The 114,911-nt window shown below is 58.5% G+C and carries 110 protein-coding genes (1 of these 110 only partly in view); 36 read left to right on the top strand and 74 right to left on the bottom strand.

Features of this window, described 5'->3' with window-relative positions; all coding sequences use genetic code 11:
- The first annotated feature begins 136 nt into the window (after positions 1-136).
- The 3 genes from pedB to K9U38_RS12605 are packed head-to-tail and all read left to right on the top strand — an operon-like array spanning position 137 to position 2,441.
- The gene (gene pedB, locus K9U38_RS12615) at positions 137-943 is read left to right on the top strand and encodes a lanthanide ABC transporter ATP-binding protein PedB/LutE (RefSeq protein WP_224494682.1); all 807 of its coding nucleotides are present in this window, start codon (positions 137-139) and stop codon (positions 941-943) included.
- A complete protein-coding gene (gene pedC, locus K9U38_RS12610; protein WP_370631914.1) occupies positions 940-1,806 on the top strand; it encodes a lanthanide ABC transporter permease protein PedC in 867 nt (288 codons plus the stop codon). Before pedB ends, pedC begins: the two co-directional genes overlap by 4 nt.
- Positions 1,803-2,441, top strand: coding sequence for a hypothetical protein (locus K9U38_RS12605; RefSeq protein WP_224494681.1), 639 nt, complete (start codon positions 1,803-1,805; stop codon positions 2,439-2,441). The genes pedC and K9U38_RS12605 overlap by 4 nt, the downstream gene beginning before the upstream one ends.
- A 171-nt stretch (positions 2,442-2,612) precedes the next feature.
- Here K9U38_RS12605 and pqqE read toward each other — a convergent pair whose 3' ends face one another.
- The 9 genes from pqqE to xoxF5 form a co-directional block, all read right to left on the bottom strand.
- Complete coding sequence (gene pqqE / locus K9U38_RS12600) at positions 2,613-3,746, bottom strand: pyrroloquinoline quinone biosynthesis protein PqqE (protein WP_224494680.1); 1,134 nt, start codon at positions 3,744-3,746, stop codon at positions 2,613-2,615.
- On the bottom strand, positions 3,743-4,042 hold the full coding sequence (pqqD, locus tag K9U38_RS12595) for a pyrroloquinoline quinone biosynthesis peptide chaperone PqqD (RefSeq protein WP_224494679.1): 300 nt from the start codon (positions 4,040-4,042) through the stop codon (positions 3,743-3,745). The genes pqqE and pqqD overlap by 4 nt, the downstream gene beginning before the upstream one ends.
- A complete protein-coding gene (gene pqqC, locus K9U38_RS12590) occupies positions 4,039-4,794 on the bottom strand; it encodes a pyrroloquinoline-quinone synthase PqqC (RefSeq protein WP_224494678.1) in 756 nt (251 codons plus the stop codon). The genes pqqD and pqqC overlap by 4 nt, the downstream gene beginning before the upstream one ends.
- A complete protein-coding gene (pqqB, locus tag K9U38_RS12585; RefSeq protein WP_224494677.1) occupies positions 4,791-5,729 on the bottom strand; it encodes a pyrroloquinoline quinone biosynthesis protein PqqB in 939 nt (312 codons plus the stop codon). The genes pqqC and pqqB overlap by 4 nt, the downstream gene beginning before the upstream one ends.
- A 97-nt stretch (positions 5,730-5,826) precedes the next feature.
- Positions 5,827-5,922 carry a pyrroloquinoline quinone precursor peptide PqqA gene (locus K9U38_RS12580; protein WP_100002498.1) on the bottom strand — a complete coding sequence of 32 codons (96 nt, stop codon included), beginning with the start codon at positions 5,920-5,922 and terminating at the stop codon, positions 5,827-5,829.
- Positions 5,923-5,999: 77 nt separating this feature from the next.
- Positions 6,000-6,503, bottom strand: a complete 504-nt coding sequence (locus tag K9U38_RS12575; protein ID WP_224494693.1) for a PQQ-dependent catabolism-associated CXXCW motif protein — start codon at positions 6,501-6,503, stop codon at positions 6,000-6,002.
- 67 nt (positions 6,504-6,570) lie between these two features.
- Positions 6,571-7,437, bottom strand: a complete 867-nt coding sequence (locus K9U38_RS12570; RefSeq protein ID WP_224494676.1) for a substrate-binding domain-containing protein — start codon at positions 7,435-7,437, stop codon at positions 6,571-6,573.
- 1 nt (position 7,438) lies between these two features.
- A complete protein-coding gene (locus tag K9U38_RS12565; RefSeq protein ID WP_224494675.1) occupies positions 7,439-7,963 on the bottom strand; it encodes a c-type cytochrome, methanol metabolism-related in 525 nt (174 codons plus the stop codon).
- Positions 7,964-8,131: 168 nt separating this feature from the next.
- Entirely contained in the window at positions 8,132-9,913 is a 1,782-nt protein-coding gene (xoxF5, locus tag K9U38_RS12560) for a lanthanide-dependent methanol dehydrogenase XoxF5 (RefSeq protein WP_370631918.1), read from the bottom strand.
- Positions 9,914-10,413: 500 nt separating this feature from the next.
- Between xoxF5 and K9U38_RS12555 the strand changes: the two genes are divergently transcribed.
- Positions 10,414-10,764, top strand: a complete 351-nt coding sequence (locus K9U38_RS12555; RefSeq protein ID WP_224494673.1) for a hypothetical protein — start codon at positions 10,414-10,416, stop codon at positions 10,762-10,764.
- Positions 10,765-10,796: 32 nt separating this feature from the next.
- On the opposite strand, the gene K9U38_RS12550 is transcribed toward K9U38_RS12555, so the two are convergent.
- The 6 genes from K9U38_RS12550 to K9U38_RS12525 form a co-directional block, all read right to left on the bottom strand.
- Entirely contained in the window at positions 10,797-11,651 is an 855-nt protein-coding gene (locus K9U38_RS12550) for a quinoprotein dehydrogenase-associated SoxYZ-like carrier (RefSeq protein ID WP_224494672.1), read from the bottom strand.
- 86 nt (positions 11,652-11,737) lie between these two features.
- Positions 11,738-12,697, bottom strand: coding sequence for a quinoprotein relay system zinc metallohydrolase 2 (locus K9U38_RS12545; RefSeq protein ID WP_224494671.1), 960 nt, complete (start codon positions 12,695-12,697; stop codon positions 11,738-11,740).
- Entirely contained in the window at positions 12,694-13,452 is a 759-nt protein-coding gene (locus tag K9U38_RS12540) for an ABC transporter ATP-binding protein (protein WP_224494670.1), read from the bottom strand. The genes K9U38_RS12545 and K9U38_RS12540 overlap by 4 nt, the downstream gene beginning before the upstream one ends.
- Positions 13,412-14,146, bottom strand: coding sequence for an ABC transporter permease (locus K9U38_RS12535; RefSeq protein WP_370631917.1), 735 nt, complete (start codon positions 14,144-14,146; stop codon positions 13,412-13,414). The genes K9U38_RS12540 and K9U38_RS12535 overlap by 41 nt, the downstream gene beginning before the upstream one ends.
- 78 nt (positions 14,147-14,224) lie before the next feature.
- Positions 14,225-15,172: an ABC transporter substrate-binding protein gene (locus tag K9U38_RS12530; RefSeq protein ID WP_224494692.1), complete on the bottom strand. Its 948-nt coding sequence runs from the start codon at positions 15,170-15,172 to the stop codon at positions 14,225-14,227.
- Between the two features lie 71 nt (positions 15,173-15,243).
- The gene (locus tag K9U38_RS12525) at positions 15,244-15,456 is read right to left on the bottom strand and encodes a hypothetical protein (RefSeq protein WP_224494668.1); all 213 of its coding nucleotides are present in this window, start codon (positions 15,454-15,456) and stop codon (positions 15,244-15,246) included.
- A 302-nt stretch (positions 15,457-15,758) separates the two neighbouring features.
- Here K9U38_RS12525 and K9U38_RS12520 point away from each other — a divergent pair, with 302 nt between their 5' ends.
- Positions 15,759-16,145, top strand: coding sequence for a c-type cytochrome (locus tag K9U38_RS12520; RefSeq protein WP_224494667.1), 387 nt, complete (start codon positions 15,759-15,761; stop codon positions 16,143-16,145).
- Positions 16,146-16,186: 41 nt separating this feature from the next.
- Here the strand turns inward: K9U38_RS12520 and K9U38_RS12515 are convergent, their stop codons facing one another.
- Genes K9U38_RS12515 through K9U38_RS12475 form a run of 9 tightly spaced genes read right to left on the bottom strand, consistent with a single transcriptional unit; the run spans position 16,187 to position 25,367 of the window.
- Positions 16,187-16,744, bottom strand: coding sequence for a thioredoxin family protein (locus K9U38_RS12515; protein ID WP_224494666.1), 558 nt, complete (start codon positions 16,742-16,744; stop codon positions 16,187-16,189).
- Positions 16,745-16,776: 32 nt separating this feature from the next.
- A complete protein-coding gene (gene rpe / locus K9U38_RS12510; protein WP_224494665.1) occupies positions 16,777-17,466 on the bottom strand; it encodes a ribulose-phosphate 3-epimerase in 690 nt (229 codons plus the stop codon).
- Complete coding sequence (gene cbbX, locus K9U38_RS12505) at positions 17,463-18,401, bottom strand: CbbX protein (protein ID WP_224494664.1); 939 nt, start codon at positions 18,399-18,401, stop codon at positions 17,463-17,465. The genes rpe and cbbX overlap by 4 nt, the downstream gene beginning before the upstream one ends.
- A complete protein-coding gene (locus K9U38_RS12500) occupies positions 18,394-18,813 on the bottom strand; it encodes a ribulose bisphosphate carboxylase small subunit (RefSeq protein ID WP_224494663.1) in 420 nt (139 codons plus the stop codon). Before K9U38_RS12500 ends, cbbX begins: the two co-directional genes overlap by 8 nt.
- Before the next feature lie 10 nt (positions 18,814-18,823).
- Complete coding sequence (locus K9U38_RS12495) at positions 18,824-20,284, bottom strand: form I ribulose bisphosphate carboxylase large subunit (RefSeq protein ID WP_224494662.1); 1,461 nt, start codon at positions 20,282-20,284, stop codon at positions 18,824-18,826.
- 28 nt (positions 20,285-20,312) lie between these two features.
- Positions 20,313-21,392, bottom strand: coding sequence for a class II fructose-bisphosphate aldolase (fba, locus tag K9U38_RS12490; RefSeq protein ID WP_224494661.1), 1,080 nt, complete (start codon positions 21,390-21,392; stop codon positions 20,313-20,315).
- Positions 21,393-21,394: 2 nt separating this feature from the next.
- Positions 21,395-23,419, bottom strand: a complete 2,025-nt coding sequence (tkt, locus tag K9U38_RS12485) for a transketolase (RefSeq protein WP_224494660.1) — start codon at positions 23,417-23,419, stop codon at positions 21,395-21,397.
- A gap of 10 nt (positions 23,420-23,429) precedes the next feature.
- Positions 23,430-24,302, bottom strand: coding sequence for a phosphoribulokinase (locus K9U38_RS12480; protein ID WP_224494659.1), 873 nt, complete (start codon positions 24,300-24,302; stop codon positions 23,430-23,432).
- 15 nt (positions 24,303-24,317) lie between these two features.
- The gene (locus K9U38_RS12475) at positions 24,318-25,367 is read right to left on the bottom strand and encodes a class 1 fructose-bisphosphatase (protein ID WP_224494658.1); all 1,050 of its coding nucleotides are present in this window, start codon (positions 25,365-25,367) and stop codon (positions 24,318-24,320) included.
- A gap of 121 nt (positions 25,368-25,488) precedes the next feature.
- Here K9U38_RS12475 and K9U38_RS12470 point away from each other — a divergent pair, with 121 nt between their 5' ends.
- The 9 genes from K9U38_RS12470 to K9U38_RS12430 all read left to right on the top strand — a co-directional run bounded on the left by K9U38_RS12470 (position 25,489) and on the right by K9U38_RS12430 (position 34,403).
- Positions 25,489-26,430 carry a LysR family transcriptional regulator gene (locus tag K9U38_RS12470; protein WP_224494657.1) on the top strand — a complete coding sequence of 314 codons (942 nt, stop codon included), beginning with the start codon at positions 25,489-25,491 and terminating at the stop codon, positions 26,428-26,430.
- A gap of 211 nt (positions 26,431-26,641) precedes the next feature.
- Positions 26,642-27,169 carry a FecR domain-containing protein gene (locus K9U38_RS12465; protein WP_224494656.1) on the top strand — a complete coding sequence of 176 codons (528 nt, stop codon included), beginning with the start codon at positions 26,642-26,644 and terminating at the stop codon, positions 27,167-27,169.
- A 5-nt stretch (positions 27,170-27,174) separates the two neighbouring features.
- A complete protein-coding gene (locus K9U38_RS12460) occupies positions 27,175-29,028 on the top strand; it encodes a CHASE2 domain-containing protein (protein WP_224494655.1) in 1,854 nt (617 codons plus the stop codon).
- A gap of 90 nt (positions 29,029-29,118) precedes the next feature.
- Positions 29,119-29,472: a DUF1428 domain-containing protein gene (locus tag K9U38_RS12455; RefSeq protein ID WP_224494654.1), complete on the top strand. Its 354-nt coding sequence runs from the start codon at positions 29,119-29,121 to the stop codon at positions 29,470-29,472.
- A gap of 222 nt (positions 29,473-29,694) precedes the next feature.
- Positions 29,695-30,495: a cytochrome c oxidase subunit II gene (locus K9U38_RS12450; protein WP_224494653.1), complete on the top strand. Its 801-nt coding sequence runs from the start codon at positions 29,695-29,697 to the stop codon at positions 30,493-30,495.
- A gap of 49 nt (positions 30,496-30,544) precedes the next feature.
- On the top strand, positions 30,545-32,323 hold the full coding sequence (ctaD, locus tag K9U38_RS12445) for a cytochrome c oxidase subunit I (protein WP_224494652.1): 1,779 nt from the start codon (positions 30,545-30,547) through the stop codon (positions 32,321-32,323).
- A complete protein-coding gene (locus K9U38_RS12440) occupies positions 32,320-33,033 on the top strand; it encodes a cytochrome c oxidase subunit 3 (RefSeq protein WP_224494651.1) in 714 nt (237 codons plus the stop codon). Before ctaD ends, K9U38_RS12440 begins: the two co-directional genes overlap by 4 nt.
- 279 nt (positions 33,034-33,312) lie before the next feature.
- Positions 33,313-34,035: a heme-copper oxidase subunit III family protein gene (locus tag K9U38_RS12435; protein ID WP_224494650.1), complete on the top strand. Its 723-nt coding sequence runs from the start codon at positions 33,313-33,315 to the stop codon at positions 34,033-34,035.
- A gap of 8 nt (positions 34,036-34,043) precedes the next feature.
- Positions 34,044-34,403 carry a cytochrome C oxidase subunit IV family protein gene (locus K9U38_RS12430; RefSeq protein ID WP_224494649.1) on the top strand — a complete coding sequence of 120 codons (360 nt, stop codon included), beginning with the start codon at positions 34,044-34,046 and terminating at the stop codon, positions 34,401-34,403.
- Positions 34,404-34,464: 61 nt separating this feature from the next.
- On the opposite strand, the gene K9U38_RS12425 is transcribed toward K9U38_RS12430, so the two are convergent.
- Positions 34,465-35,289, bottom strand: a complete 825-nt coding sequence (locus K9U38_RS12425) for a DUF2189 domain-containing protein (protein WP_224494648.1) — start codon at positions 35,287-35,289, stop codon at positions 34,465-34,467.
- A gap of 482 nt (positions 35,290-35,771) precedes the next feature.
- Between K9U38_RS12425 and K9U38_RS12420 the strand changes: the two genes are divergently transcribed.
- The 11 genes from K9U38_RS12420 (at position 35,772) to K9U38_RS12370 (ending at position 48,818) form a co-directional block, all read left to right on the top strand.
- Positions 35,772-37,721, top strand: a complete 1,950-nt coding sequence (locus K9U38_RS12420; protein WP_224494647.1) for a PrkA family serine protein kinase — start codon at positions 35,772-35,774, stop codon at positions 37,719-37,721.
- A 21-nt stretch (positions 37,722-37,742) separates the two neighbouring features.
- The gene (locus tag K9U38_RS12415) at positions 37,743-39,068 is read left to right on the top strand and encodes a YeaH/YhbH family protein (protein ID WP_224494646.1); all 1,326 of its coding nucleotides are present in this window, start codon (positions 37,743-37,745) and stop codon (positions 39,066-39,068) included.
- 12 nt (positions 39,069-39,080) lie between these two features.
- Entirely contained in the window at positions 39,081-40,631 is a 1,551-nt protein-coding gene (locus tag K9U38_RS12410) for a SpoVR family protein (protein WP_224494645.1), read from the top strand.
- A 56-nt stretch (positions 40,632-40,687) separates the two neighbouring features.
- The gene (locus K9U38_RS12405; RefSeq protein WP_224494691.1) at positions 40,688-40,951 is read left to right on the top strand and encodes an acylphosphatase; all 264 of its coding nucleotides are present in this window, start codon (positions 40,688-40,690) and stop codon (positions 40,949-40,951) included.
- Between the two features lie 50 nt (positions 40,952-41,001).
- On the top strand, positions 41,002-41,517 hold the full coding sequence (locus tag K9U38_RS12400) for a SixA phosphatase family protein (RefSeq protein ID WP_224494644.1): 516 nt from the start codon (positions 41,002-41,004) through the stop codon (positions 41,515-41,517).
- Positions 41,518-41,714: 197 nt separating this feature from the next.
- A complete protein-coding gene (locus K9U38_RS12395; RefSeq protein WP_224494643.1) occupies positions 41,715-42,374 on the top strand; it encodes a peroxiredoxin in 660 nt (219 codons plus the stop codon).
- 136 nt (positions 42,375-42,510) lie between these two features.
- Complete coding sequence (locus K9U38_RS12390; RefSeq protein ID WP_224494642.1) at positions 42,511-44,343, top strand: gluzincin family metallopeptidase; 1,833 nt, start codon at positions 42,511-42,513, stop codon at positions 44,341-44,343.
- On the top strand, positions 44,325-45,665 hold the full coding sequence (locus K9U38_RS12385; RefSeq protein WP_224494641.1) for an MBL fold metallo-hydrolase: 1,341 nt from the start codon (positions 44,325-44,327) through the stop codon (positions 45,663-45,665). The genes K9U38_RS12390 and K9U38_RS12385 overlap by 19 nt, the downstream gene beginning before the upstream one ends.
- Before the next feature lie 194 nt (positions 45,666-45,859).
- Complete coding sequence (locus K9U38_RS12380) at positions 45,860-47,002, top strand: ABC transporter substrate-binding protein (protein ID WP_370631912.1); 1,143 nt, start codon at positions 45,860-45,862, stop codon at positions 47,000-47,002.
- Positions 47,002-48,069, top strand: coding sequence for a FecCD family ABC transporter permease (locus K9U38_RS12375; RefSeq protein WP_224494640.1), 1,068 nt, complete (start codon positions 47,002-47,004; stop codon positions 48,067-48,069). Before K9U38_RS12380 ends, K9U38_RS12375 begins: the two co-directional genes overlap by 1 nt.
- Entirely contained in the window at positions 48,063-48,818 is a 756-nt protein-coding gene (locus K9U38_RS12370; protein WP_224494639.1) for an ABC transporter ATP-binding protein, read from the top strand. Before K9U38_RS12375 ends, K9U38_RS12370 begins: the two co-directional genes overlap by 7 nt.
- Here the strand turns inward: K9U38_RS12370 and K9U38_RS12365 are convergent.
- Genes K9U38_RS12365 through K9U38_RS12325 form a run of 9 tightly spaced genes read right to left on the bottom strand, consistent with a single transcriptional unit; the run spans position 48,815 to position 58,217 of the window.
- Positions 48,815-50,101, bottom strand: coding sequence for an MgtC/SapB family protein (locus tag K9U38_RS12365; protein ID WP_224494638.1), 1,287 nt, complete (start codon positions 50,099-50,101; stop codon positions 48,815-48,817). The two genes, K9U38_RS12370 and K9U38_RS12365, sit on opposite strands and share 4 nt — an antisense overlap.
- 51 nt (positions 50,102-50,152) lie before the next feature.
- Entirely contained in the window at positions 50,153-51,082 is a 930-nt protein-coding gene (locus tag K9U38_RS12360) for a dihydrodipicolinate synthase family protein (RefSeq protein WP_224494637.1), read from the bottom strand.
- A 13-nt stretch (positions 51,083-51,095) separates the two neighbouring features.
- Positions 51,096-52,052 carry an ABC transporter ATP-binding protein gene (locus K9U38_RS12355; RefSeq protein WP_224494636.1) on the bottom strand — a complete coding sequence of 319 codons (957 nt, stop codon included), beginning with the start codon at positions 52,050-52,052 and terminating at the stop codon, positions 51,096-51,098.
- A complete protein-coding gene (locus tag K9U38_RS12350) occupies positions 52,049-53,071 on the bottom strand; it encodes an ABC transporter ATP-binding protein (RefSeq protein ID WP_224494635.1) in 1,023 nt (340 codons plus the stop codon). Before K9U38_RS12350 ends, K9U38_RS12355 begins: the two co-directional genes overlap by 4 nt.
- A 9-nt stretch (positions 53,072-53,080) precedes the next feature.
- Positions 53,081-53,998 carry a dihydrodipicolinate synthase family protein gene (locus K9U38_RS12345; protein ID WP_224494634.1) on the bottom strand — a complete coding sequence of 306 codons (918 nt, stop codon included), beginning with the start codon at positions 53,996-53,998 and terminating at the stop codon, positions 53,081-53,083.
- A gap of 17 nt (positions 53,999-54,015) precedes the next feature.
- Positions 54,016-54,891 carry an ABC transporter permease gene (locus tag K9U38_RS12340; protein WP_224494633.1) on the bottom strand — a complete coding sequence of 292 codons (876 nt, stop codon included), beginning with the start codon at positions 54,889-54,891 and terminating at the stop codon, positions 54,016-54,018.
- A gap of 1 nt (position 54,892) precedes the next feature.
- Entirely contained in the window at positions 54,893-55,852 is a 960-nt protein-coding gene (locus K9U38_RS12335; protein ID WP_224494632.1) for an ABC transporter permease, read from the bottom strand.
- Positions 55,853-55,908: 56 nt separating this feature from the next.
- Positions 55,909-57,489, bottom strand: a complete 1,581-nt coding sequence (locus K9U38_RS12330; protein ID WP_224494631.1) for an ABC transporter substrate-binding protein — start codon at positions 57,487-57,489, stop codon at positions 55,909-55,911.
- The gene (locus tag K9U38_RS12325) at positions 57,486-58,217 is read right to left on the bottom strand and encodes a FadR/GntR family transcriptional regulator (RefSeq protein WP_224494689.1); all 732 of its coding nucleotides are present in this window, start codon (positions 58,215-58,217) and stop codon (positions 57,486-57,488) included. The genes K9U38_RS12330 and K9U38_RS12325 overlap by 4 nt, the downstream gene beginning before the upstream one ends.
- 177 nt (positions 58,218-58,394) lie before the next feature.
- On the opposite strand from K9U38_RS12325, the gene K9U38_RS12320 reads away from it, so the two are divergent.
- The gene (locus tag K9U38_RS12320) at positions 58,395-59,597 is read left to right on the top strand and encodes an AI-2E family transporter (RefSeq protein ID WP_370631911.1); all 1,203 of its coding nucleotides are present in this window, start codon (positions 58,395-58,397) and stop codon (positions 59,595-59,597) included.
- 28 nt (positions 59,598-59,625) lie between these two features.
- Here the strand turns inward: K9U38_RS12320 and K9U38_RS12315 are convergent, their stop codons facing one another.
- From K9U38_RS12315 to pcaD, 25 genes are all read right to left on the bottom strand, one after another.
- Positions 59,626-60,081 carry an RbsD/FucU family protein gene (locus K9U38_RS12315; protein WP_224494630.1) on the bottom strand — a complete coding sequence of 152 codons (456 nt, stop codon included), beginning with the start codon at positions 60,079-60,081 and terminating at the stop codon, positions 59,626-59,628.
- Positions 60,082-60,163: 82 nt separating this feature from the next.
- Positions 60,164-61,087, bottom strand: a complete 924-nt coding sequence (locus K9U38_RS12310; RefSeq protein ID WP_224494629.1) for a cation diffusion facilitator family transporter — start codon at positions 61,085-61,087, stop codon at positions 60,164-60,166.
- A 316-nt stretch (positions 61,088-61,403) separates the two neighbouring features.
- Positions 61,404-62,702 carry a plasmid replication protein RepC gene (gene repC / locus K9U38_RS12305; RefSeq protein WP_224494628.1) on the bottom strand — a complete coding sequence of 433 codons (1,299 nt, stop codon included), beginning with the start codon at positions 62,700-62,702 and terminating at the stop codon, positions 61,404-61,406.
- Between the two features lie 159 nt (positions 62,703-62,861).
- A complete protein-coding gene (repB, locus tag K9U38_RS12300) occupies positions 62,862-63,824 on the bottom strand; it encodes a plasmid partitioning protein RepB (RefSeq protein WP_224494627.1) in 963 nt (320 codons plus the stop codon).
- Positions 63,825-63,906: 82 nt separating this feature from the next.
- Entirely contained in the window at positions 63,907-65,106 is a 1,200-nt protein-coding gene (gene repA / locus K9U38_RS12295) for a plasmid partitioning protein RepA (RefSeq protein WP_224494626.1), read from the bottom strand.
- A gap of 258 nt (positions 65,107-65,364) precedes the next feature.
- Positions 65,365-65,487, bottom strand: a complete 123-nt coding sequence (gene cydX / locus K9U38_RS12290; protein ID WP_224494625.1) for a cytochrome bd-I oxidase subunit CydX — start codon at positions 65,485-65,487, stop codon at positions 65,365-65,367.
- 75 nt (positions 65,488-65,562) lie between these two features.
- Positions 65,563-66,717: a cytochrome d ubiquinol oxidase subunit II gene (gene cydB / locus K9U38_RS12285; protein ID WP_224494624.1), complete on the bottom strand. Its 1,155-nt coding sequence runs from the start codon at positions 66,715-66,717 to the stop codon at positions 65,563-65,565.
- 6 nt (positions 66,718-66,723) lie between these two features.
- Positions 66,724-68,301, bottom strand: coding sequence for a cytochrome ubiquinol oxidase subunit I (locus K9U38_RS12280; RefSeq protein WP_224494687.1), 1,578 nt, complete (start codon positions 68,299-68,301; stop codon positions 66,724-66,726).
- Between the two features lie 73 nt (positions 68,302-68,374).
- Entirely contained in the window at positions 68,375-70,066 is a 1,692-nt protein-coding gene (gene cydC, locus K9U38_RS12275; protein ID WP_224494623.1) for a thiol reductant ABC exporter subunit CydC, read from the bottom strand.
- Complete coding sequence (gene cydD, locus K9U38_RS12270; RefSeq protein ID WP_224494622.1) at positions 70,063-71,820, bottom strand: thiol reductant ABC exporter subunit CydD; 1,758 nt, start codon at positions 71,818-71,820, stop codon at positions 70,063-70,065. The genes cydC and cydD overlap by 4 nt, the downstream gene beginning before the upstream one ends.
- Before the next feature lie 4 nt (positions 71,821-71,824).
- Positions 71,825-72,397: a GbsR/MarR family transcriptional regulator gene (locus K9U38_RS12265; RefSeq protein WP_224494621.1), complete on the bottom strand. Its 573-nt coding sequence runs from the start codon at positions 72,395-72,397 to the stop codon at positions 71,825-71,827.
- A 233-nt stretch (positions 72,398-72,630) separates the two neighbouring features.
- Positions 72,631-73,452, bottom strand: coding sequence for an iron uptake system protein EfeO (gene efeO / locus K9U38_RS12260; protein WP_224494620.1), 822 nt, complete (start codon positions 73,450-73,452; stop codon positions 72,631-72,633).
- Between the two features lie 12 nt (positions 73,453-73,464).
- Positions 73,465-74,775 carry an iron uptake transporter deferrochelatase/peroxidase subunit gene (efeB, locus tag K9U38_RS12255; protein ID WP_224494619.1) on the bottom strand — a complete coding sequence of 437 codons (1,311 nt, stop codon included), beginning with the start codon at positions 74,773-74,775 and terminating at the stop codon, positions 73,465-73,467.
- Between the two features lie 6 nt (positions 74,776-74,781).
- Positions 74,782-75,966: an iron uptake system protein EfeO gene (efeO, locus tag K9U38_RS12250; protein ID WP_224494618.1), complete on the bottom strand. Its 1,185-nt coding sequence runs from the start codon at positions 75,964-75,966 to the stop codon at positions 74,782-74,784.
- Between the two features lie 15 nt (positions 75,967-75,981).
- Positions 75,982-76,827, bottom strand: a complete 846-nt coding sequence (efeU, locus tag K9U38_RS12245) for an iron uptake transporter permease EfeU (protein WP_224494617.1) — start codon at positions 76,825-76,827, stop codon at positions 75,982-75,984.
- A gap of 238 nt (positions 76,828-77,065) precedes the next feature.
- Complete coding sequence (locus tag K9U38_RS12240; RefSeq protein ID WP_224494616.1) at positions 77,066-77,785, bottom strand: ABC transporter ATP-binding protein; 720 nt, start codon at positions 77,783-77,785, stop codon at positions 77,066-77,068.
- 142 nt (positions 77,786-77,927) lie between these two features.
- On the bottom strand, positions 77,928-78,689 hold the full coding sequence (locus K9U38_RS12235) for an ABC transporter ATP-binding protein (RefSeq protein ID WP_224494615.1): 762 nt from the start codon (positions 78,687-78,689) through the stop codon (positions 77,928-77,930).
- Entirely contained in the window at positions 78,686-79,696 is a 1,011-nt protein-coding gene (locus K9U38_RS12230) for a branched-chain amino acid ABC transporter permease (RefSeq protein WP_224494614.1), read from the bottom strand. Before K9U38_RS12230 ends, K9U38_RS12235 begins: the two co-directional genes overlap by 4 nt.
- Complete coding sequence (locus K9U38_RS12225; RefSeq protein WP_224494613.1) at positions 79,693-80,556, bottom strand: branched-chain amino acid ABC transporter permease; 864 nt, start codon at positions 80,554-80,556, stop codon at positions 79,693-79,695. The genes K9U38_RS12230 and K9U38_RS12225 overlap by 4 nt, the downstream gene beginning before the upstream one ends.
- A 45-nt stretch (positions 80,557-80,601) precedes the next feature.
- Positions 80,602-81,771 (bottom strand): ABC transporter substrate-binding protein, encoded by a 1,170-nt coding sequence (locus tag K9U38_RS12220; protein WP_224494612.1) that lies wholly within the window; start codon positions 81,769-81,771, stop codon positions 80,602-80,604.
- Between the two features lie 201 nt (positions 81,772-81,972).
- Complete coding sequence (locus K9U38_RS12215; protein ID WP_224494611.1) at positions 81,973-83,046, bottom strand: 3-carboxy-cis,cis-muconate cycloisomerase; 1,074 nt, start codon at positions 83,044-83,046, stop codon at positions 81,973-81,975.
- Between the two features lie 3 nt (positions 83,047-83,049).
- Positions 83,050-83,664, bottom strand: coding sequence for a protocatechuate 3,4-dioxygenase subunit alpha (gene pcaG, locus K9U38_RS12210; RefSeq protein WP_224494610.1), 615 nt, complete (start codon positions 83,662-83,664; stop codon positions 83,050-83,052).
- Positions 83,664-84,404 carry a protocatechuate 3,4-dioxygenase subunit beta gene (gene pcaH, locus K9U38_RS12205; protein WP_224494609.1) on the bottom strand — a complete coding sequence of 247 codons (741 nt, stop codon included), beginning with the start codon at positions 84,402-84,404 and terminating at the stop codon, positions 83,664-83,666. Before pcaH ends, pcaG begins: the two co-directional genes overlap by 1 nt.
- An 11-nt stretch (positions 84,405-84,415) precedes the next feature.
- Complete coding sequence (pcaC, locus tag K9U38_RS12200; RefSeq protein ID WP_224494608.1) at positions 84,416-84,820, bottom strand: 4-carboxymuconolactone decarboxylase; 405 nt, start codon at positions 84,818-84,820, stop codon at positions 84,416-84,418.
- Entirely contained in the window at positions 84,817-85,623 is an 807-nt protein-coding gene (gene pcaD, locus K9U38_RS12195; RefSeq protein WP_224494607.1) for a 3-oxoadipate enol-lactonase, read from the bottom strand. The genes pcaC and pcaD overlap by 4 nt, the downstream gene beginning before the upstream one ends.
- Positions 85,624-85,723: 100 nt before the next feature.
- On the opposite strand from pcaD, the gene pcaQ reads away from it, so the two are divergent.
- Complete coding sequence (gene pcaQ, locus K9U38_RS12190) at positions 85,724-86,677, top strand: pca operon transcription factor PcaQ (protein ID WP_224494606.1); 954 nt, start codon at positions 85,724-85,726, stop codon at positions 86,675-86,677.
- Here the strand turns inward: pcaQ and pobA are convergent.
- A complete protein-coding gene (pobA, locus tag K9U38_RS12185; RefSeq protein ID WP_224494605.1) occupies positions 86,656-87,828 on the bottom strand; it encodes a 4-hydroxybenzoate 3-monooxygenase in 1,173 nt (390 codons plus the stop codon). The genes pcaQ and pobA overlap by 22 nt on opposite strands.
- Positions 87,829-87,937: 109 nt before the next feature.
- Between pobA and K9U38_RS12180 the strand changes: the two genes are divergently transcribed.
- Positions 87,938-88,831 (top strand): helix-turn-helix domain-containing protein, encoded by an 894-nt coding sequence (locus K9U38_RS12180; RefSeq protein ID WP_224494604.1) that lies wholly within the window; start codon positions 87,938-87,940, stop codon positions 88,829-88,831.
- Between the two features lie 3 nt (positions 88,832-88,834).
- On the opposite strand, the gene K9U38_RS12175 is transcribed toward K9U38_RS12180, so the two are convergent.
- A complete protein-coding gene (locus tag K9U38_RS12175) occupies positions 88,835-89,590 on the bottom strand; it encodes an IclR family transcriptional regulator (RefSeq protein ID WP_224494603.1) in 756 nt (251 codons plus the stop codon).
- 129 nt (positions 89,591-89,719) lie between these two features.
- On the opposite strand from K9U38_RS12175, the gene K9U38_RS12170 reads away from it, so the two are divergent.
- From K9U38_RS12170 to K9U38_RS12135, 8 genes are all read left to right on the top strand, one after another.
- Positions 89,720-90,574 carry a CoA transferase subunit A gene (locus K9U38_RS12170; protein ID WP_224494602.1) on the top strand — a complete coding sequence of 285 codons (855 nt, stop codon included), beginning with the start codon at positions 89,720-89,722 and terminating at the stop codon, positions 90,572-90,574.
- 11 nt (positions 90,575-90,585) lie between these two features.
- Positions 90,586-91,359: a CoA-transferase subunit beta gene (locus K9U38_RS12165; RefSeq protein WP_224494601.1), complete on the top strand. Its 774-nt coding sequence runs from the start codon at positions 90,586-90,588 to the stop codon at positions 91,357-91,359.
- Positions 91,359-92,564 (top strand): 3-oxoadipyl-CoA thiolase, encoded by a 1,206-nt coding sequence (pcaF, locus tag K9U38_RS12160; protein ID WP_224494600.1) that lies wholly within the window; start codon positions 91,359-91,361, stop codon positions 92,562-92,564. The genes K9U38_RS12165 and pcaF overlap by 1 nt, the downstream gene beginning before the upstream one ends.
- Positions 92,565-92,681: 117 nt before the next feature.
- Positions 92,682-93,353: an amino acid ABC transporter permease gene (locus tag K9U38_RS12155; RefSeq protein ID WP_224494599.1), complete on the top strand. Its 672-nt coding sequence runs from the start codon at positions 92,682-92,684 to the stop codon at positions 93,351-93,353.
- Positions 93,353-94,024 carry an amino acid ABC transporter permease gene (locus K9U38_RS12150; RefSeq protein ID WP_224494598.1) on the top strand — a complete coding sequence of 224 codons (672 nt, stop codon included), beginning with the start codon at positions 93,353-93,355 and terminating at the stop codon, positions 94,022-94,024. Before K9U38_RS12155 ends, K9U38_RS12150 begins: the two co-directional genes overlap by 1 nt.
- Before the next feature lies 1 nt (position 94,025).
- Positions 94,026-94,760, top strand: a complete 735-nt coding sequence (locus tag K9U38_RS12145) for an amino acid ABC transporter ATP-binding protein (RefSeq protein ID WP_224494597.1) — start codon at positions 94,026-94,028, stop codon at positions 94,758-94,760.
- A gap of 2 nt (positions 94,761-94,762) precedes the next feature.
- A complete protein-coding gene (locus K9U38_RS12140) occupies positions 94,763-95,698 on the top strand; it encodes an isoaspartyl peptidase/L-asparaginase (RefSeq protein WP_224494596.1) in 936 nt (311 codons plus the stop codon).
- A 10-nt stretch (positions 95,699-95,708) separates the two neighbouring features.
- Positions 95,709-96,506, top strand: coding sequence for a transporter substrate-binding domain-containing protein (locus K9U38_RS12135; protein WP_224494595.1), 798 nt, complete (start codon positions 95,709-95,711; stop codon positions 96,504-96,506).
- A 30-nt stretch (positions 96,507-96,536) separates the two neighbouring features.
- Here K9U38_RS12135 and K9U38_RS12130 read toward each other — a convergent pair whose 3' ends face one another.
- The 13 genes from K9U38_RS12130 to K9U38_RS12070 form a co-directional block, all read right to left on the bottom strand.
- Positions 96,537-97,556 carry a LacI family DNA-binding transcriptional regulator gene (locus K9U38_RS12130; protein ID WP_224494594.1) on the bottom strand — a complete coding sequence of 340 codons (1,020 nt, stop codon included), beginning with the start codon at positions 97,554-97,556 and terminating at the stop codon, positions 96,537-96,539.
- Positions 97,557-97,670: 114 nt separating this feature from the next.
- Positions 97,671-99,428, bottom strand: coding sequence for an alginate O-acetyltransferase AlgX-related protein (locus K9U38_RS12125; protein WP_224494593.1), 1,758 nt, complete (start codon positions 99,426-99,428; stop codon positions 97,671-97,673).
- On the bottom strand, positions 99,425-100,261 hold the full coding sequence (locus K9U38_RS12120; protein WP_224494592.1) for a glycoside hydrolase family 16 protein: 837 nt from the start codon (positions 100,259-100,261) through the stop codon (positions 99,425-99,427). The genes K9U38_RS12125 and K9U38_RS12120 overlap by 4 nt, the downstream gene beginning before the upstream one ends.
- A complete protein-coding gene (locus K9U38_RS12115; protein WP_224494591.1) occupies positions 100,258-101,610 on the bottom strand; it encodes a polysaccharide pyruvyl transferase family protein in 1,353 nt (450 codons plus the stop codon). The genes K9U38_RS12120 and K9U38_RS12115 overlap by 4 nt, the downstream gene beginning before the upstream one ends.
- Positions 101,611-101,612: 2 nt before the next feature.
- On the bottom strand, positions 101,613-104,474 hold the full coding sequence (locus tag K9U38_RS12110) for a glycosyltransferase (protein ID WP_224494590.1): 2,862 nt from the start codon (positions 104,472-104,474) through the stop codon (positions 101,613-101,615).
- 6 nt (positions 104,475-104,480) lie between these two features.
- The gene (locus tag K9U38_RS12105) at positions 104,481-106,007 is read right to left on the bottom strand and encodes a DUF6212 domain-containing protein (RefSeq protein WP_224494589.1); all 1,527 of its coding nucleotides are present in this window, start codon (positions 106,005-106,007) and stop codon (positions 104,481-104,483) included.
- Between the two features lie 310 nt (positions 106,008-106,317).
- Positions 106,318-107,334 (bottom strand): UDP-glucose 4-epimerase GalE, encoded by a 1,017-nt coding sequence (gene galE / locus K9U38_RS12100; RefSeq protein ID WP_224494588.1) that lies wholly within the window; start codon positions 107,332-107,334, stop codon positions 106,318-106,320.
- A gap of 133 nt (positions 107,335-107,467) precedes the next feature.
- Positions 107,468-108,655: a polysaccharide pyruvyl transferase family protein gene (locus tag K9U38_RS12095; RefSeq protein WP_224494587.1), complete on the bottom strand. Its 1,188-nt coding sequence runs from the start codon at positions 108,653-108,655 to the stop codon at positions 107,468-107,470.
- Between the two features lie 42 nt (positions 108,656-108,697).
- Positions 108,698-110,023, bottom strand: a complete 1,326-nt coding sequence (locus K9U38_RS12090; RefSeq protein ID WP_224494586.1) for a glycosyltransferase family 4 protein — start codon at positions 110,021-110,023, stop codon at positions 108,698-108,700.
- Positions 110,020-112,275 carry a hypothetical protein gene (locus tag K9U38_RS12085; protein ID WP_224494585.1) on the bottom strand — a complete coding sequence of 752 codons (2,256 nt, stop codon included), beginning with the start codon at positions 112,273-112,275 and terminating at the stop codon, positions 110,020-110,022. The genes K9U38_RS12090 and K9U38_RS12085 overlap by 4 nt, the downstream gene beginning before the upstream one ends.
- Before the next feature lie 18 nt (positions 112,276-112,293).
- Positions 112,294-113,067 carry a hypothetical protein gene (locus K9U38_RS12080; RefSeq protein ID WP_224494584.1) on the bottom strand — a complete coding sequence of 258 codons (774 nt, stop codon included), beginning with the start codon at positions 113,065-113,067 and terminating at the stop codon, positions 112,294-112,296.
- A 10-nt stretch (positions 113,068-113,077) separates the two neighbouring features.
- Entirely contained in the window at positions 113,078-114,340 is a 1,263-nt protein-coding gene (locus K9U38_RS12075) for a glycosyltransferase family 4 protein (protein ID WP_224494583.1), read from the bottom strand.
- Positions 114,340-114,911, bottom strand: partial view of a class I SAM-dependent methyltransferase gene (locus tag K9U38_RS12070; protein ID WP_224494582.1) — the 3' portion only. Its footprint extends 271 nt past the window's final position; 572 of the gene's 843 nt are visible here — the last part of the coding sequence; its start codon lies beyond the right edge, outside the window — the gene reads right to left on this strand; the stop codon is at positions 114,340-114,342. Before K9U38_RS12070 ends, K9U38_RS12075 begins: the two co-directional genes overlap by 1 nt.

The following is a 114,911-nucleotide window of genomic DNA, read 5'->3' as shown; positions in this document are numbered from 1 at the left end:
GCGGCCCGGTGAATACACTTGGTCGGTTCCCGACCTTGCCGACAAGGGCATGAAGGGTAAGATAACCATCAAATAACCGTTGGGCCGGTCTGGGTCATACCGTGACCGGCTCATACGACACCAAGGGTGGAGCGCGATGGGTACAAATGCCGGACTGAAGGACATCCAGGGCAAGGCCATGCCGGACGCCGACAACCCCGCGCTTGAGCTTGCTTCGGTAAGCTACGCCTATGGCAAGCGTCAGGCGCTGGACAATGTGTCCTTCTCAATTCCTCCCGGCCGGTTTGCCGTGCTCCTTGGATTGAACGGCGCCGGTAAGACGACGCTCTTCTCTCTGGTCAGTCATCTGTTCGCAACGCGCGAGGGCCATATTCACGTCTTTGGCCACGACATAAACCGCAGGCCTGGTGACGCCCTGCGGCGCCTCGGCATTGTGTTCCAGGCGCGGACGCTCGATCTCGATCTGTCGGTGCACCAGAACCTTTCCTACCATGCGTCGCTGCATGGTATCCGATCGCGGGCCGCCAACGAGCGCATCCGCGACCTCATGCATTCGATCGACATGACGGACCGGTTGCATGAGAAGGCCAGGAGCCTATCGGGCGGACAGATCAGGCGCGTTGAGATCGTCAGGGCCCTGTTGCATGAACCGTCCCTGTTGTTGCTCGATGAAGCAACGGTCGGTCTCGATATCAAGTCGCGGGCAGCAATCGTCGCCGACATCCGCAAGCTCGTTCAGGAAAACGGTATCAGCGTGCTCTGGGCGACACATCTGATCGACGAGGTCGGCCATGCCGACCAGGTTATCGTGCTGGACCGGGGGCGGCTTGTTGCCAATGGCGCGGTCAACGAGGTGGTCAAGGCAGCCGGTGCGACGACGATCAACGAAGCATTTTCGCGGCTCACCGGCATCGTCGCATTGAATCCGGGGCAACGGCAATGACACTCCTCACCGATACCGTCTCAGTTTCAAGGCCGCTGGCGCTCAAGCGCTTCGGGCTGATGCAATATCTCGTGTGCCTGAAGGGCATACTTATCCGCGAAGGCCTGCGTTACCTCAACCAGCGCGAGCGCTTCATCTCATCGCTTGTCAGACCGCTCCTGTGGCTCTTCATCTTTGCAGCCGGATTCCGCCAGGTACTGGGCGTTTCGATCATTCCGCCCTACCAGACCTATGTGCTCTATGAGGTCTATATCACGCCCGGTCTGTGCGGGATGATCCTGCTGTTCAGCGGCATGCAGTCGTCGCTATCCATGGTCTATGACCGGGAGATGGGGAACATGCGGACGTTGCTCGTCAGTCCCTTTCCGCGCTGGTTCCTATTGGTCTCCAAGCTGCTCGCCGGTGTCGCGGTCTCGATCATCCAGGTCTATGCGTTCCTGTTCATCGCCTGGTTCTGGGGGGTGAAGGCGCCGGTGTCGGGCTACTTCCTCATACTGCCGGCGCTCTTCCTGTCGGGCATGATGCTCGGAGCCCTCGGCATGCTGCTGTCTTCGATGATCAAGCAGCTGGAAAATTTCGCTGGGATCATGAACTTCGTGATCTTCCCGATGTATTTCGCATCCTCGGCGCTCTACCCTCTCTGGCGCGTGCAGGAGGCAAGCCCCCTTCTCTACAAGATCTGCCTGCTCAACCCGTTCACCTATGCGGTAGAGCTTGTCCGGTTCGCCTTCTATGGCCAGATCGAATGGATCTCGCTCGGCGTGGTCTGCGCCTTCACATTCGTCTTCGTGGCCAGTGCCATCATCGCCTATGACCCGTCGCGGGGTCTCGTCATCAAGAAGCAGGAAATGGGAAACAATTGAAACGATCGAGCAATATCACGTCGGTAGCCACGGCCTGCCTGTTCCTAGGTATCACCGCACCCAACATGGCACTTGCCGCAGCAAGCAACGATCCCGACTGGCCCTGTATCCAGCGCAAGGTGCCAGAGCTCTCGGTCGGCCAGGTCTGGAACGGTCCGGAAATCCCGGAGGCGGCAGGGAACTGGAATGCGGATTCAAGGATCCAGGAGCTGGTCGGCGAACTGGCGGCCCGGCGCAACCCGCTTGATGCCGCTCAAAAGCAGATCGTGGAGTTTGCGACGGGCCTGCCGAAGAACGAGGTAAACGACAAGCTGTTTCAACTGTTTCAGGGGCTGTTCGAGACCCTCAATCGTGAGCGCGAACAGGTCATCTCCGGTATTTCGCGCTACGCGTCCAAGCAGCGTGAGCTTGCATCGGACCTGCGCAAGGAAGCCTCGGCGGTCGATGCCATGCGCACCAAGGCAGATGCCGATCCGGATGAACTGGAGCGGCTCGACGAGCGTTTGAAATGGGAAACCCGGGTGTTTGAGGAACGCGTGCAATCCCTGACATATGTTTGCGAAGTTCCAACGATCATCGAGCAGCGGCTCTATGGCCTGTCCAAGACGATCGGCCAATCGATTGTAAAGCCTTGATGTGAAATCTGCTGCGGGAGCGCTATGCGTGGTTCGAAAAGATCACCATGAGGAGAGTGGTGGATTGCAAGACAATCACCACCGGTAGATGCTCGCTCCTGCAATCACTGCCTGGCCTCTTGGTGAGCTTCATCATAGTGAGCTTGTCGAGCTACGAACCACGTACAGCACCTATGCCGAAGTCGGGTCGAGTTCGACCGACCGGCCGATACGCCGGTAGGTAAAGGCGTTGGATGATTCATCCGCCATTTTGGTGTTGACTGCTTCCTTGATCAAAGCCCCCATCCGCGCATGCAGCGGAGACTTGATGCAGGCGGGATCGGTTGCCGCGGCATCGCCCGCGATCGCCATGGCCTGGCAGCGGCAGCCGCCCCAGTCGATCTCCTGCCGCTCGCAGCTCCGGCATGGCTCCAGCATCCAGTCGGTTCCACGAAACGCATTGAATGCCGACGATTCGTGCCAGATGCGCGCGAGGCTCCAGTCGCCAAAGCGCTCGAAATGCAACGATTTGATCGTACCGGCAGCGTGACAGGGAAGCACGGTCCCGTCGGGTGCAACCATGAACGCATCGCGCGCCCAACCGCCCATGCAGGGCTTGGGGTAGATGGCGAAATAATCCGGAGTCACGAAATCGATCGTCATCACGCCGCGCAAGCGCTCCTGCGCCGCTTCAACAATTTCGACCTGGCGCTCCACGGCTTCCCGTTCCGGCATCAGGGCATTGCGGTTGAGCAGTGCCCAGCCTGCATATTGCACATTGGCAATTTCCAGCCGCTCGGCGCCGAGCGAGAGGGCAAGTTCGATGAATTCCGGCACTTCTTCCATATTGTGCCGATGGATGGGAGCGTTGATCGTCAGTGGCAGGCCGACGTTCCGGACGCGTCTTGCTGTCTCGAGTTTTTTCTCGTGGGCACCGCGCGAATTGCCGATCTTCTCCGTCGTTGCCGGACGTGCTCCCTGAAAACTCAGCTGAATGTGATCCAGGCCAGCATCGGCGAAGGCCTCGATCCGGCCATCGGCAATTCCAACCCCCGCCGTGATCAGGTTGGTGTAGACACCGCGGCGCGCGAGACTGGCGATCAGTTCCGGCAGATCGCTGCGAAGCGTCGGTTCACCGCCGGAAAGATGTACCTGCAGGACGCCGAGATCGGCTGCCTGTTCGAACAGCGAGACCCAGCCAGACGTCTCCATTTCCCGGTTGGCCTTCAGGAGTTCGACAGGATTGGAGCAATAGGCACACTGCAGCGGACACCGATGCGTCAGTTCGGCCAGCATGCCGATCGGGGGAAGGACAGGTTCCGTCATAGCGTCACCAGAAATTTGTCAGACCATTCCTGCAGGAAGCTGGTCACATCCTCTCCAATCTCCGCTTCGTCAGCTCCATAAAGATCACCAAGCAGGGCGATTATCTGCGCGACGCTGTGCCGCCCGTCACACAGGCGCAAAATGTCCAGGCTGACTTCGTTCGGCCAGAACACCCGCTCCGGCGACAACAGCGCCCAAGCTTCGCGCACCTTATCATATTGCAGCCGCACATGCCGCTTCAGAACCGGCTGGGATTGCATCGACACGATGGCACGGACACGGGTTTCTTGCGTCATGACGCCTCCGGATCAAAGGCGCCAGGAGGGACATTGCCCTTCTCGCCATAGGCATGGGCGAGCGCATCGAGCATCGCCCACAGCACATCGCACTTGAAGACCAGTGCATCGATGACAGCCTGCTGCTTTTCCGGATTGTCGGCATGCTTCATCACATAGCCGAGCGCGAAGTCCGAATCGCGCGAGGCCTGTGTCGGCCGCTTGTCGAAATAGGCCAGGATGTCTTTCGTCACATATTCATACTTCGCCAGCATGGCGGGTACCCGTTCGCCGATGATGACTGGAGAGAAAAGCTCGGTCAGCGAGGAAGCGACCGCTTCAAGGAGACTGCGATTGGTGCAGAAGGACAGATATGCGCCGACGGCAAAGCGCGTAGCAGGCAGCGCAAACCGCTCACTCTTGACCATGGCAGCATCGAGGCCAAGACCTGTCGCAAGCTTGAGCCATCGTGCAATGCCGCCATTCCAGCCGTCGCTGCCATCATGGTCTTCAATCCGCCGGCGCCACTCGGCGCGAAATTCCGGATCATCGGACCGTGCGATGATCATAGCATCCTTGCGCGGAATAACCGATTGGTAGCAATAGCGGTTGAGCGCCCAGGCCTGCATCTGTGCCTTGGTCAGCGCACCACTTGTCATCTGGTGATGGAACGGGTGCCGGTTATGATAGCGGACCGCGCCTACCTCACGCAGGACTGCTTCGAGTCCTGTTGGTGACAATCCGTTGCGTGCCGCATCCGTAAATTCGCTCAAAGCCGAACCTCCATGCCATCAAAGGCTACTTCCCATCCAGCCTCCTCCACAGCCGCGCGTTCGCGCGATGTTTCATCAAGGATGGGATTGGTATTGTTGATGTGAACGTAAATTTTGCGTTTGATCCCGATATCCGCAAGGGCGGCCATCGAGCCACCATCGCCAGCAATGTGCAGGTGCCCCATCCGCGTGCCGGTTTTCGTGCCAACGCCGGCTGTGATCATCTCGTCATCGGTAAAGACCGTTCCGTCGAACAAGAGATACGACGCGTCCCCCAATCGTTGCTTCAGCGCATCGTCGATGCCGGCACAACCGGGAATGTAATAGGCTGCCCGGTCATCCTCCGCCGAAGAAATGCGCAGCCCGATCGTATCGCCTTCCTGCGTACCGAAACCATCAGCGGCCTTGGTCTGGTCTTCCAAAAAGAGCGCCACCTTGCCGGATACAGGAAAGGTTTCAATTGTGATGCCGACAGGGTGGTTTTCCACGTCGAGAATGTCGGTGCGCTGGCCCAATGCAAGTTCACGTCGCTGCACGATGGAAGGGTCAAGGACGTTGAAGATGGAATTGGCTTCAAGGACCTTCAACACGCGCCGTGTCGCATAGACGACAAACGGCTCACGCTCGCGCAGGCTGAGCAGCCCGGCAATGTGATCGACATCCGCATTGGTCAGGATAACGGCCCTGATCGGGGTCGAACGCAACCGACCCTCGGCCCGTGGTTGAAGCTCCGGCGTTGCCGCGATCTGTTGACGAATATCAGGAGAAGCATTGAACAAGACCCAATCACTCCCGTTTGCACTGACGCCGAGGCTGGATTGGGTGCGGGGACGAACATTGGTGGCGCCTTCCCAGGCTCCACGGCTCAATCGGTAGTTGCAATTCCATTGCGGAAAACCACCCCCTGCCGCTGAGCCAATGATTTTCAGTCGCATTATGGGCAAATATCCTCATAGCCGGAAATCTGTTTCCCAGCTTCATCACCCCAATTCGCCCCACGCAAATCAAATCACGCAGGGCGAGGGTTGGAGTTTACTTCTTTGCTTTCAGCTCGGCTGGCAGATAACGGGAAAGTTCCATCCCTGCAGCAACCTGGCACATGGTAGGCTTTGTCCATGTTTTCTTCATGCTTTCCTCCTTCTCACTCAAAGATCAGCTTCTGATCTTTCTCCGGCATCATACGCCACCCTGGCGCAGGATTAAAATTAATGGGGTTCATTTCTTTGTGTGGGTTGCTTGGCCGCGACCCAGCCATCCGTACCCTGGGGGTACCAAAGCACCGAGCGGTATCCCCATTCGACAGCCCTCTTGGCCGCATTCCACGACATCCAGCAATTGTCCATACAATAGAAAAGCACCTTTCGATTCGTGTCGTCTCCCAGTCGCGATGCCAATCCCTTGCGGAAATAGGCCTCGGTCTCCTTGTTGATGACGCCATAACCCACATTGGGAAGCCAGATACTGCCTGGAATGTCCTCCCGTACCTTCTCCTTCCAGATCGTTCCGGCCGGAAGATTTGCCGGCTTCGGATCGTGGGGAAGAACATCGACGAACACCGCCGATTTGTCCTTCCAAAGCGCAATGGCTTCCTCGGTTGAGACGACCTTTGCTCCTTTCAGCGAGGCAGGAACGGCGGCGCGGTATTCCTCCATCCTGTATCCCGCAGGTTCTGCAACAGTCTCCCCTGCAACCGCCGCCGTCGCCATCATTGCGAACAGACCGGCCACCGCTCCAAAACCGTGCCGCACCCATTTCCTCACGTAACAACCCCTCCAGCTATTGGGTGATGGGCTTGTTGTTCTCGTCGATCAGCGGAACCTGATAATCGAGAAGTATCTTGTTTATCTCCGCCTGGTTTTCCCGGATCACCTTGTTGAGTGTTCGTTTCCATTCCTGATCGGAGGGGCGAACACCCATGGTGATGCGGTAGGCCATATGCCCGGACTTTTCCTTGACCAGCGGTATGACCACAAGATTGGGGTCGATCTCCTTGGCGTAGTACCCGGCCATCGGCCCCCATAGGATGGCGACGTCGATGACGCCGCTCTTGAGTTCCTTGATCATGACTTCGGCCATGGAAGGCGCAAGCCGCGTATCGACCATCAGCGGATAGGGACGCACGTTGCGCATGTACCCTGCCGCTGCAAGATTGGCGGCAGGCGGTGTGCCGGCTACGACGCCGATCTTCTTGCCTGCAAGCTTGGTATTCTCGATCGTCTCGACACCATCGAGCCCGCCGCCCGGCTTGTAGATCATGACATAGGTCGAACGGTAGTAGGCATTGGTGTTCTGAACCAGTTCGTCGCCCTGGGCATAGCCCATGATGATGTCGCAGCGATTGGACCTGAGCGTATTGCGGACGAAGCCGGTCGCCATGGGATACCAGGTGTAAGCGACCGATTTCCTCCCAGTCTTTGCGGCAACGAGGTCGGCAAGCTTGTTTTCGTATCCCTTGCCGCTCTCATCTGAGAACGGCATGTTCGATGGATCCGCGCAAACCCGCAGCACATCCGGATCGACCAATTCGCCCGCGGCGCCGAGGCCGGCGCCCTGCGCCAGGACGCTGGACGGTATCGCCACAATGGCCACCGCCACGAGACATCGCCCGATCCAGTTCAACAGAGATCGTCCGTATGCAGTCATCTCATCCACCCATGCATGATGCTTCCGCATCCTTGGCAGCCTGTGGCTTGTCCTCGTGTTTGGCCGGCCGGCCACGGGGCAGATCGCCAACCGCCCGGGCACGCAGGTAGACATAAAGATCGTCCATGTAGCAGTAGACGTTCTTGTTGTTACCGAATGACGGCATGACATTTTCCTTGCCGGCACTGAGGTTCTTGCGTCCTTCGGCCACAATGGAAAGGAAGTCGGCATAGGGCATCGTCTTCAGGGATTCGGCCAGAGCCGGAGCAAAGGACGAACCCGCGCCGTCTGCGCCATGGCAAACGAAACAGTCTGAATTGAACCGGCGAAATCCGCTGTAGGTATACCAGTCCACCGTACCATCTTCCTGGATCTTGAATGTAGGATTTCCCTCCTTATCGGCATATTTGCCGTTGTCGTCGGAGGCAACCGCGGCGGCCGCCTTGTCGTCGGCATAGGTGCTGCCCTGGCTTGCCAACAGGGCAAGGCCGGCAGTAACGGCAATAAATGTCATTCGAATGGGCATTCGTTAACCTCGCATTCCAATCCGTTGGATCGGCGCCTTCCGGCACCGGATGAACGGTCGTGATTGATCGTCATTGGTTGATGACACGAGGGGCCCGGCCTGGTCTGAGCCGGGCGCCCTGTTTTGCGAGCCTGCAATTTGCAGGCCAACGTGTCCGCTTCGTCCCGATCAGTCCGGAACGGTGAATACGGTCAGCTGACCGCCGAGAGCCGTATAGTCTGACAGCGCGGCATAGCCGCCCACGGCACCCAGACCCTCATTTGGCTTCGTCAAGCCGGCAGCAAGACCGATGCCAGCCCAGCCACCAACACCGGACAGAACGGCAACATACTGTTTGCCCTTGTGTTCGTATGTGGTGACATTGCCGATAATGCCGGAAGGAGTCTTGAACTTGTAAAGTTCCTTGCCGTCCTTATCGACTGCTTTCAGATAGCCTTCGAGCGTCCCGTAGAAGACGACATCGCCGTCAGTTGCGAGCGCGCCCGACCAGACTGAAAACTGTTCTGGCTTGGACCAGACAATTTCACCCTTTGCAGCGTCCCAGGCAATGAAATTGCCCATGCCGCCATGGCTGTTTGGAGCTGGGTACATGGACAGAGTGGCGCCGACATAAGGCTGACCGGCGGTGTAGCTGACCTTGTAAGGTTCATAGTCCATGCAGACATGGTTTGTCGGAACGTAGAAAAGCTTGGTCTTTGGCGAATAGCTCGCCGGCTGCTGGTCCTTGGTGCCAAGAGCTGCCGGGCAGACTCCTGTCGTATTCACGTCCTCGCCCTGATGCTGGGTCGAGTATTTGTCCACGACCTTCGGGCGGCCGTAGGTCTTGCTATCCTTGTCCATATCGACTTCCGTCGCCCAGTTCACGGCCGGATCGTATTTCTTTGCGACCAGAAGTTCACCGGTTGCACGATCCATCGTATAGGCGAAACCATTGCGGTCGAAGTGCACGAGAACGTCGCGGGCCTGGCCACCGACCTCGATGCCATCGGCAAGGATCATCTCGTTGATGCCGTCATAGTCCCACTCGTCATGCGGGGTCATCTGGTAAAGCCATTTGGCCATGCCAGTATCCGCATCGCGTGCCATGATTGTCATCGACCAACGATTGTCACCAGGACGCTGGCTGGGGTTCCACGTCGATGGATTACCCGTGCCGTAATAGATCAGGTTCAACTTGGGATCATATGAATACCAACCCCATGTTGTGCCGCCACCGATTTTCCACTGATCACCTTCCCAGGTATTGGTACCTGAATCAGCACCGACCGGCTTGCCGAGATGGGTGGTTTTTTCCGGATCGATCAATGTGTCCTTGTCGGAACCCATCGAATAAGCCCGCCATGCCTGCTTGCCATCGCTGATGTTGTAGGCGGTCAACGAGCCGCGAACACCAAACTCACCACCGGAAATACCGACAATGACTTTGTCCTTCACGACGATTGGAGCTGATGTGCCGGATTCGCCCTTGCTGCCATCCGCTACATCGCCGTTCTTGGCAGACCAGACCGGCTTGCCGGTCTTGGCGTCGAGAGCAACAAGTGTCGTATCAGCCTGATAGAGGAATATCTTGCCATCGCCATAGGCGACGCCGCGATTGACCGTGTCACAGCACATAATAGGAATAACGTTCGCATCCTGCTTGGGCTCGTATTTCCAGAGGATCTTGCCGTCATTGTTAAGATCAAGCGCATAAACCGTATTGGGATATGGCGCATGGACATACATAACGTCGCCGACTATGAGCGGGCCCCCTTCATGGCCGCGCAGCACGCCAGTTGAAAACGTCCAGGCAACCTGAAGGTTCTTGACGTTGTCCGCATTGATCTTGTTAAGTTTTGAATACCGGGTGTTGGCATAATCGCCGGTCTGAATCGCCCAGTTCTTGGAATCAGTAATCAAGCCCTGCAAGTCGTCATTGGCAAAGGCTCCTCCCGCCAATGAGAACGACATGGCCGTTGTAGCCAATGCAATTCCAATTAATTTCTTGTGTACACGCATTATGAGTCCTCCCTAAGTTCACTTTAATGAACCATCGGACGGCGCCGCTTCAAAAGACAGTTCCGCTCCATCAGCTCACGCAAATGGGAAGTATTTCCGGCAGCGTGTCACGACCTAAGCCAGGCGCGCAGAGGGCACCGTTACTGCCCACCCCGCTTGGCCTACGAAGACTGTCACCACTCCCTTGACGGTAACGTCCTTGAAGCCGGAAACAAGTGGACGATAGGAGAAACATTTGCATTACGCAAGCATGTTTCTCAATTTATATTTGCTGCATTGCAATACATATCTTTCGCAATGCAGTAAGCAATCGATTTGATTACCAAATTCTGTCAAATGGCGCTGTCACGGAAATTGATACTTAAATTCACATTTATGTTTGCAGTCCAATATCAACTTTTGCTATCTACTTGAAAAATGTATATTTCAACAGGATGAAAGCGAAAAATTCGATGAGTGCTTCCAGAATCGCCAGGATCGCCCTGTTAGCAGGTGCAGCATTATGCCTGACTTTGCCGGCAAACGCAGCGTCAGATTACCCTACTTCGACCCTTGCGGAGTACGTGTATGGCTGCATGAAAGCCAATGGCGAGAACCGCGACACACTGCAGCGATGCTCCTGTTCCATTGATGTGATTTCCTCCGTCGTGACCTACGAACATTACGTTGCGGCGGAGACCTTCAAGCAGATGGGGCAGGTGCCGGGAGAGAATGGCGTGCTCTTCCGTGAGAGCGCGCCGGCCAAGGCTGCGACAACCGAACTCAAACGGGCTCAGGCGGAAGCAGATATCCGCTGCTTCTAGCACTGTTCATGCCTGGAGGGCTCTGATACGCATCAGAGACTGGACGGTTGCAGCGGCCACTCGTCCTGGAATTTCTTACCCTCCGTATCCGCTGCCTCAACTCTCACGTCTTCGCCCGGCCGGGCATCGAACTCAAAACGGAAGTTCGGGTCCTCCGAAATCGAAATGCCGCCCTCCATCGACATGATAAGCCGGTCGCCCTGCGATACCGTCAAGCCCTGGATGAAATGCGCAGGGATATAGTAGCGCGTGAGCTGGTCCATCTGCAGCCCGGAATTGTTGGGATGGCGTATCATCAGCTGCATTTCGGTTGCGCGTGTCTTTGGTTCAATGCCGGGCGCGTTGGATGGGAACACCCGCAGCTTCATTTTGCCGAGCGAAGCCATCGCCTCGTCCTGGTTCTTGAGCGCCGGTGCCGAGCATCCTCCGGAGGCCTTCACAAAGGTCTGCGTCATGAGCAGCTTTCCGTCTTCGGTTTCCGCGATCGCCCTGACGTAGGAATAGGCGTTGACGCGCAACCGTGTGGCAAGGTGGGTTACACCCGCATCCTTGCCGAACTTGAACACGGCCGCGACGGGCGCCGGATTTTCATCGACGATAAGTGTCACCGCCTTGATCTGGCCCGACGTTGCATCCGTCTTGAAACGCAGGTCGATGGGCACGAGCGCCGCATCTTCGGCGCGTTTGGGAGCTTCGATCGAAACAACGCCATCAGCCGGCGCAATCGCCTGCTGTCCGAAGACGTCGCCTTTCAGGCTATTCCAGGTAGTGCTCTCGGGGACGCTCGTTCCCTGCGCATTTGCAGACAAGGGAACTGCAATTGCCATCAGTGCCAAAAGAACAAACGGCATCATCCGATTGTGTCGGTCTGTCGGAATGATCGTCATCTACTGCCTCCACCAAGACGTTGGCGGTGCCCGGCCAGACATTACTATACCACCTTGCAGGCTGGTCTGGCAAACTTGAGGACCGCTCACTCCCATTCCAGCTCGGCAAAGGCCGCTGTTGCGTTACGTTCGTTGTATTCCTCGAAGAGTTGCCAGTTCAATCGTTCGCTTTCAGCCGCCGTCTTGACCGCCTCTGCCATTGGCACGCCATCGGCAATCGATTTGCGGATGTCGCGGGCAAGGGCTTCAAAGTAACGGCGCTCATCGTCGAGTGCTTCCGGCCATTTCGACGGGACGGGACCGTGGCCGGGAACAGCAAGCCGGGCGTTGACCGCCTTCAGTGGTTCGAGTTGATCCATCCAGCCGGGAATTGAGCCGTCCATAGTTGGAAGGTGGCCGATGAAGCAGAGGTCGCCAGTGAAAAGAACGTTGGACTTTTGATCGAACACGGTCAGGTCGTTGTCCGTATGCGCGGGCTTCCATGCCCGGAGCGTCAGCGGCCGGCCGCCGAGATCGAGCGTCTCCTCGCCGGCAATCAGTTGCGTTGGAGGTATGATCCTTATATCCGCCATGAGGTCCGCGCCCATGCTCGCGCGGAAGCTCTGCAGATAATAATCGCCGCGGCTGGCGAGCGCACGCGGCAGGTTATGATGGCCGACAATGGTTGTCCCGGCATCGTCGAAGGCAGCATTGCCGAAGATATGATCGGGATGCATGTGGGTATTGATCAGATAGCGAATGGGTTTGTCTGAAACGGCGCGGATCGCCGCGATCAGCGCCCTGCCCTCGGCGACACTCCCGCCGCTGTCAATTGCCGCCACCGCTTCCTTGCCGATGATGAAGCCGACATTGCAAATTTCACCCCTGTTCTGCGCACGCATGAGTTCGTCCGCACCGGAGAATGCAAAGACACCGTCATCGATTTCGGTGACGGGCAAGGGTCCGCTCTCGGACTGTAGCACCCGCGCAGCGCTGAACTGACCCATGCAGCAATACGCAAGGAAAGCACTGGTCTTGAGAACGCTCCGCCGTGTTGGATGGATCATGGCGCGTTCCTCGTACCGGCGAACTTCTCATTGAAAGAGCGCAGCAGATCGGCCTTGACCTGCTCGCTGCGGTATTGCCGCGGCAACCGGATATCGAACGTGCCGATCACATGGGCGGGACGCTCCGAGAGGACGATGATCCGGTCGGACAGCATGATGGCCTCCTGCAGGTTGTGCGTCACCATCAGCGCGGTCGTCGGGCGCTCGGACCAAACCGTCATGAGCAAATACCGCAATTGCTGTGCCGTCGCTTCGTCCAGCGAAACGAAGGGTTCATCGAGAAGCAGAATGTCCGGCTCTATCGCCAATGCCCGTGCGATCGCGGCGCGGCGCGCAAGGCCGAGCGAAAGTTCTCCCGGATAGAAGTTGCGCATGCTCGAAAGGCCGAGCTGACCAAACAGCGTATCAAGGCTTGCCTGCCGCTGCTGCCTGGGCATGGCGAGCCGCACATTTTCCTCGACCGTCCGCCACGGCAGAAGCGTCGGCTCCTGAAACACTGCCCCCATGCGCGCCTGAGCCACCCCCGGCAGCTGGATGGTGCCCCTGTAATCGTGCTCGAGTCCGAGCAGGATACGCAGCGTCGTGGTCTTGCCGCAGCCGGATGGGCCGAGAATGCAGGCGAACTCGTTCTGCGCCACTTCAAACTGCAGATCCTGCAATACGTCGATCGCTCCGCCGTTCGAAGACCGGAACGATTTATGCTCGATATTGACCTTAAGCCGCGCGGCGGCGCCAGCGAGTGGATGTTTGTTCAAGAGGCTGCACCACGACAAGTTCTATGAAAAGCATCACCGCGACAAAAGCCAGGGTATAGGCCAGGATCGCAGCGACATCGAAGAGCTGGAAGAACAGATTGATCTGGAAACCCACACCGTTCGACCGGCCAAGCAGTTCGACGACCAGTACGATCTTCCAGATGAGGGCAACGCCGGAGCGCGAAGACGCGGCAATGTAGGGTTGCAGCTGTGGCAACAGCACATGGCGCAGGCGATCGAACGCACCGAGGCGGTAGACCTTGGCCATCTCCGCATAGCGGGGGTCAAGCGCGCGTGTGCCTTCCCGCATGGTAACAACCACATTCGGAATCTTGTTGACCGCCACCGCCCCGATCGCGGCGGCTTCATTCAGGCCGAACCAGATATAGGCGAGCACAATGATGACGAGCGCCGGTATGTTGAGGAAAAGTATAAGCCAGGGATTGAAGAACTGATCGGCGCGAGCGTGGTTTCCGAGCAGGACGCCGATCACGGATCCAATGGTCATGGCAAGAAAAAAGGCGGCTGCAACGCGCCAGAGTGTAATAGCCAGATTGTAGGGCAGGTCGCCACTGGCGGTTTCGCTGATGAAGGTTTGAAGGACGCTCAATGGAGCTGGGAACGACCGGCTCGGCCAGAGGGTCGCTCCGACATGCCATGCGACAAGCAATACAGCGAACGACAGCACGACCATGACGGGTGAACTCCATCGGGACGGCGCCGCAACGGGCGGCGCTTCGACCCGTTCGGAATCGGTAACCGCATAACCCATTTAATCGCCCCTCCAGAACGTGCCAGGGGCCAATGTCTTGGCGGGGCCGACGAGCCGCGAACCGCCGAGTTCGGCCAGGACAGCGTACAGCTTTTCGGCATCCGCCTCTTCTTCGGCCACGCCTCCCTTGGGAATTCCCTCGCGATACCGATCCCGCAGCACCTCGAGTTCACGGCCTTCGGCCTTGATGACAGGCGCCAGTCGTTGCCAATCCGCATCGGACCGGGCGAGAAGTGCCTTGGCATCGCCGCTGGCCTTGATGAAACCTTCGATCGCCTGCGGATTCGCGGTGGCCCATTTGTCATGGAAGATGTAGCCGATCGCCGATGCCGTCCCGGAGGCACCCAGCGCCTTTGCGGCATCACTCGTGCTGATCAGCCGGCGAAAGCCATTGGCTTCAAGGCGGGCGCAAAAGTTCCAGAAATTCAGGACGGCGTCGAGCTCACCCTGTTGCGCTTTTTCGGCCAGTAGTGGCGGTGCGCCATAGATGATCTCGTTCTGCGCGGCCAGGTCGACTGACAACTGCTGTTTCGCCAAGCCTTGCATGAGCAGCCAGCTCTTGTCGAGGGGGCCGCCCGCGACACCGATCTTCTTGTCCTTCAGATCGGCGAGGCTTTTCAGCGGCGAACCGCCAGGGACCATCAATGCGCCAACGGAACTGGAATAGGGCGCAAATGTCAGATCCTCGCCGGAAGCACGTTGCCTGGACACCCAGAGCCAGTCGCTGACGATAATGTCGACGTCACCGGCCATCATTGCGACATTCGTCGCATCCTCGCTGGCGAAGAATCGGACATCCAGGTTCACCCCGTTCTTCTCGTCGAGCTTGTGATGCTTGATCGTATCGAGTTCCCAATTGACGGTGCCAAATTTGAGGACGCCAACCTTTACCGTTTCGGCGGCGATACTGGCGGAAATGCCGAAACTCCCGAGAAGGAGCAAAAGCATGAATGTGAAGCGAAAGAGACGTTGAAACTTTCTTGCCACGATGTCCTCCCTGACAGCTGGTTGCGTTGCCTCTAAAGTGTCAGCTCATTTGTAGGATAAGCGCATCTCCACCGGACGACCCGCACCTTCGGATGTTCTTCGGACCACTTGGCGATTTCAGTCGGCGCAAGGAACATGCACGTGTGCAGGCCGCCGCCCTTGTCTTCGAAGTGCAGCCGTTCCTCCCGGCAACTCGACGGGTTCGACACGAGACAGATCGTCAGGACGAGATCGATAACATCCATGCCAGCACCTCCAATCCCGACCGGACCGCCTGCGGCAAGCAGGAGCAAACGTCGTTGGTTAGACTTCTCAAGGTGCCCGAATGAGAAATACGGTTCTCAAGTTACGGTTCCCGCCGCCGGACGTCAATCGCGCCTCCGGTGAAAACCTCCCATGCTGCTGCGGCGTTATTTCCTCGGCAGGCAATTGACTTATCAAAATCGACAGGTAACTCTGGAAGGGTTCTAAAAATGGGGGGCGCCAATGCATGGAAATTGGCGCCAGTCTTCGTCCAGGGCACCCTTGGCGAATATGAGGAAATGCCATGCGTTATTCTACCGTTCTGATAAGTATGCTAGCAGCGATCCTGTCTGTCGCCGGAGCCCGTGCCCAAGATGCCGGTGATCCCAAGGCAGGAGAAGTCGTCTTCAAGAAATGCGCCGTATGTCACGTTGCCGACACCGATAAAAACAAGGTCGGTCCTTCCCTGTTCAAAGTGATGGGCAGGACAGCCGGAACCCATCCGGGCTTTGCCTATTCACCGGCAATGAAAGAGGCTGGCGCTGCCGGTCTCGTCTGGGACACGGCCAGCCTTCGCGATTATCTGCACAATCCAAAGGCAAAGGTGAAAGGCACGAAAATGGCCTTCGCCGGTCTCAAGGATGACACGGAGATCACCAATCTTGAAGCCTATCTGAACCAGTTCAAATAGCCGAAATTGCCGCCGGCTGATTCTTGTCGGCGGCTCCCGCCTCAGCCACTCTCACGCCATTTGATCGAACAGCCAATCGATGCGATCTGTTCGCGTGGACCCTGCCCTGAATTGGCAACCTGCTTCATGGCTTCGAACAGGTCGCGGCGCATGTCGGCCGGCCCCTCATCCTTGCGAGACGCATCGAGGCGACCGCGATATTGCAGTTCGCCGGCACCGTTGAAGCCAAAGAAATCCGGTGTGCATACTGCACCATAGGATCGTGCCGCCACCTGGTCGACATCATGCAAATAATGAAACGGAAACTCGTGCTCGCCGGCGAAGCGCTGCATGTTTTCATAGGAATCTGCCGGATAAGTCGAGGCATCATTCGAGTTGATGGCAACGAAGCCTATGCCGAATTCTTTCAGATCCCTTGCGTCACGCACGATACGCGTAATGACCGCCTTCACATAGGGACAGTGATTGCAGATAAAGGCAACGACGAGGCCGCGACGACCGGCCTGCGCCAGAATGGAATGCATCTGTCCATCGACCCCGACGAGGCTGGCATCGACGCCATGCCAGCCGAAATCACAAACGGGGGGTGTCGCTGCCATCATGATCCTCCAGAGCTTCAGGTCCTGTCGACCTAGGCCGCGGCCCGGTGCCGCGCATGGTCGGCAGCATGACGTATTGCCGCGATATTGTCAGCATAGGCCGCCTTGCCCTTGCCCTTGAACACGGCAGAACCGGCGACGAGCACGTCGGCGCCGGCGGCAGCCACCAGGGGCGCCGTATCCGACGTCACGCCACCGTCGATCTCGATATGGATAGGGCGGTTTCCGATCATGGCCTTTACGCGCCGGACTTTCTCGATAACCGACGGGATGAACGCCTGGCCACCGAATCCGGGATTGACGGTCATCAGCAGGATAAGGTCCAGCCGGTCCAGAACATACTCGATCGTGCTTTCGGGTGTCGAGGGATTGAGTGAAACACCGGCCTTCTTGCCGAGGCTGCGGATGGCCTGGAGCGAGCGATCAAGATGCGGACCCGCCTCCGCGTGAACGGTGATGATGTCGCATCCCGCCTCGGCAAAGGCCGCCAGATACGGGTCGGCCGGCGCGATCATTAAATGACAGTCGAATATCGCGCGGGTCCTGTCGCGGATCGATTTGATGATCTGCGGTCCGAAGGTGATGTTGGGCACGAAGTGACCATCCATGACATCCAGATGGACCCAGTCGGCCCCGGCGCTGATGATATCCTCGACCTCCTCCCCCAGCCGCGAAAAATCGGCTGAGAGCACTGATGGTGCAATGAGCGTCTTGTAGTTCATGGCTTTTGTTCCTCCTTCCGCGATGCGGAAAACACCCTGCTGACCTTGATGTCATCGGCGGTGATTGTCGACAGTGCCGCGGCATCGGTCGGGCCGTTGGAAGCCTCGAACAGGCGGTTGGCATGGCGCAATCTTGCCCGGTCGAGAGCATTGCGAATGGAGCGGGCATTGGCGAAATGCGGCTGCCGCCGCCGCCGCTCAATATAGTCCGCCATGATGGCCCTGCCCTCGGCATCGAAGGCATAGTTCTGCTTCGACAGCATCGTGTCGGCAATGCCCAGCAACTCCTCCGAACTATAGTCCGGAAAATCGATGTGATGCGCTATGCGTGAGCGGAAACCAGGATTGCTCTCGAAAAACTTGTCCATGCGGTCGGCATATCCGGCGAGGATGACCACGAGATCATCACGCTGGTTTTCCATGACCTGCAGCAATATCTCGATCGCTTCCTGGCCGTAGTCGCGCTCGTTCTCCTGCCTGTGCAGATAGTAGGCCTCGTCGATGAAAAGCACGCCGCCCATCGCCTTCTTGAGTATTTCCTTGGTCTTCGGCGCGGTGTGGCCGATATACTGGCCGACGAGATCGTCGCGGGTGACCGAGACGAGATGGCCCTTGCGGATATAGCCAAGCCGGTGGAGGAGGTCAGCCATGCGCAGCGCCACGGTTGTCTTGCCGGTCCCGGGGTTGCCGCTGAAACTCATGTGCAGGGTCGGCGTTTCATGGGCAAGGCCCATCCTCCGGCGAGCCCGTTCGACAAGCAAGAGCGCGGCTGTCTCCTTGATGCGCTGCTTGACCGGCTTAAGGCCGATCAAGTCGCGGTCGAGTTCATCAAGAACCTCCTTCACGCCGGATTCCACATATTCGGCGCGCAGGTCTATGGCCGCAGGAATTTCCGTAGGACCTGCGGCAAGTTGTGTGATGCTGGCGTCAGCCATAGCGTTGCCCCGCAGGCTTGTCGGTCGCGTAGGATCTTGTCGTATAGCGGACGACGCGGCCTTGCCCTTCCTGTCGTGCCAGATGGAAGCCCGGTTCCTCGGCCGGCCGGTTGACCAGGAACGACAGTTTGACTGACTCCCAGCCGTGGCTGTTATCGAAGGCAACGAGGCGAATATAGCTGTCGCCATAGACCTTGCGGCATTCCCTCAGTTCCATCATGAGCGCGGCTGCATCCGGATTGTCGAACATGGGATGTCCCCACATATCCCAATAGGTGTTGCGCGGATGCGGATCGTCGGTGAATTCCAGACTGACGGCCCAGCCATTGTCGATGCAGTACTGCACCTGTTTCGCGATCTGCTCATCGGTCAGGTCGGGCAGAAACGAGAATGTTCCCTGGGTAATACGCATGTTTCTTCTCCTATTCTGCGGCTGTTGCTGTCGGAATGAAATCCGGCGAGTCGGTTGAGGTGTAGTTGAAGGAAACGTCCTTCCAGACCTCCAGCGCCTGCTGCAGGGGCTGGCAGGTGCGCGCAGCCATGCGCAGGATTTCCGGCCCCTCATTGACGATATCGCGTCCCTCATTGCGTGCGAGGATCATGCATTCCAGTGCGACGCGGTTCGCCGTTGCACCGGCGGCAATGCCCATCGGGTGACCGATCGTCCCGCCGCCGAACTGCAGCACCACATCCTCGCCCAGCAGATCCAGAAGCTGGTGCATCTGTCCGGCATGGATGCCGCCGGATGCCACCGGCATCACCTTGTTGAGCGACGCCCAGTGCTGATCGAAGAAGACGCCGTTCTCCAGCCGCATCGGGTTGAAGTCCTCGCGGCAGATGTCGTAGTACCCGCGCGTCGTGGCCGGATCGCCTTCAAGCTTGCCGACGACGGTACCCGCATGGATGTGATCGACACCCGCAAGCCGCATCCACTTGGCAATGACGCGGAATGATACGCCATGGGATTTCTGCCGCGTGTAGGTGGAGTGACCCGCCCTGTGCAGATGGAGGATCATGTCATTGCGGCGTGCCCATTTTGCCATGGACTGGATCGCCGTATAGCCAATGACCAGGTCGATCATGACGATGTTCGAACCGAGCTCCTTGGCGAAATCGGCACGCTCATACATGTCCTCCATCGTCGCCGCAGTGACGTTGAGGTAGCTGCCCTTGATTTCACCGGTCGCGGACTGGGCCTTGTTGACCGCCTCCATGCAGTAGAGGTACCGCTCACGCCAATGCATGAAGGGCTGCGAATTGATGTTCTCGTCGTCCTTGGTGAAGTCGAGGCCCCCCTTCAGTGCCTCGTAGACCACGCGGCCGTAATTGCGGCCCGACAGGCCAAGCTTGGGCTTCACGGTTGCACCGAGCAGCGGGCGGCCGAATTTGTCCAGACGCTCGCGTTCGACCACGATACCGGTCGGCGGACCCTGGAACGTCTTGACGTAGGCGACCGGCAGACGCATGTCCTCTAGCCGCAGCGCCTTCAACGGCTTGAAGCCGAAGACATTGCCGATGATCGACGCCGTCAGGTTCGAAATCGAACCCGGCTCGAACAAGTCGAGGTCGTAGGCGATATAGGCGAAGTACTGCCCCTCCCCGTTCGGTACCGGATCCACGCGATAGGCCTTCGCGCGGTACTTTTCCGTCGCCGTCAGCCGGTCGGTCCAGACAACGGTCCAGGTCGCGGTCGATGATTCACCGGCGACGGCGGCGGCGGCTTCAATCGGATCGACACCGTCCTGCGGCGTGATCCGGAAGAGTGCGATGATGTCGGTGTCCTTCGGTTCGTAGTCAGGCTCCCAGTAGCCCATCTTCTTGTATTCCATAACACCGGATCTGTAGCGTTCCTTTCCCGTAACCGTCTGTGACTTGTTCGACATTGTAAGTCCTTTCCTTTTAAACTCAGTCTCATGCAGCCTTGGCTGCGGCGATCTGCGGATCGAGCTTGCCCGCGGCGTATCGTTTGGCCATGTCGTCAAGGCCGATAACCCTGATCTTCGCGGCGTTTCCGGCCGTTCCGAACCGTTCGAAACGATCGCGGCAAAGATCGCGCATGGCGTCCATGGCGGGTTTCAGGAACTTGCGCGGATCGAACTCCGCCGGATGCTGGGTTGCGATACGACGGAACTGTCCAGTCATCGCCATGCGGCAGTCCGTGTCGATGTTGACCTTGCGCACCCCATGACGAATGCCGCGTTCGATCTCTTCGACCGGAACGCCATAGGTTTGCGGCATCTCGCCGCCATACCGGTTGATGACATCCTGCAGGACTTGCGGCACTGACGAAGAGCCGTGCATGACAAGGTGCGTGTTGGGCAGCTTGCGGTGGATCTCTTCAATCACGCCCATCGCCAGGATGTCGCCGTCGGGCGCGCGGGTGAACTTGTAGGCGCCATGGGACGTGCCGCAGGCAATGGCCAGCGCATCGACCCTCGTGCGCATGACGAAATCGACGGCCTGGTCGGGATCGGTGAGCAGCTGGTCATGGCTCAGCGTTCCGCTCGCACCGTGACCATCCTCCGCTTCGGCTTCGCCGCTTTCGAGCGAGCCGAGCACGCCAAGCTCACCTTCGACCGAGACGCCGACCCAGTGGGCGATCGTTGCGACACGGCGGGTGATCTCGACATTGTATTCATAGGATGCCGGCGTTGCCGCATCGGCTTCGAGCGATCCATCCATCATGACCGAGGTGAACCCGTGGCGGACTGCCGTCATGCAGGTCGCTTCGTCATTACCGTGATCCTGGTGCATGCAGACAGGGATCGAAGGATAGATGTCCACAAGGGCATCGATCATCCGAGCAAGCATCAGATCCTTGGCGTAGGAACGCGCGCCGCGTGAGGCCTGAAGAATGACCGGCGCATCGCACGCGGCAGCCGCTTCCATTACGGCGAGGCCCTGCTCCATATTGTTGATGTTGAAGGCGGGCACGCCGTAGCCATGTTCGGCGGCATGATCGAGCAATTGTCGCAAGGTAATTCTGGCCATGATCAATGTTCCTTGTCGTTGATGAGCTTGCGCGCGGTGGCAACGATGTTCTCAGGCGTGATGCCAAAATGCCGGTAAAGGTCCGCAGCCGGCGCGCTGGCGCCAAATCCCTGCATGCCGATGAAGGCGCCCTTTTCGCCGATCCAGCGATCCCAGCCCAACCGCGCGGCGGCCTCGATGCCGATGCGCGGTGCCGCCGCGAGGACCGAGCGGCGATAGGCCGGGGTCTGCGCCTCGAACAGCTCCCAGGACGGCATCGAGACGACGGCAGCGGCAATCCTGTATTGACCCCGAAGGATGTCGGCGGCCGTGCAGGCGATCTCCACTTCCGATCCGGTCGCAAGCAGCGTTACGGCGCGCGGCTCTGCCGGCTCGCGCAAAACATAGGCGCCGCGGCTCGACCGGTTGTCGTCGCTGTGCCCAAGCCGCAGCATTGGAAGGTTCTGGCGCGACAGGATCAGGACGCTCGGGCGATCGCGGTATTTCAGTGCGAGTTCCCAGCATTCCGCAGTCTCGATGATATCCGCCGGTCGGAACACATTCATGCCGGGCGTTGCGCGAAGCATCGCCAGATGCTCGACCGGCTGATGCGTCGGGCCGTCTTCGCCAAGGCCTATCGAGTCATGCGTCATGACATAGATGACCTGCTGACCCATCAGCGCCGACAGCCGCATAGCCCCCCGGGCATAGTCGGCAAAGGCAAGGAACGTACCCCCGTAGGGAACGAAGCCTCCGTGCAGCGCAAGTCCGTTCATTGCAGCCGCCATGGCGTGCTCGCGGATGCCGTAATGGATATAGCGGCCGAAGAAGCTCTCCGGCGAAACATCCGCCATTCCGGGCGTAACGGTCAGGTTGGAATGGGTCAGGTCCGCCGAACCGCCGATGGTGATGTCGGTAGCCCCGTTGATGACGCCGAGGACCATTTCGGATGCCTTGCGTGTGGCCACCTTGGTCGACTTCTCGACATGCTCGCGGCGAAACGCGCTGAGTTCATCATAAAGTGCATCCGGCAGCCGCTTCTGGATGGCCTGCTTGAATTCGTCGCAACGCGGCGAGGTGGCCACACGTACACACCACTCGCGCCGTTCGTCCGCGCCCCGGCGGGCGACGTTGCGCCAGGTCTCAAGAATGGCCTCCGGAACCTCGAACGGTCGATACGGCCAGGCGATCGCAAGGCGGGTTGCAGCAATTTCCGCATCGCCCAGCGGGGCGCCATGGGTTTTCTCGCTGCCCTGCAGATTGGGAGCGCCCTTGCCGATAATGGTGCGGCAGGCTACCAGCGAGGGACGATCCGATGATCTTGCACGGGTGATCGATTCGGCGATTGCTTCATGGTCATGACCATCGATCTCCTGGACGTCGAAACCAGCGGCCTCGAACCTGGCCAATTGATCCATGGAGGTCGACAGCGCGGTTGGTCCGTCGATGGAGATCGAATTGTTGTCCCAAAGCACGATCAGCTTCGACAGTTTCAGGTGGCCGGCCAGATCGATCGCCTCATGGCTTATGCCCTCCTGCAGACAGCCGTCGCCGGCAATCACATAGGTGAAATGATCAACTGTTTCCGCGCCAAAACGTTCGCTGAGCAGACGCTCGGCCATTGCCATGCCGACGGCCGTTGCAATTCCCTGTCCGAGAGGTCCGGTCGTCGTCTCGATGCCCTGGGCATGCCCATATTCAGGATGGCCCGCCGTCCTGGCGCCGAGCTGGCGGAACCGTTGCAACTCCTCGACCGGCATGTCGGGATAGCCGATCAGGTAATGCAGCGCATATTGCAGCATCGAGCCATGTCCGGCCGAGAGGATGAACCGATCCCGGTCCGGCCATTGCGGGTGCAGCGGGTCGAGCTTGATGAAGCGGTTGAAAAGTACGGTCGCGACATCCGCCATGCCCATAGGCATGCCGGGATGGCCGGAGTTGGCTTTTTGCACGCTATCCATGGCGAGCGCCCGGATTGCATTGGCCATGTCCCGTTCGGAAACGGTTTCAATCGCGGGATTCTCTTGAAGGAAAGCTTGTGTATTCATCATCTTCTCCTCATGAGGCTCGGTTTTTGCGTTCCATCAGCTGCATGATCAGCGGCGTCAGGATCAGTTGCATGGCAAGGTCCAGCTTGTTGCCGGGCACGACAATCGAGTTGGCTCGCGACATGAAGGAGTCGTGGATCATCGAAAGCAGATAGGGGAAATCGATGCCACGCGGCCGGGCAAAGCGGATCACCAGCATCGACTCGTCGGGCGTCGGTATCCAGCGTGCGATGAATGGGTTCGAGGTATCGACGATTGGCACGCGCTGAAAGTTGATGTCGGTCAGCGTGAACTGCGGTGTGATGTAGCGGACATAGTCGGGCATGCGACGCAGGATCACGTCCATCACCGCCTCGGTTGAATAGCCGCGCGTGGCCCGGTCGCGATGGATCTTCTGGATCCATTCGAGATTGATGACTGGCACGACACCGATTTTCAGATCGGCATAACGGGCGAGATTGACATCTTCCGTGACCGCACAGCCATGGAGTCCCTCATAGAAGAGCAGGTCGCTTGACGGAAAATCCCGCCATGGCGTGAAGGTGCCTGCCGGGGCTTCGTAAAGCCTCGCCTCCTCATCATCATGGATGTAGGTGCGGGTCTGTCCGGTACCCCGCCGGCCATATTCTTCAAAGACCTCTTCCAGCTTCTGCAGTTCATTGGCATCGACATGGAAATGGGTGAAGTTCGGATTGCCCTTCTGCTCCTCCTCGGCAACCTTCTCCTTCATGGCATTGCGGTCGTACTTGTGAAATGCATCGCCTTCGATGAAGGCAGCCTCGATCTCCTCACGACGGAAAATCAGCTCGAAGATGCGCTTGACCGAGGTGGTTCCTGCGCCCGAAGAACCGGTGATGGAAATGATGGGGTGCTTTGCCGACATGATATCCTCCTGCCCTCAGGCCCTGAACAGGCCGCGATTGCTGAAGAGCGGCGCGCGCTCACCAATGTTGCTCGGTTCAGTGTGGTATCTTCCGATCCGGGCCACTTCCCTCGCCGAGCCGAAAATCAAAGGCACCCGCTGGTGCATGCTCCTGGGCGTGAGGTCGAGAATGTGGTTGACCGTGTCCGTCGCCGCCCCGCCTGCCTGTTCGATGACGTATGCAATCGGATTGGCTTCGTAGACCAGGCGGATGCGCCCTTCGCCGTAGCCCTTGCGCCGGTCGCCGGGGTAGAGGAAAACGCCGCCGCGCACGAGAATGCGATAGGCTTCTGCAACCAGGGATGCGATCCAGCGCATGTTGAAATCCCGGCCCCGCGGCCCTTCCGTTCCCTTCAGGCAATCATCGACGTAAAGGCGCACCGCTTCATCCCAGTGGCGATAGTTGGCAGCATTGACGGCGAACTCATGCGCCCGGTCTGGAATGATGATGCTTTCATAGGCCTGCACGAACGTGCCGAGCCGTGCCGAGAAGACGAAGACATGGGTGCCGCTGCCTAGGGTCACCACCAATGCCAGCTGAGGCCCGTAAATAAAAAAACCGGCAGCGAGCTGGTGTCGTCCCTTTTGGAAGAACGAAGCACCAGGCTCGCTGTCCGGTTGGCCAACCACCGGGAGGATGGAGAAGATTGTCCCAATGGAGACATTCGTGTCGATGTTCGAAGAACCGTCCAGCGGATCGATCGCCAGTGCCAGCGGAGCGTCCACATTGAGCAAGGCCGGATGCTCCAGTTCCTCGGATCCGTAAAGCGCAACCGGGGCCTGGCGCATGGCCTCAAGGAACATGTCGTCCGCAAAAACATCGAGATCCTTCTGGCTGTCGCCATCCGCGTTCTTGTTGCCGTGCTGGCTGGCAAATGCCTTGCCGAGTGCACCCTGGTTGATCGTGTTGCGTATCTTCACCGATGTCAGCGAGAGGTGGCGGACGACGGATGCCACCGCAGCACGAAGCGCATCTCCGTTCTCGGCATAGGATCCCAAAAAGGCGTCGAGTGTCGCCGTTGTCATGATCTTCCTCCCGCGCCTGATCGTCTTGCGCGTCAGGCTTCGGAAGCAATGGAAGCAGCTTGGCTGTAATAAGTAAAATTTATTATATTTACGTGAATGCTAAAATATATTAAGCATCCCTATGCGCAATCTCAACCTGAAACAGTTGCGGGCCGTCCAGGCGATCATGAGGCACGGTACGATTGCCGCTGCCGCAAATGCGCTAGGCCTCACCCCGCCGGCGGTCACGATCCAGCTCAAGCTCGTCGAAGAGGAAGCCAACATCATCCTGTTTGACCGCACGAATGACGGCCTGCGCCCAACCGTGGCCGGCCTGGCCTTCCTCGATGCGGCGCAGATGATTGAAGAACGGCTGCGTTTGCTCCACGACGAAATCGACGCGATCAAGGGATTGCGGGTAGGCAGCCTGACACTCGGCGTGGTCTCGACGGCCAAGTATTTTGCACCGCAGTTGATGGCGACCTTCAAGAGGGAGCACCCAGACATTGCCATCAAGCTTGAGATCGGCAACCGGGCGGAGACCATTGCGAGTCTGAAGAACCATGAGGTCGATATCGCGTTGATGGGACGGCCGCCCAAGGACATTCCCCTGCGTCCCTCGGTCTTCGGCGATCACCCGCTCGTCATGATCGCGGCACCCGACCACCCGCTTGCCAATGCGCGCGACATCACGAAGGAGCGCATTGCCCAGGAGCATTTCCTGGTGCGCGAGCCCGGGTCTGGAACGCGGATTTCGTTGGAGATTTTCCTGAGTGAGCTGCCCGGCCGGCTCGACGATCTCGGAACCGAAATGTCATCAAACGAGACGATCAAGCAGGCGGTCATGGCCGGGCTTGGCATCGCGTTCATTTCGGCCCACACCATTGCGCTGGAGCTTGAGGTCCGCAAGCTGGTGATGCTCGATGTCATCGGCATGCCCATTCGCAGGCAATGGTTTTCGGTGGTGCGCACGGACCGGGTGCTTTCGCCGGCGATGCGGGCGTTCCAGGACTTTCTCAACCGCAAAGGCGCGCAATGTCTGCCATTCTTCGAGAAACTCTATCCGGATACGGCCCACCCGTAATGACGTGACATGGCCCGCCCGACTCTCGTCCGAAGCATTTATATTGAATGACTAATTCAAATAATGAACTTGCAGTCAGGCCATCCGTGCGCTGGAATGACTGCGGTTAGGAACCCAAGTCCGCCCTGGCAGGACAGCGACGAAATGGGCTGGATCAGCTATATTCAATCGAGAGCAGCTCGCGAACAGTGCACGAGCAAGGAGATCCTTCATGGTATTGACAGCGAGAATGTTGCGCGGTCTCGTGCCCGCACTTTTCATATTCGCGTTCGGCATGAGCAGCGCGCCGGCCCAAACGAATCCATCAGGATGTGCATTGCAACCCCTAGGCGGCACGTCCCGGCAGTTGCTCAGGTGCCAGGGCGGCCTGTCGATTGTGGCCGAGGCCGGCGCTCGATATACGCTCGTTGACCGGAATGGAGATGGCCGGGCCGATGCCGTTCGCCTGCAGAGCAAGGCACTCCTGCTTGATTTACCCACCGGGTCCGGCTTTCAGGTGAGTACGCCGCAAGCCATTGCAGCGGTCCGCGGTACAAAATGGGCCGTGGATGTCGCGGCAGGCAAGACCTCGGTCTTTGTGGTTCGCGGGCAGGTTTCCGTGCGGCGACCGATAGCGAGCGGCGGGGTCGTGCTTGGTCCCGGTGAAGGTGTTGATGTCGATCAGGGAGCCAGCGCTCTGACGGTCAAGCGTTGGCCGAGAGCGCGTGTTTCAGCATTGATGGCCCGCCTCGGCCAGTGAGCTACATGAGCCGACGCACCTTCCAGACTCTGATCGCGCTGATTTTGGCAGGGCTATGGGGTGCTGGGCTGGGGATCGCGCACATGCGCGGCGACATGTGGTTTCTCGATCGCGTCGAAGCCACGATGACCGATCTTCGCACGGTCATCCGCGGCCAGAAACCTGCCCCCGACACGGTAACGATCGTTGCTGTCGATGACGAGGCGGTTCGCCAGTCCGGATCCTATCCCCTCGCCCGTTCGCAATTGGCCAGGATCATCGATGGGATCGATAAACTGCATCCCAAAGCCATTGGAATAGATATTCTCCTCGTCGATCCGGGACCGGAGGAAGGTGACAGGACGTTGAGCCAGGCGCTTGGCCGGACTGCAGGCGTGATTGCAGCGGCTGCGGTCTTTCCTGAAGGACGACAGCGCATAGAGACCAATCGCGACGATCCGCTCGCCAGTATTCCGACCGCGGAAAAATTCCTGCTGCCGCTCAAACCCTTTTCCGATGTTGCAGCCATCGGTGTGGTGAATGTGGCGACAGACCGCAATGGCACCCCCCGGCTGGTGCCGATGCTCTTCAAAAGCGAAGACCGTATCGAAGGGTCATTTCCGCTGCGCCTGGTGTCCGTTGCGCAGGGCGTGGAACCCGCGATCGAGCCGGGCCGTATCCTGCTGGGTGACAAGGTGATCCGGACAGATATCGGGCAGACCCTGCCCCTCACATTCTACGGCCCCCGCGGCACGATACGGACAATCAGTGCGGCCGATCTCCTGAATGGCAAGCTTCCCCCTGAAAGCATCGAGAACCGTGTCATCATAATCGGCACGACCGTGACCGGCGGCGGCGACGTCTTCCCCACGCCATTCGATCCGGTCTTGCCAGGCGTTGAGGTCATTGCAACGGCCATATCGCATTTGTTGAATGGCGACGGCCTTGTCCGCGATGCCAGTATCCGCCTGGTTGACGCCGCCTTTGCGGTGGTGCTCCCGATGATTCTGGTTGCCCTGCTCGCCTGGCGCCGCAACGTCCTCGGTCTCGTCATTATCGTCTGCGTCATTCTGGCGTGGCTGGCGATCAACCTTGCCGTATTCACCGGCGGCATCTGGCTCAGCGCAGCCGTTCCCATGGCTGCCGCCATCCCGCCCGCCATCATATTTGGAGCGGTCCAGCTTTGGCTCGGAAAGCGGCGGACCCAGCACTTTGCCAGGCAAAGCCAGTTACTGCAGCAGGTACAGGCGCCCGGCCTTGGAACCTGGCTTGCCCGCAATCCCGGATTTCTGGCAGAGCCGGTTCGCCAGGATGCCGCCGTCATCTTCATCGATCTTTCCGGATTCACCGGGCTGAGTGAAACCCTGGGGCCGAACGCCACGCGCGACGTGCTGAACGGATTCTACAAGCTGGTCGACGAGGAGGTGGCGGCCTCAGGCGGAACGATCACAAGCTTCATGGGCGACGGCGCCATGATCCTGTTCGGCCTGCCGGAACCGGATGCCGATGATGCGCTCAATGCGGCGGGCTGCAGTGTCCGGCTTTGCCACAGTACAAAGGCGTGGCTGGATTCATTGCCGGCATCGGTAACGGCCCGCATCGGCTTCAAGATGGGGGCACATTTCGGGACCGTCATTGCCTCGAGGCTCGGCGGGAGCCGCCAGCAGATCACGGCTACCGGCGATACCGTCAATGTGGCGAGCCGCTTGATGGAAGTCGCCGCCAGCCATGGGGCGGAACTCGCACTGAGTGCGGAAATCCTGCACATGGCGGGTGAGCACAGCGCTCCCTACCGGTTCGGAAAGCTCAGCGGACCGCTTGAAACACAGATCAGGGGACGGTCTGGTTCCATCGCAGTCTGGCTGTGGCAAGCCGAATGATACCGGCAACGCGACAAAAATCTTGAACCATTGTAGGATTGCCGATCACTCGACCGTTCCTTGGGCTGATACTATGAAAAGGAGGCATGCATGTCCTACGTCGACGGTTTCATACTGGCAGTTCCCAAGGCAAGGATTGACGACTATAAGGCACTCGCCCGAAAGGCAGGTGACGTCTGGAAAGAACATGGCGCACTCGCCTATGTCGAATGCACGGGTGACGATGTCCCTTACGGCGAGCTTACCTCGTTCCCGCGTGCCGTTCAGGCGACGGACGACGAGATCGTGGTCTTTGCCTGGATCGTCTATGAATCGCGTGAACAACGCGACGCAATCAATGCAAAGGTCATGAGCGACCCGCGGCTTAAGGAAGACCCGTCGACCATGCCGTTCGACGGCAAGCGGATGATTTACGGGGGGTTCGAAACGTTCGTGCAACTATAGCGCCACGACGGACCGGCCCTCCCGCTACAACATTCCTGTCGGCATTGCCGGTCGCACCGGCATGCCGAAGTAGACATTGTGTGCATAATTCTTGATATCCGGCACTACATCATCATCATTGATTTGACTGCCTGTATTTATCCTTCATGAAATGCTACGCTGACATTTCCAAAGATTGCGAGTTCATGTCCACAGCCAAATAAGGCAGGGAGGGGACAAGAAATGGCTGTCGTACTTATTCTGGTTCTTGTAGCGGTTGCGTCAGTTCTGTTTCATCTTTTGAGTCCGTGGTGGTGGACGCCCATAGCGTCAAACTGGCACTACATCGACAATACAATCATCATTACATTCTGGATCACAGGTTTCGTGTTCACCGCAGTGGTGTTGTTTGTCGCCTATTGCGTTTTCCGTTTCCGGCACAAGCCGGGAAACCAGGCACACTACGAACCTGAAAACAGGAAGCTGGAATTCTGGCTTGCCACGGTGACCACCATTGGCGTCGTTGCCATGCTGGCGCCCGGCCTCTTTGTTTGGAATCAGTTCGTCACTGTCCCGAAAGAGGCCACGGAAGTGGAAGTCGTGGGCCAGCAATGGTTATGGAACTTTCGCCTTCCGGGGGCGAATGGCCAGCTCGGGACGTCGGAAACCCGCGATGTAACGGCTGAAAATCCGTTGGGCGTCAACAAGAATGATCCGGCGGGTCTCGATGATATTATCATAGCAGGCGGCGACTTGCATATTCCCGTCGACAAGCCGGTGAAGATGCTGCTTCGCTCGATCGATGTCCTGCACGACTTCTACGTACCGGAATTCAGGGCCAAGATGGACATGGTTCCAGGCATGGTGACCTATTTCTGGTTTACCCCGACCAAGACGGGCAGCTTTGAAATCCTCTGCGCAGAATTGTGCGGCGTCGGGCACCCGCAAATGCGCGGCACCGTCGTTGTCGATACGCCGGAAGATTACCAGACATGGCTGGAACAGCAGCAGACATTCACGCAGATGATGGCGACGGCAAATTGAATGACACGTCCTTCGGGAGAGGACGATCGATACAACAGGGAGGGCCATGATGGTCAATATTCCATCCAGCATTGACGACACCGTCCCCGCCGCGGAAGTCGAGGATGTCGAGCTTTACCATCCACACAGCTGGTGGACGACCTACGTCTTCAGCCAAGACGCGAAGGTCATTGCCATACAGTACTCCATGACTGCCCTGGCGATCGGCCTGGTTGCCCTCGTCCTGTCATGGCTCATGCGGTTGCAGCTGGGTTTTCCCGGTTATTTCTCGTTCATCGACGCAGAACGCTATTATCAGTTCATCACTATGCACGGCATGATCATGGTGATCTATCTTCTTACCGCCTTGTTCCTGGGTGGTTTCGGCAATTACCTCATCCCGTTGATGCTGGGTGCGCGGGACATGGTGTTCCCCTATGCCAACATGCTCAGCTACTGGCTCTATCTGCTCGCAGTGCTCGTCCTTGTGGCAGGCTTCTTCGCTCCGGGTGGCCCGACGGGCGCCGGCTGGACCCTTTACCCGCCGCAGGCCGTGCTTTCCGGCACGCCAGGCGGACAGGACTGGGGCATCATCCTGATGCTGACTTCGCTGATCCTGTTCATCATCGGTTTTACCATGGGCGGATTGAACTACGTGGTCACCGTGTTGCAGGGGCGAGCAAGGGGCATGACCTTGATGCGCATGCCCCTGACCATTTGGGGCATCTTCACCGCTACGGTCATGGCACTGCTTGCCTTCCCGGCCCTCTTCGTTGCCTCGGTCATGATGCTGTTCGACAGGCTTCTCGGTACCAGCTTCTTCATGCCGGCGATTGTGGAGATGGGCGAACAACTGCAACATGGCGGCGGCAGCCCCATTCTCTTCCAGCATCTGTTCTGGTTCTTTGGCCATCCGGAAGTCTATATCGTGGCCCTGCCGGCCTTTGGCATCGTCTCCGACCTGATCAGTACCCATGCGCGCAAGAACATCTTCGGCTATCGCATGATGGTCTGGGCCATCGTCATTATCGGCGCCCTCAGCTTCATCGTCTGGGCGCATCACATGTATGTCAGCGGCATGAATCCGAATTTCGGGTTCTTCTTTGCAACCACGACCTTGATCATCGCGGTGCCCACGGCGATCAAGGTCTATAACTGGGTGCTTACATTGTGGCGCGGCGATATTCACCTCACCATCCCCATGCTGTTTGCACTCGGCTTCATCGTCACCTTCGTCAATGGCGGACTGACAGGTCTCTTCCTCGGCAATGTGGTCGTTGACGTTCCGCTCTCCGATACGATGTTCGTCGTCGCGCATTTCCATATGGTCATGGGCGTTGCGCCGATCATGGTGATATTTGGCGCCATCTATCATTGGTACCCCAAGATCACGGGACGCATGCTCAACGACGTCATGGGGCGGATACACTTCTGGGTGACCTTCCTCGGCGCTTACCTGATATTCTTCCCCATGCATTATCTGGGTCTCCTCGGAGCGCCGCGACGCTATTACGAACTCGGCGAATCGGCGGTAAATCCGCCGTCGGCACACGATCTGAATGTCTTCATCACCCTGATGGCATTGACTGTCGGCGCAGCGCAGATGCTGTTCCTGTTCAATCTGTTCTGGAGCCTGCGCAACGGCAAGGAGGCCGGCGGCAATCCATGGCGGGCGACCACGCTCGAATGGCAGACACCGACGACGCCGCCCCCGCATGGCAATTGGGGCAAGGATCTCCCCGTCGTCTACCGGTGGGCCTATGACTACAGCGTTCCGGGCGCGCCAGAGGATTTCATCCCGCAGAACCAGCCGAATCCCGACCGGATCTCCAGGGAACACATCTCATGAGCGTCATCCTGATCTTTCTGGCAGGGATCGCCGCGATCATAACCTGGTGGATGGCGCAGCAGCGCCTGACATCCAGACCGTGGCTCGAAGCAGGAAGCGTGGGGGATGCTCCCCATGCTCCCCATCTCAATGGCTCGTCCATTGCGACCGCCAAGATCGGCCTCGGGGTCTTCCTGGCGGTTGTGGGTGCCCTGTTCACGCTTTTCATAAGCGCATATTTCATGCGCATGGGGCTTCAGGATTGGTGGGCACTTCCCATTCCGGGCCTTCTGTGGATCAACACGATCGTGCTGATGCTCAGCAGTATTGCCTTGCAATGGGCTAAGGTCGAAGCCCAGAAGCACCATGCCGAAGCCATGCGCGCCGGACTGGTGGCGGGCCTGGTGACTGGTGTCGGCTTTCTGGTCGGCCAGCTGTTCGTATGGCGCGAACTCGTCTCCGCTGGCTATGTACTCGCCGACAATCCGGCCAACAGTTTCTTCTATCTGATCACCGGCATGCACGGCTTGCATATTCTCGGTGGTCTGGTCGCGCTCAGCCGCACCACTTTGAGGGCGTTTGAGGCACAACCGCCGGGCAAGGTGCTCCTTAGCGTCGAACTTTGTGCCATGTATTGGCATTTCATGCTTCTGATCTGGCTGGTCCTGTTTGCCCTGTTCGCAGGGTGGGCAAACGATTTCGTCGATATCTGCCGGCAATTGCTGACATAGGGGGGTTAGAGCCTTTCATGGTTACGCGAAATCATTCTGTTTCTCGTTTGGGGCGGCGGTCCACAAGGAAGGATGCGAAGCTCGATGTGGTGCATCGGGCGAGCGGCCTTACGCCGTGGGCGCCTGCCAAACGGAAACCCGAAGGGCCGGGCCGGTTTGGGGCAAAACCTTCGGCCTCCGGCTTGTCCGGGCGGCCAGCCCGGCCTTCACCGCAGCCCTCGACCTGGACCCAAACCCTCACCGGCAGAATGGTTTCGTGTAACCATGAAAGGCTCTAAGATGCATGAATCTGCAAAGACAACTCCGAGCCCTACCCTCCCCCGGCCATCGGGTCTAAGCGGCTTCGCCTCGGACTGGGCCTCGGACCAGCGAACGTTCAAGAACGTTTCCTGGGGCAAGGCCATGATGTGGATATTCCTCCTCAGCGACACATTCATCTTTGGATGTTTTCTGCTTGCCTACATGACCGCCCGGATGTCGACGACGGTGCCATGGCCAAACCCGAGCGAAGTCTTCGCCCTGCATATCGGCGGCCAGGATGTTCCATTGATCCTCATCGCCATCATGACCTTCGTGCTCATCAGCAGCAGCGGCACCATGGCCATGGCGGTCAATTATGGCTATCGGCGCGATCGTCGCAAGACGGCGGCGCTGATGCTTCTGACGGCGCTCTTCGGCGCGACATTTGTCGGCATGCAGGCCTTTGAGTGGACCAAGCTGATTTCAGAAGGCGTCCGGCCCTGGGAGAACCCATGGGGCGCTCCGCAATTCGGCTCGACCTTTTTCATGATAACGGGATTTCATGGTACCCACGTCACGATCGGCGTCATCTTTCTCCTCATCATTGCGCGCAAGGTCTGGCGCGGGGATTTCGATACGGAAAGGCGCGGCTTCTTCACATCGAGGAAAGGGAACTACGAGATCGTCGAGATAACCGGGCTGTATTGGCATTTCGTCGACCTGGTCTGGGTATTCATCTTTGCCTTTTTCTATCTGTGGTGAGGTAAATCATGGCACAATCCGCAGCACACAGCGCCCAAACGGCCGTCCACGCGCAGGAGCATCAACAGCATCCCATCAAGCTCTACCTGGCGGTATGGGGGCTGTTGTTCGTCCTGAGCTTCTTTTCCTATCTCGTGGATTATTTCCACGTGCAGGGTTATCTCAGATGGACCCTGATCCTGATCTTCATGGTTCTGAAGGCAGGGTTGATCGTTGCGATTTTCATGCACATGGCGTGGGAGCGGCTGGCTTTGATCTATGCCATCATACTGCCACCGGTGATGATCCTTGTCTTCGTGGCACTGATGGTTTCGGAAGCGCACTACACGCTCCTGACCCGGCTGACCTTCTTCGGCGCTGCGCCCTGAAACAAAAATGGCGCGGCCTCATCGGCCGCGCCATTTTTGTTGATCTCCGGATACGACCTGGTTATCGCCCCGCGCTGCTAACGTCGCGCGGCAGTGGTACTATGATCTTCCGGTACAGGTGCCACGTCGCATGTCCGAGGACCGGAATGAAGATGGCCAGTCCGACAAACAGGGTCATGAAACCAATCAACAGAAGCGCCGCAACGATCAGGCCCCAGAGTGCCATCTCGACGGGATTGGTCAACACGGCCTTCACCGACGTGACGACGGCCGACAGTGCGCCGACATCGCGGTCAAGCAGAAGCGGAAACGCAATGACGGTGGTGCACAGAACGACGACGGCAAAGACAAAGCCGATGGCGTTGCCGAGGAGGATCATGCGCATGCCTTCTGGCGTGTAGAACACCTGGTCCAGGAAGGCCTCGATCGATGCCGGTGCCTCAGAACCGAACAGGCTGGTATAAAGGCTTTGAGCCACCAGAATCCATGCAACGAAGAGGACCAGGAGCATGATGCCCACGGCCACGATGGAGGGTATTGCCGGTGAGTGCCGGACTTCGAAAGCATGACTCCATGACGTATCGAGATTGAGTTCGCGCCTTCGGCTGATCTCGTAGAGGCCCAATGCCGCGAACGGCCCTATCAGGGCAAAGCCGGACATCAGCGGAAAAAGCAGCGGCAACAGGTTGGCGCCCGACGTCCACCGCGCGAGAACCAGACCGGCAATCGGATATATCAAGCAAAGAAAAACATAATGTGAGGGCTTATCCCAAAAGTCGTCGAGGCCTTCGCGAAGCGCAGCAAAGACATCGGCCACGCTTATTCGCCTTACCTCGGGATAGACGTTTGTTTCACTTGCACCAGCGATCACATGAAATTGTGCCATGAACAATTCTCCCAAACTCGTTCGGAGCGGGAAAGGCACCCGTGGCACCGTGCAAAGGGCGGACCAGGGGACCTAAACCTGCACAATTCAAAACATACCCTGATTGCGAGCAGTTTGCCAGAGAGCAACTTTCACGACTGCCGCCCATGAGATTTGTCCCCCCTGGGCCCGCAGTATTGCCAAAACACCGGGTAGTTTTTTTGCATTTTTTCAATTTTTTTTGCCGCACCCATACCCTTTGTTAATTGGGCTTCCTACATAATCTTTTGAGGGACATGACGAGTAAAGGGTGATCGTCATCTAACAATGAACACATCTGCGTGTCTTGATTGCAACTACACAATATTACTGCAATCAGTGTCTTGCGCAGCACGGCGACTCACCCGACACTGATGGTTATTCGGCATGCAATCCTCTGAGCGGAGGGGCGGCCCCTTCGGCTCAAATTCCTGTGTGAGTTTGCATGCGGCTGGAGGTTGACAATGACTACGCAAGCGTCCGACGTTTTTAGTCTTTTCTCTGAGATCTACAGCAGCGAGAAGCAGGAAGAGATGAGCCTGCAGGAATATCTCCTCGCGTGCCGCAATGATCCGCGCATGTTCGCCACCGCATCCGAGCGAATGGTTGATGCCATCGGAGAGCCAAGACTTGTCGACACCAGTGCCGACGAACGCCTTGGCCGCATCTTCCTCAATCGCACAATCAAGATTTACCCGGCATTTGCCGATTTCTACGGAATGGAAGACACGATCGAACGTATCGTCGGCTATTTCCGTTACGCGGCCCAGGGCCTGGAAGAACGCAAGCAGATTCTTTACCTGCTCGGCCCCGTCGGCGGCGGCAAGTCTTCGCTGGCCGAGCGACTCAAGCAGCTGATGGAGCACCGTCCCATCTACACGCTGAAGGCCGGCACGCAGATCAGCCCGATATTTGAATCGCCGCTTGGCCTGTTCCACCCAGAGCGCATGTCCGGGCTTCTGGAGGACAAATACGGCATCGCAAGGCGCCGCCTCAATGGCCTGATCTCCCCATGGGCGGCCAAGAGGCTGGACGAATTTGCCGGTGATATTTCCAAGTTCAGCGTCGTGAAGCTCACGCCGTCCCGCTTGCGGCAGATCGGCATTGCCAAGACCGAACCGGGTGATGAAAACAATCAGGACGTTTCGTCGCTTGTCGGCAAGGTGGATATCCGCCAGCTCGAAAACTTCAGCCAGTCGGACCCGGACGCCTATTCCTACAGCGGCGGCCTGAACCGGACGACACAGGGCATGCTGGAATTCGTGGAAATGTTCAAGGCGCCGATCAAGGTGCTGCACCCGCTTTTGACTGCGACCCAGGAAGGCAATTACAACGGCACCGAAAACTTCGGCGCATTCCCGTTCCAGGGCATCATTCTGGCTCACTCCAACGAATCCGAATGGCTGCAATTCAAGAACAACAAGAACAACGAGGCCTTCCTCGACCGCATGTCCGTGGTCAAGGTGCCCTATTGCCTGCGCGTCACGGAGGAAAAGCAGATCTACGAAAAGCTGCTGCGTGAAAGTGAACTGCTCAACAACCCCTGTGCACCGGAAGTACTGGAGATACTCAGCCGTTTCACGGTGTCGACGCGATTGGCCGACCACGAGAATTCTCCGCTTTACACCAAGATGCGCGTCTACGACGGCGAGAACCTGCGTGAATCCGATCCCAAAGCCAAATCGGTGCAGGAATACCGCGATGCTGCCGGCGTCGACGAGGGCATGAACGGCATCAGCACCCGCTTTGCCTTCAAGGTATTGTCGGAAACGTTCAATTACGACACCAAGCAGGTGGCCGCGGATCCGGTGCATCTGATGTATGTGCTCGAACAGTCGGTCAAACGCGAGCAGTTCCCCCAGGAAACGGAAGCGAGCTATCTCGACTTCATCAAGTCCGAACTTGCTTCGCGATATGCCGAGTTCATCGGCCATGAAATCCAGAAGGCCTATCTGGAATCCTACAGCGAATATGGGCAAAACCTGTTTGACCGTTATATCGCCTATGCGGACGCCTGGATCGAGGATCAGGACTACAAGGACCCGGATACGGGCCAGATCCTGAATCGCGGCATACTCGACAGCGAGTTGTCGCAGATCGAAAAGCCAGCAGGCATTGCCAACCCCAAGGACTTCCGTAACGAGGTGGTCAAATTCACACTGCGGGCCAAGGCCAAGAACAATGGCCGCAATCCGTCATGGACGAGTTACGAGAAGTTGCGCGAAGTCATCGAAAAGCGCATGTTCGGCCAGGTCGAGGATCTGCTGCCGGTCATCAGCTTCGGTTCGAAGAAGGATGGGGCCACCGAAAAGCAGCACACGGAATTCGTGCAGCGCATGGTGGAACGCGGTTACACGGAGCGGCAGGTTCGCCGGTTGGTTGATTGGTACATGCGAGTCAATAAGGCGGGCTGATCGCCGAAGAGGGGTGCGTGCATGCCGAACTTCATCGATCGCCGCCTGAATCCCAAGGACAAAAGCCTCAGCAACCGCCAGCGCTTTCTGCGGCGTGCACGGGTTGAGCTGAAACGTTCCGTGCACGAACAGATAAAGGCCGGCAAGATTGTCGATGTCGACGCCGGCCACTCCGTGCCCTTCCCGATTGATGGGACCAGCGAGCCAAGCTTCCAGACCGATCGCAGTACCGGCCGGCGCGAACACGTGCTGCCGGGCAACCGCGACTTCATCTCCGGCGACCGGCTGCCCAAGCCCGGCCAAGGTGGTGGAACCGGCGCTGGTAAGGGCGCCGCGTCCGAAGGTGACATGGAGGACGACTTTCGCTTCGTCCTGTCGCGCGAAGAGGTTCTCGATCTCTTCTTCGAAGACCTTGAACTCCCGGACATGATCAAGTCGAGCCTGAAGGAAGCCGTTACCTTCAAGCCGCGGCGCGCAGGCTTCACCATCGCCGGATCGCCCACCAACATCAATGTCGGCCGCACCATGCGCAACAGCTTTGGCCGCCGCATCGCGCTGCAACGGCCAAAGCAGGCGGCGGTCGATGCCTTGGCCGAGGAAATCGCAAAGCTGGAGGAAAAGGACCCGAAGCCAGGTTCGGCTCCGTTCAAGCGTCTTGAAGAATTGCGGCGGGAGATGGAAGTTCTCGAGCGCCGGCGCAAGGTCGTTGCCTATATCGACCCGGTCGATATCCGCTTCAACCGTTTCGAGCCAATGCCGCTGCCAAATGCAAACGCCGTGATGTTTTGCCTGATGGATGTTTCAGGTTCCATGGGCGAGCGGGAAAAGGATCTCGCCAAGCGCTTCTTCGTGCTTCTGCATCTCTTTCTCAAGCGGCGTTATGATCGCATTGATATCGTCTTCATCCGTCATACCCATCAGGCCCATGAGGTCGATGAGGAGACTTTTTTCCGCAGCACACAGAGCGGCGGAACTGTCGTATCGACTGCCCTTGAGGAAATGCAGCGGATCATTCTCGACCGCTATCCCAGCAGGGACTGGAACATCTATGCCGCGCAAGCGTCCGACGGTGACAACCTTGCGGGAGATTCAGATCACTGTGTCAACCTTTTGAACAACGAGTTGATGAAACTTTGCCAATATTATGCTTATGTCGAAATTCTGGATGAACGCGAAAGTGCGATATTCCGATCGACCGATAATGGCACCTCGCTCTGGCGCTCCTATCGTCTTGTCGGAGAAAACTGGCGGAATTTCCAAATGACGCGCATAGCAAAACCTGGAGATATCTACCCCGTCTTCCGTCAGCTTTTCGCTAAGCAGTCAACGGCTGCCAAGAACAGCTGAGGGTGACAGCACATGAGCAAGAGTGCGCGACCGTCTGACCTTCTGTTTCATGGTTCCGATTGGAGCTTTGCGACCTTGTCCCGCACCTATGATGCGATCAAGGAAATTGCCCTCGATGACCTTGGTCTGGATTGCTATCCGAACCAGCTGGAAATCATTTCATCCGAACAGATGCTCGACGCCTACTCGTCTAACGGCATGCCTCTGATTTACCAGCATTGGTCATTCGGCAAGCATTTCGTCTACGAGGATTACCTGTACCGCAAGGGCCGCCGCGGCCTGGCCTACGAGATCGTGATCAATTCCAATCCCTGCATCAGCTATCTGATGGAAGAGAACACGATGGCGCTCCAGGCATTGGTGACAGCGCACGCCGCCTTCGGACACAATCACTTCTTCAAGAACAATTACCTCTTCAGGCAATGGACGGATGCCAGCGCGATCCTGGACTACATGGAGTTCGCCAAGGGCTATGTAACGCGCTGCGAGGAACGGTATGGTTTCGCCGAGGTCGAATCCATTCTTGACGCTGCCCATACATTGATGGACCAGGCCGTATTCCGTTACCGGCGGCCGCCACGCATTTCGTCGGCAAAGGAGCAGGCGCGCGCTCGCGAAAGACTGGAATATGAAGAACGCGTCTTCAGCGACCTGTGGCGAACCCTGCCGCATTCCAAGCAGAGCAGCGATCCGGATGAGGAGGAACGCGACGCGCAGGAACGCAAGAAGTCCCTGAACCTGCCGGAAGAGAACCTGCTTTACTTCCTCGAGAAGAACAGCCTTATCCTTGAGCCATGGCAGCGGGAAATCCTGCGTATCGTCCGCATCGTCGCTCAATATTTCTACCCCCAGCGGCAAACCAAGGTGATGAACGAGGGATGCGCCACCTTCGTCCACTACACCATCATGAACATGCTGTTTGACAAGGGTCGGATCAGCGAAGGGCACTTGCTGGAGATGCTCCACAGTCACTCCAACGTTGTCTTTCAACCGGGGTTCGACGACCCTCGATATTCGGGCCTCAATCCCTATGCGCTCGGCTTCGGCATGATGCAGGATATCGAACGGATCTGCATGACCCCGACGTCCGAGGATCGTGACTGGTTTCCTGAATTTGCCGGCAATGGCGACTGGCGCGCCACACTCCTGGATGCATGGGCCAATCACCGGGACGAGTCGTTCCTGCTGCAATATCTCAGCCCGGCCCTGATCCGGAAAATGCGGCTCTTTGCCTTGGATGACGAGGCAAAGGAAAATCACTACAAGGTGGCCTCGATCCACAATGAACGGGGTTATGAAAAGGTTCGCAGCTCGCTCGCCCGGAACTACGATCTCGGCATGATCCAGCCGAACATCCAGGTCGTGGATGTCGATCTTCTCGGCAATCGGCAGTTGCGCCTGCAGCACACGGTCCGCGAGGGGATCGTTCTCAGCGAGAGCACGCGTGACGCAACGTTGCGGCACGTACGTCGTCTCTGGGGATATGATGTGAGCCTGGTTGGGGTCGAGGGAAACTCGGACAGGGTCATTTACGAGACCTCCACTGATAAGCTCTCTGGGTAGCGGACTCTTGCTGCGCAAGCGACCACGAGGAGACGCCGGTGCCGAAAAGCAAGGCAATGCTCGTACGGATAAAGGGAAGAGTCCAGGGTGTCAGCTTTCGCCTCTGGACACGGACGGAAGCCGAGAAACTCGGACTGACGGGTTGGGTGCGCAACGAGGATGATGGAAGCGTCTCCGCCCTTGTCGTCGGACCCGATGCAGCGATGGAGACAATGTTGGCGCTGTTCTGGAAGGGCCCGCCCGGTGCATCGGTTGTGAGTGTTGCGATCGAGGATGCGGGCATGAACGAAATACCAGAAGCCTTCATTATTACCCGCTGACGTTGGTCATATATCTTGGGTGTCATCGTTGCACTTCGGAAACGGTCTCAATGCGTCGCTTGATACTTCTTCGCCACGCCAAATCGGACTGGTCCGGGCAGGTCGATGATCATGACCGCCCGCTTGCCGAGCGTGGCCGGGCGGCCAGTCCGCAAATGGGCAGATACCTGGCAAAAGAGAATCTACGGCCCGACCTCGCCGTGGTATCGACGGCACTGCGCGCACGGCAAACATGGGAAAGCGCGCGCAGCGCATTCAAGCGCAACGTTCCTGAGACGGTCGAACCGCGACTCTACGACGCCGCGCCTGCGAAAATCATCGATATCATCCGGCAAACCCCGGCTGAAGTGCAGGTGCTACTGCTGGTTGGACACAATCCAGGTTTTCATGAACTCGCACTCGGGCTTATCGGGAAGGCGGATCCGACCGAGATGGCGAGGCTGCAACGCAAGTATCCGACGGCGGGACTGGTGGTGATCGATTTTGATGTGGACATCTGGACTGAACTGCGCGAACACCAGGGCCGGCTTGAGCGATTTGCAACACCGGCATCCCTTCAAAAATAACGCCCGCAACCGCCAATCCGCACTGGCAAGTCGTCCGGAATTGATCGATAAATTCGTTGCCGGTTTACGCCGATGTGTTCACGTGAGGCTGGTCATGATACGCTCGGAAACTGGCATTGAAATGAAGCCATGCGCCCGCTGTTCAGCTCGCATTGCTCTGGGTGTCGATCATTTTACAAAGAAGCTGGAGAACTGAGATGGGCCTTCGTATCAACGATACCGCACCGGATTTCACCGCCGAAACCACGCAGGGAGAAATCCATTTCCACGATTGGATCAAGGACAGCTATGCGGTGCTGTTCAGCCATCCGAAGAACTTTACACCTGTCTGCACCACTGAACTGGGCTATATGGCCGGCCTTGCCCCTGAATTCGCCAAGCGGAACGCCAAGATCATAGGTATTTCCGTCGATCCTGTCGAAAGCCATTCCAAGTGGAAGGCGGACATCAAGGCGGCGACCGGTCATGAGGTTGACTATCCGCTCATTGGCGACAAGGACCTCAAGGTAGCCAAGCTATACGACATGCTGCCGGCCGAGGCAGGCGACACGTCGGAGGGGCGCACCCCCGCCGATAACGCAACCGTACGTTCCGTCTTCGTGATCGGGCCTGACAAGAAGGTGAAGCTAACGATCACCTATCCGATGACGACCGGCCGCAATTTCGATGAGATTCTGCGCGCCATCGACAGTATCCAGTTGACCGCAAAACATCAGGTGGCGACGCCCGCCCAATGGAAACAGGGGGAGGATGTCATCATCACGGCTGCCGTATCGGATGACGATGCAACACAGCGCTTCGGTAGCTTCGAGCGGGTACTGCCTTACCTGCGCAAGACCAAACAGCCGACGAACTGAGTTCGAGCAACTGCCAGATTGCTGTCGGGCCAGCCACCACGGCCCGGCAGCCGGATGCGACGTAAACCTGCAAATCTGAACAACACCGCTACGCCGTCGAAAACACCACCCTGTCGACTTCCTGAAAGGTACGGGAATGGCAAGGAAAAGCCGGGACTTGAAGGTTACGCGCTTGGAGCGGGCGAGTCTCTATGCCGCGCGTCGTTTCCTTGACCGTTCGCTTGAGGAGGCGCTGAAGCTTCGAATCCCCTTCGATGTTTATTTCCAGGATCCGCAGGTCGCGGATGAAAATCCCAAGCTCGCGTTCGACGAAGATGGTTTCGTTCCGTGGGAGCCCGGCATTGGCGACGGCCCCACCAGTGCCCGCTTTGCCATTGTCGATTACGATGGAAGCACCGAGATCCTGGCGCCTCCGGCACGCTGGGTCGAGGAGCTCAACGCCTTCGTTGACCCCTCGGGAAAACTGCTGGATCGGCACAACAAGGAATCGCTGCAGTTCCACCAGGTGAATGTGTGGGCAATCCTGCAGAGGGCTCTGGACTTCTTCGAGAACGGTTTCGGCCTCGGACGATCCATCCCCTGGGGCTTTGACGGCAGCCGGCTGATTGTCGTTCCCCATGCCGGATATGGGGAGAACGCCTTCTATGACCGGCAAAGCAAATCGTTGCAATTCTACTATTTCGACCGTGGCAAGGAGCGTATTCTCACATGCCTTTCGACCGACATCGTCAATCATGAATTCGGTCACGCGGTGCTTGACGGCATAAGGCCGCATTTCATCGAATCCGTTCTTCCCGAGACGGCGGCATTTCATGAATTCATGGGCGACCTTACTGCGATCCTCATCGCATTCCGCAACAACGCCTTTCGCCAGCAACTCATTGCCGACACGCAAGGCGACCTTGAGAGTGAAAGCACGCTCTCGCGACTTGCTGAGCAGTTTGGAAGACATGTGGCGAACCAGCCCTACCTGCGCAGCGCCAGAAACGATTTGAAATATGCAGATGTTGCGAACGATCAGCGGCCCCATCACATGTCGCAGGTTCTTACCGGATCGATGTTCGACATCGTGCTGCGCCTGTCGAAATACTACGTGACCGAACGCAACCGCACCGTGCCCCAGGCCTTCTGGGATACCATCCAGCGTATGCAGGACATGGCCGTCCAACCGCTCGATCTGCTTCCGCCTGTTGACGTCACATTCCGGGATTATGCGTTGGCGGTGCTGCGCGCGGAAGAAATCGCCAATCCGACCGACCCGGACGGTTATCGCCTCATGATGCTAGATGTCTTCGAGCGCCGGGGTATCCTGCAACCGTCCGAAACAGCGAGGCTCAAGCTCTCGCGCCATGTGTTTGATCGTCTGGATCTCGACGTTTTTCATGACGTAGAGACGATCGCCAGCTCGAAGGCGGAAGCCTATCGCTTCCTCGACGACAACCGCAGTGCGCTGTTCATTCCCTATGATGCTGACGTCACCGTTGCTGATCTTTGCACCGCACAGAAACTCACACGGCAAGCGCGCCGTCAGCCAAGGCAAATTCTGCTGCAATATATCTGGCGGGAAGACATCATACTCCAGGGCGATCAGTTTGGCCGGTTCAAGGGACAGATGGCGAGCCTGCTATGCGGAGCCACACTGGCACTCGATGAAAACGGCAACGTCCTCGCATGGGCGCGCAAGCCCGGTACACTGCCACTTGCCCGCAAGGGCAAGGCTGCCGAGGACGAGGCGCGGGAAGGAAAGAGGCGGCGCGACGCATTTCTTGCCGCCCTGGCATTGCGCGTCAAGGCGGGACGCATAGCCTCCGCCATTGGCGGCGAAAAAGGATTGCTGCCCAAGAGCGTGGCCCCGATTACCTCCCGCGTGGTCAATGGGGCCGTCCGGTTCGAACTTTCCCCGCATGTTGGCATCCACGACGACGAGCATGATGAGCTGGGAGGCCGGTCATGCCAGATAAGCTCCTAGTAAGGGCCTATAATGTCGAAGTCGGCGATTGCCTGTATTGCCGGATTCCGAACGCCCATATCTCCAGCGGCGCCATCGACGATTTTCACATATTGATCGATTGCGGATCCCTGGGGGGCATCGGCCACCTGAGGACGGCCATCGAGAATCTGCAGACCATGCTGCCCGACGCGGGGAGCGGCAAGAAACGCCTCGACCTGCTGGTCGTCACGCACGAGCACAAGGATCACATTGCCGGCTTTGATCCCGCGCTGTTCAAGAACATCAAGATCGAGAACATCTGGATGAATGCGGCGATGGATCCAGAGCATCCGCAGGCCTCCGCAACCCATCAGCTGTATGAGATGGCGACCATGGCCCTGCGCGGCATTGCGCGCCTGAATGTCGCCCTGAGCCCCGAATTGCAGGGGCTGGTCGCGCTTTATGGCGTGGACAATGACGACGCCATGGAGGCACTGCGCGTTACCCTGCCCGATGCCAACGGCATAAGACCCACTTACGTCCATGCCGGAATGACTCCTGCCCAGCTCGGTCTGCCGACGCTGACCGGCGCCGCAATCAAGGTGATCGGCCCGGAACAGGACATCGACCGCTTCTATCTGGGCAAGGATGCCGACGAGATACTCCGCGGCTTTTCATCTTCGATCATTTCGTTGCGAAACCCGCCAGGGGAAAAAACGGAGGTGTTTCCTGGCAATATCGGCAAGGCTGATTTCCGTCAGCTTCAATCGCGCATGATGTCTGGTGCTTTCGCATTTGCCGAACTGTCGAGTACCGTCACCAACAATACGAGCGTCGTCCTGCTCGTTGAATGGCAAGGCAAACGCCTGCTCTTCGTTGGGGATGCCGAATGGAACACGGTCTTTCGCGAGGGCAAGATGAATGGTGCATGGAACGTCATGTGGCACCAACGCAAGTCCGAGCTGAACGCGCCGATCGATTTCCTGAAGATAGGCCATCACGGCAGCGAGAATGCGACGCCGTGGAATGAGCAGGCCAACGGGCCGGTGACCGAGCCCGGCGCAATCCTCGATGCGATCCTGCCGCTGCCCGCCAGTAATTCGCGCCCCAAGGCGAAGGCAATCGTTTCGACAATGCGCAAGAACTACGAAACCATACCCCGTTCAGAGCTCCTCAAGGAGCTCGGACGGCGGGTACGAAACGTTCGAAACTACCAGCAACGTCTGGGACCTGCCGCATCCGACCTGCCGAAATATGACGAATTCGAAAAGAACTGGCTTGGGGCGTCCCAGCCCTGGCGCACGGATTGCGAGCATGCTTTGAACGGCAAAAATTTTGTTGATGTCGAGATCGAAAGCTAGCCAAGCAAAACTCTTTGCATGGCTGGAGACGTTCTAAAACATAAATATTGACGGCAAAACTCATAAAATAATAGAAGGCACGAACCTCCCCATCGGAGTGACGAGAATTGCGCTTTATGGGCAAGGCGTCTCCGGTTCCCTTCGAGCTGAGGGCCGGCCTGTATTGTCGCTATATTTTTTGAGGATTGCAGATCATGACATTGAAGACAACGCTGTTGGCTCTCATGGCCGCCATTCTGACGATGGCAACGCCGGCGGCCGCTGAAAAGACGGTCATTACCGACGTCACGGGCCGGAAGGTCGAACTGGAATTGCCGGCCAAGCGCGTTCTTGTCGGCGAGGCGCGCCAGATCCATGTGATCGCGACCCTGAAGGGCGAGGATCTGTTCGATACCATCATCGGCTGGCGCGATGACATGATCAAGAAAGACCCGGATTCCTATGAGGCCTATCGTGAGCGCTTCCCGGCGCTCGCGGACCTGCCGCAGATCGGCTATATCCCCAGCGGCACCTTCAGTCTGGAGGCCGCCATCGCGCTCAAGCCGGACGTCCTGACACTCAACCTTGAATCGCAGAAATCCGCCGAGGAATCGGGTACCGAGGAAAAGGCCGCCGCGGCCGGTATCGCTATCGTCTATCTCGATTTCCGGGTCGATCCGGCAAAGAACAGCGAAAAAAGCATCGAGCTGCTCGGCAGCATCTTTGGAGAGCCGGAGAAAGCGCAGGCACTCATCGATTATCGCCGCGCCCAGATCGCCCTCGTCACGGATCGCCTGGCCAAGGCAGGCGACCTTGCCCGCCCCAAGGTCTTCGTCGAACGCTCACCAGGTATCTCGGGAGACAATGTCTGCTGCCGTACCTTCGGTCCGGCCAATTTCGGGGAAATGGTGGACCAGGCAGGCGGCCACAACATCGCGACCGACGTGTTGAAGACGACCTTTGGCGATCTCAATCCCGAGCAGATCATCGTCAGCAATCCTGATCATGTGATCGTCACCGGGGCCAACTGGTCGGCCGAATCCGACATCAATCAGTTTGTCCATGTCGGGCGCGGAGCCGACCCCGCCAATGCGCGCGCCAAGCTGGAAGCCTTGATGCAGCGCCCCGCATTTTCCAGTCTCGCGGCGGTCAAGAACGGCAATGTTCATGCCGCGTGGCACCAGTTCTACGGCGTTCCCTACGAGTTCATTCCGATCCAGCAATTTGCCAAATGGTTTCACCCGGAGCTCTTTGCCGATCTTGATCCGGACAAGAACTTCCGGGAGTTTCATGAACGGTTTCTGCCCGTCGCCTACCGTCCGGGATATTTCGTGTCCCTTCCTCCGGGTGGAGAGTGATGGTTCCTGTGGCAGACCGGATTTCCGGCGCTGAAGGACATGGACGCTACCGAGCGCTCGTCCTGCGCCGGCTGGTGTTGATTGGCGGGCTGTGCGTTGCGCTGTTCCTCTCTGTGGCCGTCGACATGGCGCTCGGTCCGGCAAACTACGCGCTCTCCGATGTATTCAGGGCCCTGTTTCAACCTGCTGCAGTCAGCGATCAATTGCGGGTGATCATCTGGGATATCCGCATGCCGATCGCCTTGATGGCGGTTACCGTCGGCGCATCGCTTTCGGTTGCGGGCGCCCAGATGCAGACCATCCTTGCCAATCCCTTGGCCAGCCCCTTCACGCTCGGTATTTCCGCCGCGGCGGGATTCGGCGCAGCCCTCGCATTGGTTGGCGGGATCGCTGTGTTCCCTGTAGCGACGCAGTTCATGGTGCCGGTCAACGCCTTCCTGATGGCGATGCTGGCGGCGCTGTTCATCCATTTCGCCTCGACCATGCGCGGCGTGACGGTGGAAACGATCGTACTTCTCGGAATCGCCCTGGTCTTCACTTTCAACGCCCTGCTGGCCCTGCTTCAGTATCTCGCCTCCGAACAGGCGCTCGCGGCGGTCGTGTTCTGGACGATGGGCAGCCTCACTAAGGCCACCTGGCCCAAGGTTTGCATCACCACCGCCGTTCTGGCGGTTGCACTCCCGCTCTTCGCCCGCCGCGCCTGGGCGTTGACAGCCCTGAGGCTCGGCGAAGACAAGGCGGCAAGTTTTGGCATCAATGTGCGCCGCCTGCGGCTTGAGACCATGATGATGGTAAGCCTGCTTGCCGCCATACCGGTCTCCTTCGTCGGAACGATCGGCTTTGTCGGTCTTGTCGGGCCCCATATCGCGCGCATGCTCGTTGGCGAAGACCAGCGCTTCTTCCTGCCGGCGTCGGTGATCTGCGGGGCACTGCTCCTGTCGGCCACGTCCGTTGTCAGCAAGACGCTCATTCCGGGTGCCGTTCTTCCCATCGGGATCATCACGGCACTCGTCGGGGTTCCCTTCTTCTTTGCCCTCATTTTCACACACCGGAGGCGTTCGTGGTAGGTTTGGTGCTTGAGGGTCTCGGGGCCAGATACGGTAAACGTGTCGTCCTCTCCGGTGTGGATACCGGCCTGCTGTCGGGCGGCGGCATGACTGCCGTGATCGGACCAAATGCGGCGGGCAAATCGACCCTGTTCAAACGCATTGCCGGGCTTATTTCCGGACCCGGCGTCGTGCATCTGTGCGACACCGCCGAGGGCAAGGATACGATCTGCTACATGCCGCAGGACACCGGAGCCAATGCGGTGCTCACGGTTTACGAATCCGTTCTGCTCGCGTCCAAGCAGGGTTCCGGCTGGAAAGTGCAGGATAGTGAGCTGCATGAAATCGACCGTATCCTCGCGGCCCTCAAGATCGATGATCTCGCCTTCCGCAGCCTCGGCGAACTGTCCGGCGGTCAGCGGCAGCTCGTTTCCATTGCACAGGCGCTCGTCCGCAAACCCGAAATCCTGCTGATGGACGAACTGACCTCGGCACTGGATCTTTTTCGGCAGGTGGAAGTCTTGGGCTTCATGAAGGACCTCGCCGCCCGTTCGAACATGGCAGTGATGATTGCACTGCATGATCTGAACCACGCCTTGCGCTACTGCGACAACACGATCGTCATTGCCAATGGAACAATGATTGCGAGCGGTCCGACCAGCGATGTCATCACACAAGAGCTGCTGCGCGACGTCTACCGTGTCGACGCCCGGATCGAGAATTGCTCGCAGGGGCGACCGGTCATCATCGTCGACGGATCCTTGACCTAGAGCGATCCATCGCCGTCGGCGAGCTGGACGAGAGTCCAGCACACACCTGCCGCAGCCATCGACAACAGCGACGCTATCCACACATGGGCACTGAACCTGACTGTGCCCAGGGCTGATGCGTAGACTGCCTTGGCCAGCGTGTTGGACAGGACTGCAAGGGCAATTGCCAGCGACGCGGTTGGAGCCGAGAGGGTCTGAAGCATGCCGGTCACTGTAACTGTGGCCGCGTCCACATCGGCAAGTCCGGAGAGTGCGGAAGCTATCAGCAGCCCTTCATCACCAAAGAACTGGCTTGCAACGCGAACCACAAAGCCTACCCCGACCAGAAGCAGCGCCATTTTGATGACCTCGGCCAGATCGAAGGGGTTCTTCACACTGAGTTCCGGATGTTCGGCCGTGCTCCGTCTTGCTATCAGAAATGCATAGCCAAGCATCGTCGCGGCTCCAGCAACCAGGACCGGCAGCAACAGCATCGAGAGTGGCCGCCCCAACATGACTACCAGCAACAGGGTGCGCAGCATGGAGATACCTCCAGCACTGATAGCGCCAGCAGCGAGAGGTCGGGCCAGGTCTTCCGTCGTGGACCGGCGGGCGTTCGAAACAGTGGTGGCAGTGGACGATATCAGCCCTCCAACGGCTCCTCCGACTATTTCGCCCTTGGCACTGCCAAGGACGCGCACGGCGGCGTAGCCGCAGAAGGAAATTGCCGCGAGTGAAATGACCATTGTGAGAATTCTGGACGGCGAAATACCGCCGAAGGGTCCTATCGGTTCAGACGGGACAATGGGAAGGATGACGAAGGTCAGGGCGAGAAGAATGACCGCTGAACGCAGCTCCGTCCAGCGAAGCTTTCGCATGGCCGCGTGCAGGAATTCCCGGCTTGCAAGCACGGCGACGAGGATCACGCCCCCCGCTGACGCGACTGTCATGTCGCCAAGAACGGCAATGACGGCAAAGGAAAAGGTGAGCATTGCTGCAACCACCGATGTCACGCTGTAATTTTGCTCGGCAATTGCTTCTCGCAACTGGAACAGCGTAAAGACGAAAGTAAGCGTAATCAGAAACCCGATGACGACTATTCCGGAGAAACCGCCGGGAGACGCGATCGAATGCTCGAGGAGCCCGGCCACGCCGCCCAACATGCCGATCAGCGTGAATGTGCGAATTCCGGCGGTGCGGGTACCGTCGTCTTCATCCTTCTCGCGCCAGTGCCGCTCCACGCCAACGGCTGCGCCGATCGCGATCGCCAATCCCATGCGTTGAAATATTTCAAGATCTTCCATGGCAGGAATATCCGCCGGATATTCACCACTCGTCAATTGATGCGGAGAGGATCAAACAATAATTTCAGGCAGTTCCGCCTTTGCAATCGCTTGCAGCCGCTCGGCATCATTGCTGGGAATTGAGCGATAGGGGAAACGCAGGCGCGTTCCCACCGGACCCCAATTGCCGATGGCAGCAAGAAGCTTGTCCAGCGCGGCATTCGAAAAGCCGGATTGCTGTCTGAAGGGCACGATATGTTCGTCCATGAACCTGCATATTCGCCGTTCGATTTCCAGCGCGGCTTCCATGTCGCTCTGCATCAGTTCCGTCCAGCGCTGTGCGCCGCGAGGATTGAGACAGGCCACGTTTGAAAATGACCCTGCCGCCACCCCTTCCCTGATGCCCGTGGCGAGGTGGTGCCCCGGAACGAAAAGCGGGACACCCTGCAAATGGCGGCGGGCATCTTCATACCAGTCCGCGCCGCCATCGGCGAGCTTCACCCCGACGACGCCAGGCGCGTTCGCCAGAATGCCTCCAAGGTCCTCCGGCGAAAGTACGCGCTTTGCATGGGGCGGATTGTAAAGGATCAGCGGAACTCCATCTGCCCTATCGCTGGCCCTGTTCAGGAAGTCGATTGCCTCCCCGTTGGTCACCGGCCACCAGTCCGGCAGGATCATCTGGATGGCCGCGGGCCGCAACGACGCGGCGCGACGGACCCGATCGAGCATGATGGTCGGGTCCGGCTGGCAAGCACCGATAATAAAAGCCAAGTCTGCCGTGCCGCACCGCTCTGCCAGCAGGGATTGGATCCTGTCGAACTCCTCTTCGGTCTGGTTGTGGAACTCACCGGCGGTCCCGTTCGAATAGATGCCGTCAACCCTCGCGTCGATGAGGATATCAACTTCCTCGGCAAGCTTGCTGAACTCAATGCTGTCATCGGCCTCGATCGGCAGGAGCAAACTGGCCCAATTGCCTCTGATCTCGTCTTTTCCGCGCGTCACATCGGCCCCCGGTTCAGTTCAGATCATCGCGGATGCAGGCCTTGTAATGGCCCGGCGCGACTTGCCGCAATTGCGGCGCTACACCGGCGCAGGCCTCCAGTGCATTTGGACAGCGCGTGCGAAACACGCAGCCGCTCGGCGGATTGGCCAGACTCGGAATGTCGCCCTTCAGGATCTGGCGATTGCGCGGCGCATCGGGATCCGGCGACGGGATCGCCGAGAGCAGGGCCCGTGTATAGGGATGCTGCGGGCGCGCATAGAGATCTGCGCTCGGTGCAATCTCCATGATCCGGCCGAGATAGAGCACAATGACCCGGTCGCAGATATATTCGACCACCGCCAGATCATGCGAAATGAACAGCATGGTAAGACCGAGCCGCTGCTGCAGGTCACGCAGAAGATTGATTACCTGCGCCTGGATCGACACATCCAGTGCCGACACCGGTTCATCTGCGACCAGAAATTCCGGCGCGAGTGTCAGCGCGCGGGCAATGCCGATGCGCTGGCGCTGGCCGCCGGAGAACTCGTGGGCATAGCGATGGATCGCGTCCGCCGGAAGGTCGACCTGTTCGAGTGCGGCCCGAGCCCGGTCGACGCGCTGCCTGCGCGTGCCTATGCCCTGGATCTTCAAGCCTTCCGTCAGTATTTCGCCGATCGTCATGCGCGGCGACAGACTCGCAAACGGATCCTGGAATATATATTGCATGCGGGGCCGTGTCCGCCGCATCTGCGCCGACGACAGGGTGGTGAGCTCCGTACCATCAAACTTGACGCTGCCGGCCGACGGCTCCACCAGTCGCAGCACGGAGCGCCCGATCGTCGTCTTGCCGCTGCCGGACTCCCCGACAAGCCCCACGACTTCTCCCTTGGCGATATCGAACGAGATGCCTTCAAGGATATTGAGCCGCGTGCCGCGTGAAACATAATGTTTGGCGAGGTCGCGGACGGAAATGAATGGTGTAGCTGTCATTGGCCAACCTCCTGCCAGCGGATGCAACGGCTCTGATGGACAGCATCGACGGACTCAAGCATTGGCACCCCCGCCTGGCAGGCACCAATCGCGAAGCGGCAGCGCGGCGAGAACGCACAGCCGCCCGGCATGTTTGCAAGACTTGGCACCACACCGGGGATTGCTGCCAGCTTCTGTCCGTCCTGTTTCAGCCGTGTCGCCTCGCCCAGCTTCGGCATCGAGGCGAGCAGACCGAGCGTGTACGGGTGACGCGGGTTGCGGAAGACCTCGGCAACCGGGCCTTGTTCCACGATGCGTCCTGCATACATGACTGCCACGCGGTGCGCGATTTCGGCGACCACGCCGAGATTGTGGGTCACGAAGAGCACACCCATGCCGCGTTCGCGCTGCAACTTCAGCAGCAGGTCGAGGATCTGTGCCTGGATCGTCACGTCGAGCGCGGTTGTCGGCTCGTCGGCGATCAGAAGCGTCGGATCGCAGGCTAGTGCCATGGCAATGGTCGCGCGCTGCCGCATTCCGCCCGAAAGTTCATGCGGGTACTGCCCCGCCCTCCGCCTCGCGTCGGGAATGCCGACTTGTTCCAAGAGGGTGATGGCCGCTTCCATGGCCGACTTCCGGGCAGCATTGCGGTGAACGCGAAGGGGCTCGGAAATCTGGTCGCCTATCGTAAAAACGGGATTGAGGCTGGACATTGGCTCCTGGAACACCATTCCGATATCGTCACCGCGGATTTGCCGCATCTGCTGTTCGTCGAGAACGGCAAGATCCCGGCTGCGGCCATCCTTGCTCCTGAAGTGTATGCTGCCGGCAGCAATCGAACCGATATTGCGGGTCAGCAACCGCATGACCGAGAGGCTGGTCACCGATTTGCCGGAGCCTGACTCGCCCACCAGCGCAACTGTTTCGCCAGCGCCGACCGTCAGATCGATGCCATTGACGGCTGTAATCTCGCCGCCACGGGTACGGAAGACCGTCCGCAATCCGCGGATGTCGAGGATAGGTTCGGTTGGCGCGTTCATGTCCCGCTCTCAGTCAAGCAGGCCAGCCGTGCGCAGCATCATGTCGATCCTTGCAGCCTCGGCTTCATCGAGCGCTGCGCGGGGCCGAGGCATGACGTTCGTGGCGATTATGCCCAGACTGCGCATGGCGGTCTTGAAGGCGCCGACACCGGAAGCCCCGCCGCTGACCCGTCCCTGCGCTACCCATACGATCTCAAACAGGCGGCAAAGCCGCTCCTGCTCGCGGCGTGCGGCGACCCAGTCGCCGCGTTGGGCGGCATCCCAGAGCCGCACATAGCCATGCGGGTCGACATTGGCGAGCCCTGGCACGACCCCGTGCGCTCCCATCTGCAGCGCATTGTCGACGACGATCTCGGATCCGGTCATCAGGAACACGTCCCTGTGCTCGGCGAGATCGAGGAGCGCGTAGCGGAAATTGCCATCATCGCCGCTGGAATCCTTCAGGCCGATGATCACACCTTCCCTGGCGAGCGTCGTCACCGTGGCGCGCGCCAGCTTGACGTGCACGCATACCGGGATGTCGTAGGCGACCAGCGGGATGTCGACCGCATTCCTGATCTGACGGAAATGATCGATGGTCTCGGACTGGCTGGTCACCGTGTAGAAGGGAGCAGTCACGACCGCAGCTGCGGCCCCCGCTGCCTTCGCAATCCTTGCATGGTTGACGACGCGATCGGTGGTCGGATCGATGACACCAGCAATGACCGGCACGCGGCCATTCACTATTTCCACTGTATGTTCAAGGATCTGCTGGCGCGTGCGTTCATCGTGGAACACCACCTCGCTCGTCGAGCCGAGGACGAACACCCCATGGCACCCTGCCCCGACCAGATGTTCGAGAACCCTCGTGTAGGACGGATAATCTACTGTGAAGTCGGGATTGAGCGGTGTCACGACGGGAGGAACAACACCATGGAATTTGGTCATTTTGCTTTCTTTCGTTGTCAGTTCAGCTCGGCACGGGGATCGAATGCATCCCTGAGACCATCGCCTATGAAGTTGATTGCTAGGACGGCAAGGACCAGCGCCCCGCCGGGGAACAGCCATTGCCAGGGAAATTGTTCAAGAACGGCGGTTGAGCGCGCGGCATTCAGCATGTTGCCCCAGCTGGCGGCGGGAGGTGCGATGCCGAGCCCGAGAAACGACAGTCCCGCCTCGAGAAGGATTGCATTGGCGATCTGCAGGGTCGCGTAGACGACAAGGATGTCGATCGAATTCGGCAGACCGTGCCGGAACAACAGATGTGTCAGCCCAGCCCCCATGCCGCGCGATGCCATGACAAAATCCCGTTCCCGCAGCTCAAGCAGGCGGGAGCGGATCATGCGCGACAATAGCGGCCACGACAGCAGCGATATGACGATGACCGTCGGCCAAATGCCCGTACCGGCGATCGATGCCAGTACCAGCAGGAAGATCACCGGAGGCAGCGTCATCACAAGATCAACGAAGCGCATGGCCACCGCGTCCGTCCAGCGACCGGCCAGCGCGGAAATGGCACCGACAAGAAAGCCGATGGTCGCCGAGATCAGGGTAGAGGCTATCGCCACCAGCAGGGAGATGCGCCCGCCTTCGAGTACGCGGGCAAACACGTCACGGCCGACGCCGTCGGTTCCAAACCAGTGCGTCACGGTGGGGCCGCTGTTCATGGCGAGAAGATCGATGTCGTTCGGTTTGAATGTCCACCAAAGCGGGTAGGACACGATCAGCGCGAGCATCGGCACGATAATTCCGATGCCGAACAGTGCCGCCCGGTTGTTTCCGAAACGATGGAACGCGCGGGCCGTCGGGCCGGGGCTGGGATGGGGTGTTCGTGCCAGCATCTCAACCAACCTTGATCCGCGGATCTATGACGGCATAGGTGATGTCGGTCAAAAGATTCACGACGATGACGCACCCGCCGATGATCAGCGTGGCGCCCATGATGACCGGATAATCGCGCGTTTCGACCGCACTGACGAGCAGCAGGCCCATACCCGGCCAGTTGAATACGCTTTCGATGAAAATCGCGCCGCCAATGGCAAGTCCGATGGTAGAACCGATCAGGGTGACAACCGGCAGCAGCGCATTGCGCAGGGCATGCTTGGCAATGACCCAGAATTCCGCCACGCCCTTGGCCCGCGCCGTGCGGACATAATCCTGGTTGAGAACCTCGAGCATCGAAGCCCGCATGTAGCGCATGACGAGTGCGGCCTGGGCGATGGAAAGCAGCGCGGCCGGCAGGACGAGATGGTGCAGCAGGTCGCTTACCGAAAAGGCCGCACCGGGTGTCAGCATGCCGCCGGAGGGTGCCCAGTTGAGCCGGACGGCGAAGACATAAAGCCCGACCAGCGCGCTGAGGAATGCCGGGCTGGAGATACCGACGAGCGCAAGGACCGAGAAGGACAGATCTGCCGGGGAATTGCGCCGCACCGCACTGATCACGCCGGTGGTGATGCCCGCCACAATGGCGATGGCGAGAGCCGTTCCCATAAGCAGCACGGTCGGTCCGATGCGCGACAGCACGAGGCTGAGCACCGGCTGATCCATCCGCTGGATGGAACGGCCGAGATTGCCGGAAAGGGCTTCCCGCAGCCAAGCCAGATATTGCACCGGCAAGGGCCGGTCGAGCCCGAGCTGGCTGCGCAGTTCGGTGAGCTGCGCCGGCGACATCGGTATGTTCGGATCGATATAGGCATCGATCGGATCACCCGGCGTGAGCCGCAGCAGCAGGAAGATCAGCATGCTCAGGGCGATGAGCATGCCGGCTCCTATCAAAAGGCGGCGAAGACTGTACTGAAGCATCTTGAATCCATCTTGTCGGGGTGACTGCCGTCACCCCGGATCGTTCCAGGCAAGAATTATTCGCCGATTGACCATTTCTCGGGATGGGCTGCGTAGGGTCCGCCGCCCGGTGCCGGTGTCCAGACAAAATCCTTGAGCTTTGATGACACCACGCCGTAGCGGTTTGCCACCCACATGGTTGCCCATGGCAGGCTCGCATTCATGACCTTGCATACTTCTTGGAAGCGGGCATCGCGCTTGGATGCGTCCGGTTCGGCAAGCGCGGTATCGAGGGCAGTATTCAACTCCGGCATGCGCGCACGGACAACGTTCGGGCCTGCGGGCGGGATCTGCTTTTCATTGAGACCGACATTGATGCTGCCCGCATCCGGTCCGTTCTGCAAGCCAGCATAGACCAGCTGGAACTGAGCGATATCTGGCTTCGGATTGAGCACGATGCTGTTATAGGTGGGTGTGTCGACAGCGCGCGGAACGATATTGATCCCGACCTGCGCCAGCATGGCCTGGACAGCGGCAAGGACATTGGTCGCAAGCGGCGTCGTGTAGTAGGTCAGAAGCGTGATCGGCTTGTCGCCATTGATTTGCGCCCAGCCTGCCTCCGCCAGGAGCTGTTTCGCCTTCTCCGGATCATAGGCATATGTGTCGATGCCGGGCGGCAGCAGCTGGTCGGCGACATAGGCACAGTTTGCCGGCTTGGCGGCGCCGCCATAGAGACTGGTAATGATCGCATCGCGGTTGATCGCATGCATCAACGCCTTGCGGACACGGACATCCTTCCAGATCGGCGATTCATGATTGAAGCCGAGATAGTTCACGACGAAGGAATCGCCCTCGATAACCTTGAACGCTTCGTCGCCCTTGAACGTCGAGACATCGTTGGAGTCCACATAGGTGAACTGGATTTCACCGGCACGCAATGCTGCAATGGCAGCCGCGGGGTTGGCGAAATACCGGTTGATCAACCGCTCCAGCGCAGGCTTGCCACCGCGGTATTCGGTGTTGGCGGCAAGTTCAACATATTGGTCGGTCACGTATTTTGTGAACTTGAATGGGCCGGTGCCGATGGGCGTGGTTGACCACCAGCTGTTCTTGGCGAGCTGGTCGACAGGAATGGAGGCCAGGGCATGCTCCGGCAGCATCATCACCTTTGTCAGCGTATCGAGCGTGCTTGCACTTGGAGCGCTTAGCTTCACCACCAATGTGCGATCGTCCGGCGCCTCCACGGAAGCGATGGCTTTCAGCCGAGCAGCCAGCACCGACCCAGATTTTGCGTCCATGGCAAGGCCGAGTGTGAACTTCGCATCCTTGGCTGTGAACGGCTTGCCATCGTGCCACTTGGCATCCGTGAGCTTGAACGTATAGCTAAGCTGGTCCGGGCTGACCTCATAGGAGTCGGCCAGCACGCCAACAACCTTCTGCAGTTTCTCGTCATACGTGACCAGCGGCTCAAAGTAGATGCTGAGCCAGGTGAATCCCGATGTCGCGGCAAGCGGGTTGAAATTGCCCTGGAAACCGCCAGGGCCCACATCAAACCCGCCGGACAGTGTCGCTGCTCGCGCCGGCGCTGTACAAAGGCCGCCAGTTGCCGCCAGCGCTACGGATATCGCCAGCGCCGATGCCATCATTCTCAGTTTCATGGTGTCCTCCCATTGGATGAATCGATCTTGTTGTGTGCGATCACCCGAGCGATTCCCTCGTAGTGACTGTCGAGACGGTTGCGTGCGTCTTCGAGATCCCTGGCTTCGACCGCATCGACGATTGCCTCGTGGTGGCGCCAGGTCGCCATCGGATCGGTGTTTTCGAGGTTGACGAAGTCGGAAGCCTTGTAGAAGGCGAGCCAGAACACCTCGATGAGCCGCACGAGCGTCTCATTGCCCTGGCAGCGGAACAGCAGCCGATGAAACAGCCTGTCCTCCTCGACGAAGGCTTCGTTGCGTTCCGCGTGAACACGCATCTGCGCAACAACCTGGCGCAGTTCGCGTATATCCTCATCCGTAATCAACTGCAGTGTCTTGCCGATGAGCCCGACCTCCAGGGTGCGGCGAATCTCGAGCACTTCCTCAACCTGGCGGAGGGCGTCACCCAGGCCGTATGCAAGGTTGTCGAGCAGCGGCTCAAAGGAGAAGGCCTTGACGAACACGCCGACCCCTCGCCGAGACTCCAGGACACCGAGAGACTCCAACGCCTTGATCCCTTCCCGCAGCGAGTTCCTGCTGACGCCGAGCTGATTGGCAAGCTCGCCTTCCGGCGGCATGGGTGCTCCTGCTTCAAGCCTGTTCTCGTTGATGTAGACGCGCAGGCTTTCCTGCACGGAGACGTGGAGCAAGGGCGCGCGATGCAAGGGCTTTAGCGATTTGAGGCTCATCATTGTCCCGATTTTCTTCAAGGCCGAATAGATAACCACTTGTAGGATATCTGTCAACAGGATGTTCTAAAGGTGAATGAAGCGGTTTCTCATGAAATCGCTTGTAGGGATTTACAGAACCGGTAGTACTCGCGCGGCTATCTGATAGAGTTGCCATCAGAAATGCCTGGAGGAAGAATGACCAGCAAGAATGTCGAGCCGTTGCGCCCAATGGGCCGCACGTCGGGAACACTGATTTCGCCTGCTTCAGCCGCGCGCTGGCTGATCGTCGCCATTATTGTCGCCGGCATCTACTTCTTCCACGGCTTTCTGGTCCCCGTTCTCGCCGCACTCGTCATCGCCTTCGCCAGCTGGCCAGTCTTCAGGCGCCTGCGCGCTTTCCTGGGTGGCAACAAGACCGTTGCCGCTATCGCTGCGCTCCTGCTTCTGCTCGCATTCATCATCGTCCCGGTCGCGCTGGCCGGCGCCTATGCCGCCAATGAAATCAGCGAGTGGGTCAAATGGGCCATCGAGGTCAACAAATATGGCGCCCCTCCCCCACAATGGATCGTCGGGCTGCCGCTCATTGGTGAGTGGCTGAGTGAAATGTGGCTTCAACATGTCGGGCCTCCAGGAGCACTGGGTCATCTCCTGCAGATCGGTACCGGTGCAAACTTCGGAAGCATCTACCGGGCAGTCGTCATCGCCGGCGGCGGTGCCTTCACTCTGCTCCTGACGACCATATTCATGCTCATCGCCCTCTTCTTCATCTTCAAGGATGGCGAAGCATTTGCAGAGCAGATCGACCGACTGGGCGAGCGGCTGTTGCCAACGCGTTGGGAGCGGATATCGCGTGTTGTCCCGGCAACGATCAGTTCGACGGTAACAGGAATGACAATCATCGCGATCGGCGAAGGTGTGGTGCTTGGCGGTGCCTACTGGTTGGCTGGAGTGCCGTCTCCGGCAACGCTCGGAGTCATCACGGCAATCATGGCCCTGGTGCCAGGCGGCGCTCCATTGTGCTTTACCCTCGTCTCCCTCTATCTCGTCGGGAGCGGCTCTCCTCTTGCCGGCCTATTGCTGTTCATCTGGGGTTCGACGGAGCTGTTCATCGTCGACAAGACACTGAGGCCAAAGCTGGTGGGTGGCCCCGTAAAACTCGCATTCCTCCCGACCTTCTTCGGCTTGATTGGCGGCGTGAAGACGATGGGCTTCCTCGGACTGTTCATCGGACCAGTCCTGATGGCGCTGCTGGTGGCAATCTGGCGCGAATGGCTCCGCGAAATCGGCGCCGACGAACGTGATGACATCTCCGTCGCCGATGAAACTCCGATCACACTGACCGACACGAACAGCAATATAAAGGAGCTGAGTGCCGGCTATCAGAGAAAAGGCGACTGAGGAGTGGTGGTCAGAGGGTGTCGCGCGTTCAGACCGTTTCCGGCGGTACCACGCCTTTGGTGAACAGGAAGCATCCATAGAAACGCGTCTCACCCGTCACGATCACGCAATAGGCCTTCTTGGCTTCCTCATAGAATGCAAAACGCTCAATACTGTACATAGGCGCGGATTTGCCTTCGGCCGCATCAACTTCCGCCTGGGCCTCCCGCTGCACCGCTGGAATTTCGTCCGGTGCGCCCATGACCTCCATGCGTCCTGCAGCCGGCTGCAACGGCGTATCGAGCGGCATCACTGACAGGATGGCCTTGATCGCCCGCGCGGCCGAAACATTGTCTATCCGCAGCAGCTTGCCGAGCCCAGTCTGCCGCGCAATGGCGTCCGACGGAAAATTGGTATCCGAAACGACCAGTGTGTCGCCGTGGCCCATGGAGCGTAGCGCATGCAGCACATCCGCATTCAGAGCCGGGTCAATATTCTTGAGCATGAAAACCTCCGCTGATTTGCGCCGGTCTAGCATATCGGGCTCAGCGGCTACAGCCTCCTTTATGCAAATTGCCACCACGAGGTTAGTCTGCCCAGCCGGGATCCGTGGTGAAAGCGATGGTGAGCCATCGGTCAGGTCCCTCGTCACCGATGGCAGCTCCGACCTCATCGCGTATCTGGTCCCACTGCTGCAATTTCTTCGCGGGCGTGTCCTCCGACACAATAAAATAGAGCTCGATCTGCCGGCCACGCCCGACGCGGGCAACATATGCCCGGTACGACAGGAATCCATGCCGCTTTGAAACCTCCTTGGCGACTTCGTCCACGTGGTGCTTGAGGTCCGGAGGCGTGACCAGCAGGATATCGGCCAGTGCCTGCCTCATGGTTCCGGCCGGAATAGGGATAATGATAAGGCAGACGATGGCGAGAGCAATAGGGTCGATATAGGGCGACAACCAATCATGGCCGGAGCCTTGAATAAAATACCCGACGCCGAAGGCAATCAATAGCGAGAAATTCAAACCCGCGGACATCACCCACGCCTTGGCATCAAGCTCTACAAAATCCGACTGGATCGTACGATTTGCGCGACCAGTTATGATCGCCATAGCTACTGTCACGGCGGTTGTGATCACGGCATAGATAATGGCCTGGCCGAACTCGAGCGGCCGACCACCATGCATGATGCTAACGACCGCATCTATCAGGGCGTAGATTGCCGCACCCGTCAGCAGGGCACCGTTGAGACCGAGTACCATCGGCTCCAGGTGCCAGAAGCCCATCGTGAAGTGCTTGGCAAGACGACCCTTGGCACCCAACGTAACCGAAGATGCGATCAGTCCGGATACGAGCAGCGCGACAATCGTCATGGCAGCATCGGTCATCGCATAAACGCCGTCAAAAATGATGGCGGAGGAACCGGAAAGAATTCCGAACAGGATTCCCAAGGCCGCAACCAGAACAGTAACAGCAATGGAAATGCGCAACATTCCCTGCTCTGTCTTCATGGCGAGATACCTTCAATTGTCCTGAGCCTGAAGCGCCGACTGCAACGAGCAGAGGATTTTCGACACCCGAGCTGCGTCCCGTTCCTGTGACTATGTGACAGATCGCAGTGCAGAAAGCACGACAGACTTTCGTCGTGATCATTTTCGCAGACGGCGCGTACGTTCCTGCCGCAGGGCTGGGCGCAATAGCTTAACTCTTTGTTTTTCAACCGCCACAACCCGCTTTCCGAAGCTATCTCCTTATTGCCTTCTGTTACTCTTTATTAACCATAATCCGGGTGCGAATTTGCCCAGTATGTTTTTACGCCCGCGGCCGTCATTCCTTGGCTACCAGTTGGACATGCGTGCCGTTTGCCCTTAACTGGGCCAGCACCATCGGCCAGACCGAGAATTCACCCCTGGCCGCCTTGTCGGTGAGCGATCGCAGATAGCCTCCGGCCGAATTGATCTGCTGTGCCCTCTCAAGTATGCACGCCACGACGATCGCTGCCGATTCCTGCCCGAGAACATCACACGCTTCCTCATAGGCCGAGGGACTGACACCGAGCATGGAGCGAACAACGACCGCGGCGCTCATCAAATCGGACCAGCTGGCGATACCGTGCTTGGCATAGGCCGCTATCTCTGGACACGCCTGACTGACGAGGGCAAGAGGAACTGGCCTGATGGCTTGTGCATGCGTGGCGCCTGCAAGCTGTACCGCGCCGGCAGCAACGCCTTGGTTTGTTCTGGTGGGCTCACCTATGCCGCTATTGTCCTTCTCCGGATATTGCTCAACTTTCGCTCCTTGGCTTTCTCGAAGGCTAGGTTCAAGTTCATTGGTGGATTGGGTATTTGAATTCTGTTTGTGGCGCTCGGATTGAGACTCATTGGCGCTTGTTTTTTGAGAATTCAACTTGTTTTCCAACAGATTGGATATTTCGAGCTGGATGCATTCGAGCCCGTCGACCGCCGGTTCCAGATCGTCGGACGTTGCCTGGCGCGGTATGCCGTCGATGACCGCACGAAACCGCGCGTAGTGAGCGCTCCAGTCGACATCCGGCAGCTCTTCGACGCCGAGCTCGATTAGCTTGACGATATCCCGGCGCAGCAGCGTCACGCGTTCCTTCATCAACTTGAGGTGCAGACGCTCCGAGCGTATGCGTTCTGCAATAGCATCGAATTCGGCCGCGCGTACGATGAGAGGAGACAACGAGAACCCAAAGGCCTCTCCGCCCTCCCCTTCCCTCGACCTGCGCGCATAGCGTTTGCCGTTGGGGCTATCCTTGCGGAAGATCAGACCCGCTTCCACGAGCGCGCTCAGATGCCGCCGCAGGGTCGCCGGTGCCATGCCATGGGCGCGCAGGGACAATTGGACGTTGGACGGAAAGACGACAAGGCCGTTTGCCTCGCTGAGCTCGGTCTGCGGATAGAATGTCAGCAGCGCGTTCAGGACGACGAGCGCCCTGTCGGAAATACCGATCAGCGCCCTCGCCTCGCAGACAGTGCGAAACAGCTTCCATTTGTCGATTGATGTCTCCGGATCGATCTCCTGCGCCAGCACCTGTGTTGCCAGCATGCCAAGCGATAGCGACCGCCGCCCGAAGGGCGTCGTGAATGCATTTCCCGTCTGCATTGTCTTTCACCTCTCAATAGGCAAAAGAAATCCGCTCGCCTGAACGACGCCAAAAAGTCTTGACACTGATTCGGGGAAATGCGATTCTCGATCCTGCTAGAGATATGAGAGAAGCCTTCCAAGACAGCGATGTTGAGGTGGGCTTTTTTCTTTTGCGGATTAATCTCCTGTGTTTCTTGCGATTTCCGATTCCTTGAATGCCTGATAAAGCTCTTCCAGATTCTCGGTAATGTAGGTGCCGAACCTCGATGCGTTCCTGGCTTTCAACGCCAATGTGAATGCCTTGCCAGTATCGGTAATATTGCCGTTCACGGCCTTGTCCCTTGATGTCCAGACCTTCTTGGGCGCCCCTGCCTTCTTCGCTGGCCGGTTAGCGCGCGACAGGAAGTCGAACAGGGCGTTGAACCGTGCATCGCCCGTATCGGCAGCGAACTCGGCCGATGCGACGAACGCTTCCGCCTTGGTCGCGTTGCCTGGAACCTGCAGGAGCTTCGACAGCTGCCACCAGCGGTCGCGTCCCGTTGCCCTGGCGGTTCCAATTGCAAGGATCAGCGGCTCGGCGACATGCGCCGCAACGGACTGCATCTTTGAAAACGTGGTTGCGTCAAGGGCCAGTGCCGATCTGATGATCGCTTGGTCATAGCCAAGATCGGCGAGCCGCTTGGCAAACAGCGTCCGCTCGATAAAGGAGAGGTTCGAGCGCGCGGCGTTCTCCTGCCCTTGCGCGACGACATGGTCCTCATCGCCCAGCGGCTTGACGACGGCACGAACCTGCCGGCCCAGTTGCCTGGCGGCCTTGACGCGCCGATGACCGAAGACGATCTGGTAGCGGCCAGCGGCTGAAGGATGCGGACGCACGAGGACCGGCGAATCCTGCCCCCTCTCCCGTATGGCCACCAGCAGTTCCTGGAACGCCTCGTCATCCTGGTCGAGGCGGTCTGAAACAAACGAGCTGTCGATCAGATCCGGATCAAGCTCGACGACGCTCCCCTTGGCGAGTTCCTCGAATGAACTGCGAATCGAACGTGACGCGCCGCTCACCACATAGGACAGCGCGTCGTTGCGCTCCACTTTTGGCGGTACGGGGTTCATCACGCTGCTGAAAATGTCCTTGCGGGCCATCTATATGCTCCAGCCTCTAACTAAGCCTATGATTTCACGCGCGAAACTTGCTGTTTTTACGGTGGTAAACCGCTTTGTCATCTCAACGCCCCCAGGCCCGGTGCACCAGAGCAGTGATTTCCGAGTTCACCGCATCCAGGGCTTCGATCGCGCGTTCATAGGTCGTGCGGGTAAAACTGTTCTTCTCGACCTCGTAGAGCGATTGCTTGGTCAGACCGGCGTCAGAGATCGCCGTCGATTTCAGCATTGGGTTGGTCAATATTTCCTCTGCCAGCATGGATTGCATGAAACCGACCATCTGCGCTTGCGGGATGTCCATCGGTTCGTAGCGGGTGATGAGATAGCGGAACCAGTCGAGTTCGACACGGGCGCCGGCCTGCTTGACCGTCTTGAGGATACCGCCGAGCATCAGCAGGAACTGCGACATCGACATCAGGTCGAGCATCTGCGGATGAACCGTTATCAGCACCGACGTTGCAGCCGACATGGCCGTCAGTGTCAGGTACCCAAGTTGCGGCGGGCAGTCGACCACGACCACGTCGTAGCGGTCGTCGACCTCATCCAGCGCAGAGGCGATGCGGGTGAAGAACTGCCGGCCGTCGCGCGACGCCCTGTCCTGCATGGCAAGTGGCGTGTCGTATTCATATTCCTGCAGCTCGAGATTTGCCGGAATGATATCGAGGCCGGGGAAATTGGTGGGAACGATGACCTCGACGATAGGCTTGCGTTCCTCGTCGTAGCGGATCGATTCGTAGAGCGAAAGATTGCGGTCGAGCTCCGGCTGGAAGCCGTGCAAGGCCGAGAGCGACGCCTGCGGATCGAGGTCGATCGCCAGTACGCGGTGGCCGGTGAGGGCAAGATACTGGGCGAGGTGGGCCGCCGTGGTCGTCTTGCCGGAGCCGCCCTTGAAATTGACGACCGCGATGACCTGCAGCTTGTCGCCCTTCTTGCGGTGCGGGACATATTTCTTGACCTCTGTCCGGCCATTGCGGTCGAGGTAATGCCGCAGTTCCAGCATCTGCTCGGCAGTGTAGGAGCGGCGTCCGGAAGCCGCCTGCGCCGGGACGGGGCCTTTGCCCTCCAGATGCAACCGCTTGAGGTTGTTCTGTGTCACGCCGAGATAATGGGCCACTTCCGCCATCGAAAATTGCCGCAAGGTCTTCCTGGCGTTCGGAGGAAACTTTTCCATCCGAAGCTGGTTCAGCCGGCGAGAAATCTCTGCACCCTGATCGAGGATCTTGTCATCAAACTCGAACTTTGGCAGAGGCATTGCGATATTCATCGGAATCGAAACCTCTAATAGCGCTTTTTCAAAGCGATCCTTCCAAGAACCGCCATTAAGCTCCGATTCGATTGTTACGGCAAGATTTTTTGGGTTAACAAAAGGTTAACCGGCGCGTAGCGCACAACTTTGCTGCTGTTGCTCGGCATCTCCGACGTGCCGCCATGGACAGCAATGAATTGTTTTCGTTCAGGAATTCCGCGTTTTTACCGCAGTAAATCCGGCGGATCACTGCGGTAAAAGCGGAAGTTTGCAATTCTATCGCTTGTCGCCAGCGGCCTTGCGGCTCTTGTCGTCTTCCACGATCTCGTACCACATCGCATTCAGCACGGCGAAAGCCGCCGCGAAAGGCAATCCGAGAAGCCAGGCAAAATACCACATGTTCCAGTCCTTTCGTTAGAGCAATTCCAGGAAAAGTGTGTTGCGGTTTTCCGTCCGGAATTGCGTTGAACGTCTTTAGTAAGCGTGACCGCTCTCGTCATTGATTGCTGCTTCATCCACCTTGCCCCACAGGACGTGGTAGACCCAGCTCGTATACATGACGATCAGCGGTATGAAGATCGCCGTCACGAACAGCATGATGAACAGGGTCATATGGCTGGAGGATGAATCCCAAACCATCAGGCTCGACCTCGGATCAACCGACGAGGGAAGAATGAAGGGAAACATTGCAACCCCCACGGTCGAGATGATGCCAAAGATCGACAGGGCGCTCGACAGGAGGGTTGCGACTTCGCGCCGCGCTTTCAATCCGAAGAACGCTCCGGCAGCGCCGACAAGGCCAAGGATCGGCGCGAGCAGCAGCCATGGATGGCTTGCGTAATTGACGAACCATGCCCCGGATTCCTCGATGACGGTCTTTGCCAGCGGGTTGGAAGGACCCGCCGGATCGATCGCGCTGGTAATCCGGTAGCCGCCCACGCCGAGCCAGAGCCAGAGCCCCGCCAGGACGAAGAGTATGATTGTCGTCGGCGCCGCCATGCCGCCATAGGTCCTTGCCCGCTGAGCTACTGGTCCCGAGGTCTTGAGCACCAGCCAGGCACTGCCATGCATGACAAGCATCGAGACAGACAGCAGGCCGCACAGAAGCGCGAAAGGGTTGAGCAGCCCGAAGAACGAGCCCTCGTAGAAGATGCGCAGGTCACTGTTCAGCCGGAACGGAACGCCCTGCAGCACATTGCCGACGGCAACGCCAAAAATCAGCGACGGCACGAACCCGCCGATGAACAGGGCGCAGTCCCACGCCGCCCGCCAAGTGTCGCTATCGCGCTTGGAGCGAAATTTGAATCCGACCGGACGTACGATCAGCGATGCCAGAATGATGAACATCGCCAGATAAAACCCCGAGAACGAGACGGCATAGAGCGGTGGCCAGGCCGCAAAAATCGCGCCGCCCCCCAGGATGAGCCAGGTTTGGTTGCCCTCCCAGACGGGGCCGATCGTATTGATGACGATGCGCCGCTCCATGTCCGTCTTGGCAACGAACGGCAAAAGCGTGCCGGCGCCGAGGTCGAAGCCATCCGTGACGGCAAAGCCGATCAGCAGCACGCCGAGGAGCACCCACCAGATCAAGCGGAGCGTCTCATAGTCGATGAGTTGATGCAGGATCATGATCGCTTACTCCGCTGGAACGATGTGTGGTGAAATGAGGGTCGCTTCCGGCTCGATGTCGGGCTCAGGACCCTTGCCAATCGCCTTGAGCATCAAGGCCATCTCGATGATCGCAAGAATGGTGTAGATCACCACGAAACCCGCAATGCTGATCAGCAACGACGTCGCGCCGATGCTGGATACGGCCGCTGCAGTCGGCAGGACACCTTCTATGACCCAGGGCTGCCGGCCAAATTCGGCGACCACCCAACCAAGCTCTGCTGCAATCCAGGGGAGGGGGATTGCCAAGACCGCTATGCGCAACAGCCATGGATAGGCATCAATCTGACGCCGTATCGAGAGGATGAAGAAAGTCGCGGTCAAGAGGATGAAGAATATGCCGAGGCCAACCATGATCCGGAACGACCAGAACAATGCCGGCACATTGGGAACCGTATCCCAGGCTGCCTTCTCGATTTGCGCATCGGTCGCCTGGCGTGGATCGTCCACGTAGCGCTTCAGGAGCAGTGCATAGCCGAGATCAGCGCCGTTGGCTTCGAAGGCGTCTCGAACCTCAGCACCCACGGTTGTCGTGCTGCCGGCTTCCCGTATGCGCTGCAGTGCGTCGTAGGCACGCAGACCCTGGCGAATGCGAACTTCGGCATGCTCAACCAGCTCTTCGATACCAGGAATGACTGTGGTCAGTGACCGCGTGCCGATCAAGCCCATGACCCACGGAATATGTACGGCATAATGAGTTTCACGCGCTTCCTGATCGGGAAAGCCGAACACTGTGAACGCGGCAGGCGCCGGTTCCGTCCGCCACATGGCTTCAATCGACGCTAGCTTCATCTTCTGGTGTTCAGTGGAGAGGTAACCACTCTCGTCGCCGAGCACGACTACCGAAAGCGATGCAGCCAGACCGAAGGAGGCGGCAACCGTCATGGAGCGCTTGGCAAGCTCGATATGCCTGCCTTTCAGGGCATACCAAGCGGAGACGCCAAGAACGAATATGGAGGCTGTCACATATCCTGCCGATACCGTGTGGACGAATTTGGCCTGCGCGACAGGGTTGAACAAAACCTCATAAAAATCAACGACTTCCATCCGCATAGTCTGCGGGTTGAATGCCGAACCGACCGGATTTTGCATCCAGCCATTGGCAATTAAGATCCACAATGCGGAGAAGTTTGATCCCGCTGCAACCGCCCAGGTCGCGGCGAGGTGCCCGACCTTCGACAGCTTGTCCCAGCCGAAGAAGAACAATCCCACAAATGTCGCTTCGAGGAAGAAGGCCATCAGGCCTTCGATCGCCAGGGGCGCCCCGAAAATATCGCCGACATAGTGGCTGTAGTAGCTCCAATTCATGCCGAACTGGAATTCCATGACAATGCCGGTCGCAACGCCCATGGCAAAGTTGATGCCGAAGAGCGTACCCCAGAATTTCGTCATCTGGCGCCAGATGACCCGGCCGGTCATCACATAGACGGTCTCCATGATGGCAAGGAGAACCGATAGGCCGAGCGTAAGCGGCACAAATAGAAAATGATAAAGAGCCGTGATCGCGAATTGCAGGCGCGAGAGCGCTACGATGTCGAGTTCCATTCCTTTTGTCGGGTTGCCCCGACCCCCTGTTAGCGGCATGCGCTTGCGCGGATGCCGGATGGCTTGCAGGCAATCAGTCGGGGCGTAGCCCGGCAAGAGCCTCATCAAATTCCTTTTCCCCGCGGCGCAGCGCGCGCGTGATCTTCCCGCGTTCCAGAATCAACAGCCGGTCCGCGAGCATGGCTTCGCGGCGGATATGCGTCGCAATGATAATGGTGCGCCCACGCATCTGAGCTTCGAAACGCTGCAGCACATCGCTGGCGGTTTCCTGGTCGAGACCTTCCGTCGGTTCGTCCAAAAGCCAGAGCGGCGTGTCGCGCAGCAGCAACCGGGCCAATGCGAGACGGCGCGCCTGCCCACCGGAAAGGCCGAAACCGCCTTCACCAAGCGTGGCATCCAGACCCGCAGGCAATGCGGAAACGACATCTGCGAGGCCTGCCACCTTCAGCACATCGAGCAGGCGCGCATCATCAGCGTCCGGTTCTGCGAGGCGCAGGTTGTCGCGCAAACTGTCTTGAAACAGTTCGGTTCTTTGGGTGAGCAACGTCGCCGGGAGAGATTCGGCCCTGCCGGCCGCTACGTCCATTTCCTGCGCAAGCAAAGCGAGGAGTGTCGACTTGCCGGTACCGCTGGCACCTATGAGCGCCAAACGCTCGCCGCGGACCAGCGTAAGTGATACGTCCTCCAGGGCGGGGAGTGACGACCCGTCATAGCATACGGAAACCCGCTCCAGATGAACCGCCCGCAATCCTTCCGGCATAAGCAATGCGGTAGCGGAGGGGAGGGGGGACAGGCCTGGCCCAATGCGCCGGGCGGCAAGGAAGGTGCGGCCGAGTTCCACCGCGCCGCGCCGCAACCCGGCGAAAGGCTCTAGTGCAGCGAGAGCGATCAGGAGGGCGAGTGCCGCAACGGGGCCACCGATGATGCCGGCATCAGCCAGGACGGCGACCGCACAGAGCGTACCGCCGAGCAGGCAGGCCGACGCCATCCCGAAACCGGCAATGACAGCCGTTTCAATGCGATTGAGTGCATCGTCCGCTTGCCTTAACCGCGTATCGGCTACAGCCACTGCCGCCTGTTGGGCGGCGAGGCGCCCCGCCATGGCCAAGTCCGTTTGCCCGGCAACAAGATCAATGGTCCGCGAGCGCAGCGTCTCCAGCGCCTGTGCGCGACGCCGGGACGGGGCCTTGGCATACCTTGCGGCCATGAGCGGTATTCCAAACCCGGCCAGGAGCAACCAGGCACTGGCCGTCAGTCCCAGCAGCGGATGCATCAATGCCAGCGCAACACCCACTGCCAGGGCAATTGCAAGTGCAACAAAAGCAGGGACCAGGACCCGCAGGTAAAGCGAATCGAGAGCATCGATATCCGAGACCAGCCGGAACAGGAGCTTTGCCGGGCGCTTCAGCAGGATTCTTGCGGCCTGTGGTTGTGCCCAGTTACGGAAGAGGCGTTCGCGCAGACCCGCGAGCACGCCGAGTGTTGCATCATGCGTTACAAGGCGCTCCCCGTACCGGGCGGCCGTGCGGGCCAGCGCAAGGAATCGTATGGCAGCGGCTGGCGCGAAGACATCGAATGCGAAAGCCGATGCGGAAGTGAGGCCGGCAATGGCTGTGGCCGTGATGAACCAGCCGGAAAGACCAAGCAGCGCGATGCCGGCAAAAACCGTAAGCGCCGCCAGGATCGCGCCTGCCGCGAGTGCCACGCGATGTTCGGCCAGGAAAAGCGCGACAACGGGCCGGAAAACATTCCAGAGTGCAATCATGCAGCCTCCAGCGAGGCTTCCGGCGCCAGCATGATGATCCGGTCCATGCGGCTCGCCAGAACCGGATCATGCGTTGCCACGATCAGCGTCTTTCCCGCCGATGAGGCAAGGAGACTTGCCGTGATTTCGTTCGCTGTCGTTGTGTCGAGGTGTGCCGTTGGCTCGTCCGCCAGCATCAGCATCTTTTGCGGATCTGCTGCAGCACGAGCCAGGGCAAGCCTGAGGATCTCGCCGCCTGAAAGCCCGCTGCCCCCTTCGCCAATCTGGACATTGCCCCGCGCGCGCGCCACGCCTAGAAGGCCGGCAGTATCGAGCGCAGCCTGGATATTGTCCTGGGTAAGGTGCGGCCGGCCCAAGGCAATATTGTCAAATACTGAGCCGGCAAATATATGCGGTTTCTGCCCGACCCACGCCGTGTGCGCCCGCAGTTTCCCGGCTGTTGCTGCTGTCAGCAATGTTCCGCCGATTGTGATCGCGCCCTGCTCATAGGGTGCCAGTCCTGCAATCAGTGCGAGCAGGGTGGATTTGCCCGAACCGCTCGGACCAAGTACCGCCACACGCTCTCCGGGCACAATATGGAAGTTGAAACCGTCAAACAGCAGTCCTTCGCTGCCGGCATGCCGGAACGACAGCGCGTCGATACGCACCTCGGCAGACTGAATGCCCCCGGATTGGCCCTGCCTGTCATCTTCCGCCCCGGGCAGGAAGATGCCCTCTTGCGCCAGCCGGTCCAGCGCTTCCATGGCAGCCTCGCCCGAGGCCCGGTCATGCCAGACGGCAGACAGTTCCCGCAGCGGCTCGAAAAATGCCGGGGCAAGGAGCAAAATGAACAGGCCCTCGTTCAGGCTCAAGCGGCCACCCCAAGCGCCGAAGTTCAATTGGCCGAGGAGATGGAAGCCGATGTATACGGCGACCATCGCAACGCCAAGCGCAGCAAAGAGCTCGAGTACTGCTGACGACAGAAAGGCAATCCGAAGGACCGCCATGGTCCGCGACCGCAGCGATTCGGCATTGGCTCTCAGGCGCCGCGCAGTCAGATCGACAGCACCGAGCGAGCGAATCGTAGCGAGGCCGCGCAGGCGGTCGAGCAGGAATGCATTCATGCCGCCCATCTCGACCAGTTGCTTCTCGCTTGCGGCCTTGGCGCGCCAGCCGATGAGCGCCATGAAGAGCGGTATCAGCGGTGCAGAAACCAGCAAAACCACCGCTGCAATCCAGGAAAGCGGCAGGACACACAGCAGGATGACGATCGGGACAGTGCTCGCCTTCAGCCGGGCGGGACGAAACCGCGCGAGATAGGGAACGATTGCTTCGGCCTGCTCGGCAAGCACACTAGCCGCCATGCCCGAGGCGGGCCGGCCGATATCCAGAGGCGAACGGGCGGCAAGCGAGGCCGTTGCGGCATGGCGACGATCGGAGAGCACGCCGCGGGCGGCATTGAACGCAAGGCGGGTGCCCACGGAATCCAATGCGGCGCGGACGATTCCGGCGCCGACAACTCCCATGACCAGCCAATGGATGTTCGCCAATCCCGCGCCGTTCGCAATGGCGCCGACACCTGCAGCAAGCAATGCGGCCTGGGGCAGCCACAGCAGTGAAGCCAGCACCTGCAAAAGCGCCGCGGTCCTGGCGCTCGTGCCGCCTGCATCGCGGGAAATGGCCGGGGCAGAACTGACCGGCAGCGATTCCCGGTCATCAGCAACACTGCTCGGCGTGCGGAGCACAGTCGAAGATGTGTCTGCTGCGGGTCCCATGCCATCAACCCTTTTCGGTGGTGCGCTTCGACCTGCCGAGGGACACGATCTTGTCCTTCGCCTCGAGCAGTCTTGTTACTTTCGCGCCCAACGTCAACAGGGTCGCGAGCCGGTCGGTTTCCAGCTGCTTTACATCCTCGTACCAGGTCGTCAGTTGTTCAATGAGACCGTGCATTTCGCTCATGCGGGCCTGAGCGTGCCGTTCGGCCTCGCTCGCAGGCTGCTGCATGAGGATTTCACGCAACACCGACAGGGTCGGATCGACTTCCCGCTTCTTTCGCTCTTCGGCGAGGGTGCGCAATATCTGCCATACATCGTCCGGCGTCGTGAAGAAGTCGCGGCGGTCGTCCGGGAGATGTTTGAGCAGCACGAGATTCCAGGCTTGCAACTCACGCAAGCTCATCGACACATTCGATCGCGAAATGCCCAGCGCCTCGACGATCTGTTCGGCATTGAGCGGTTCCGGCGAAACGTAGAGCAGCGCATAAATCTGGCCGACGGTGCGATTGATGCCCCATCTGCTGCCCATCTCGCCGAAATGGAGCACGAAAGACTGGACAAGAGGGGGCAAATTCATCAGCGTTTCCGTAGTAACAGTTATTTCAGTAATTACTGAAATGACGATATTCCACGGCTCGACGATTCGCAACTGCGGCAAAAAGTGCAGTGTCCGGCAGGACAGAGGCGGTGCCAGTTCAGCTGTCAGCACACCCAAACAAAAACCCGGCCGATCCTGTCGATCGCCCGGGTTTCATGGGTGAGCCGCGCCGAATCCCCTTTGTGGGGAAAAGGCATAGGCGGCAAGAAGGTTTAGTTCAGGCCAAGCTTGCCGCGCAGGGTCGAGAGGTCCTCTGCCAGCGTGTTGACCTTGGCAGCAAGCACTGCGCGGTCATCGTCGGTGAGCTTGTCATAAAGCTGATAGCCGTCGGCAGTCTTGTACTTCGACAGGGTGGCATCAACCGCATCGAAGTTCCCCGATACCTTGGCCACGAACGCATTGTCGTCTTTTTCGATCAAGGGACGCACGAGGTCGAAGATCTTGCGCGAACCGTCGAAATTGGCCTTGAAATCCCAGAGGTCGGTATGGCTGTAGCGGTCCTCTTCACCGGAGATCTTGGTCGCAGCGACCTCTTCCATCAGCACGGCAGCGCCACCGACTACCTTCTCCGGCGGCAGGGTCAGTTCGGTGATGCGCTTGTTGAGCTCGGTCACGTCGGCCATCAGCTTGTCGGCGAACGGCTCCAGGTCCTTGGTGCTGTTTTCGGCAAAGAGGCCATACTCGATGCGGTGGAAGCCCGTAAATTCCGGATCCTTTTCCGCTTTTTCGTGGTCATCCGCACGCGAATCGATCGAACCGTCGAGATCGCTGAACAATTCGGCAATCGGTTCGATCGCTTCATAGCTCATGCGGGTCGAGCCGAAGAGTGATTTCGCCTTGTCGAGATCGCCCGCCTTCACCGCGTCGGTGAACGCCTTGGTATCGGTCACCAGCTTTTCCGAGTTTTCCGAAACATAGATCTTGTAGTCCGCAATCGGCTGGACCAGATCGAGCGGAGAAACTTCGGCCGTTGCCGGGACGGCCGCGGCGGCAAGAGCAAACAGACTGGACGCAAGCGTAATTCTCAGTTTCATCGTTGGTTCCCTTCAGGATTTGATGCGGGTCACAGCGTGACCGGTTGCTTCCAAGAGTGTCCGGCCCACAAAGTCCGTTTCGTCCAGTGGGCCGGGAGGCGTGAAGAAAAAGCCGCCGCCAATCGGCTTGATGTATTCCTCGAGCGGCTCGCCATCCAGCTGCCGCTGCACGGTGATGAAGCCCCGTTCCAGGTCGGCCTGATAGCAGATGAAAAGAAGTCCCTGTTCAAGCTGGCCGGACTTGCTTACCCCGTTCGAATAGTTGAAGGGGCGCCGCAGGATCAGGTTGGCGTCGGATGTGGCGTTGCGGTGATTTGCCATGCGGATATGGGCATCCAGCGGCGTGACCTGGCCTTCCGGATCCTTGGCGTAGTCGGGCAGATCATGCTCCGTTGTTCCCCCGCCAAAGGGTGCGCCGGTCGCCTTCTTGCGCCCGATGATGCGCTCCTGCTCGCCGAGCGGCGTGCGGTCCCAGCGTTCGACGAAGTTGCGGATGATGCGGACGACCTGGTAGGTGCCGCCCTGGCTCCAGGCCGGCTCGTCGCTGCCTTCGGATACCCAGACGACCCTGTCCATCAGCGCGGCATTGCCCGCGTCCGGATTGGCCGAGCCATCGCGGAAGCCCAGGAAATTGCGGGCGCTTTCGTGGCTTCCGTCCGGTTTGGGCGGCAGGACAGGGACCGAGCCTTCCTGCTTCCAGCGCAGGACCATCAAGTCAGGCAGGTTCTTCAGTATATCGCGCAAGGCGTGGATATTGGTGTCCGGCGTATTCGACGATATCTGCAGCGCGAGATCCCCATGACACAGGTCCGCATCCAGCGCGTCATTGGGCGAGGCCTTCATCCGCGAGAGGCGCACCGGCTTGTGCGGTACCAGCCAATCGCGCTGATCGAAGAAGGAAGAACCGAGCGACACGGTCATCGTCAGATTATCGGGTGGCACCACAGGCCCGAGCAGGCCGGAATCCGCAGGGGGCAGCTTGTCGTCGAATGCCGGTGGTGTGCCCCCCTTCATGAGGAACGCGATGCGTTCGGAAAGCGTCCTGAACAGCCGCTCGACCTCGGCCGGCGTTTGCGCCAAAACGTGGAATGACGCGATCATGCCGGCTGCCGGACGCGGCGTGACGATGCCCGCCTGGTGCTTGCCGTAAAATGGCTGGCGCTCCTGCGTCTTGTCGCTGACGGGGGCATCGGTGACTTGCGTTCCTTGCGTCTCCGCGGCAGGTGCCCCGCCAAGGCCCGCGGCGAGCGCGCTTCCGGCGGCTCCGACACCGAGCAGCATGCCGCGGCGTGTTGTGATCAATCCTTTTTCCACCTTTGTCATCGCCCGTTACTCCAGTCCAACGGCAGCATTCAGCTTGCCGATCGCCTGCGCCAGTGCCTGCACCCTCTGCGCAAATGACTTGCGGCTTTCCGCATCCACGCTGTCAAAGGGAGGATAACCGTCAGGCCCCCGCAGTGCCTTCAATGCGCTGTCCGCATCGGCCATCCGGCTATCGATATCCGCGACGACCTGGGGAGCTGCCGGCGTGGCAACCGGCTTCAGCAGTGCCATCATGCGCGAAACGCCGGCAAGATTGGCCTCGATATCGGCAAGGTCAGTCTTGGCGTAGTGCTCCTCGCCAACGATGATGGTCGTTTCTGCGGTCGCCGAAAGCAGGCGCGCGGCACCCTTGGCGATCTGCTCGGGCGGTATGCGCAAGCCGCGCAACCGGTCCTTCAAGGCTGTCACATCGGCCAGGAGCCTGGCGGATACCGGGGCGAGCCCGTCGAGATTGTTCGCCGAGTAAAGCCCGTATTCGATACGGTGGAACCCGGTGAAACCCGGATCTTCTTCACGCTTCTCCAGATAGTCGGCGACCGGATCGATGGCATTGTGCAGATCGGCGAACAGATCCGCCATGGGTTCGATCTGCTTGTAGGGAGCCCGCGCCTTCTGATAGGCCTCACGGGCCTTTTCGATATCGCCCGCCTTGATGGCTTCGTCGAGCGCCTGCACTCCCTTCACCAGCGCATTGGCCTGCATGGCCAGAAATACCTGAAACTCGGCCAGCGGGCCGAGATAGGCCATGAGTGCCGGCTTGGCTGCCTCCGCATCGGCCTCTGCCGAAGGGGTAACGTGCAGGGTCCCGCGCGGACTGTTGAGCAGGCCGCAGGTGATCTCGTAATCCCCGGCCTTGAGCTTTGCCTGGAGTGTCTGGCTGAACCCCGGAACGATATTTTCGCGCTCCTCGACCACCATCACGCCGTCAAGGATTTCCCATTCGAGCGCACGGTCTGAACTGTTCACGATGGTGAATGTAGACCGTCCCGCAGGTACCGTGATCGCATTCGGCGTGCATGTTCCATCCTTGATGGTGACGACAATATTGTCGGCCGATGCATCAGGTCTGTTGCCCTTTGACGCATAATAGAATGCCAGGCCGCCGGCGATGACGAGACCAGCCGATCCGACAACCGCGAGTTTCATCCATCTTTGCGATGAGGGGGAGGCAGGGCCGCCGGATTGCGTCATGAAGCTGATTTCCGTTTAATGAGAGGTTCGCGACGGTTGGGCCGCGGCGGGTTCGCGCGCGCCCGCGGGCCGCAGAAACATGAAGACGCTGATCGCCAGGAACCCGACATAGACGATCACTTCGCCCAGTGTCGGCATGTCGTGGTAGCCGAACAGCCCAGACAGCAAAGTCCCGAGGACGCTGCCGACCGGCAGAATATGGCTCAGGTCGATGACAACCGTCTGAAGACTGTTCCACACGCCTGCCTCGTGGAAATGGCGCAGCGTGCCTGCCAGAATCCCGGCCGCGACGAACAGAATGAACAGGCCGGTCCAGAAAAAGAAGCGGCGCAGATTCATTCGGATGCCGCCGGCATAGAGACCGTAGCCCAGTACCACCGACACGAGAATGCCGAGGACAGCGCCGAGCAGGGCGTCATTGTTCGTACTTTGCTGGAAAATGGCCAGAAGGAAGAACACCGATTCGAGGCCTTCGCGTGCGACGGCCAGGAACACCATGGCAATCAACGCCGAAGCCTGTCCCGTTGAATGCGATAGGGCCGAATCGATCGAGGCATGAAGTTCCGATTTGATCGAGCGAGCCGCCTTGCGCATCCAGAACACCATCGAGCACAAAACAACCACCGCGATCAGGCCAACGATCCCCTCGAAGAACTCCTGCGCCTTCTGCGGGAATTGCGCACTGGCCAGTTGCAGTCCGGCTCCGACGAAGAGCGAAAGTGCAATGGCAAGCAGGATGCCGACCCAGACGGCAGGCATCCAGGCGCCTCGCCCGGTCTGCTTCAGATAGCTCGAAATGATGCCGACGATCAGCGCCGCCTCGATGCCCTCGCGAAGCATGATCAGAAATGGAACAAGCATCAATCAAAGCCCCCGGCGCTGTGCTGGCGTACCTCATCGGATACTTACGGCGTCGGGCAAGTCATAGACTGTCGCGAAAAACGAAGCAATAACAATATATTAGAAGAATTCTAATCAATAACAGGAGGAAATTTGTCAATTATTTCCGTATGTTGAGTAGTTTGGTCCACTATCGGCTACAACCTGCCGCTGAGATACCCCGTCCCCCATGCGTGGTGATTGCACAAATCGGCTGGACCTAGTGTCCGACACTCGCCACACCTAACAGTTGATCGACCGTATCGCGATCAGCCGCAAGCTGCTCCGACGTACCGTCCCAGACGATACGGCCCCGCTCAAGGATGATGACCCGTTCGGCAAAATCGAGAGCACTCTGTATGCGCTGTTCGACGATCAGGATGGTCATCTCTCCGCTGGAAGCAAGGCGGGAGAATGCCGCCATCAACTCCTCGCAGATGACTGGTGCCAAACCTTCAAGCGGTTCATCAAGCAACAGGACGGTGGGCTTGCCGAGGATCGTCCGCGCGGTAGAAAGCATCTGCTGCTCCCCGCCCGAAAGCTTCGCCCCGGAATTCGCACGCCGCTCGTGAAGTCGCGGAAACATGTCATAGGCTTCCTGCAATGCGTCGCGCGGCCGTCCCTTCAGCCCGACAAACAGATTTTCCTCCACCGTCAGCGAAGGGAAGATGGCGCGTGATTGCGGCACGAAACCAAGCCCGTTCCAGGCGCGGCTCGCGCTGTCCATGGCGGTGATATCAGCGTCACCCAGCCTGATCGTACCCTCATAGCGCCTGGTCTGACCGGCGAGGGTCGAGAACAATGTGGTCTTGCCCACACCATTCCTGCCAAGCACGGCAACCCGCGAACCTGCCTCGGCCGTAAAGGAAACATTCTCGATGACTCGCGTCGGCCCGTAGCCGGCACTGAGCCCCTGGATCTCAAGCCGTGCTGCTGGCATTGGGCCGTAACCTCATGAGTAGGGTCGAAATGGTATGAGTCCATCTGCTCAGTGTCGAGCTGCTCGGTTGGGGGGAAAGACCCCGCCCTTCGCATCTCTCCTCGCATCTTCTTGCCGTTTCAAGCGCCATTGTGGATCCTGCTCATGAGTTTACGGCCCCAGCATAGCTCCCCAGATAGGCCTCGCGCACGCGCGCATCCTTGGTGACTTCACGCGGCGAACCATCGAAGATGATTTCCCCTGCTGCCAGCACGATGACTCGCTTGGCAAAGCGGAAGACGAGGTCCATGTCGTGCTCGATCATCAAAACCGCCAGATCGTTTGGCAGTTGCGCCAGTGCACTCTCGATAAGAAACGTATCGCTGTGCGGAACGCCTGCAGCGGGCTCGTCAAGAAGCAATACCTGAGGCCGCAAGGCCATTGCCAGGGCAATTTCAAGCAGGCGCTGCTGGCCATAGGCAATCTCGCTGACCGGTGCAGTGGCCAACGTTGCGAGATTGAGCGTCTCCAGGATGGCGTAAGTCTCGTGCATCACCTCCGGCATGGCCCGGAATGAACCGGCAATCCTGCCCGACTTGCCTTCCCGTTGCAGGATGGCCAGCGCCACATGCTGTTCAGGCGTCATGTCCGCAAACAGCCGCGTCACCTGGAAGGATCGCACCAGCCCCGCACGGACACGCCGCATGGGATTGAAAGCGGAGATATCCTCTCCTCCCATCAGTACTCTACCCGAATTGGGGCGCAGATGCCCGGTCACCAGATTGACGAAGGTCGTCTTGCCCGCGCCGTTTGGGCCGATCAGCGCCACCCGGTCTCCTTTTTTCAGCGACAGCGAGACGTCGCGCGTCACGTCGAGGCCGCCGAACGATTTCTTGAGGTGATCGACTTGAAAGACCGCTGTCATCTGCCGTCCTTCCTGTAGCGTTCAATGATTGCAGCGGCCGTACCGTAGAGCCCCTTGGGAGCAAACAGCACCACTGCGATCAGCAGCGCGCCGACGATCGTCAGCCAATGGAACGGATTGGCGGCCGAGACAAGATCTTCGACCCCAATGAAGACAATGGTGCCAATCAATGCGCCGTAGAGCGTGCCCGTGCCGCCGAGCACCAGCATGACCAGCGCCTCGGCAGAATTGGTGAAGCTCAGGCTGTCGAGACCGACGACCTGCGTCGATACGGCGTTGAATCCACCGCCAACTCCGGCAACCAAGCCGGATATCACATACATTTTCAGGAGGGTGCTTTTCACGGACGCGCCCATTGCGCTGACGCGGACGGGATCCTGACGGATGCCGCGGCAAAGCATGCCGAACGGCGAGCGCACAAGAATCCGCAGGAGGAAAAAAATGACAACCAGGAGGATTATGCCGAATACATAGGCTGTACGCCCCCAAAGGTCGAAAGCGAACAGGCCAAGGATCGGCTCGGGCGAGATACCTGCGAGGCCGTCGCTGCCACCCGTATAGGCGGATGCCTTGTTGGCCGCCTCATGGAAAAGATGAATGATCGCGATCGACAGGACAAGCTGCGCCAGACCATGACCGCGCAAGATGACAACGCCTGAAACCAGACCGGCAATCGCACCTCCCAAGGCCCCGATCGCCACCATGGTGAGGGGCTCGGTTATGCCAAAATGCGCCGCCGCAATACCGGCCGCATAGGCGCCGCTACCGAAAAGGGCGGCATGACCAAGCGTCGCGACACCGCAATAGCCGGTCACAAGGTCGAGCGACAGCACGAACAACATGATCGCGATCATGCGCGTCAGCAACGCCAGATTGTTTGGAAACAGGAAGTACCCCGCAACGGCTGCGGCCAGGATGATGGCGATACCGGCGAGATCGCGGAGCCAGTTGTTCCCGACCCCGGCCAATGGCCGGATGGGCGTTGCCGATGTATTGCTGATCGTCATTTCGCTCGCCCCATCAAACCACGCGGAAACACCCAGACGATCGCGATCACCGCAAGATAGAAGAAGAACTCGCCATATTCCGGCACCAGATAACGTCCCGTCGTGTCGATTGCTCCAAGCAGCAGGCACGCGATCAGGGCGCCCGGGATGGAGCCCGCTCCGCCAACCGAAACCACCACGAGAAATGTCACCATATAGCGCAGGGCATAGTAGGGTTCGACCGGGAGGAGTTCCGCCCCTATCACCCCGCCAAAAGCCGCGAGACCGACAGCAAGGGCAAAGCTCGCCGCATAGACGATCTTGGTGCGAACGCCGAGCGCCGCCGCCATGGCCGTATTGTCGACCGAAGCGCGCAGCTTGACGCCGAAGGATGTACGTTCGATCAGGTACCACAGCGCGAACGCGACGCCGATACCGCATGAGATCGCAAACAGCTTGTGCGCAGCGATCGTGCGGAAGCCGATGTCGACCGGCCCCTGCAGCTCCGAGGGCAGGGGAATGGTCTTCAGCGTTGGTCCGAAGACATAATTGGCAATGCCGATGACGCAGAAAGTGATGCCGATCGTCATCAATACCTGCGTCAATTCCGGCGCACCATAGATGCGCCGGTAGAGGAACCGCTCGAGCGGGACGGCGATGATGATGGTTCCGGCTACGGCCAGGATCACCGCCACGCCATAGGCGAGACCGAGATCGCGGGCCGCATAGGAAGCGATGTAGCCGCCGATCATCGCGAATGCGCCATGGGCAAGATTGACCACCCGCATCAGCCCCATCGTCACCGAGAGGCCGATGGAAATGACGAACAGGATCATGCCATAGGCAAGCGCGTCCACCCCAATGCTGAAAAAGGTCTGCATCAGATCATCCTGTCTGCATAGAACGGCATCGCACCCCGCACCCCGTTATTTCGCGGCGGCGAGGCCGGGATCGGGCTGCTTCTCAAACGTCTTGATTTCCTTGTTGTAGTAGCCGCCATCGTCACCCTTGGCGACTTCGCGCAGATAGATGTTCTGGGTGATGTGGCGCGTTTCCGGATCGATCGAGACGGGACCGCGCGGGCTCTCCCAGGCGAGATCCTTTACGGCATCGACCGCCTTCTGAGCATCCTGCTTGCCTCCGGTGGCCTCGATCATCTTGGTGATGACAAACATGCCGTCATAGGCGCTGACGGACGGAAAGGAAAGTTCTGCCGGATTGCCGATTGCCTTCTGGGCCGCGGCGACGAATGCCTTGTTTTCAGGAGAGTCATGCGCGATCGAATAATGGAAGGTCGTCAGGATGCCGACACCCGCATCGCCGATGGCTGGAAGATCGGATTCCTGCGTCAGATCACCGGGCGCCAGGAACTGGATCCCCGCCTGTTTCAACCCATTCTCATTATAGGCTTTGACAAATCCGAGTGTCGTGGGCCCCGACGGCAGGAAGGCGAAGACGGCCTGTGCGCCGGAATCGCGAACCCTTTGCATGATCGGGCTGAAGTCGTTGGTCGACAGCGGCATGCGGATGGACTCGACGACCGTGCCGCCTTCCTTTTCGAAGGTGGTCTTGAAGGCATTCTCGGCATCGACGCCAGGCCCATAATCGCTGACAACCGTGATCGCCTTCTCAACGCCGCGCTCGCGCGCCGTCTTTGCCATGGGGGCGGAGGTCTGCCATGTCGTGAACGATGTCCGCACGACGAGCGGGCTCTTGGTGACGATCGCCGAGGTCGCGGCGTTCATGATGACCATGGGCACATTGCCCTGTTCCAACAGCGGCGTGACGGCCATTGCGTCCGGGGTAAAGTAGAATCCAGTCAGATACTGCACGCCTTCCTTGACAACCAGTTCCTGCGCCAGAGCCTTCGACTGGGCTGGATCAGGTTGCGGCACGTCCCGGTAGAGTATCTCGATCGTGTTCTCGCCAACCTTGTTGCCATGGGTGGCGAGATAGGCGTCGATGCCTGCCTTGAAATTCTTGCCCTGGATCGCGAACGGTCCCGAAAAGGGTCCGATGACCCCAACCTTGATCACATCCGCATAGGCACTCGCCGTCATCAGGAATGCGGCCGCAGCCAGTATGAGTTTTTTCATGTTCCTCCCTCCATCACCTTTGTTGGTCAACCATGTCTCCCGGGATCACGGCCGTATTTCAGTCAATTCCGATCGCGCTTATATGTCTTTCGGGAGAAATTCCGCTCTCAACCGCGAATCTCGACCATAAAACCGCGATTCTGGTCGAATTTTTTCAACCGAGACTTGCTTCTCTGCTGTGCCCGGTTGAACCGGGCATGTCTATGTCCTGGCCGCATTGGCACCTTCTCCCAGACCTGTAATTGAACGCAGCAAGGTCGTTGCTGAACGCAGCGCCGTCACCGTGGACGTCACCATCGATGGCAATATCATCCATTCCAGGGTCCAGGCGGCGCCGGAACGCTCCTGTTCGTGAACCAGGGACTGGTGCATGCCTGAAATCTGCGTGGCATTGTAGCGGGCCAGCGAAACAAGTAGTTCTGCAAGGACCGGGTTCTGCTTGTGCGGCATGGCGGACGATGCCCCGCCGCCTGCAAGCGCGATTTCGTCGCCTGCCTGCGCCATGAGCGAAATATCCTGGCCGATCTTGCCCAGCGAACCGGAAATCTGCGACAGCTGACCGGCAAAATCCACGATCAGGTCACGCTGATTGTGCCATTGCGGCAGGTCCTTCAGACCGAGTATGGCGGCCACTCGCGCGCGGATAGCGGGCCCTTTGCCGCCCAACTTGTCCAGCGTCCCCGCGGCCCCGCCGAACTGCACAACAGGAAAATGCTGCTTGAGCGCGTCGAGTCTTTGGCGGTGTCGGGGCAGGGGAGCGCGCCAGGTCTCGATACGGTCGCGTACGACGATTGGAATCGCCGACTGCATACGCGTTCTTGCCATCAACCCATTGTTTCCATTAGCAATTTCCAGTCGCTCAAGCTCGACCAAGATTGCCCGCAAGCCGTCATCCAGGCGTTCAAGCACCGGAATGAGCCGGATCATCAGACTGGTGTCGATGACGTCCTGGCTGGTAGCGCCGAAATGCAGAAATGCACGATGCTCGGGCGGAACAGTGCCACGCAGCTGGTGGATAAGTTCCGGGACAACAACACCATCTGTTGCAACTGCCGATTTCAAAGTGGCGATATTTGGCACGAACGTCCTGCATGCATTGGCAATCGCCTCGGCCGCTCCATAGTCGATGACCTTTTCATCGGCCTCGGCCCGCGCCAATGCGGATTCGAACGCCAGCATGGCAGCAATGTCATTTTCCACCGAGAACCACTGCGTGGCCTCCGCATCGCCGGTCAACCCTGAAAGATATGGGTGATCGAAAGGAGATATGCTCATTGCTTACACATCGAAGAAGATGGTTTCCTTGTCGCCTTGCAGATGAATGTCAAAGAGATAGGCCGATCCGTCGCGTTTCGCGATCAGGGTGTTGACCCGATTCTTGTGTTCGATCCGCATCAGGATCGGATCCTGGTCGTTGGCGGCTTTCTGATCGTCGAAATAGATCCGCGTCTGCAGTCCGATGTTGATGCCGCGCGCAACGATCCATACCGTGACGTGCGGCGCCATCAAACGCCCATCCTTGTAGGGAACCTGGCCTGGCCTTATCGTTTCGAAAACGAACTCGCCCGTCTCCATGTCGGTCGGGCAGCGGCCCCAACCCGTAAAATTCGGATCGGCAGCACCACGCAACTCCGACGGGCTGTTGTAAAGCCCATTGCTGTCGGCCTGCCATATTTCGAGCAAGGCATCGCGCAGGGGCGTCCCGGTGCCATCGAAGACGCGGCCGCGAATGGTGATCCTTTCGCCAAGCGTCTTGTCATTGACCATGGCAATGCCGAGATCGGACTCGTAAACGCCTGCTATGCCAGAGAAATTTGGCGTACAACCAATGTGGACGTAAGGACCTGCGGTTTGCGATGGCGTCTCTTTCAGGAACCCCAATTGCTGGACCATCAGTTGCCCTCCATACGGTTCTCGAACAGTGTCGAGCGGCGACCCCGCAACACGATGTCGAACTTGTAGGCGCGCGCATCCATCGGGATCGTATTGTTCATGTCGAGTCCGGCAACGAGTTGCTCGATCGCCGCTTTGTCCGGGATCGACCTGACGATCGGACAGTTCCAGATCATCGGGTCGCCTTCAAAGTACATCTGAGTGATCAGGCGTTGCGCAAAACCGTGACCAAACACGGAAAAGTGGATGTGGGCCGGGCGCCAGTCATTGACGCCGTTCGGCCATGGATAGGCGCCCGGCTTGACCGTGCGGAACCTGTAATAGCCCTCATCATCCGTTATTGTTCGCCCGCAGCCGCCGAAGTTCGGGTCGAGAGCGGCCACATATCCTTCGCGCTTGTGACGGTAACGGCCGCCTGCATTGGCCTGCCAGAATTCCAGCAGGGCGCCAGCGACGCCCTTGCCGCGTTCGTCGATCACCCGGCCGTGTACAATGATGCGCTGTCCGATGGCGCTTTCGCCGGGCTTGGCGAAATTGTGGATCAGATCATTGTCAAGTTCGCCGAGTATGGAATGACCAAACACCGGACCTGTAATCTCCGACAACGTATTGTCAAAGGAGAGGAGGGCCCGCTGCGGTGAACGGACAACGCTTGTCTTGTAGTCCGGCGCATAGGCCGGGGGATGCCACTGCCTGTCGCGCTGAAAGAAAGCACCGGTTTCCGGTTTGATGTTGGACATTGTCTTCTCCGTCACGCTGCCTTTCCGGCTTCCATTTCCTCGTAGACCCGCTTGGCCAGCTTGATCGCGTGATTTGCCGCCGGCACCCCCGCATAGATCGCGACGTGCAGCAGGGCCTCGCAAACATCGTCCTTCGTAGCACCTGTGTTTGCAGTCGACCGGATGTGCATGATCAGCTCGTCATCCTGTCCAAGCGCCGCCAGCAGGGCAATCGTCACGATCGAGCGTTGCCGCTTGGTCCAGCCCGGCCGGGACCAGACATGCCCCCAGGCCGCTTCCGTGATCAACTCCTGAAAGGGTTGGTCAAAATCCGTTTTGTTCAATTCAGCATTATCGACATGGGTATCACCCAACACGATCCTGCGGGTTTCCATGCCCTCGGCATAGCGGCGAGACTGAACGGCCGCATCCGTCATGTTTTTCCTCCAAGCTGGAATTCATCGATGAAAGCCCGCATGACGGCACTGAGTGCCTCGGGCTGCTCTACACACGGAATATGCGCCGCATCCTTGATCACTTCGTAGCGTGCGCGCGGAATCAATTTTGCCAACCCAAGGACAACCGCGGGGGGTGTCGAACCATCCTGATCGCCGACAACACAGATCGTCGGTACAGCAATGCGCGCAGCAGCCTCCGTGAAATCAGCATCACGGATTGCGGCACAGGTGCCGACGTAACCGGCTACCGGCTGGCGCACCAGCATGTTGCGGTAACCTGCAAGTTCGTCGCGTCGCTGGGCATGGAAGGCAGGTGTGAACCAGAGCTTGAAAATGTTGTCGGCGATCGACCCGATACCATCCTTCTCCACCGCGGCCATGCGCGTGCCCCAGGCTTCAGCCGTACCGATCTTGTGAGCCGTATCGCACAGGATCAATGCCCGCACCAGATCGGGCCGCATCGCATAGAGGCCCTGCGCCACGAGGCCCCCGACCGAAAGGCCGCAGATAATAGCGCCCTTGACCTCGAGATAGTCGAGAAGCCCGGCAAGATCATCAACATGATCGTCGATGGCATAGGGCGGTTTGCCAAGATCGGAAAGGCCATGCCCGCGCATGTCATAGGTGACGATGGCGAAGTCGCCGACCAGACGAAGTATAACGTCGCGCCAGATGCGCAAATCGGTGCCAAGCGAATTGGCAAAGACCAGGACCGGCCTGCCTTCCGGAGCGCCGATCAACTGATAGTGCAGCGTAACGCCATTAATCGAAGCGAATTGCACAGTGATCCTCCCAATATGCAAGCGTGACAATGGATTATGCATTTGGTTCAGTAAAATGATATCTTAGCACGTTCCCTTAACCTATGGGTTATGAAAAACGATGATCGACAGCCGCATCAAGTTCCGCCACCTGCAAACCTTCCTGGAGGTTGCGCGGCAAAAAAGCGTGATGAAAGCTGCATCCATTCTTAATATCAGCCAGCCCGCTGTCACCAAAACCATCCGTGAAATGGAAGAGGCGCTGGGCGTCTCGGTTTTTGAGCGGGACGGGCGCGGCATCAGGATCACCCGTTACGGGGAGGTGTTCCTGCGTTATGCCGGCGCTGCCATCACCGCGTTGCGGCAAGGTATTGATTCCGTCACCAATGAACAGTCGGGTGAGGGCATACCGGTCCGGGTCGGCGCGCTGCCTACTGTCTCTACGCGGATCATGCCTGAGGCGATCGGCCTGTTCCTGCAGGAGAGAACCCAGAGCCGGTTGAAGATTGTGACAGGCGAGAATGCCGTCCTGCTTGAACAGTTGCGGCTCGGTGATCTTGACCTCGTGGTCGGTCGGCTTGCTGCGCCGGAAAAGATGACCGGATTTGCCTTTGAACACCTCTATTCGGAGCAGGTGGTTTTTGCCGTAAAGGCTGAACATCCGCTTGTGGTGGCCAAGGGTGACATATTTGCCCGTCTCGGCGAATTTCCTGTTCTGATGCCGACCCGCGCATCCGTCATTCGCCCCTTTGTCGACCGGTTTCTTATCGCCAATGGGGTGGCCAAGCTGCCGCAACAGATCGAAACCGTCTCCGATGCCTTTGGGCGGGCTTTCGTCCGCTCGAAAAACGCCGTGTGGATCATTTCATTGGGCGTCGTCGCAAGCGATGTCGAGGAGGGCACACTCGCCTTGCTCCCGGTCGACACGACGGAGACACGAGGCCCTGTCGGGCTCACTACACGTGCCGACCTGACGCCGTCTCTCCCGCTGTTGATCCTTATGCAGACCATCCGCGAGGCGGCAAACAATGTGAAAGCCGGTTCAGAACCAACTCAAAACGGCAGTCCGACATAGTTTTCGGCCAGGGCTGTCGATGCGGCGCGCGAATGCACAAGGTAGTCCAGTTCGGCGTGCTGGATTTTCTGCCCGAATGCTCCGGTGTCTGGAAAGCGATGCAGCAGCATGGTCATTGACCACGAGAAGCGCACGGCCTTCCATACCCTTTGTAAAGCACGCTGCGAGTAGGTATCGAGCATGGCCATCGTTCCGTCTGCATAATGGTCACGCAAGCCCTCGAACAGATAGTGGACATCACTTGCCGCCAGATTGAGCCCCTTGGCTCCCGTTGGCGGAACGATGTGGGCGGCGTCCCCGGCAAGAAACAAGCGGCCAAAGCGCATGGGTTCGGCAACAAACGAACGAAGCGGCGCGACCGACTTCTCGAAGGAAGGACCCGTCGTCAAAGCTTCCGCATCTTCTTTTGGCAACCTTCGCCGCAACTCGTCCCAGAACCGCTCGTCCGACCAGTCTTCTACGCGGTCGTCCAATGGACATTGTACGTAGTAGCGGCTTCGCGTGGGCGATCGCATGGAACAGAGAGCAAAGCCTCGCGGGTGGTTGGCGTAGATCAACTCGTGCGAAACAGGCGGCACGTCCGCCAGCACGCCGAGCCATCCGAAGGGATAAACACGCTCGAACAGGCTGATCGCGCTTTCCGGCACGGATCGCCGGCTGACACCGTGAGACCCGTCGCATCCGGCAATAAAATCACAGTCGATTCGATGTGTTTTCCCTTCGCTTTCATATGTCACGAACGGCTTGCCTGAACCGAAGTCCTGGGGAGCCACGTTGTCGGCCGTGTAAACCGTTCTTGCACCATCGCTCTCCCGCCTGTGCATGAGATCGCGGGTAAGCTCCGTCTGGCCATAGACCGTTACCTGTTTACCGTCGGTGAGGCCCGCAAGGTCTATGCGGTGGTTGCGCTCGTCGAACGCCAGCGAGAATCCGCTGTGCGGAAGCCCTTCCGCATGCAGCCGTCCGCTAGCGCCCGCTTCATCGAGCAGTCTGACCGTACCTTCCTCGAGTACTCCGGCTCGGACGCGACCAAGGATGTATTCCTTGCTGACGCGATCGAGGATGATGTTGTCAATGCCTGCCCCGGTCAGTAGCTGACCGAGCAACAGCCCGGCGGGTCCCGATCCGATAATAGCCACCTGAGTGCGCATGATGCCTCCCGATACATGACCGCAAGCCTATGCCGCACGGCGACGGCTGCAATGGACTTTCCAGGCAAAAAGTTGGACAATTCGAACATACACGTCCGGGAAACTGTCAATGCGCAACACTACGCCAACCTTTGGACTTTATGGCGAGAGCGATGCTCAGCGGCCGGACTTCTGGCTGCACTGGGAGACGATTGCCTCGCGCAGTCAATTGCACAATTGGGAGATCAAAGCCCACCGGCATGATGCATTCTTGCAAATTCTGTACCTGCGAGGCGGAACGGGGGACGCGGTTCTCAAGGCCGAGATCCACGCGATCCTGCCGCCGGTGATGATCGCCATACCGGCGAAATACGAACATGGGTTCAGATTCTCAAAAGATATGGACGGAATCGTCATCACCATGGCCGCTTCGCGCTTTGGTTCGCCGGGGCGCAGCTTTGTTGATGCGGAAATCGGCAAATGGTTCTCGACGCCGCATTTGATTCAGCTTGACCAGGGTGATGGCGCCCAAAGTTTCCTTGCGCAGACCCTTGAAAGGCTCTGTGAGGAACTTCAGCAAGGTGGTCTGTTCCATACTGATCTGGTGGAAGTTCATTTGCGATCAGCAATACTGATGGCTGCCCGCATCACGGCCGCCCGGCACCCGGAAATGAGCGCCGGTGTCGAAACAGATGCACGTATGAAAGCATTGGACTCACTTGTGAACCGGCATTTGCGCGATCACCATCCTGCAGAATTTTACGCCGGCCATCTCGGCATTTCGGTGACCCACCTGAATCGCATTGTCAAGGCAACAACGGGGCAGAGTACAAACTCCCTGATCGCGGGCCGGCTGATTGACCAGGCCAAGCGAGATCTGGTCTTTACGTCCGCCCACATCAAGCAGATCGCCTACGATCTGGGCTTCAACGATCCGGCCTATTTCTCGCGCTTCTTCACCAAGGAAACTGGCACGACTCCGCGTCAGTATCGTATCGAGCAGCACGCCAAACTGACCGCATAACGTTCAGACCAGAAGGCTGGTGATCGTATCACGCGTCGACTGCATTGTTGGCAGGTACCTTTCGATCATCTCACCAACACTCGCTCTTACGGCCTGCGTGCCAACATTGATGGCAGACACTGTCGTGCCTCGCACATTGCGTACGGGAATAGCTATCGAGCACAGGCCAATCTCCAGTTCCTGGTCAATGACCGCGTAGCCCTGCGCGCGCACGCGATGCAGCTCATCAAGGAGGTCCGCAATCCCCGTCTTGGTATTCGGCGTATTTGCCACGCGATTGCTGTTCTTCAGAATGCGGCGCGCCTCGTCTTCAGGCAGTGCGGCGAGCAAGACCCGGCCCATGGAAGAACAATAGGCTGGCAGGCGGCTCCCGGGGTTGAGATTGATCGACATGACGCGCTTATGGGACGCCCGAGCGATATACACGATCTCATTGCCATCAAGCACCGATGCCGAAGCACTTTCGCCAGTCTTCTCGGAAAGCTGATCGAGGAACGGCTGCACGAGGCGTGGCAGCGGCGTCGATGTGAGATAGGAGTGACCCAGCCGGAGGATTCGCGGGGAGAGCGTAAAGAACTTTCCATCATAGTCGGCATAACCGAGTTCCGCGAGCGTCAGGAGGCACCGCCGTGCCGTCGCCCGCTCCAGACCCGTTATTCGCGCAACGTCCGTTATTGACAGCCGGGAATTGCCGGCATCGAAGGCCTCAATGACTGACAGGCCCTTGGCAAAGCCGCTTATGAAGTCTGTCTCGCGCATGAGAAAATCCAATTTACGCACATCTTGTGCGATATACGAACAAATGTCAAATAGCGCACAAATTGAATTGACCGCGGAATGCCGGCGGGATTACGCCTACTGTCCGACGATGAAGGACTGGAGAGAGACGTGGCGCGCATCTGTACGCTTTCCGAAGCGATCGAAGAGAATGTCAGGGATGGCGACACCCTCGCCATGGAAGGATTCACCCATCTCATACCCTACGCTGCCGGTCATGAGATCATCCGGCAGGGCCGAAGGGAGCTTTTCCTGGTCCGGATGACGCCAGACCTGATTTATGACCAGCTGATTGGCGTTGGCGCAGCCCGCGGCATGAAATTTTCCTGGGGCGGAAATCCCGGCGTTGGTTCGCTGCACCGCTTCCGCGACGCCGTCGAAAACCAGTGGCCCCGGCCACTTGAGATCGAAGAGCATTCTCATGCCGCCATGGCAAATGCCTATGAGGCTGGTGCAGCAAACCTGCCCTTCGCCATGTTGCGCGGCTATATCGGCGCTGATCTTGCCAAAGTAAACCGCAACATCAAATCCGTTACGTGCCCGTTCACGGGCGAAGTGCTGGCGGCCGTACCATCGATCCGGCCTGACGTTTCCGTCATCCATGCCCAGAAAGCCGACCGGAAGGGAAACGTTCTCATCGAGGGCATTGCCGGCGTGCAGAAGGAGGCTGTGCTGGCCGCAAGACGGTCGGTCGTGACCGTCGAAGAAATCGTGGATGAACTCAATCCGCCTTCGCCAAACGCGGTGATCTTGCCGACATGGGCAATAAGCGCGGTTGTCCACGTGCCCGGCGGCGCATTCCCATCCTACGCACACGGCTATTACCCGCGCTCGAACGCTTTCTACATAGCGTGGGACAAGATTGCCCGTGACCGCGACAGCTTTGCAGCCTGGATCAAGGATAACGTCCTGGCCAGTACACCGGGCGATTTCTCCCGTCACCTCACCAAACACGCCGCAGCATAGGGAGCAACGTCATGTCGAGTGCATTCACGCCCACGGAAATGATGACCATTGCGGCGGCCCGCGCCCTTACCAATGACGACGTATGTTTCGTCGGTATTGGCGCACCGTCTGCCGCTTGCAACGTCGCACGGCTCACCCATGCTCCGGATATCACATTGATCTACGAAAGCGGCACAATCGGAACCAAGCCCGACGTCCTGCCGCTTTCGATTGGTGACGGAGAACTCTGCGATACTGCCCTGTGCACGGTGTCCGTGCCGGAGATGTTTCGCTACTGGCTGCAGGGCGGACGTATCACAACCGGCTTCCTCGGCGGAGCGCAGATCGACCGCTTCGCCAATCTCAACACGACGGTTGTGGGTGAGTATGAGCGGCCGCAAGTTCGCCTTCCCGGCGGCGGCGGTGCGCCAGAGATCGCGAGCAATTGCGGGCAGATCTATATCACGATCGCGCTCAGCAAACGCGGCTTCGTCGATCATCTCGACTTCATCACCTCCATGGGACACGGGGAGGGTGGTGACCATCGATCCAGGCTGGGGATGAAGACGAAGGGTCCGACGCGCGTCATAACCGATATGTGCATTTTTGAACCCGACCCGGTAACAAAGGAACTGACCGTGGTGTCGATCCACAACGGTTTTACACGCGAGCAAATCACCGAGAACTGCGGATGGCCGGTCCGCTTTTCATCCAGTCTGACGGAAACACCAGTACCGACCGAAAGGGAAATCTCCGTTTTGCGCGATATCAACGCCCGCACAAAGAAAGCGCATGAGGCCGCCTGATGACCGAAGCCTATATCTGCGACTATATCCGCACGCCCATCGGCCGCTTTGGCGGCGCATTGGCGAGCGTCCGCGCCGATGACCTGGGTGCCATCCCGCTCAGGGCCTTGATGGACCGCAACAGGACCGTGGATTGGGATGCCCTGGACGAGGTTGTCTATGGCTGTGCCAACCAGGCCGGAGAGGACAATCGCAACGTTGCGCGCATGTCGCTGCTGCTAGCGGGATTGCCCGAGACGATCCCCGGTACAACGATCAACCGTCTGTGCGGCTCCGGCATGGACGCTGTCATCACCGCCGCTCGCGCAATCAGGGCGAGTGAACTGGACATCGCAATAGCCGGCGGTGTCGAATCGATGTCGCGTGCGCCTTTCGTGATGCCGAAGGCGGAAAGCGCCTTTTCGCGGCACGCCGAAATTCATGACACCACCATTGGCTGGCGCTTCATCAACCCGCTGATGCAGGAGCAATATGGCGTCGACTCTATGCCGGAGACAGGGGAGAACGTCGCGGAGGACTACCACATATCGCGGACTGATCAGGATGCTTTCGCGGTGCGCTCCCAGCAGAAAGCAAGCGCCGCAATGGCGAACGGCCGTCTGGCTCGCGAGATTACCTCTGTCAGCATTTCGCAGCGTAAGGGCAATCCGGTCATCGTCGATCGCGACGAGCATCCCCGTCCTGAGACGACCATCGAACAGCTTGCCAGATTGCCGGCACCTTTCCGCAAGGGCGGCTCAGTCACGGCCGGCAATGCGTCGGGTGTCAACGATGGCGCAGCGGCACTCATCATTGCCTCGGAGTCGGCGGCCAGGAAACATGGTTTGAACCCCATCGCTCGCATCGTGGGTGGGGCGACGGCCGGTGTTCCGCCTCGCATCATGGGAATCGGCCCCATCGCCGCGACTCAGAAACTTTGCGCACGACTTGGCATCACGCCGCAGGATTTCGATATTGTTGAGCTCAACGAAGCCTTCGCCTCTCAGGGCCTTGCGACCCTGCGCGCGCTCGGTATTCCGGAGGACGCCGGATACGTCAATCCAAATGGAGGCGCCATCGCCCTCGGGCACCCGCTCGGCATGAGCGGCGCGCGCATCGCGGGTACTGCTGCGCTCGAACTCACACTCCAAGGCTCAAGGCGTGCGCTCGCAACCATGTGCATTGGCGTGGGGCAGGGCATAGCCATCGCACTCGAGCGGATTTGATGCTCATTGCATCCGTGGCCCATCAACAGTTCTCCCGTTGAAGGCGGCGCGGTCATCTTGACACTGTAAGTTCGCCCAGCAATAGTGAAACCGGTTTCACTATTGCTGGGTTCCCGCTTGACATTTGATGTGACGATACTGGCGCCACATGTGCCCTTTTTGTTGAAAGGGGCCCTGCTCACGGCTGAGGCCTGCGGGCTGGCGCTCGTTGGCAGCCTCGCCATTGGTTTTCTCGTCGCCGCGTTGCGGACATCCTCTTCTCCGCTTCTTTCGCGCGCGGCTTTTGTCTACGTAGACCTGTTCCGCAACATACCGTTCATCGTCCAGCTCTTCTTTTTCTTTTATGGCCTTCCTGAAATCGGCATCTATATCGACGCATTCTCGACGGGCGTCATTGCCCTGTCGATCGCCGGCGGTGCATTCAGTTCGGATGTTATCCGTTCCGGGATTCTTGCCATCGACCCCGGTATTCTTGAAGCCGCCGAAGTAAGCGGCCTTTCGAAGCCGGTCATATTCCGCAAGATCGTGATGCCGATTGCGCTGCGCACGTCGATCCGGCCGCTGGGCTCGGTCTTCATCAATCTCATACTGACGTCATCAATCCTCTCGACAATCACGCTCAATGAACTGACAGGGTCGGCAAAGATTGTCGCGTCCGACACGTTTCGGCCATTCGAGGTCTATGCGGTCCTGCTGGTCGTCTATGCGAGCCTGACCTATCTGGTCTCGCTCGCAATCAGTGCATTGCATCGCCATCTGAACCGCGATCGTATGCCGGAGGTTGCCTGATGCGGTACACCAGTTTTACGTCATATGATGTGGTCCTTCTTGCTCAGGGACTAGGCGTCTCGCTTGCGCTCTTCCTCACCACAACTGTCATTGGCCTGCTCCTCGGAACGATCTGGGCCGTGATCCGGTTCTACCGCGTTCCTGTGCTCAGCCCGCTGATTGCCGTTCTTGCGGAACTGCTCAAGAACTCCCCGGTGCTCGTCCAGCTGTTTCTTGTTTTCTTCGGCCTTCCGGCACTTCTCAAAATCAACGTAACTCCGGTCGAAGCAGCGCTGATCACGCTCTCTGGCAACACGGCCGCCTTCATTTACGTCATCGCCGTCTCGGCAATCGAATCGATTGGCCGCGACCAGATCGAGTCCGCGCGTGTCTTCGGCCTGTCGCGCTGGCAGGTGCTTCGCCACATCATTGCGCCTCAGGCAATGGCCTTCGCGATAGGTCCTTTGACTGGCTTGCTGGTCAACCAGCTGCAGGTGACGTCGCTCATATCCGTGATAGGTGTCGTCGACCTGACCAAGATCGGCAACATACTCAATCTGCGAACGCTCAAGCCATTCATTGTCTGGACCATCGTCGGCGCTCTCTATTACGCGACCGCAAAGCTCGTCGCATTCGGCGGAGCGACGCTCGAGAAGCGGCTCCGCGCTCATTCTGCTTGGAAAGGTCTCTGATATGATCCGTGCCCGGGGTGTTCGCAAATCATTCGGATCAGCCGCCGTTTTGGATGGCATCGACCTCGATGTTCATGGCAGCGAAGTGGTTTCGATCCTGGGATCAAGCGGTTCAGGAAAATCGACGCTCATCCGCTGCATGAACGGATTGGAGAAACTCGACGCCGGAAGCATTACCATCGACGACTTCGATGTCTCACTGCCAAAGGATCTCGCAGAAGCGCGAAAGCGTTCGGCAACCGTTTTCCAGTTGTTCAACCTCTATCCGCACATGACCGCTCTGCAGAATGTTACGCTGGCGCCCATCCAGGTTCTCAAGCGATCACGTGCTGAAGCGGAGGCTACGGCGCGGTCCCTGCTTGACTCGGTAGGTCTTGGAGCGCGAGCCGACGCCTATCCGGCCCAGCTGTCGGGCGGACAACGCCAGCGCGTCGGAATCTGTAGGGCGCTTGCCATGAACCCGCGCTATCTGCTTCTGGACGAAATCACCAGCGCGCTCGACCCTGAGATGACCGCCGAAGTGCTCAGTATCCTTGCACAACTGGCGAAAACTGGAACCACGATGGTCTTCGTCACGCATGAAATTGAATTTGCGCGAACGATTTCCTCGCGCATCGTCTTCCTCGACAAAGGCCAGCTGGTCGTTGATTTGCCGACCGAGGAATTCTTCGCAGCCGAAGGCGGCATGGCAAGGCCGCGTATATCCCAATTCCTTTCCAAGATGCGCAAAGACTGATCATGATCCTGTTGGCAAATTCTGAAGCCTGGCCCGGCTTCGACAAATCCGTTGAACTGCTCAAGCAGCATCACCATGGCATAGACGCCATGGTCGCCGGCATCAGCGAGGTGGAGCGTGAGGCGAAGGTCCGCAGCGTCGGCTATGGCGGTTGGCCAAACATGCTTGGCAAGATGGAATTCGACGCCGGCGTGATGGACGGGACGACCCGTGACGTCGGCGCCGTGGGCGCGGTCCCCGATACGCTACCGGTGGCCGCGCTCGCACACGAAGTGATGAAACGCCTGCCACATGTCATGCTGACCGGCGACGGCGCCAGACGATTTGCAACGGAGATCGGTTTTGCAGTCGACGATACTTTGTACGAAGACAGCAAGAGGGTCTGGTGGAAGCGACTGCAGAAGGAACTGTCGCCCGACGAGCTTGCTGCATTCCCCGATATTCCGCTCGCTCCGTTGAGCCGGACCATCACGGATCCCGAACGGGTTCGCGACACAACCGTGTTTCTCGCCCAGGATTCCACCAGTGGCATCCATGCGGTGACATCGACTTCGGGATGGGCGTGGAAGTACCCCGGCAGGCTGGGAGATTCGCCCATTCCAGGTGCCGGTTTCTATGCGGATAGCCGTTACGGCGCCGCAGCTTGCACCCATACCGGAGAGATGACGATGCGCTGCGGCACGGCGCGCAGCGTCGTCCTTGCGATGCGATTTGGCCATTCATTGCGCACGGCAGTCGATTTGGCCATTCAGGACCTTGCCGAACTGAAAACAGGATTTCTCGCCGGCGTTGTCATTCACGGAATTGATGCCGCTGGCAACCACGAGGTCGCAAGTTTCCAGTGCCCTGAGGATATCAAGTACTGGATCTGGAAACCCGGAATGACCAATCCGGAGAAACGGATTGCGCGAAAATACGATCCATTGCTCACAACATAAGGGGAAGTTCATGAAAACGATGATGATCAAACTGGCCGCCCTTGCCTTGACGGCCGCCATGGCATTTGCCGGCACCGCGCAGGCGGGGAAGATCGAAGAGATTCGAGAACGCGGTACTGTCCGGATCGGTGTGTCTTTGGGCGGGGAGCCAATCGGCTTCCGTGACGACAAGAACAATCCGGTCGGCTACGACGTCGATGTCGCCACGCAGCTGGCCCAGAAACTGGGCGTCCCGGTGGAGTTCACCGATGTGTCCGGAGACGCCCGCATCTCCATGCTGGTTTCCGGTCAGCTCGATATCGTGGTGGCCAACACTTCGGCGACGCTCGAACGCGCCAAGTCCGTCGATTTCTCCATTCCCTACAATCGTGCGGGCTTGCGCGTCATCGTGCAAAAGGATGCCGGGATTGCATCGCTCAAGGATCTCTCCGGCAAGAAAGTCGTCGTCGGACGCGGGACGACGGGCGAGGGCTTCATCAAGAGGAACATCCCCGACGCCGAACTGGTATATACCGATACGTTCTCGCCGGACGGCGTCCTGTTGCTCCAGCAGAAGCGAGCAGATGCAGCGATCGAGGATTCCTCGCTACTCGACTACCTGGCCACCAAGAACGACAACCTGTTAACGCTGCCGGGGCTCTATTCCAACGATCCGATTGGTATTGCCGTTGCCAAGGGCGATCCAGAGTTTGTTCGTTGGCTCGATATGTTCGTTTCCGACTACATACAATCGGGTGCCTACGACGCCAATTACAAGAAGTGGTGGGGTGAAAAGTCCAACCCGCCCGCGCTGACGCCTCTATGGTGAATTTGGAATGGCCGGGCACGCCCGGCCGCTTCAAGAACTCGACCGCGGGACGAAGTAGGTCGGGACCTGGACCAATACGCCACCTGACTGGAAACGGTCAGGTGCTGTCAGGAATTGCAGGATTTCCTTGATATAGACAGTCTTGTCATAGCCGATCGACGAAATCGGGTAGGCCTCATATTCCGCCAGCGTGACATCGTCGAAACCGTAGAGCCGGAACGCTCTTGCATCTCCTGAAAGCGCGTCCCTATGGACGTCGAGCACACCCATCGCCATGGCATCAGAGGTGCAAAATACTGCTTCTGCATTACGCCAGGCCGAAGATGCCGCGAGCGCACGACCACTTTGATACGAGTAGTCGCCACGCAATTCCGCGATCAGTTCGATGCCGTGACGCCGCATCTCAGACTTGTAATGTGCTATACGGGTCTGCTCAACGGGTGATGCCGACCGTCCGGTAACAAGCGTTGCTGTCCTGACACCCTTTCCTGCTGCATCCGCCACTGCTGCCGCGATTCCCGACAATTCGTCGGGGATGATGGCAGGGGCATCCGCGTCGCGCATGCCATTCAGCATGAGTACCCGGTCATTACGGAACATTCTGCGCACGGTAGCCGCATCGGCAAAATCGGAAAACACGAGCGCCGCATCCACATGGTAAGCGATGCCATTGCGCAAAAACTCTTCTATCCGGTCTGCCGAACCCACGCGCACGAAGATGACCTGCTTGCCGATCGACTGGATCTCACTGATCAAAAGATCGAAGAGGTCGAGGTCGGAAAGATCATGGATATGGTTGACGACCACGGCGACCAGATTGACCGTCTTCGTCGTAAGGCTCCGCGCCAGGAGGTTGGGTTTGTAGCCCAGTTGGTGCGCCGCCTGCAGGACCCGCTCACGCTTGTCGGCGGAGACCGGTCTCGGTTCGCTCGAAAGCGCTCGCGACGCGATCGCCCGGGAAACGCCGGCGAGCTCGGCAACGTCCGCAATCGTGGGCTGATCATCGCTCTTGCGCGGTTCCATCGTGTCGTCCTCTTGGGTCGACGTCACTGCTTTTCCGAACCGAGCGCGCAGGGGCAGGAGGCGACCAGCCTCATGCTTACCTGCTTAGCCACGCTGAGTTCAACGCCAAATTAGGGTCGAACGTTTATTGTCATACTGGTTTTATCCCAAAGAAGCGCGGGCTTCCTGGGCGCGCAACCGCGCAAGCGTCTTTTCCGCCCATTCCCAATCGGGGGCAAGCTCAGTGCCTCTGAGGGCAGCTTCGATTGCCTTCCCGCGCGCGCCATGCATCTCGTGCAACTGCGAGCGCAGAATATAGACTTCGGCCCTTTGGCGCGCATGGAAAAGCGTTTCCAGAAGCCGATCCGTCGCCACCAATCCTTGCTCCGGATTGGTCCTGCTATGGACACGAAGGTTGGCAAGCTTCAGCAGCGGCCACGTCCAATCAGGCCTGGCATCGGCAGCGTGCACGAAGGCCTCGGCGGCATCCTCAATATCGTGCAACGCTTCATGGCAACGTCCGAGCAATTGCCAAGCATCCGACGAATCCGGGCGGCGGGAGAGATATTCCCTGATGCAATCAATGCATAGCGCATATTTCTGCTGCCGGTAGAGCACCTGCGCCAACTGGTAGCTCCACCAGTCGACACCGGAATCGAGTTCAATCGCCTTGCGAAGCTCGACCTCGGCCTTGTCGGGCTGCTCCAGTCGCATCAACGTCAAGGCAAGCTGATGCCGTGCACGGGCATTCCACGGTTCGGCCCTGACTGCGCGCTCGGCAAAAAGTCTTGCCTCGTCGAGCCGCTCGCCAAGCCTTCCGAGCTCTACCGAGATCATGTGATGCGCCTCGGGATTGTCCGGATGATGCTTCTTGAGATCCCCAAGAAGAGCAGGACGGACCGACTTGCCCTCGTGGACAGACAATATCGCTTCGTAAACCGCCCGCACGGGGAATACGTCAGGATCGATTGAGGCGGTGTGCGTTTTCACATGGGCCAAATCGTCTTTCGGCAGGAGCTTGAGTTTGCTGCGTACGACAGAAGCGTAGCTGAACGTCGGTGTGTCCACCGGTGGGTCGATCAGAAACCGTTCAACGAATTCCGAAAGCACGACATCCGGGCGGTAGGCCTCGATCAACTCACGATCGAATGTCTTTCCGTAGACGTAGACAAGGGTGCTGAAGCTTTCCTTGAGGAACGGCAGAAGGTTGCCGCCAAATGAATCACCGAACATGACGCAGCGCGGCAAGGTGGCGTCCTTGTTGACGAAAACCCGGATTCTTCCGCGGTTTGGAATGCGATTGTCAAATGCAAGTTTGCCGGCCGGGTTCTCGATCCGGGCCGACAGCGTGGGAGCCGATACGGGCGGCTCAAACTTGATCCCGAGATCACCAACGTAAGGAACCTCTTGGAAGCCAAGGCGCGAGCCCTCGACACGCAATGGCTCGATTCCACTATCCGACATGGCGTTGCAGAGTGCCAGGTAGCCAATATAGGCGCCAAACCCGCTCCAGTGCGTATCCGTTTTCGGATAGGTCAAGCCGTGCTTCTTGCCCTCCCGAATCTCATCGAGAGGATAAATGATCCTGCGTGCGCGTGCAGGATCAAGTGCGGCCCTGATCTGATGGATGGGCCGCTGTTCGGCAATGTCCACCCAGTCCGGAAGCTCTTCGGAATACACGAGTTCCTTGTTGGGCGCGACGAACATCAAATGCTGTGCGCCCAGCGTGGCCACGTAGGCATCGCGTTCGGCAATCAGATTGCGCCAGGACTCGATCCCGCGCGAATCCAGGACATGCCGACCTGTGATCTGGTCGATAACCCGGTTTGAATCATGGTCGAGGAAAATCCAGCCATTCTTGCCGAGCAGATATTTCTTGCTTTTGTCAGCGCGTGATGTCGAAACGAAATCATCGTTCATGAACACCTCCAAATTGGCACATCTTGCCATTCCGTATTTTGAAAGACGCGGACGTTCCGAATGGACGTGGCCGCCCCATTCACATCCCCATCGTCCTTGCCTGCGAAAGAAGCGACCGCATTGCTGAAAAGCAACTGGGCGGGCGTATGCGCGAACGTATTCGCGACTTCATAGATTTTCCTGTCGTCGAAGAAGAACTGGAACCGGTCCGCGCTCCACAACATGCCATATCGGTGGTACCCATCAGCGAGTCTGGTACGCGGGCGATAGGTCTTCGAAAAGACTTCCCGGTCGGGCAGCCAACGCCGGGCGGTCACCTGAACCGCATTGGGATATTTGGCTTCGACAACATCGAGCTCAAAACGGGTATCGCCTTCCGATTCGCGAACAGACGTCAGCCAGAACGCATTGTTGACACCCGGTTCGTTTGCGATCCGCATCTCCGACTCGAAATAGCCGTAGCGCTGCCGGAAATCCTTCGTTCGGACGTAGCCACCCGCAAACGGACGCTTTCCATCTTTGTCCCTGGGATTGCGCCCGAGGTTGAGCGACATGCCCGCGCCCGATAAACTGACATTGCCGGGCAGGCGTACCGACTTGGTTTCGCCGCCACCGTCCTTGACCCTCAGCCAGCGCTGATCGAAACCCGCATTGTCGTTGAAGTTGTCGCTAAAGGACAATTTCCATTGACCCGCCGCGCCCTGTAGAGGCGCGGGCAGATCCGAACAGAGTGCGCGGGCAAGTCCTGGCCGCGCAAGCAATCCGGCCGACGCTATCCCGAAACCGGCAAGTCCCAGAAATGAACGTCGGCTGAACCGCAAGTGCCGTGTCATACGGCGACCTTTGCCGGGGTTGCCTCCTGCTTGGCGTTGAGCCCACGCAATGTGGTTTCAAGATTCCAGGCACGGTTGCGCAATGTTTCGACCTCCCCGGTCATGAAATCGATCTCGCTGCGGAACCAGGAAACGGCCTCATGGATGTTGTGTGGCACCTGAACGAGATTGGGGCTCGAAAGGGGCTTGTCCGCAGGCGCTGCAACAGGCTTGGGCAACACGTGGTTGAGCTTGTTTTCCGTCAGGAAGCGATGGTACTCGGCGTAATTGACCCGGTAGATGTGCTGAACTTTCGAGAAATCGGCACGCTCGAGCAGTTTCTCAAGATTGATTGGAAGATAGTCCTCAATCTCAATCGAAGGGATGGCAAACAGCGACGCCAGTTCGCGGATGCGTGAATCATAGGTGAAGAAAATCGCCGGAATTCCCTGATGCAGGGCAATAACATTGCCATGGAGACGGAAACCGACCATCACATCCACATTGGCTGCCGCATCGGCGGCCCATTCCTCGATATCGAAGAAGGCGCTCATACGATTGTTGAGCATCTCCTCCGCCTCTGGATGTCCAAGCAGATTGAATTTGGTCAGGATCGCCTTGATGTTGTCCTGCTTTTCCTTGCCGCTCGAGAAGATTGCCAGTGTCTCCTCGCGCTCACCCTGCGAGTACAGCTTGCTCGATGGACGCTTGGCGACCGCATCGATCAATGCGCGCTGCATGCGATTGGTCTTGGTGGCGTTGCTGGCATAATCGGCCGAAAGATATTTGTTGAGCGTAAGTCCGATCCGAGCCTGCGCCGGGTCGATCGACTTGATGGTGATCGAAGGACGCAAGGAGCGGTAGAAGCTCGGGCAACCGATAACCCGGACATTCTTGATGCCGAGGTCATTGAAGATCTCCGCGCTGTAGAAACCGCGCACGCCGATCGACTCGCACTTGTCGGCGATGATTTTCCAGGCCTCCACGGTTCCTTTGGGAACCTCGAGTTTTTTGTACTTACCGGCCTGCGCGCCGACACCGATCGCTACGACTGGTCCTTTCAATTTCTTGAGCAGGGGCACGACGTGGGCAAGGTCGACGGTTTCGGTCAGATAGTTCGATCCGCGAACAACGGTCGCATCATAGGTTCCGTCCTGCGGCCAGAGCTTCTCATTTGCCGCATGCGAGAATTGCACATTGCGAATCTCGTCATAGGCAAGCGCCTTGAGAGTGGCATCGTAGACCAGAACGTCGCCTGTATTGATGCCGCCCTTGTTGAAGGCCGCGAGGGGATCCTCGAACTTCAAATAGGCGGATTTGTTGCCAGGCTTCACGGCAGCACCACCGTTAAGAACAAAAAGCTTTTTCATTGCTAGTCCCTCAAATTATTCATGTTGACTGATCCGGCCGCAGCTATCTGCAGCGGCCTTATTTCGGAAATATCGTCGCGTTCCCTAGATCCTGGCTCACGCAGGAGACGCTCGATTGCAGGAGCCCGATCGGGCAAAGCGGTGGACGCTGTTTGCTCCACGAGCTTCAGGGCGGGGGTGCGGGCTGCAAACCGGTCCGGGAACCACGCCATCAACTGCTGCACCAGCGGTTCAACGCTATGGTCCCAGGCGAGTGACCCGCCGCGCTCTGCGGCAGCTTCAGAGAGGCGGCTGAGCGCAGCCGAATCTTCGGCTAGTGCCGCCAGCATCTCGGTCATTTCACTGATAATGACATTGTCATCGGTCGAATCGATCAAAAGCCCATCAACGCCATGATCGATCAGTTCACCGACTGCGCCGACCGCCGTTGCAACCGGCACACAGCCGAGCCGTTGGGCTTCGATGATTGTCAGCGGAGCACCCTCCCATCGCGAGGGCAGCACCACTACATCGGCCCAGGCAAAGGCCTTGTTCAGGTGGCGACTCGAATATACCGGTGCATCCACGTGGACGCCGATATCAGCAAATCGTTCTTTCCACGACCCGCCGGCCCCCGAGTCCATGACGTCACTACCAATGATCTTCCACTCGATAGGCACAAAACGCTGCTGCAGATCACGAACAGTGGCGTACAGGCGTTCAATGCCCTTTTGCGCGTCAAGACGGCCAAGGAACAAAACGTTGAGTTTGTCCTTTGGCGGTTTGCTGCGCCGGGCGGTCAGCAGTGCGTCCCGATCCTTCGGGGACAACACGTAACTGGCAGCGTTCTGGATATGCATGAGCTTGGCGGACGGCACACCCATGCCATGCAACCATTCGACCATGTCGTTCGAGCAGGTCAGGATCGTGTCATAGACATGCTCGAAGGCGAGCGACAAATATGGGTGTCCTGCGTCCCGGCCCATTTTCGACTTGTCGAGCACATGGACGTAGTTCAATACCTTGACGCCACGACGGCGCAAATCGCCAAGAACCGCATTGACCGGCGCGACCTGGTTATTGATAACCACGTCAAGGCCGGCGAGGAAGCCCATGATCTGTTCGGCTCTTGCCGCTTCATCATGGCCCATCATCAATTCGTGTCCGGCAAACTGGTGCGGTCCGCCCCAAAGCGGGTAATCGTCCGCGAGGAAATTGATCGTCTTGAATACCCCGTCATTTTCAGGAACCCGGTTGTAGACCGGTTTTCCAAGCAGGAAGAGGTGGACCTCACAACCCGCATTCTTGAGGGAATGGGCCACCGCATAGGCTACCTTTTCAACGCCACCGAAGCTTGCAATCGGTAGCAGGAAACCGACCCTGATAGGGCTCGCCGCCTGTGGCAGCCGCGGCATGACCGGCCTTGCCCCAACAGCATGGCGCAGAAGTTCGAAATACCGGCTGCGGTTCGGAAAGTAAACCGACCGCCATATCCAGCGGTTCCCCGATTGCGACCGATAACCGGAATCTCGCAACGCGCCCAGCGTCGCGAGAAGCGCGTTGGTTGGCGAAAGTGCCGTGCTCTGCATCTCGCGCGCTGTGAACGGGCCGCTCACAACGATCTCGACAACATCGGGAGCGGGTACAGGCTTGTGCAATGAGCGTGCCCAATCATCGGATGTGTCATCGGCACAGTTGGAAAAGATATCAAACGTGCACATCCAGCCGAAGGGCTTGTCGGCTAGCGGTTCCGCGTCACTGATCTTGCGGATATCAAGCCCAACCTTTGAATTGCTCCGCTCGAAGCGAATAGCCACAAAATGATGTTTCTGCGAAAATTTCTCGCCAAGCCAAAGCAGGTTGTGGATCAGTCCCAGCCGCGTCAGCGCATCGCGATGCGCTGCGGTCATCCACAGCAGGAAGGGCGGTACGCCAAAGGTCTCCGGCTCTGCCTTGGCAGCCCAGAAGCGCGTCACGAAATCCTCCAGGCTGCACTTGGCATGCTCAACTGTGGGATCAGTGAACAGATCGACGGCATAGGTGCCCATGCCGATTGCCGCATACCTTGGTGCTTCCTGATGCTCCCATTCGAGAAGCGTCTCAGCTGCAAAAAGCTTCTTATGCTTCTGCCGGATATAGGTCAGGATACCTTCACGGGTGCGATTTGAATCCCGAAGCATGCTCTCGGCGCGTTGGCGATATTCAAACCCGAAGAAGGGATAATTCGCACCCAGAAAGCCGCGTCCGATTGCCTGGAGCCAGAAGTCCCAGTCTTCAAATCCCGACTTCATGCTCTCGTCGAAACGAATGCCAGCATCCAGCATGCGACGGGATACCAGGCTGCCGGCCTCACAAATATTGTCGAAGGTCAGATGCAAGAGGCGCGAATATTGCGTCGTATAATTGCCGTTCCATTCGATGCCAAACTTGTCGATGTTCGGATAAATCCAATCGACTTTGTCGTCCGATTTCATGAACTCGAGAATATCGCGGATTGCGGTCGATGTGATCCTGTTGTCCGCATCCAGGAAATAGACCGCCTCCAGATCCGGGAAATTGCGCAAGGCAAATTCGATCCCGTAGTTTCGAGCCGAGCTTAGACCACCATTGGCCTTGCGCAGATAGAAAACGCTGGGGTGGGCCAGGGCGTAAGTGCGTCCGACTTCACCTGTTTCCGGGAAAGGGCATCCGTCATCGACAATGACGATGGCGATATCGAAGGGCGCTTCCTGCGCCAATGCGGATTCGATTGCTTCGGCAAGCAGCACGGAATGCTTGTAGGCCGGAATGAGCACCGCAACCTTCGGGGAAAACGCGTGTCCTGCGTCATCCTCGGCCGGCGGCGGCGCGACCTGTTCGAACAGATGTTTGACTTGGTCCAGCATGAGACTTTACCCGTTGACCATGAGGCTGATGTCGCGGAATTTTGCCCAAGCGAAACTGTTGTCGCCCGCGTTCTTCATCCGGGTGGCAAAGTAGATATTTTGCCAGACGCCGACCTGTTCGGTAATGAAGGCGTTGAGGCGGGGCTCCTCGCCGTGAGATACACTTTTCCAACCGGAAAACGCCTCCCCGGCACCCGCAACACGGGATTCGCCGAACAGTTGACGGGCGCTGTCGAGGTCCCCGGCAATGACGAGTGCAAAGTCGACATCCTGTGAGGCGTCGTTGTCGATGATTGCGGTCGATGAGATACGCAGAATCTTGGGTGGGCATGCCGCCGGCAGGCGACCAATCGTAATGCCAGCTGCCGGTGGATGGCAACCGATTGCCCGCTCGTCCGGCAGCGGCAGGATTGCAGCGAAGTCGAACGAGATTTCTTCCGTATTGGCCAGTGCTGCCAGGTCAAGTATGCCAGTCGCTATCGGCATTTCCTTGAAGCCGCCATCATTTGCCTGGCGCGATTGTGCCGGCAAATAGTTTGCCCAACTTGGCAGCAGCACACCGGGCATTCCACACCAGACCTGCATTGCCAGGCTGTTCTTCAAGAGCGGCGCATTGTTCGCCGCATCGCGAACCTGGAACATCTCCAATGGCTGAAGTCCACCCAGAGACAACAGGGGCATTTCATCGTCCATGCCCTCGATGTGCAATTGCAGCTTCAGCGTCCGCCGAAGTCCCGCAAGCGTTCGCGACAAACCCAGATGGTTCCAGCCCTGATGAAGTCGAGAAAGTGGAACCACCCAACTTTCGACGACCTGACGGTCCTCGAGCGTTACCAGTTGGGCGTGCAAAGTGGCATCCTCGCGGCGGGCTAGGCGTTCAAAATGGATTGCAATCGCGCTCACTCCCGAGCTTGCGACCGGGAGGATTTGCGAAATGCCCTCGAAGGAGGCATCAGCCAATACATTGGAACGCGATGAGCTGCTGACGGGTTCATTGGAGAAGGCAAGGTCGAATGGCTGCAACCCCTGCCTGTCGACAAAGCCTTCGATCGTAGCAAAACGATTCTGCAGGTTGTCATTCAGGGTTCGCAGCGTAAGCAGTTCGCGATTCGACTGGGCGATCTTCCTGGCATCGGATACCAACAGCCCGGCAAGCTTGTGGATGATACGCGCTGTCGTCGCGATTTCCTTGCCTGACTGCCACTCGAATACTGGGGGTTCGTCCGCAAGTCCACGATCACGCAACCAGTCGATCAAACGCTTTTCGCGGCCCCTATGCATGGGATTGATCAAGATGGCGAGCGTGCACAAAGGTGCTTCGTGAATTTCGAACTTCTTGCCGGAAACATCTGACAGTATCGCGGCATCATCTTTGACGCCTTCGAAGCCCAAAATTTTGACCGCCTTCGACAAATCCTGAGGAAGTTCATCATGGTCAATTCCCATGCGAAGCAGGACCGGTTCCTTCAATAAATCAATTTCTCTTAGAGATTTCGCAGCTGGTGAGAGCTTATACGAAGTCTGAACCGTCATTTCCTAATCCCTGCCCAATCCATTGGCGCCAAACCGCATTTCTATACAAATATAATGGCGACTTCATGAAGCTTGTCAAACATTTATATTGCAGTGCAATAGGAAAAGATTTGGGCCATTTAATGATATTCTATTGGAAATGTGATTTTATTCTTTCCGTAACTTGAAAACAATTTACGCGTAATCTATTTCAAAATTTGAACCATCATCAACCACGCACGAACGTGCATGCTGCGCCGCCGATCCAAGATCGCCGACGCAGCAATGTCGTTGCCAGGGTTCAAATTGGCGGGCTATTCGGCCGCCACTGTCACACAGCAATGCGCTCTACAGGTTCGTTGCTTTTCATGACTTGCAGTTGGCGTTCCCATGCCAGGGCATCTCCAACGATCAGGTCAAGGTCCGCCCGTTGCGGCACAAATCCAAACTGGTTGCGAACACGCTCATTGCCGGCCACAAGGATTGCCGGATCGCCAGCACGGCGCGGCGCCATGCGGACCGGAAAGTCAACGCCCGAGACACGCTTGACCGCATCGATGATCTCGAGCACCGAATATCCGTAACCGTATCCGCAATTGGCTGCCGTGCTATTGCCGCCTGCTTCGAGGTAATTCAACGCACACAGATGCGCCTGCGCCAGGTCGCTGACATGGATGTAGTCGCGAACGCAGGTTCCGTCGGCTGTTGGATAATCATTGCCATAAACCTCGATATGCGAACGCTCGCCTGTCGCCGCCTGGCTGGCAATCTTGATCAGATGCGTTGCTCGCGGGAACGACTGGCCTGAGCGCATCTGAGGATCTGCTCCAGCCACGTTGAAATAGCGTAGCGCTACATAGTTGAAATCAGAATGGGCAAGCGCGGCATCCCGCAGCATCCACTCGGTCATGAGTTTCGATGTGCCGTAAGGCGAAATCGGCTGGTGCGGCATGTCCTCCGTGATCGGTGTCCGTTCGGGTTCGCCATAGACCGCTGCCGTCGAGGAAAAGATGAAATGCTTGATTCCCTCAGCGACGGCCGCCTCGATCAGTGCACGTGATTGCACCGTATTATTGCGATAGTAGAAGAGGGGATCGCGTACGGAATCCGGCACCACGATCGAGCCGGCAAAATGCAGGATTGCTGTAATGTTGTGCCTGCGGATCAGATCACGCACCAATGCCTGATCGCCAATGTCACCCTGCACAAACGGTACATCATCGGGCACCAGCCAGGCAAAACCGCAGCTCAGATCATCGAGAACGACAACCGATCGGCCGGCGTCTTTAAGTGAGAGAACCATGTGGCTGCCAATATAGCCTGCGCCACCTGTAACAAGAACGGTCATGGGATACTCCTGAAACGCTGTTGGGGGATTGTTTGTAAGAAGACGGTTTTTGCCAATTAAAGAATTCTGATTATGCCTCCCTGTCGCCTTGTACTCCTCCCCATCAAAGCCTTACTCCACTCAGGCGTCCGATCTAAGCAACCCGGCGGACGGAATCCGAAGCACGCTGCTGGGCCTTGACCATTTTGTGATCAACTCCGTTCTCCGTAAGGAACGCTTGCATCTCCTGATAGGTCTCGCGCCAGGCCAGGTTGTATCGGTCGAACAATCCCTGATCCCAATAATCTTCGAGCCTGAACGGCTTGTCGCCGAATACATTGAAGCTCGGAATCTGGTAGGTCTCGGCAAACTCGGCGGTGCGGCTGTCGTAGGTAAAATAGATCGATGGTATCCCATTGGCCAACGCCATGAGATTGCCGTGCAAACGATAACCAAGGACCAGATCCTTGGATTTGACCAGATTTTCATAGTCTGCAACGACGTCGGAATAGAAAAGACGTTGGCGGTAGAGCTTTTCGACCGTTTCATCGAGATACCAGTCCGCGGCCCACTGGTTTGCCTTCAGTGCAGCAATTGCTTCGTCCTTTTGCTCATCGGTTCCGAGAACGAGTTTCTTTTCCTCGACCTCACCTTGCGCCATCAGCGTGACATCGAAGCGGCGAGCCATGTCCTTGATTAAATCCCGATGCAACGTCAGATAACGCTCGATGTCCTGCGCATAGTCAGGAGATACTTCCCGGCGGACAGTGACCCCGACCTCACGTACATCATCCAGTGCCGGGAGCGATATTCTCATGTCCGGGTCATTGCGACGGAATGCCGTGGGGCAACCGATAATGCGGACATTCTGAATTCCGATATCATTCAGGACCTGAGCCGAATAGGCTCCCCGAACACCGACGGACACGGTGGAATCCGCCATGACGCGGAGCACGGCCTTGGTCGCGTCCGAAAGTTCGATTTGGCCCTTGACCGGAGCCTGCGCTCCGATGCCGAACGCGATGACCGGCAGACCGAGGCGCTTGAGAACCGGCACCGCGTCGGTCCAGTCCATATGCTGGTGGACATAGTTGGAGCCACGCAGGATCACGTAGTCATATTCCTCGCGCAGGCGATCGATGTACTCCATCTTCGGCCCCATGATGGGCAATTCCGCCAGCCGGTCGTAATTCATCAATTTCAACGACGAGTCGAAGACGAAAGCATCGCCAATGTTGTGATAATGATCGATATTACGCTGTACGTTACTGTATTGATACCAGCGAACGCTGTCGTGATCATAAACTTCGCCGGATGGGATCATTACGAGTACACGTGCCATGAGGTCTTCCTTCTTTTGGCGGTAATGGCGGCTGACAAATGATCAGCTTGCCTGCGAAAGAACGACGTCAGTTCTCGCGGTGGTGTTGATTGGCTGGCGCTTGTCTTTGAGCAGGTCGCCGTAGAGCGCCAGGTGCTCCTCGGCGCAGTCGATGTAGTTGGTTGGCTGGCGGATGTCGTGATGCAGCCGGTCCCATATAAGGGGATCGCTCAGGACTTCCGTAAAGCGATCGGCGAGATCTTCGGCGCTGCGGACGCGAAAGTGCAGACCGTCATGCCCGTCGCGGACCTTCTCGGCCATGCCGCCAATGTTGGAACAGATGATCGGACGGCGATGGTGCAGGGCCTCCTGGATCACAATCGGCGAATTTTCCCACCATATCGAAGGCATGACCACCCAGTCGACCGATTGCATGAGGCGAGGCATTTCCGCATTCTGATAGGCGCCATAAAATCGCACGCGAGCGCCTGCTTCCTCGATCAATTTCTCCATGCGGTCCTGAAAGTCGCGCGGTTGTTTTTCCAGGTTGCCCCCGAAAATCATCAGGCGGGAGTCTTCGCCCCACGTTTCCTCCGGAACGCGCGATACCGCATCGATCAGCACGTCTATGCCCTTGTAAGGGGTTACCTGGCCAAAATAGGCAAAGCGGTTACGACGCGGCTTTGGCCCTGTAAGCTCGCGCGGCGGCGTCACGCCCTCAATGGCAACGCCATTTTCCATCACGGTCAGCTTTTTCGGATCCAGTCCCCATTCTGCATATTTCCTGGCAAGGAACACGCTTGGGGCAACGAAGGCGTCAGCCAGCTCAAGCATGCCGCGCACAAATCGCTCCCGCTTGAGGAAGCGCGCGGGCGGAATGTCCGGGAAGCACGCATGGCAATCAATGGGTGATGACTCATTGCAGAGCTTTGAAGTGCCGGCTTTCACCATCTGGCCGTCATTGTGACAGATCGACAAATATTCATGGAAAGTGACAAGGATGGCAGTGTCGGGCAATGCCTCACGAATGGCGTATAGCGTCTCGAGACCAAGGCCAAGCACATGGTGGAAGTGGACGACATGGGGATTGAGGTCTCCGACGAACCGCAACAGGTCACGGCGGATCTCATCCGTATTCTTGTTCGACAAATAAAAATGATCATATTCATCGGCGTGAAAGAGGATTTCATCGCTGCTGCGGCGCAAGCTCATGAGTGCCGTGGTGCCGTGGCGCGGAATCGGGTGGCCTGCTCTCGCGAGATATACCGATTGTACACCGGGCAGCGTGTTCAGTCCCTTGTGCAGATTATAGGATGCGATCTCTCCGCCCCCGAGCGAGATGCTCGGATGGGCATGCGAAATGACAAGAACCCGAAGTTGTTCCGTCATGCCTTTACCTCTGACTCTGCTGATGGGCCGCGATCGACCACAGGGCGCGCTTGGGTGAGCGCATTTGCCCAACGGGCATCGAACACCTGACGGTCAATTCGTTCGATGAGGGCAATCGTCGATGCCTTGTCTGATACTGAAATATCGTCGGAGCCAAGCATCTGGGCTGATGGCAGCCAGTAGGACTTGAGACCCGTCTGCTTGAGTTTCAACCCAAGATCGAGTCCCTTTTCATGTGTACCGAGGTATCCTCGCGTGAATCCGTTCACGGAGAACAAAGCGTTCCTTGGCAGGACACAGCATTCAAACGTGGCTGTTGCAACTTCTGTTGTCCCCATACCCATGACCGCATCGATGGGATAGCCGGCATAGCGGCTTATCAGGGCGCGATCGGACTGTGCACCCGCTACCCACGTCCCAGCCCACCGGATCGAATCATCCTCATAGGCAAGCGTCGGTGACAGCACGCATTCCTTGCGGGCGTCGTAGGCGGCAAGCAAACGGTGGAACCAGCCCGCACTCCTGGGCAGGAGCGACGCGGCAAGAAATACGATGGAGTCTGTCGAAACAGCCCGGGCTCCGACCTCCATGGCGTCGTAAAGGTCTTCGGATCCGCTTGCCGAAACGAGCCGCAACCGCAGCCGGTAGAAATCCGCCAGCCTGCGCACCTGTACGCCTATCCGGTCGATGATATCGGTCGACGCGGAAATGACGATCGGTGCGACCCGCGTTTCCGGATCAAGCGCAAGCAATGCGAGAAGGGGAGCAATTTCCTCGACCCGCTCGTCCACGCCGATGATGAGTGCGGGACCGGACGCCTTCTCGAACGTGCCGAGGTCTTCGACGCCAAAAATTTCTGGCGCAGGTCGGCTGACTCCTCGCAACAAAGGTACGAGCTGCTGGTCTACGATGTGGCGAAGCGCCCAGGCGTCGGGGTCAATCGCGCGGATCTGTCGAACCACGGCATCACGCGATGTAATCCTGGTAGGCGTCAGCGGCATAAATGCACGCCGCCCATCGCTCAGATCCAATTCCAGATAGAACGGTGCGGTGCTGTCGCCTTCCAGCTCGGGCGCGAAGGCCACAAATCCATGCGCATGCCGGTTGGGGTCCAACCCGGCGTTGAAAGGAGGCTTATTGTCGAATTCGCGGGTAACGTCTCGCCGGTCCACCCGCGTCCAGTCGCGGTCGAGTTGTGTTTCACCGCGGTGGCGGCGAAGCTTTACACTTTCCACATGGCTGTCTGGATCGAGCAGCCAACCCGAAACCAGAATTCCGCTTCCTTCAACGCGATAGGCATTGTCGATGCCCATGCGCACCGGAAACGGCAGGCTTGAGACTGTTTCCGTTCCGTCAAACCGGTTGGCGGCAGAACGCATCCGAAGCAGTACTTCCGTCGAGCTGCGCACTTGAGGCAGGATCGCCCTCACATGACTGGGGGTTTCTCGCGCCCCCACGATCAGCCGCCGGTCGTAGACCTCGATGAAGCGCCATCCTCTGCGCCCTCGAAACAGAAGACGCTCGATGTCATTGGGTTCAATCCGCTCATTTGCAAGCAACAAACCGGCAAAGCCAGACGATTGTTCATTGAGATCGGGCCTTGCAAAGACGCTGATCGCGCATTCGGCAAGGGAAGATGTCCGGCCACTGATCAAGAGGCGGGTCACCGATGGTGTCAGATCCTGCGCCCAGCCCTGGACGAAAATCTCACCCTCATCGCTTCCGCCGATCAGCTCGATGCAACCGTCGGATCGAGCGCCCCCCTGCAAAAGCACTGTAATGGCCGCGAGCTTCTTGCGACCGATCGGCCCCGAAATAAGACCTTCGACCAGACCATCGATGACGGATGGCAAGTTGGAGCCGGCAAGATCGGCGATCATCGCGATCAGATCGCCCGTCGAGGCCGCGCGACTGGCAAAGGCGTAGCGTGTGGCCTTGGCCTTGTGCTGGAACATGATCGTCTTCAGCGAGCCCCGACGCAGTATATTGGTCGGTACAATTGCCACGAAGCCGTGCGTACCGGCGGGCGAGGGCTCCTTAAGCGGCCAGGTGACAAGCGTCACCTTGATGCTCATGGCAGGATCGCCGTTGAGGAACGCGGCGATCTGTTCGGCGGTCATGCTTCCAATGCCAAGGGCGAGGACAAGCGTGTCGTCGACCGGACATCCGACAACCATATCGCCTTCCATCACCATCGGATTTCGCTCGGGCGATTTACCTGTTCGCGTCACTGGCAGCACATCTTTCTGCATCTGGCCGCTCCATGATCCTTACGGCATAACCGAAATGGACACGAGCGCCCCAGCCGCAAATCCGACCAGAACAAACAACAGCAGGAACAAGGGCTTGATTTCGCCACTGGACCGTTTCTGAAACGCCTCCATTCGTTTCTCCAGGCTCGCCACCACGCCATCCAGCCGCATGAGATGAACGTCAAGCTCTGTCAGGCGCTGGTTGACGTCGCCACGCAACCCTTCGATCGAACCGCTGATATCAACCAGATCGACCGCCGGCCCGTTGCTGGCGGCATCGATTACGGGCGCAGTCCTCTGCAGTGATCGCTGGTTGACCTGCAGCTGTCGTTGGGCGGCCATCAACATGTCAAGCTTGTCGAGAATCCGCGTCATGGGAGCAGCTATGAGTGCTTCCGCCGCCTGTTCGTCGGGCTTCGGTACACGCAGGGGCTGCTCGACGCCTGCCCCGTTGATTGCAACGACAACAAGTTCTCCGGCACGGATCGCTGCAAATTGCGGCAGCATGACATCGAATGCATGCCCGCCATCGCCGATGCCGTTTCGTTTGAGGTCGGGCCGCTCTTTGTCCGCTATTGCTTCGGCTATGGGTTTTCCATCCAGCAGAACGCGAATGGTCAGCCTCATGTTCGGAGCAGTGGGATCAAAGGCCCAGCCGAAAAGGCGCCCATCGTCGATGGCATCGACACGGCCCTTCATTGGCTCGACCTTGTTGGATTTGGTATTGTCTTGCTCAGGCGTGGCATTCGGCTTCGCGGGCGCCTGTGCCGACACTGTTGTCACAATAGACATCATGTACCTCTCAGGCTGCTTCGACACGCAGCGGCCGCAGCGTCTCGATCAGATCGAGATACCGTTGCGCCGTTGTATCGATTGTATCGGGGTGGCGTGCCCCAAGTGAAAGAATTTGCAGCAGTTCAGGTTCTTCTGCGATACGCCGCATGGCAGCCGCCAGCGCCAGCGGATCGTTCGGCGGCACGGTAAGACCGTTGGTCTCGTTTTCGATCATTTCGGCCATGCCGCCAATACTACTCGTGATTACCGGACAGTTTTGTCCCTGCGCTTCCTGGATCACCAAAGGCGCATTCTCCCACCAGATCGAAGGCATAATCGCACAATCGACTGTGGCCAGGAGCTCGGCAATGTCCTCGCGGCGATAGCCGCCGCGCCGCTGTACATTGGGTGACGTTTCGGCAAAGAGGCGATCGATATCGGCAACAAAGCTTTCGCTCTGGAATGGCGCTGCTCCATGAACACGCAGTTCGAAATCGACGCCTTCCGCAATCAGCTGCTTGGCTGCCTCAAGCAGTACCGTTGTCCCTTTCCAGGGATTGAGATTACCAAAGTAGCCAAAGGCCGGCCTCTTGCGCAGTGGATTTTCAGACTTCCTGGCAACTGCCCGAGCAGGTTGGCCGTTAGGAATGACATTGATCAACGGCTCGGGGAGGCCCCAATCGATGTAACGTTGCTTGAGGAATTCGCTCGGAGCAACGAAACCGTCCACCGTACTCAGCAAGGCCTTCAAATGGCGTTCGCGCAGGACAAACTTGTCAAGGGCGATATCTTTGAAACAGGCGTGGCATCGATCCGGGCTCGCTTCGTGACACAGTTCCTTGTTCGTTGTACGCACCATCAATCCGTCATGGTGACAGATTGGGTAATAGTCATGCAAAGTCATGACAATCCTGCATTCGGGCAGGGTGCGGCGGACAATGTGCGGGAACTCGGCGCCAAGAAGCAGCAAATGGTGCAGGTGGACGATGTCTGGCCGGAAGTCGCGCAGCAATTCGACAATATCCGGTACAATCCCGTAGAGGTCGACCTGGCTCATGAAGAAGCGGTCGAAATGACCCGACCAAAGCAGGATCTCATCGCCGTTCGTGCCGATACTCTGAAAGCTTGTCCCCGGTCGCGCCTCACGGTGGATGTGGTTGGTTGCCCCAAGAAACAGAGCTTCGCATCCCGTCCGCTGATAGGCGCGGAACAGATCGTGGGCGAAAATCTCAGTGCCGCCCGGATGCAGGGCAGGGTGATTGTGGGCAGCAACCAGTACACGGGGGGCCATCACGTACCCCCCTTGCACTCGGCGATGAAGAGATCCTGATAGTGATCGGAAGAAATGCCGCGCCAGTGTCCGAATGATTTGGTCGTGATCGATAGGCCGGCACGTGCCAGCGCGTTGTCCAGAAAACCGTCATCGAAACCGACTGCGGCCAGTGGAGGCAGTTCCGGCACGAACCAGCACGGACCCTGGTCATAGCGCTGAAACCCGAGGCGCGCATCGCGCTTGTTGAATGCATTTTCCTGGGCCGTCTTGTCCACCACAAATGCCGTCATGAACAAGCGGCCACCAGGCGCAAGCACACGCTCCACCTCTCGCAGATAAGCGCTCACTTCTTCGTCCGGTAGATGGGTGATAACCGAAGTCATGATGATGAAGTCGAACTGCCTGCTTTCGAACGGCAATTCGAGCTCGAGCCCGTTGATTGCGCCCTTCGGATTGTAAAGGGAGTGGGCTATGTCCAGATGCCGGAACTCGAAATTGGGATATGAGGGGCTGACATTCTGCTGACACCAGTTGATGCCGCCTGTCACGGGATCAATACCCCGATAGCTGCCTTTTGCGGGGTCGATAT

It is taken from the genome of Phyllobacterium lublinensis, assembly GCF_020164435.1.
Taxonomy (GTDB): domain Bacteria; phylum Pseudomonadota; class Alphaproteobacteria; order Rhizobiales; family Rhizobiaceae; genus Phyllobacterium; species Phyllobacterium lublinensis.
Note: the sequence above shows the minus strand (reverse complement) of the source record. Positions and strands in the feature narration are given on the sequence as shown.

Bases quoted from the DNA above. Each gene is read 5' to 3' on its own strand.
- pedB (WP_224494682.1), top strand. From the start codon at position 137: ATGGGTACAAATGCCGGACTGAAGGACATCCAGGGCAAGGCCATGCCG.
- pedC (WP_370631914.1), top strand. From the start codon at position 940: ATGACACTCCTCACCGATACCGTCTCAGTTTCAAGGCCGCTGGCGCTC.
- pqqE (WP_224494680.1), bottom strand. From the start codon at position 3,746: ATGACGGAACCTGTCCTTCCCCCGATCGGCATGCTGGCCGAACTGACG.
- pqqD (WP_224494679.1), bottom strand. From the start codon at position 4,042: ATGACGCAAGAAACCCGTGTCCGTGCCATCGTGTCGATGCAATCCCAG.
- pqqB (WP_224494677.1), bottom strand. From the start codon at position 5,729: ATGCGACTGAAAATCATTGGCTCAGCGGCAGGGGGTGGTTTTCCGCAA.
- K9U38_RS12580 (WP_100002498.1), bottom strand. From the start codon at position 5,922: ATGAAGAAAACATGGACAAAGCCTACCATGTGCCAGGTTGCTGCAGGG.
- K9U38_RS12575 (WP_224494693.1), bottom strand. From the start codon at position 6,503: ATGATGGCGACGGCGGCGGTTGCAGGGGAGACTGTTGCAGAACCTGCG.
- K9U38_RS12570 (WP_224494676.1), bottom strand. From the start codon at position 7,437: ATGACTGCATACGGACGATCTCTGTTGAACTGGATCGGGCGATGTCTC.
- K9U38_RS12565 (WP_224494675.1), bottom strand. From the start codon at position 7,963: ATGCCCATTCGAATGACATTTATTGCCGTTACTGCCGGCCTTGCCCTG.
- xoxF5 (WP_370631918.1), bottom strand. From the start codon at position 9,913: ATGTCGTTCTCATTGGCGGGAGGAGCCTTTGCCAATGACGACTTGCAG.
- K9U38_RS12555 (WP_224494673.1), top strand. From the start codon at position 10,414: ATGAGTGCTTCCAGAATCGCCAGGATCGCCCTGTTAGCAGGTGCAGCA.
- K9U38_RS12550 (WP_224494672.1), bottom strand. From the start codon at position 11,651: ATGACGATCATTCCGACAGACCGACACAATCGGATGATGCCGTTTGTT.
- K9U38_RS12545 (WP_224494671.1), bottom strand. From the start codon at position 12,697: ATGATCCATCCAACACGGCGGAGCGTTCTCAAGACCAGTGCTTTCCTT.
- K9U38_RS12535 (WP_370631917.1), bottom strand. From the start codon at position 14,146: ATGGTCGTGCTGTCGTTCGCTGTATTGCTTGTCGCATGGCATGTCGGA.
- K9U38_RS12530 (WP_224494692.1), bottom strand. From the start codon at position 15,172: ATGCTTTTGCTCCTTCTCGGGAGTTTCGGCATTTCCGCCAGTATCGCC.
- K9U38_RS12525 (WP_224494668.1), bottom strand. From the start codon at position 15,456: ATGGATGTTATCGATCTCGTCCTGACGATCTGTCTCGTGTCGAACCCG.
- K9U38_RS12520 (WP_224494667.1), top strand. From the start codon at position 15,759: ATGCGTTATTCTACCGTTCTGATAAGTATGCTAGCAGCGATCCTGTCT.
- K9U38_RS12515 (WP_224494666.1), bottom strand. From the start codon at position 16,744: ATGGCAGCGACACCCCCCGTTTGTGATTTCGGCTGGCATGGCGTCGAT.
- rpe (WP_224494665.1), bottom strand. From the start codon at position 17,466: ATGAACTACAAGACGCTCATTGCACCATCAGTGCTCTCAGCCGATTTT.
- cbbX (WP_224494664.1), bottom strand. From the start codon at position 18,401: ATGGCTGACGCCAGCATCACACAACTTGCCGCAGGTCCTACGGAAATT.
- K9U38_RS12500 (WP_224494663.1), bottom strand. From the start codon at position 18,813: ATGCGTATTACCCAGGGAACATTCTCGTTTCTGCCCGACCTGACCGAT.
- K9U38_RS12495 (WP_224494662.1), bottom strand. From the start codon at position 20,284: ATGTCGAACAAGTCACAGACGGTTACGGGAAAGGAACGCTACAGATCC.
- fba (WP_224494661.1), bottom strand. From the start codon at position 21,392: ATGGCCAGAATTACCTTGCGACAATTGCTCGATCATGCCGCCGAACAT.
- tkt (WP_224494660.1), bottom strand. From the start codon at position 23,419: ATGAATACACAAGCTTTCCTTCAAGAGAATCCCGCGATTGAAACCGTT.
- K9U38_RS12480 (WP_224494659.1), bottom strand. From the start codon at position 24,302: ATGTCGGCAAAGCACCCCATCATTTCCATCACCGGTTCTTCGGGCGCA.
- K9U38_RS12475 (WP_224494658.1), bottom strand. From the start codon at position 25,367: ATGACAACGGCGACACTCGACGCCTTTTTGGGATCCTATGCCGAGAAC.
- K9U38_RS12470 (WP_224494657.1), top strand. From the start codon at position 25,489: ATGCGCAATCTCAACCTGAAACAGTTGCGGGCCGTCCAGGCGATCATG.
- K9U38_RS12465 (WP_224494656.1), top strand. From the start codon at position 26,642: ATGGTATTGACAGCGAGAATGTTGCGCGGTCTCGTGCCCGCACTTTTC.
- K9U38_RS12460 (WP_224494655.1), top strand. From the start codon at position 27,175: ATGAGCCGACGCACCTTCCAGACTCTGATCGCGCTGATTTTGGCAGGG.
- K9U38_RS12455 (WP_224494654.1), top strand. From the start codon at position 29,119: ATGTCCTACGTCGACGGTTTCATACTGGCAGTTCCCAAGGCAAGGATT.
- K9U38_RS12450 (WP_224494653.1), top strand. From the start codon at position 29,695: ATGGCTGTCGTACTTATTCTGGTTCTTGTAGCGGTTGCGTCAGTTCTG.
- ctaD (WP_224494652.1), top strand. From the start codon at position 30,545: ATGGTCAATATTCCATCCAGCATTGACGACACCGTCCCCGCCGCGGAA.
- K9U38_RS12440 (WP_224494651.1), top strand. From the start codon at position 32,320: ATGAGCGTCATCCTGATCTTTCTGGCAGGGATCGCCGCGATCATAACC.
- K9U38_RS12435 (WP_224494650.1), top strand. From the start codon at position 33,313: ATGCATGAATCTGCAAAGACAACTCCGAGCCCTACCCTCCCCCGGCCA.
- K9U38_RS12430 (WP_224494649.1), top strand. From the start codon at position 34,044: ATGGCACAATCCGCAGCACACAGCGCCCAAACGGCCGTCCACGCGCAG.
- K9U38_RS12425 (WP_224494648.1), bottom strand. From the start codon at position 35,289: ATGGCACAATTTCATGTGATCGCTGGTGCAAGTGAAACAAACGTCTAT.
- K9U38_RS12420 (WP_224494647.1), top strand. From the start codon at position 35,772: ATGACTACGCAAGCGTCCGACGTTTTTAGTCTTTTCTCTGAGATCTAC.
- K9U38_RS12415 (WP_224494646.1), top strand. From the start codon at position 37,743: ATGCCGAACTTCATCGATCGCCGCCTGAATCCCAAGGACAAAAGCCTC.
- K9U38_RS12410 (WP_224494645.1), top strand. From the start codon at position 39,081: ATGAGCAAGAGTGCGCGACCGTCTGACCTTCTGTTTCATGGTTCCGAT.
- K9U38_RS12405 (WP_224494691.1), top strand. From the start codon at position 40,688: ATGCTCGTACGGATAAAGGGAAGAGTCCAGGGTGTCAGCTTTCGCCTC.
- K9U38_RS12400 (WP_224494644.1), top strand. From the start codon at position 41,002: ATGCGTCGCTTGATACTTCTTCGCCACGCCAAATCGGACTGGTCCGGG.
- K9U38_RS12395 (WP_224494643.1), top strand. From the start codon at position 41,715: ATGGGCCTTCGTATCAACGATACCGCACCGGATTTCACCGCCGAAACC.
- K9U38_RS12390 (WP_224494642.1), top strand. From the start codon at position 42,511: ATGGCAAGGAAAAGCCGGGACTTGAAGGTTACGCGCTTGGAGCGGGCG.
- K9U38_RS12385 (WP_224494641.1), top strand. From the start codon at position 44,325: ATGCCAGATAAGCTCCTAGTAAGGGCCTATAATGTCGAAGTCGGCGAT.
- K9U38_RS12380 (WP_370631912.1), top strand. From the start codon at position 45,860: ATGACATTGAAGACAACGCTGTTGGCTCTCATGGCCGCCATTCTGACG.
- K9U38_RS12375 (WP_224494640.1), top strand. From the start codon at position 47,002: ATGGTTCCTGTGGCAGACCGGATTTCCGGCGCTGAAGGACATGGACGC.
- K9U38_RS12365 (WP_224494638.1), bottom strand. From the start codon at position 50,101: ATGGAAGATCTTGAAATATTTCAACGCATGGGATTGGCGATCGCGATC.
- K9U38_RS12355 (WP_224494636.1), bottom strand. From the start codon at position 52,052: ATGACAGCTACACCATTCATTTCCGTCCGCGACCTCGCCAAACATTAT.
- K9U38_RS12350 (WP_224494635.1), bottom strand. From the start codon at position 53,071: ATGAACGCGCCAACCGAACCTATCCTCGACATCCGCGGATTGCGGACG.
- K9U38_RS12345 (WP_224494634.1), bottom strand. From the start codon at position 53,998: ATGACCAAATTCCATGGTGTTGTTCCTCCCGTCGTGACACCGCTCAAT.
- K9U38_RS12340 (WP_224494633.1), bottom strand. From the start codon at position 54,891: ATGCTGGCACGAACACCCCATCCCAGCCCCGGCCCGACGGCCCGCGCG.
- K9U38_RS12335 (WP_224494632.1), bottom strand. From the start codon at position 55,852: ATGCTTCAGTACAGTCTTCGCCGCCTTTTGATAGGAGCCGGCATGCTC.
- K9U38_RS12330 (WP_224494631.1), bottom strand. From the start codon at position 57,489: ATGAAACTGAGAATGATGGCATCGGCGCTGGCGATATCCGTAGCGCTG.
- K9U38_RS12325 (WP_224494689.1), bottom strand. From the start codon at position 58,217: ATGAGCCTCAAATCGCTAAAGCCCTTGCATCGCGCGCCCTTGCTCCAC.
- K9U38_RS12320 (WP_370631911.1), top strand. From the start codon at position 58,395: ATGACCAGCAAGAATGTCGAGCCGTTGCGCCCAATGGGCCGCACGTCG.
- K9U38_RS12315 (WP_224494630.1), bottom strand. From the start codon at position 60,081: ATGCTCAAGAATATTGACCCGGCTCTGAATGCGGATGTGCTGCATGCG.
- K9U38_RS12310 (WP_224494629.1), bottom strand. From the start codon at position 61,087: ATGAAGACAGAGCAGGGAATGTTGCGCATTTCCATTGCTGTTACTGTT.
- repC (WP_224494628.1), bottom strand. From the start codon at position 62,702: ATGCAGACGGGAAATGCATTCACGACGCCCTTCGGGCGGCGGTCGCTA.
- repB (WP_224494627.1), bottom strand. From the start codon at position 63,824: ATGGCCCGCAAGGACATTTTCAGCAGCGTGATGAACCCCGTACCGCCA.
- repA (WP_224494626.1), bottom strand. From the start codon at position 65,106: ATGAATATCGCAATGCCTCTGCCAAAGTTCGAGTTTGATGACAAGATC.
- cydX (WP_224494625.1), bottom strand. From the start codon at position 65,487: ATGTGGTATTTTGCCTGGCTTCTCGGATTGCCTTTCGCGGCGGCTTTC.
- cydB (WP_224494624.1), bottom strand. From the start codon at position 66,717: ATGATCCTGCATCAACTCATCGACTATGAGACGCTCCGCTTGATCTGG.
- K9U38_RS12280 (WP_224494687.1), bottom strand. From the start codon at position 68,301: ATGGAACTCGACATCGTAGCGCTCTCGCGCCTGCAATTCGCGATCACG.
- cydC (WP_224494623.1), bottom strand. From the start codon at position 70,066: ATGATTGCACTCTGGAATGTTTTCCGGCCCGTTGTCGCGCTTTTCCTG.
- cydD (WP_224494622.1), bottom strand. From the start codon at position 71,820: ATGGGACCCGCAGCAGACACATCTTCGACTGTGCTCCGCACGCCGAGC.
- K9U38_RS12265 (WP_224494621.1), bottom strand. From the start codon at position 72,397: ATGAATTTGCCCCCTCTTGTCCAGTCTTTCGTGCTCCATTTCGGCGAG.
- efeO (WP_224494620.1), bottom strand. From the start codon at position 73,452: ATGAAACTGAGAATTACGCTTGCGTCCAGTCTGTTTGCTCTTGCCGCC.
- efeB (WP_224494619.1), bottom strand. From the start codon at position 74,775: ATGACAAAGGTGGAAAAAGGATTGATCACAACACGCCGCGGCATGCTG.
- efeO (WP_224494618.1), bottom strand. From the start codon at position 75,966: ATGACGCAATCCGGCGGCCCTGCCTCCCCCTCATCGCAAAGATGGATG.
- efeU (WP_224494617.1), bottom strand. From the start codon at position 76,827: ATGCTTGTTCCATTTCTGATCATGCTTCGCGAGGGCATCGAGGCGGCG.
- K9U38_RS12240 (WP_224494616.1), bottom strand. From the start codon at position 77,785: ATGCCAGCAGCACGGCTTGAGATCCAGGGGCTCAGTGCCGGCTACGGG.
- K9U38_RS12235 (WP_224494615.1), bottom strand. From the start codon at position 78,689: ATGACAGCGGTCTTTCAAGTCGATCACCTCAAGAAATCGTTCGGCGGC.
- K9U38_RS12230 (WP_224494614.1), bottom strand. From the start codon at position 79,696: ATGACGATCAGCAATACATCGGCAACGCCCATCCGGCCATTGGCCGGG.
- K9U38_RS12225 (WP_224494613.1), bottom strand. From the start codon at position 80,556: ATGCAGACCTTTTTCAGCATTGGGGTGGACGCGCTTGCCTATGGCATG.
- K9U38_RS12220 (WP_224494612.1), bottom strand. From the start codon at position 81,771: ATGAAAAAACTCATACTGGCTGCGGCCGCATTCCTGATGACGGCGAGT.
- K9U38_RS12215 (WP_224494611.1), bottom strand. From the start codon at position 83,046: ATGAGCATATCTCCTTTCGATCACCCATATCTTTCAGGGTTGACCGGC.
- pcaG (WP_224494610.1), bottom strand. From the start codon at position 83,664: ATGGTCCAGCAATTGGGGTTCCTGAAAGAGACGCCATCGCAAACCGCA.
- pcaH (WP_224494609.1), bottom strand. From the start codon at position 84,404: ATGTCCAACATCAAACCGGAAACCGGTGCTTTCTTTCAGCGCGACAGG.
- pcaC (WP_224494608.1), bottom strand. From the start codon at position 84,820: ATGACGGATGCGGCCGTTCAGTCTCGCCGCTATGCCGAGGGCATGGAA.
- pcaQ (WP_224494606.1), top strand. From the start codon at position 85,724: ATGATCGACAGCCGCATCAAGTTCCGCCACCTGCAAACCTTCCTGGAG.
- pobA (WP_224494605.1), bottom strand. From the start codon at position 87,828: ATGCGCACTCAGGTGGCTATTATCGGATCGGGACCCGCCGGGCTGTTG.
- K9U38_RS12180 (WP_224494604.1), top strand. From the start codon at position 87,938: ATGCGCAACACTACGCCAACCTTTGGACTTTATGGCGAGAGCGATGCT.
- K9U38_RS12175 (WP_224494603.1), bottom strand. From the start codon at position 89,590: ATGCGCGAGACAGACTTCATAAGCGGCTTTGCCAAGGGCCTGTCAGTC.
- K9U38_RS12165 (WP_224494601.1), top strand. From the start codon at position 90,586: ATGTCGAGTGCATTCACGCCCACGGAAATGATGACCATTGCGGCGGCC.
- pcaF (WP_224494600.1), top strand. From the start codon at position 91,359: ATGACCGAAGCCTATATCTGCGACTATATCCGCACGCCCATCGGCCGC.
- K9U38_RS12150 (WP_224494598.1), top strand. From the start codon at position 93,353: ATGCGGTACACCAGTTTTACGTCATATGATGTGGTCCTTCTTGCTCAG.
- K9U38_RS12145 (WP_224494597.1), top strand. From the start codon at position 94,026: ATGATCCGTGCCCGGGGTGTTCGCAAATCATTCGGATCAGCCGCCGTT.
- K9U38_RS12140 (WP_224494596.1), top strand. From the start codon at position 94,763: ATGATCCTGTTGGCAAATTCTGAAGCCTGGCCCGGCTTCGACAAATCC.
- K9U38_RS12135 (WP_224494595.1), top strand. From the start codon at position 95,709: ATGAAAACGATGATGATCAAACTGGCCGCCCTTGCCTTGACGGCCGCC.
- K9U38_RS12125 (WP_224494593.1), bottom strand. From the start codon at position 99,428: ATGAACGATGATTTCGTTTCGACATCACGCGCTGACAAAAGCAAGAAA.
- K9U38_RS12120 (WP_224494592.1), bottom strand. From the start codon at position 100,261: ATGACACGGCACTTGCGGTTCAGCCGACGTTCATTTCTGGGACTTGCC.
- K9U38_RS12115 (WP_224494591.1), bottom strand. From the start codon at position 101,610: ATGAAAAAGCTTTTTGTTCTTAACGGTGGTGCTGCCGTGAAGCCTGGC.
- K9U38_RS12110 (WP_224494590.1), bottom strand. From the start codon at position 104,474: ATGCTGGACCAAGTCAAACATCTGTTCGAACAGGTCGCGCCGCCGCCG.
- K9U38_RS12105 (WP_224494589.1), bottom strand. From the start codon at position 106,007: ATGACGGTTCAGACTTCGTATAAGCTCTCACCAGCTGCGAAATCTCTA.
- galE (WP_224494588.1), bottom strand. From the start codon at position 107,334: ATGACCGTTCTTGTTACAGGTGGCGCAGGCTATATTGGCAGCCACATG.
- K9U38_RS12095 (WP_224494587.1), bottom strand. From the start codon at position 108,655: ATGGCACGTGTACTCGTAATGATCCCATCCGGCGAAGTTTATGATCAC.
- K9U38_RS12090 (WP_224494586.1), bottom strand. From the start codon at position 110,023: ATGACGGAACAACTTCGGGTTCTTGTCATTTCGCATGCCCATCCGAGC.
- K9U38_RS12085 (WP_224494585.1), bottom strand. From the start codon at position 112,275: ATGCAGAAAGATGTGCTGCCAGTGACGCGAACAGGTAAATCGCCCGAG.
- K9U38_RS12080 (WP_224494584.1), bottom strand. From the start codon at position 113,067: ATGTCTATTGTGACAACAGTGTCGGCACAGGCGCCCGCGAAGCCGAAT.
- K9U38_RS12075 (WP_224494583.1), bottom strand. From the start codon at position 114,340: ATGGCCCCCCGTGTACTGGTTGCTGCCCACAATCACCCTGCCCTGCAT.